Source organism: Brevibacillus sp. HD3.3A, assembly GCF_013284375.2.
GTDB classification, from domain to species: domain Bacteria; phylum Bacillota; class Bacilli; order Brevibacillales; family Brevibacillaceae; genus Brevibacillus; species Brevibacillus parabrevis.
Genome location: NZ_CP085874.1, coordinates 1,052,501 through 1,167,843, shown reverse-complemented (window position 1 = coordinate 1,167,843; position 115,343 = coordinate 1,052,501). Strand labels below are relative to the sequence as shown.

Here is a 115,343-nt window from a genome sequence, read left to right as displayed (position 1 = left end):
AAGTTTTTCTCGAACAGGAAGCGGGCGTGGATGTTCATGAAGAACGCGACGACTGATTGCAGCTTGTCTTCGAGCAGGACGAGACGCTCTTCGTCGTTCGCAGCATTTTTCACGGCAGCGTCAGCCAAAATCATTTCCGCAAACGTCGAAGCTGTCTCGGCTACGTTCATCGCGTAGTTTTGCGCGAGCGCTGGCAAATCCCACATCACTTGCTGATGATACGCATGCCCCAGCTCGTGGGCCAGCGTAGACACGTTGCTTGCGCTTCCGGCATACGTCATGAACACGCGGGACTGCTTGCTCACAGGGAAGCTGGTGCAAAATCCGCCCGGACGTTTTCCAGGGCGATCTTCCGCCTCGATCCAGCCTTCTTTGAAAGCTTTCTCGGCGAATTGCGCCATGCTCGGATTAAAGCGGTTGAAGTGCTCGACGATCAAGGCTGCTGCCTCGTCATAGGACACTTTTTTGTGCACGTTGCCAACTGGCGCGGAGACGTCGGACCAGCTCAGCTTTTCAACGCCAAGCAGCTTGGCTTTGCGCTCCAGGTAGGCCACCAGACGGTCTTTGCGATTGTCGATCGCTTGCCACATCGCATCGAGCGTCTTTTCCTGCATGCGCCCGATATCGAGCGGCTCGCGCAGTACGGACTCCCAGCCGCGGTGACGGTACAGAGCCAGACGGAAGCCGCCGAGATGGTTGAGGGCTTGTGCGCACAGCTCCGTTTCCTTGCCCCACGCTTCTTTCCATTTGGCAAACACTTGGTCGCGCACAGCGCGGTCCGGATGGCTCATCAGGTTGGAGGCTTGGCCTACGGAAAGCTGTTTCGTCTCCCCGTCCAGCTCCACTTCAATCGTCATGCGCCCTACTACCGCGTTGTACAAATCTTGCCAAGCGTGATAGCCGTCTACAGCCAGATCGCTCGCCAGCACTTCCTGTTCAGGAGTGAGCTTTTCCTGGGCGCGGCGGCGGCGTTCGTTCAGCACAAAAGCAAGCGGTTGCAATTCTTCGTCTGCAAGCAGCGCGTTCCATGCCGCTTCGTCAATGCGCAGCAATTGCTCATCCCAGCGCGTCAAAACAGCGCCGAATGCCGCAGAGATCGTTTTCACGCGTCCGCCGAGCAGCTTGGCGCCCTCGTCCTTCACGTTTTGCGCTGTCAGGCAAGAAATGAAAGCGCCTGCTTGTCTCACCCGCACGGCAATGCTTTGCACTTCGGCAACGACATCGACGAACGCAGCTTTTTCCTGCAAGTTCAGGGCCGCATCCTCGACCCGGCCTTTCAAAGTTGCGATATCTTTTTCCAGTTGCTCCAAAAATGCATGGAACGAAGCGGACTCACTTCCACCGGAAAACAACACATCCAAATCCCAACGTTGTGGCAATGCTTGTGACATATGTATCCCTCCTCAAAAACTCTTGATAAAATAATTTCTATAACAACGGGATGATTCCTTCTATTTTATGCAGTTCGCCCGTATATGTATGAATTTAGCGGAAAGAGCGACTGCCGTAAAAAGCAGTCGCTCCGCTTGATCATACAGGCAAGGTAAACGTCTCCCCCTGCTTTTCTACAACAATTCGCTGTTTTTCCTCGCCTGCTGCCGCAAGCAAACGCTGCATTGGCTCTTCCACAGGCTCGCGCGAGAGTACGAACGTATTCCAGTGGATAGGCACCAGCCATTTGCCGCGACTCTCCTGAAACATTTGCCACGCCTGTTCCGGTGTGCAGTGTGCGGCCTGGTAAGAATCCGGCTTGTAGGCTCCAATCGGCATAAACACGATGTCAATTGGTCCAAACTTTTCAGGCAAATCCTCCATCGACATGTACGCCGTGTCGCCCGGGTACAAAATGCGCACGCCGTTTTTCTCGATGATGTAGCCGTTGTAGCCGTAGTCGTGGTTCCACGGGAAACGGTTTCCCCAATGTCTGACGGGAATCGCCGTGATAGTCACGCCGTCTTTGGTCGTCGCTTTTTGCTGCGCGGAAAGCTCCTTGCAGGAAGCGAACGGCATGCCGCTGAGCAGTTTGCCCGTGTTCGCCGCAGTAATGACGTGCGTAGCAGGATGCGCCAATCGTCGCAGTGTTGGCAGGTCGACATGGTCCATATGCGCATGAGACAATAAAATCAAATCGACGGTGCCAATCTCGTCGAAGTCAAGAGCAGGCGGAGTGAAGCGTTTCGGGCCAAAATGAAGCAGCCCTGCGACGCGAAGTCCCAATTTTTCGCCTAATACCGGGTCAGTCAAGATTTTGGTTCCGTACACATTCAGCAGGATCGTCGAATGGCCTACCCATGTAATCGTCACCTCATCTTCTGACCAGTTCGCAGGCTCAGGCTTTGCGTCAAGCTCCTGAAACGCTGGCTTGGGAAGCTGCCCCATGTGATACCAGTAGCGGTACGCCATATAGCCAATCAAGCCTAAAACGAGCACTCCCAAAAAGGAGCCGAACCAGATGAGGATCGTCATATGCATCAAAGAACCCCTTTGTCATAACGTGATTGTGGTCTCATTATAGCAAAGGGGTCCGTCAGGGACGCAAGGGTAAAACGTGCCGGAAACTGCCGGTTTTGCAAAAAGCCGCGCATGTCCATTCCGCTTGCTTTTGCCCCAGATCAGAAAGAAACACGCCGCGACATACCAAAAAGCACCTGCCGTCCAGTCGAGGAAAGCAGGTGCCTGCGGGGCTGATTGTGGTATACTGCTACTGCCTTATTGATCGTTTCCGAAGGAGGAAAAGCCCATGATTTTACATAAAGGCGAGACGCTGTTCCGCCAGGGAGAAACTGGACCGCTCTTCCATCTGAAAAGCGGATTGCTCAAAATCAACCGGGTGCACGCAGACGGGACGCTCACTCTGGTGAACATCATTGTTCCAGGCGAGACAATCCCGCATCATTCGCTGCTTAGCCCGAACCCTTACTACGGAACAGCCGTCGCGCTTGTCTCCTGTGAAGTCGAGGTGCTGTCCGCAACAGACTGGTACCGGGAGCTGGAGGCGGATCACCAGAAATGCAGGGAGATCGCTTTGCAACTCCAGGGCAAGCTGCGCATGATGCAGCAGCGCATCGACCAGTTGTCGGAAGTCTCCCCGGCAGAAAGACTGCGCAAGCTCCAGCTGTGGTTCCAGTCGTTTGTTCCCGTCGCTTCGTTGTCTGAAGTCTTGACCCAGGACGAGATCGGCCAGTTCATCGGATTGCGCCGGGAGACAGTCAATCGTTTATTGCGTGCCCAATCAGGCCATAAGAAGTAAAACCGCGCCAGCGCCTCTGCTTTAGTCCAGTGTACCGGCAGGGCCGAAAAATTCGAAATGGATGTCTGCCGCGTCCACGCCCCACTCCTTCAAAGCGCGGTTGATTGCTGTCATGAAAGGAACGGGACCACAGAAATAAAAGTTGGCGTTTTTGTCAGCTACGATGCTTTGCAGCCATGGCAAGTCGATGTAGCCTTCTTTATGGAAAGCGTGTGCAGCGCGATCCTGTTCTGTCGGCTTTTCATAGCACCAGAACGCTTTTACTTGCGAATGCTCGGCAGCCAGCTCCTCCACGGCCTTTCTCATCGCGTGTACGTTGCCGTTTTGCGCTGCGTGAATAAAAGTAACCGGACGAGTCGGGGACGTTTTCACCAGCGTTTTCAGCATGCTCATCATCGGAGTCAAGCCCACGCCGCCGCTGATCAGTACAACAGGTCTGTCGTCTTGCTGATCCAGCGTAAAATCGCCAGCCGGAGCGGATATACGAAGCGTATCGCCTTCTTTGATATCCTCCGACAAATAGACGGATACTTTTCCGGCAGGTTTATCGCCAATCGCGTCCTCGCGTTTCACCGAGATGCGGTAATACGGATTGCCCGGCGCATCGGAGAGACTGTATTGGCGAATGTGGGTATTTTCTTCTCCCGGTATATCCAGCTTGACGCTGATGTACTGGCCAGGCTCGTAGCTTGCGATCGCTTTTCCATCCGCTGGCACCAGGTAAAAGGATGTGATGACGTCGCTTTCTTTTACTTTGCGCTGGACGATGAACTCCCGGAAGTCTGCCCAACCGCCAGTCTGCCCTTCTGCCTGGTCATACATTTCCGCTTCCACGCTGATGAACACATCCGCGATGACCCCGTACGCTTCTGCCCATGCCTGGATGATCTCATCCGTGGCGGCATCCCCCAACACTTCTTTGATTGCCGCAAGCAAGTTTTCCCCGACAATCGGATAATGCTCAGGCTTGATTCCCAGACTGCGGTGTTTGTGTGCGATTTGTTTCACTACCGGCAAAATCGTTTCCAGTTTGTCGATGTACAAAGCAGCCGCGTACACCGCATTTGCCAGTGCCGTTTGCTGTCTGCCCTGTTTTTGGTTGGCGTGATTGAAAATGTTCAACAGCTCTGGATGGCTGGCAAACATCCGTTTGTAAAAATGTTTGGTTATCGTAGTGCCGTGCACTTCCAGTACAGGCACGGTCGATTTGATAATGTCGATGGTTTTTTGGTTCAACATACAAAACCCTCCTTGAAGTTCAACGTCTTGCTTATGTATGTAGTGTAACGGAGCAGCTGTTTTCGCTCGTGTGATTATAATCACAGGAAAAAGCAACGATTTGTGACAAGGAATTTGGGAAAAGGGTACCTCTCGCGCAACTCCTGCGATATAGTAAATCTAGGAAAATTAAGGGAGTGGACCGATATGACGCTGGAAGAATATCAAAAACGCGCCTCGGAGCAAGATGACTGGGCACCTGGCTGGGATGCCCTTGATGAAGCTTTTCAGAAGCTGTACCCTGGTCAGGAGCCTGCCCATTACGGCACAAATATGGTGAGCCGCGCCATGTTTGGCGGTGACGAGTACCTGGATGGCTACAGCATTTATGAATCGTCGCACGGCTTCAAGCATTTGCTGACCTACGGCATGACGGAGCTGTACACAAACGAACAGGCGTATGGAAGCGAGTGGAGCCAGTGGGGCTACGAAATGACGATCAAGCTCAAAGCAGAATCCAATGAAGAATGCATGTGGGCGATTGACATGCTGTCCAATCTGGCCCGCTATACATATACCCAGAAGCGCTATTTCGAACCCGGCCAATACATCGCCGGAAACGGACAATCTTTGCGGATCGGCACAGACTCTGCCATCACCGCCCTTCTGATTGCCGCCGATACAGAAGTAGATGGAATCGACACTGTGCACGGTCGGGTGGATTTTGTCCAGCTTGTCGGCATCACGCAAAGAGAGCTGGAAGTGTTGAAGGAAGACCCTTCCCAAGCTGAGGTTTTGATCGAGCGGATGAAGGACGACAATCCGTATTTGGTGACGGATATGGCGCGGAGCAAGTCCTACTTGTAATTCATGACCGTTCTGTTTCCTCTAGCCTGCTGGTTGATAGAAAGAAAGGAAGTCGGCACACGTGAAAGTCGGTTTAGTGAGACACTTCAAAGTCAAACAAGCTTACCCAAAAGGGGCATTCATTCCCGGCCGCGTAGTGAATGAGTGGTTCCGAACGTACGATCAGGCAGACATTGAATCTGGCAGCACCGACCTTAGCGGAATCGAATGGAACAAGTGCTATGTCAGTACGCTCCCGAGAGCAGTCAAAACGGCGGAAACGATTTTTCCCGGGCCGATTACGCCAATGGTCGAGCTAATCGAAATTCCCCCGCCAGCCTTTTCCGAGCGTCTGCGGCTTCCTGTTCTCATGTGGGCGGTATGGATCAGGCTGTCGATGTACTTCGACCGCAAGACGCGCGAGGAAATCAAGCGTGCTCGCTTCCGGATCAGCGAAGTATTTGATCACGCCTTTGGAAACCACACGGAAAACGTCCTCATCGTCAGCCACGCTGCCCTCATGGTGTTCATGCGAGAAGAACTGATTCGCCGCGGCTTTGCAGGGCCGAAATTCAAGATTGCCAAAAACGGGGAGCTGTACGTTTTTGAAAAGCCTCCTTGTTGACAAACGAATTGCCCATCTGCCCATGAAAAAAGATCATCCCTTATATTCGTCGGGATGATCTTTTTGTATTCGCTCTCTCACAAACTTGGCGATGCTCTCTACGTCATCGACGTGAAAACACGGTACATTTTCCTTGCGATCGGCTGACCAGCTCACGACCCCAACCAGGTGAGAGACGGACTGGAGCAACTCTTCGTCTTCTGGACGCCGCAGCAGCACCAGCTTGGGAAAGTGCTCGCGCTTGAAGCCCTCGATCAAAACGAGATCAGCTCCCGCCTCTGTCAGTCGCTGGACGAGCACAGGCAGCTCCAAGGGGCGCTGCTCGATCATCGCCGTCTTTGTTTTCGAGGTAATCGCGACGAGCGAAGCTCCGGCCTCGCGGTAGCGCCATGTGTCTTTTCCCGGCTGATCCCACTCGAAATCGTGTCCGCCATCGTGCTTGACCACCCCGACCCGCAAGCCTGTACCCTCCAAAAGTGGAATCAGTCTCGTTAACAACGTCGTCTTGCCGCTGTTGGAATAGCCGACAATTTGCAATACCCGTCTCCGCTCGTCCATTCCTATCCGTCCTTTCTCCACGCAGGGGCGGCATGGGTCAGCACATCTACCAGCTCTCCCACCGCTTTGCCACTGCCGCCTGCCGGAATGACAATGAAGCATTCACTGTCTTTCAGCGTTCCCAGGTTGCCTGCCTTGTCGTTGAAATCGGGCACGGCCAGCAACACGCTGTCCTGTTCCATTAATTTCCCCCGCAAATAGCGCGGGTATGGGCAAGGCTTTTCGTACGGAACGGCGAGCCTTGCCTGGATCATCGGCGGCTTTACCCCTTTTTCCCCGGCAAGCTGACGGATCGCCGTCCGCCCGAACAGCTCGAAGCCAAGAAAGCAGGCGCCCGGGTTCCCCGACAGCGCCAGAAGCGGCTTGCCTGCCACGAGCATGCTGGTCGTAGGGCTTGCCGGACGCATCGCTACCCGGTTGAACAACAGCTCTACATCAGGGTCATCAGCCAGATGTGCAATCACGTCGTAATCGCCGACCGACACGCCTCCGCTGGAGATGAGCACATCTACTTGCTGCATGTACTCGCTAATCTTGTTCTTTGCTGGCGCAAGTTCGTCCTTCATGCCGGAAAAGTAGACAGGGACGCCTCCTGCCTCCGCTACCAAAGCAGACAGCATCGCCATGTTGCTGTTGCGGATTTTGCCTGGAACAAGCGGCTCGTCAACGCCCAAAAGCTCGCTGCCCGTAGACAAAAGGCCCACTCGCGGCCTGCGAAAAACGTCTACCCGGGAAAACCCGAACGTAGCCAAAATCGCGATCGTGCCAGCATTGATCCGTTCACCTGCCTGCGCGATTACCGTTCCTTTCGCCATTTCCTCGCCGCGGCGGGAAACGTTATCTCCTGGCTGAAGCGCTCGCTTGATCCAGACCTGCTCAGACTGTTCCCCCGGATTTTGCGTCTGCTCAAACATGATCACAGCATCGGCACCTTCCGGCATCATCGCTCCGGTCATAATCCGCGTGGCACAGCCTGCCGTCACTTCCCGGGCAGGCACCTGGCCTGCGGCTACCGTCTCGATCACGCGCAAAGCCACCGGACTTCCCACGGAAGCAGTCACCGTATCCGCTGCCTTGACTGCATAGCCGTCGAGCGGCGAGCGATCAAAGTGCGGCAAGTCGTGTGTCGCATGCAGATCGCAAGCCAATATCCGCCCGTACGCTTCTCCGATGTTCACCTGCTCTGTCGCCAGCGTCGGCAACACCGCCAGCCATTTGTCGACCGCTTCCTGTACCGAAATGGTTTGTCGCGCAAAACGCATCGTCCGTCCTCCTAGTCATGACCGCCCAGCACGCGGCTTATAATCAGCCGACGTTTACATCCAAATCCTCTACTGGTCTTTCCTTGTATTTTAAATCTTTGTTTGCGGTAAAAGTATCCGCTTTTTCGATCTTGACCGCTGTATTGTATTCCGGGATGCCCGCATAGGCTTCGTATACCCCTTTTGGAATCAGCACGTTTCCTTCCGGCCAGTACACCTGAATATTTCCTCTTTTCGTCTCTTCAAACTTGGCACGTCCCTGGAAGGTTCCATAACTATTATACACAACAATGCTCTCGCCTTCCGCAATGCGCAGCTCCCGAGCGTCTTGCGGATTGATCAAAATATCGTAGCGGTCCGCGTTGTTGAACGGGTCCTTGTTGCTGTAGATCATCGAGTTGAACTGTTTGCCCCGGCGAGTCGTCACGTAGAAGTGCCCGTCCGGCTTGTGCAGTTCAGGAATGTCGATCGGCAGCAGATTCGCTTTGCCATCCGGTGTCGGACACACACCGTCCTCACACAGCCAGGCTCCCCCCCACTGAAACACATCCCCGCGGTTTTTCAAATGCTGGATGCCGTCGTAGTTCGGATTCGCCTTGGCGATCTCCGCGCGAATTTCCGCGGCGCTCGCGAAGTGCATGAGGTGCTTTTTGTTCGGATGGACGCGAGCTGCCAAATCCACGTAAATCTCCCACTCAGGCCGGGCTTCCTCGATTCGCGGCCCTTCGATCTCCGCACTGAAGTACACCATCCGCTCCGTGCTGGTCGAGGTGCCGCCGCCCGGCTGCTCATAACGCGTCATCGCCGGAAGCACAATGACCTCTTCCTTGGCATCCACAAGCGTAGACGTGTTGAAAATAATGTCCTGATGGACGCGCAGCTCCACACTTTCCAGACACGTCCGCATGAAATCAGGGTCGGGCATCGTCTCCAGAAAATTGCCCCCGCTCGTGTAAAACAGTCTGGTCTTGCGTTCGTGTCCATCCGGCAGCAAGGCGTTTTCCAGCGAGACGCCGACGATATCGCCTTGCCATTTCGGAATCGGAAAATTCCACAGCTTCTCGATTCGCGTCCAGCTTTTTTCATCGAAATCTCCGCCCGGCAAGCTGAACGGGTCCGCTCCCATCTCCCCGGAGCCTTGCACGCCAGAGTGACCGCGAATCGGCATGACGCCGCAATGCTTGCGTCCGAAAAAGCCGCGCAAGATCGCCAGATTGGCTACGGAAGAAATATTGTCCGTCCCGAAGCGATGCTGTGTCAATCCCATGCTCCACACAAACACGCCGGATTTGGAATTGGCGAGCAACAGCGCAAATTCTTTCAAGCGCTCCTTGCTGACACCCGATGATTTCTCCAATGCTTCCCACGATTGATTTTGCAGATGCGCGCGCAGCTCCTCGATGCCGTTCGCATGCTCGCGGACAAACTCGTGATTGATAGCCGATCCTGGATTGGCTTGCTCCATCTCAAACCAGTGCTTCATGACGCCATTCATGAAGGCGATATCGCCGCCGATGTTGACCTGATAAAAGTCGTCCGCGAGCTTCGTGCCAAACACGGCGCTCTCCGGCACGGAAGGAATCCAGTATTGTTCCATGGCCGGTTCCTTGTACGGGTTGATCAGGATGATTTTCGTTCCCGCCTTTTTCGCTGCGTACATGTACTTGGTCGAAACAGGCTGGTTGTTGGCCGGGACTGAACCGAAAAAGACGAGCACATCCGTGCCGATCCAATCCTGATAGTTGCAACTGGACGCCCCGATCCCCATAGAGCGCTTCAATGCTGTCTTGCTCGGCGAATGGCAAATCCGCGAGGCGTTGTCGATGTTGTTCGTTCCGAGAAAACGGGCCATTTTCGCCGCTGTGTAGTACACCTCGTTCGTAATTCCGCGTGCGGTCAGGAAAAAGGCCAGCTGCTTCGGGCTGATTCCTTTGATCTTTTTGGCGATTCTGTCCAGGGCATCGTTCCAGCTGATTCGCGTGAACTTGTTCTCCCCCGGCTTGCGCGACAGCGGATACGGGATTCTGCCCAGCTTGCGCAGCTCGACGCTGGACAGCTCTCTTAGAGCGCTTACATTTTCCAGCCACTTTGGCTCCATCGCAGGCATTGTATTAAGCCGCAGAACGTTCAGGCGAGTCGTGCACAAATGCGGGCCTGTCAATGTCTGATCGTACAAGCCAGATACGCCGAGCGCGCAGCCGTCACACACGCCCTGGGTCAAAATCCGGTACGCGTAGCCGAGATTGTCCCGGTTGTCGTACACGACCTTCATCGTGTCGAGAATGTGATGCGGCTTGATTTTGCCAAGGCCCATGGGCATCATGGAAGCCCACAGGGAAGGCTTCAAAGAAGTATCCAATTTGACCGGTCCATTATGCTTCGTCTTGCCCATAGCTTTTCCGCTCCCCTCTTGTCTATCACCCGCGAGACTAAAAAACCACCATGAAACCGTCCCTGTCCCGAAGGATAAGAGCGTGTTCACGGTGGTTGTCTACGGCAGGTTCGCTACCTAGTCTCAACGTCGTGTTTGCTGGCGAAGTCCGCGTTGTCTAACCGGTGAACAGGAACGCTGCTTCGTTTAGACTTACGGTTCGTTTTTCCATTTTTTCTCGATGTCCTGATCAAATACAAAGATGGACATCCCAAAGTCACGTTCAATGTCGATGTCAACGAACAGGTCGACGAGCTTGGCTCCTAGAAACGCTTCCATATCAACTGGCTGATGTTTTCGATACATTTCCTTGACCATTTCGGTTCTGGCAGCTCGTAATGTCTGCTTTCCATCCTTCGAAGTGGCAATGAACTTTTCCACTGGCGAAAGATTGCCTTCCATCTCGCAGATCGCCCAGTTTTTGCAAAACGTGGTGCTGATCTTGCTCGGTCCCTTTCCCATATGTCGCTTGCGGAAAGCCCTGACCAGATTACTGAACTCTGCTTCGAACTTATTCATCGACGCTACTCACCTTTATTCCAATCATTCTCTACTATGACTTTACCATTGATCAACTAGCCAATTCAACAGACTTTTCTCTTTGTTTGGCTTCTTCCTTCAATTTTTTAATATCCACTCGGATTAAGAGGGAAATGAGCAGGGCGACAATGAACATCGCCGCAAAAACGCTCATCGTCCCGGTGTAGCTTTTCGTCGTCTCCCGGACCCATGCGGCAAAGATCGGGCCTGCCAGCCCGGCTGCCGCCCAAGCCGTCAAAATATAGCCGTGAATCGCGCCAAGCTGCCTTGTGCCGAACAAGTCGCCAATGTAGGCCGGAATCGATGCAAACCCGCCGCCGTAGCACGTCATGATGATGAACATCGCAATCATGAACAGCAACGGATTGCTCATGTTCGGCAAAAGGAAAAACAGCACCATCTGGATCGCGAAGAAAGCTGTATACGTGTTGGCACGGCCGATGTAATCAGACAGCGAAGCCCAGCCAATCCGTCCTCCCCCGTTGAACAAGCCGTTCAGCCCCACCATCAGGGCAGCGGTCTGCACAGACATGCCGACCATTTCCTGCGCCATCGGGGAAGCGACCGAAATGACAGCGATTCCACAAGTCACATTGATAAAAAGCATCAGCCAGAGCCAGTAAAAACGCCGCGTCTTGATCGCTTCGTTGGCCGTCAGCTGGCACAAATCTTTTTTGATCGGCTTGTCGCCCGCTTCGCCATTTGTGGAAAAGCCTGCGGGAACCCAGTCTTTCGGCGGCGGAGACAAATATTGTGCAGAAGCAAACATGACGATGAAATAAACAATGCCCAAAACGTAAAAAGTGTTCGCAATTCCTGCACTTTCAATCAGCGCATTCATGATCGGGCTTGCGATCATCGAAGCAAAACCGAAGCCCATGATCGCCAACCCCGTCGCCAGTCCGCGACGATCCGGGAACCATTTGACCAAAGTAGACACCGGAGTGATATAACCGACTCCAAGCCCGATACCGCCTAACACTCCGTAGCATATGTACAGCAGCGGCAAACTGGCTAACTGGGTCGCAAGCCCGGAGCCGACGATGCCCACTCCGAAAAAGATCGAGGCCAGCGTTCCCGCTTTTCTCGGTCCGTGCTTTTCGACGTAATGGCCGAGAAAAGCAGCCGACAGCCCGAGAAACAGGATGGCGATGCTAAAAGTAAACTGCACATCCGGCAGTTCCCAGCCAAATTGCTGGGTAAGCGGCTTGGTAAATACGCTCCATGCATACACCGATCCAATCGAGATATGGATTCCCACCGCAGCCAGCGCAATCAGCCAGCGGTTTTTCACTTGTTGCTCCATCGAACTCATCTCCTTTAGAATGGTTTTGGAAAAGCAAAAAGAAAAACTGCTGATTTCATCGAAGCCCTTGTGTTCCCAACATGCAAAGCATGCAGAAACAAACGGTTCAATGAAACACAGCAGTTAATCATCAGCAGGAACGCTACATCAGCATCAACAAGCACGTGCCCTCGTATTCGATTGGCAAATCGCTGCGAAAGGTTCGGTGACAGGTTCGCTGTTCCGTGCCATCTCGCTTTGTGGATCGTTCTGATTACTGAAAGAACGAAATATTATGACACTTAAAGTTCTACATAGTATACTACCATGTAAGCGCTCACTAGACAATATTTTCCTCTCTATAAATCTATTTATCGCTTTTCTATCCATTAAGACTATATGCACACAGGAGGTTATCATGTCGGAGCTTAGCAAAACAACGAGCCGAAGCGTCCTAAAAATTACGGCTGACCACCACGTCTGGGAAGACGACGAAATCGTCACGGAATACCCGCTCACGATCTTTTTGAACGAGGAAGAGTTTGCTACCATCGTCTGTACGCCTGCCGATCTGGAAGAGATGGTCGTCGGTTTTCTGGCTGCGGAAGGCGCGATCCAAAGCTTTGCAGAGATCAAACAAATCACAATTGATGAAGCAAAAGGCATAGCTTACGTAGACTTGCACAAAGCGACGATTTTGTCGCAGAGCTTTTACTCGAAGCGCAGAATTACTTCCTGCTGCGGAAAAAGCCGGCAATCTTTTTACTTTTTCAGCGATGCCCGCACGGCAAAGCCTGCCAGCGGCACCACTTCCGTCACTCCAGATCAGTGCATCAGGCTCATGGAGGACTTGCAAGCCTCCTCTGACATCCATCGGCAAACGGGAGGCGTGCACAATGCGGCCCTCTGCTCGCCTGAACAAATCTTGCTGCAGTATTCAGATATCGGCCGCCACAACGCCTTGGACAAAATATACGGAAAATGCCTGCGGGAAAACATCTCCACGACCGACAAAATTCTCGTGTTCAGCGGCCGCCTGTCGTCTGAAGTTTTGTTGAAAGCAGCCAAAATCGGCGCGGGCATCATCTTGTCCAAATCGGCTCCGACCGATCTGGCGCTGCAACTGGCAGATGAGCTGCAAATAACCGCTGTCGGCTTCATTCGCCACAACAAAATGAACGTGTATACGCAGCCGCAGCGGATTATTTTACCCTGAACATTTTCGTCCGCCCCCGCACAAAGCAAAGCTGCGCCTACTGCTGTCCTGTTGTTCTGCGCTTTTCCTCGCGGCAGGCGATGTCGTACTCTTCCGGCGTGTTCGCATTGAACAGCGCCCACGGATCGAGCCAACCATCCGGCACCTGTAAAACCGCCAGCTTCTGAATCGTCTTCATCAGCCGCAGCTCTCCCTGCTCAAGCGCTTGTTCCCAGACAGGCTGCGTGCTTTTTCGATACAAGGCGCAGAGCGGATGCAGCCTGTCCTGCGCATACGGAATGACGGCTTCCCAGCCCGCTTCCTGATCGTCTGCGCAAGCAACCAGTCGCGCAATCTGCTCACGATCCATAAACGGCAGGTCGCAGGACAGTACAAGCAGTACCTCTTCCGTACACAGCCGCAGCGCCGTCACCAACCCGCTCACTGGCCCTGCGGACGGCACCAGATCAGGGGTGACCCGCACGCCAAGACGTCCCGCCACCTCTGCCGGGATACGCTCCGGTTCATTGGAAACAATCAGGCAAGGCATGCCTGCCGCTGCTACTTCTTTGACCAGCTCGGTCAGAAATGTTCCCTCTCGCCATGGCAGTTGTTCTTTGGGCACGCCCATCCTGCTGCTTTTCCCCCCCGCCAAAATGACGGCGTGTATGCTTGGCTGCATGATTTTTTCCCTGCTTTCCCGAAGATTTCAGGCTGAAAAGCTTGACAATAACGAGTATTAGTTTATAATAATTATAAACAAGGAATTAATTTAAAAAAGAGGAGAGATCATCACTATGGAAAACACACTGTTCAACGTTTTGAATAAACAAGTTGCGAACTGGACTGTCCTGTATACAAAACTGCACAACTTCCACTGGAATGTAAAAGGGCCTCACTTCTTCACCTTGCATGCGAAATTTGAAGAGCTGTACACCGAAGCTGCCGGACATATTGATGCTTTGGCAGAGCGCGTTCTCTCGATTGGCGGCAAACCTGTAGGCACCCTTGCTGCATGTTTGAACACAGCGAGCATCGCGGAAGCGGAAGGCAATGAAACCGCCGAGCAAATGGTGGAAATCATCACCCGTGACTTCTCGGTTCTCACAGACGAACTGAAACTGGCGATGGAAGCTGCCGAGCAAGCAGGCGACGAAGCAACAGAAGACATGCTGTTGTCCATCCGCAGCGGCCTGGAAAAACATATCTGGATGCTCAAAGCATTCCTCCAGTAAACGATACAAATACTCTCACTCCATGAAAAACGTTGAGACGTTTTTCACAGAAAAAGGCGATCGTGCTAGCACGTCGCCTTTTTGCTGTGTACGCAAAAATGTATTAGGCCAATGAAAAAATCAGCTTTCTTCCGTCCTTTTCCACCTTTACCTGGGGCAGGTACTTCAATGACTTCTGTACACCGATGTAAGGGCTGGCAAATTCAACATCGTGTCTTTCCTTCAGAATCAAACAAAGGTCAACAAGTGACATCGGCGACATGTTTTCCCGCAAAATGTTCTCAATATAGTCCGCCACTTCCTGATAATTGTGACGAATGTGCGTCTTCCTTACTTTGATGCGCTTCACCATGTCAGCTGGAAGTTCCTCTGCAGCCACCGCTACTTCCTCAGATGCTTCAACCGCTTCAATCCCGGCTTCCATGTCCATTTCCCGAATCCGGTTGAGAAGCTGTTTGATGTCTGCTCCCAGTTGCTTGTCCTGATCTACGTATTGACGGCGCAGAACCATCCTTTGCTCCAGCATGGCCTGTAGTGTCATCTGCAACGCTTTCCGTTCATTAAACATTGCGTTATGTATTCCCCTTTTCGTAAAAAGTAGAATTTTGTGGAATGTATAACCAATGATAATATAATTCGCTCCCCTTGAAAATGAGAATTTAGGCTCACCAATACTGGGCTTTTGCTTATCTTAGAGATAGATGTTGAATTTAAGAAGCGACAAGGAAAGGATGCACGGGATGGACTTTCATCTGACGATTGTCGGTCTGTTGGTGGGCTTTCTTGTCGGGCTCACCGGAGTTGGCGGAGCTGCCCTTTTGACCCCTATCCTGATTTTTTTAGGCATCCAGCCGACCGTCGCCGTAGGCACAGACCTGGTGTACAACGCCATCACAAAAATCTTTGGCACATGGCAGCATTGGCGACAAAAAACCGTCCATTTTTCCATCGTGCTGTACCTCGCGTTGGGCAGCATCCCCAGCGCTATCGCAGCTGTCCATGTGATGAACTGGATTCATTTGTACGTCACTTCCGCCGATCAGATTTTTAAAAAGATACTGGGCTTTGCCTTGATTCTCATACCGATCGCCATGCTGCTCAAAAGCTTGCTGAACCGCCGCCAGCCGCAGCTCAATACGTGGCAGCAAAAACCTCTCGCCCAAAAACGTCTCGTCTTGATTGCCGTCGGCGCACTCCTCGGCTTTCTTGTCGGCCTGACCTCCATCGGCAGCGGATCGCTGTTCGCCATCGCCCTGATGCATTTTTTCGCCTTTTCCGGAAAAGAAGTCGTCGGCACGGATATCGCCCACGCTTTTTTCCTGACCAGTGCAGCAGGTCTAGCCCACATGAGCTTTGGTACGGTTGATCTGTTCATTGTAATGCAGCTGTTGCTTGGCTCCATCCCCGGAGTAATCATCGGCAGCAGGCTCTCCTGCAAGGTGCCGACTGTGTTTTTGCGATGGGTTATTTCTATTGTGATTATTATTAGTGGGATTAAAATTTTGTGAAATTTGTAGTTGTACTTTTAGTAAATAGGAAAAAGCTGTTGAACAACTTCAACAGCTTTTTCTTGTGTTATTCAATGTTGTACTTACTTGAAACTTCTTTCTGCAACTTGTCAAACTCAGGGAAGTTATAATGTTGAAATTCGTCTTTGTATACAGAGTGTAAACTTTTTCTTGCTTCATCGAGAGGAAACTTACCTTGAATAACCCCTAAGGGAGCCAAGTTATTAAAGTAAGTATTTTTCTTTAGAAATAAAACATATTTCTTTTTATTTTGCATAAGCCGATAGCCTTCAATCGTCCGCTGCTGTTTTCCAATGACATCATCTTTCACGATGATACTAGGTTCCCAAACTTCGACCTCATCACCGACAGCAATTTTCTCATCCAATTGGTTCTTAAATATTTTTTCGACTTTCACCATTCTTTTCGTCGAATAATCATCAATTTCCCCATCTTCGTGATACCTTATATAGTTTTCTGTCTTATTAGTTGCTTCCCCAATGATAATCAGGTCAGCATCTTCTTCCAAATCCTTCACACTCTCATACACTGTAACGGATGCATGGGAGTTTCTTACTTCTACCTGATTGTCTAGGTAGACATATCCAGCTACAAGCGAAGCTGTTAAAGCCATTACAATTTTTCCAAACATGTTTATTTCCCTCCAAATTACTTCCACCTATTTTTCAAATGGGTTTTATCTGCTTTTTGAGGCACATTAAAAGAAAGGTCTCCTGGTTTCATGACTGATACATCATCATTGTTATGTGCCAAACTTAAAGAATGACCAAATTCATGCACAGCAACTTTCTTTTTAAAACTAGAAGAACTTGTTCCTATTTGTTGCAAATTAAGTCTAATGTTTCCTACGCTCCAATCTTCGAAGTTATTGCTATCAAAACTTAATTTTCCTTTTGAATCAGTATAATAAGGCTCCCACTGTCCATCCCAAAATTGAGAATAATAAGAAACATATGCCCTGACCTGTGAATCATCTTTTTTTGATACTTTGGAAAGTGAAACATTTGCTGATATATCATTCCATGACGAGGCTCCAAAATCTAAAATAGAAGTATAGTTGTTACTAGAAACCGAGGAGTCCAACCAATACTTCAAATCGCTGACCTTATCCCCAGTATTAAATCCACCTCGCCACACGTGGCAACTAGAATCGTTGCAACGATCATCATGGGCTGCAGCACTTGTTGATAACAAAGATATAGTTGCTAGAAGTAATAATGATAACAGTTTCATTTTCTTCACTGATTTTCTACCTCCATAACTACCCACAAAGTTTGAAATGATATTTCCCTAGTTAAAAAATGCACTACACTGCCTTCCAGTGTTCAAGCATGTAACCTTTTCACTCCTCTCTATCACTAAATGAATAAGCATATAAATCAGAAACCAACAAAATACCTTATTTTTACATTAAAGGATGAAAAATGTTTATTTCTTCACAAAACGGTAACATTTGTTACGTTTTTGTGAACTAAACAATCGAGTAATACATAACTGTTATCTTCACCCAAGCAGTGGTCATTCGATTAGATATCCTTGTATTAAAAGCTTCAGATTACTATTTTATATATATTAAATACAAAACAAGCGGCCTTTTACGAAACCCTCGTTCAACACTAATTATCTAAGACTTACTAACTAGGTAATTTTTTCGAGAAATATTCTCTTAATTTGTAATAAGCTCACGCACTTTCAATCCTTTTACAACAAAAGAGCCCCAAGTATGCTGCTCTTGGGGCTCTCTGCATGCGCTGAATTGCTATAAAGATTGTTAACTAACGCAACTGCATCAAAATTTGCGGGTCTTTGATCTTGCTGTCTTCCGCAAGCATGACGACTTTGGACAAAATCTCCGCTGTCTTTGGATCTTCGTCCAGGAATGGCAGGAAGAGGCGTCCTCTGTGCTGGGAATGAACCGGAACGATGTGCAGCGCTCCTGCCGCCTGCTTGTACGCCATGCCGCTGCCCAAGTGGACAGCAAATTCGCCAAGGCTTCCGTCTATGCGGGCGTAGTTGCCTTCCAGCCGCACGTTGCCGAGCTTCAACAGGCGCAGCGATTCGGCTACGATGACACGGCGAAGCTCGATCGTCGTCAGGCTGGCCTCTGGATCGACGCCGCCGACATGAGCAACGCTGACAACCAGATCGACGTCACGCATCACTTCCGAGAACAGAACAGGCGGAATTTGATCCAGCCCGACATTTTTGTACGTTTTCCGGTCGAGGAATTGAATATGTTCCAGCGTAGGCGCTTCCGTATCCGCTGGCGAGAACCAGTCCGCCAGCGCCTGGAGGCTGGCAATCAGATTTTCCGCGTAAAACACTTTTTGCAGCCCTTCCTCATAGCTGACCGTCCACTGTCTGCTCTTAAGCAACGCAACCGTCTTCTTGGGCTGCACCTGATAGCCCGCATAGCGGCGGGAATGCGTCACATGAGCAAGCTCGTCCGCATTCGGTACATACAGCTCCCGGAATACTTGCTTGAACGGCTGGCGAAGCTGGCGCTCGAACAAATCGCGCTGGAACAAGCTCCATAGCCCGCTTTCAAAAAGATGCACCGGATGGGCGATCAGCAGTTCCTCTTCGTCTGTCAGGCCGACAAGCTTGCCGGACGGATCGCGGAGCGACTCGATTTCCCCTTCGTAGTAGCCGAGATGATCCCCGCACTTGAACACCAATGTGCTCAGCAGCGGACGAATAACCGGATTGCCGTAGAGCTTCGCCAATTCTTTGCCGGTAAAGGTGTTGCCCGACACCATGGAACGCTCCAGCTCCTGGCGCGCCCTGCGATACTGTTCCGTCAGCTCGGACTTCATTTCTTTCAGCAGAAGCACATGCTCGGTTTTGTTGAACTTGGCAGGAACCGATTTCAGCTCTTTGCCTTTGCGAATGGATTTGATCTCTGCTTGCCCTTCCTCATCCACTACGAGCTGGACAGTCGTTTCTTCATCGAGTGCATATGGCTCGAAATACGCCTGCATTTCGTCGAGCTTGCGTGCCTCCATGTCCCATTTCAGACGAATAACGTCCCTGTATCCGGCATTGCGCGCCAGGTTGTCCAACGCGATTTGCCCTGCCACTCCTTCGCTCGCCCGTCTTTGCGCACCGAACTTTTTGCTTTGCAACAAAAATTGTTGAATGAAATCATAACGCTGACGCAAATCTTGCTCGCGCTCATCACGCAACGGGATCAGGCTGTAGCTGAGCAGATGATCTTTGTTGCGCTTGTCTGCCGCTGAATCCCGCATTTTTGCAAGCTCCAGCTTGCCCAAAGTAGCATCGGCAAACAACTGCGAGCGTCTGTGATTGGCCCCTGCGGAAATGTATTTGGCACACTCATACAGCAGTTTGAAACATTTTTCCCCGAGCGTGTCATACGCCTCACGGAACCAGTTGATATCAAAAGCGCCATCGTTGAACTCCTGCGGCGTAATCGGGGAGTAGTGGGCAACCACCGTCTCCTTTTCCGCCGAAAAGCTTTCATTGATGTGGGCGTGGAAGTACCAGGCCGCGCTGCGCAACCCTTCCCAGCCCAAGTGCGCGGCTACGATATCAATCCACTGCGGCGCATACATGGCGGCTTCGAGCAGGCGCTTTTCCGTAATGCCTTTGTGCTCTTTCAATAGCTTGCCGAGCAGGGCAGCATCTTCGCCTGTGCGCGGGTGGCAGTTTTTCAGCAGATGGCTGAACGATTCCTTTTTCGTCAAATTGCCATTGTAGCTGTAGACGTAACCGCGGACAAAAGCATCCTGGTCAAGCCCGGCCAAAAGCCGCACCCAGTAGTCCATGCCCTCGAATCGCTGCAGCCTTGTCACAAAAGAGCTCACCTCTGTAGCCAAGTCTCCTCGACCAAGCTCGATGCTGACGATCCGATCCACGACTGTATCGAGGACAGCTTTCACCTTCGGCCGCTCCTGCAGCGAATCGATCCTGCCGGAAGTCATCGTCCACAGGTAGCTGCTGCTGTCGCCACTGCCGAGCAGCGCCTTGTACAGCTCGGCTTCGCCAATCATCCCTGCTTCAAAAGCGCGCAGCCGTTCTTCCAGATTGTAAGAGGACATGCCATTTTTGTCGCGAACCACCCGATCATAGGCGAATACGGTATGGTAAAACTCTTTGAACGACGCATCATCGTACACGCGAGTCCGGGTCATGTTCAGCCATGGCTGCGCCAGCAACTCAAATACTCCCGTGGAGTTTTTGGACTCGTATGGACGCATGTTTGCAATCAGCTTGTGGACAGCCGAATCGGTCAAACGGAACGTTTCCTGCTTGTCGCTGTCATGATAAAAAGCCTGAATCAACTGCCTGACCTGGTTGTTGTAAGTCAACGCCTTGAACGCTTCCTGAATCTCCAGCATTTTCGCAAGCGGATAAGCTTCCTCGACAAACTCCTTGCGCCAACCTTCCAGGAGCTTGTGCTTCTGCAATTCGCTGTACTCCATCTCGTCGGAAAAATAGCTGTACAAGCCGTCCAGCGTCCGATCCAACGGCTCCAGTATCGTATAGTAATGAAGCTGCATCAGCTCATGAGCCGACAGCTTGCTCTCCAGCAGATAGGCCCGCCACTCTTCGGCGAGCGGGTAGCACTCCAGACGCGAGCCTTGTTCTTCCCCGGTTTGGTGCCAACGATGCGGATACAGCTCGCGCAAATTCGTGCCGATCAAAAGCGTGTCTTTGTAGCCGGAATAGTATTCGGACACGTACTCCACATCGCGATGCTTGTGCACGAGTTCGTCCAGCCCTTGCAGAAAAGCTTTGATTTCATTCAGGGACAACGTGAAGGCGTCTTTTTCAAAAGAAAACGTGCTCGTGTCCTTTTCTTCCAGCAACCACGGCTCTGTCTGCTCAGGATCATACAACCCGAAGCCCTCCGCTCGTCCTGCACTGCTTGTTTGCACCAGCTTGTCCAGAACGGCTTTTTCTTTTGCCGTCGGCTCAGCGATCAGCTCTGCCAACGGTTGCAATCGTTCAAACTGCTCCTGGCGCGAAGCATCGCTTTTCACTTCTGTCAAAACTTCCAGTCCGCCCAGTCGCTGCAACTCATTTTTGGCCGAAAGCAGTCTGGTCAGGGAAGACTTCAAAATCTCTTCCGGCTGGCTGAGCAACAGCCCAATCGTGCTTTGACGAAGCGAACCCGTCTTGAGCTTCAACAGTTCCTCCATCGGAAGCAGTTCCTCGTCCGCGAGGCTCATTTCTTTGGCTTGTTCCAGCGCGTGCTCGCGGTTTTTCATGCTTTTGTCCGTCAGGCTCTCAAAAATAAATGATCGCAGCGCCGGGCGCTCCTTGTCGCTCATAAAATGGGACAGCATGGCGCCGCGCTGGTCAGGACTCATCTTGTCTTTGCGCGAGATGAGCTGGGCAATCCAGTCGCTGTCCATATCGTATGCCGCTATGTACAGCATTTTCTGCACAGGCAAATCGGACGTGTACTGGATATGGACAAAATCGAGAGCTTTGGACGGAGCCGAGTATTCTTTTTCCATTACGTCAAACATCGCGAGCAAGAGTGAAAAATCACGCTGCCGCTCGTTTTTGTCCTTCAGCGCCTCTACCTGCTCAAACGTAATCGTCGGGCCGTCCGCTTCTGTTCCAGGCTTGCGCCAGAGCGGGTAGTATTGGTAGCAGTAATTCATCAGTACCCAGTATTGCAGCTCGGGATCAGTCTCATGAAGCTGCTCGCGAGCCAATCGCAGACGCAGTTCGCGGTTTTGGCTGTTCGCCAGCACGTACAGCGCAACGATCTTCTGGTGACGCTGTCCCTCGCGCATCAACCGCTCAATCTGCTCGTACAAGTCTTTTTCCTCATGGACGGCTGTCGCCCAGAGCGCAATGTAAACCTCGTTGGCATGGCTGCTCGCCAGCCACTGCTCGCGCACATCTGCTTCTGTCAAAGCGCGGTACGCCTGCTCGATCAGCTGTCCGGCCACCCGTTGATTGGCCGCTTCCAGAGACATGCCCGTCCAGACGCCCAGTGCCCGGACTACGGAACTGTAACGTATGTAGCCTTCGTCGATGATCAGCTTGAGCATGTACAAATTTGCCGCAAGCGTACCCTCGTCCATCCGTTCGACGATGCTCTGCCGCAGCCCTTCTTGCAGACGAGCCGCTTTTAACAGCTCCCCGAGCATTTGGTACATGTCTTCCTGGTGACTCATGACAATCCCTTTGATCATTTCGTGAGTGAGCAGCGCTGTCTGGTTTTCCCCGTAAATGATCTCTTTGAGTGCCTCGCGCACTTGCTGGTTGCCCCGGTCCAGCTCGAAGCCGATCACGTCGCCAATAACATGGCGAATCTGGTAGTTTCTCGCCGGAGAGTAGTCTGTCGTGGTCAAATAATCCGACATTTTGAACTGCTCCCTGTCCATGACCATCAGCGCGATTGCCTTTTGAACGATGAGTCCCATTTTCGGCGCTGCCTTAGCTGTACGGAACGGCCGGCGCGCATAGCCTTGGGCGAACGGATATTCCGAGGCATGCACTACAATATGGCGCAACACCTCAGCCTGCTCGCTTTCCAGCAACTGTCCCACGATTTGGACGAGCGGCTCGAACAGACGGCTCTCCTCCCCCGCTGCCCGCTCCAGCAGAAAACTTCTGCACTCGTTCATGTTGTCTTCATCGATGTATCTCTGTTTGCTCAGCTCGACAAGCAAATGGGCGAAATCCCGATCTTCTTTCGCAATTGCCTGGATTCGAGCCTGGATCAATTCTTCGTATGCTTGCTCTTTTTCTTCATGACTCATTGGGTGCTCCCCTCTCACCATAATCTCCCAGCCAACATCGTGAACCGGATCAGCACGATCTCATCGTCCTCTTTTAAAGCAAGCGGCTCATCCAATGCCTCGATTTCCCGCTCGCAAACAAACACGCGATACAAGCCGTCTTCAAAAGCGAGAATCGCTGTGTCGACAGCTTGCTGCACATCTGGAACCCCGTCATTGTAGACAGCGCCAAAGCCCACTTTGCCAATCTCCGCCTGCTCCTGTACTTCTTCGGCGGTCAAGTAAGGAACAAGCGCTACCTGCTGCTGTTTTTCGAGCAGCCCCCGAATATTCCACTCTACCAATCCGGCAATCAGCTCCCGCAATGTCCGGGGAGATGGCAGCAACTCGACCGGGATGCGGCTAAGGGCATTTTTGCGCTTGCCAATGCTTTTGACTGTGACAGCCAGACGCATACGCGGTGTTCTCCTTTCGGTCCAATTATGGATACATATGTTCTATACAGCTATTCTACTAAATTGTGGTTTGATTTTCCAAATTGATAGAGTGCTTTCCAGCAAGAATCGTTAGTTCGAACTATAGGGAAATGGCGGGATTGGAACGATCGACCTAGAGGGAACAGAAAGCACCTCACATTAGGCACTTTGGGAAAGCTTGCTGCCAAAATAAAAAGGGACTTCCCCAGCTTTTGCAAATTCTGCTGGGGAAGTCCCTTTTTACGATGCTGCTATGCGAGTTTCGTTCCTTCATTTTTACTCCTCTTCCGACATCACATAAAATTCCTTGCTGAATCCTGTGCGCTCCCAAAATGCTTGCGCCGATGCGTTATCCACGTCGACAAACACCTGGATCGCCACAACGTTTTGGTTTTCCAGCCAGCTTTTCAGGCTATGAAAAATGGCTTGTCCCGCTTTTTGCTTTCGGTAAGCTGGGACGACGTAAAGCTCATCTACTTGGCCTATATAGTCCTCTGTGAGCATGTCTTTTTTGAGGGAAGCAAGGCCGTAGTCAACCAGTTTTTGCTCGTCGTCAACAGCGATGTGTACCATTCCATACGGAGACTGTACGTAATCAGCCAGCTGCTGCCCGATTGCCTCCATCTCTTCTTCGCTCAGCGAGCAATCTGCTGTTTCTTGGGCGTTGTCATTCCATAAACGCACGATTTGGGACAGGTACAGCTGATCTGCTTGCAGTCGCTGGATATGCATGAGTTTGTTTCTCTCCTTGCTCTGTCTTCTATTTTTATTTACTTTCACTTGCGAAATGGAAGTTCCACTCATCATTCCGTCCCGTTCGTGCTGCTAATCAACCTCGCATTTTTTTGGCATGATAGCTCCTTGTTGGCTGAAAAGGGCCTTGTTGGCTGGTGTTCCGGAAGCTAAATCGAACTATTCTAGAAGACGTATGAATAGAAAAAATGCCACACATTACATTGGTTTGGCAGCAGGAACATGTCTCGGCAGTTATCCTCTGCCTTTTAGACTGCTTGCTGGTAATGAAGCTCCGTTCTTTTTCGCCTTGCTTGAGGGCTTGCTGGCATGGTCGCTTGTCCCTTTTCGCTATTGATTATGAGCATGCAAAAAGCTTATTCCCTTCGTTGCTTGAGTGGGAATAAGCTTTTCGTGTCGGAACTTCTGGATAGATTTTTCGCGCATCGGAAGGAGCATCCTAGCAAATCGTGATATATTTTGCGCTAATCTCGTCCGCCAGCCATACTTTTTCATTGCCAAAATAAAAGGCAGTTCCCTCTTCCCATGCCTTTTTCGCGTGAATTTTCAGCAAGACAGGCTTTTCATCTCTTCTTTTCCCGACTTGCAGCGCAGTTTCTGTATCCTCTGACAAATGTACGTATTGCCTGCCTTTTGGCAAGAGGCCGCTTTCCATGATGGAACTTACAAACCGTGTCGCCGTCCCGTGGTACAGCACTTCCGGCGGTTGTTTTTTCTCCTTCGAGATTTTCTGCGGTACGGAGTGACCGTACAAGGCCCGGATTTTTCCGCCCGATATTTCATGGCGCTTTTTCTCGGAGGCTTCGATCATTTGAAACAAATGCTCTTCCTTAACTTCCCTCCACCGCTTTGCTTCCCTCAATGCTTCCAATAGCTGCTGCACGTCTACCCAGCCGTTCTCATCCAGTTCCAGCTCATATTCGTGCGGGGCGTGCCTGAGGGCGTATGAGAGTTCTTTGCTGAGTTTGTCCAGGTCCATGTGGGGCCTCCTTTTTGGGGAGTAATTTTGGTGATCAAACAGTCCAATAGCCATCATTCATTATTTATTCGTATCGGACAGTACGTACTTCTTCATGAGTAAGATACTTTTGGAGTCAGCTAAAATCCTTTTGATCAAATCATTCGGTTATCAAATTTTGCATGCTGCAAGTCACAGTATTCAATTCGCTTAGCTGACATGGTCGCTCAATGCCGAAGCGAAGGTAGCCCTAACATATTGCCACTTCATTTCATAGAATCAGTGTAAAAAAAGCCCCATCCGAGCTATTCATTACTCGTTTAGGGCCAGGCACTAGATGGTCGCCAACTATTCCTAACATCCAAAATTTTTAGTATAGATTAGTTTTTTGTAGAGCGGAGTGGCTCATACATATCTGCGACAACCTTGTATGATTCTGCATCAGCTAACTCATAACTTTCACCAATAAACAATTCTTCCCAAAGCCATAAAAAGAAATCTCGTGCATTAGGCGGAAGGTCAAATGGTGGAAGCAGTGATTCAAATACACTTTCAAAATCTATTCCTGGTTTTGTTAAGTAGTAGCTAAGTGCTAGTTTTGATTTTCTCTTTTCCACTTCCTCAAGATTATTAAACTGCTCAACAAGTGTTTCTCTGATTACTGCTTTATATTGTTCCTCTGTTTGTAGCTCTACTTCTTTATAATGTGCTATCGCCTCGTCGTCATCAGCCAAACCTATTAATGGTCTTAAAAAAACATCCAAGAAGTGAGGATTTACAACATTCATGTTTTCCTCCAATCCTGATAATTATCCTAATTTTAGATACAATGCCACTATTTCTCTATCTTTAAATATAGCTTGGCATGTAACCTATTTTTCGAAAGCAATTCTTTCTTGGAAAATTTTCCATTCCCCCAAACTAATCAACTATTGCTGAGTAATATATTGAAGGGGAACGGTTGGCCGATACAAAATCGCTAACCCAACGTTTCGCTGTTGCTTGTACTTGTTTAACAAATTACCTATTCTTCCTTTGATATTTGGGATGCAAAGAAGGCTCATTCCACCTCATCGTTCCAGTGGGAATAAGCCTTTGAAAGTTGGTCCCAAGCGAGCAGCAGCCTATTCGTCTAGAGTTTCTAAAGCTTTCATTTATTTACGCTTGCTAAACCTATCACTGTGCTTCGAATCCCCACATCTTCTTCGCATACTCTACACATACATAAGACAAGCCTCCTTCAAAATCGGAAGTGTCCCGTCTAATATATCCTCCGTCGCCCAATTTTTGACTTGATATGATAAACGGATACGCCTCACCGCTGTACTGATACGGGGTGGACATCCCCTCCGTTTTTGAGATGACGTTGGACTGTCAACACCAAACTAGACAGATTTCTTAAGTGCTTTCTGTTTGTAAACGAGTGGACTCAAATACCCCAATGTCGAGTGAATTCTTGTTTCGTTAAACCATTTCACGTATGCCCCTAGTTCCTGCTTCAACTGTGCGAGTGACCCAAATCTTCGATTCTTGACAAACTCCGTTTTAATCAGCTTAAAAGTTGCTTCTGCGACTGCATTGTCATAGGGGCAGCCTTTCATGCTTAATGAGCGCTTGATGTTGAATGTACGGATGACGTCACCAATCGTACGATTGGTAAACTCACTGCCTCGATCCGTGTGAAAGAGCTGAATTTGACGTAGGTCTCCTTTTACGCTTGCAAAAGCTTGGTAGACGAGCGCAGCATCTTTACTGGTTCCACAACTATACCCAATAATCTCCCGATTGAATAAGTCCACGAGCAGACAGATGTAGTGCCATTTGTTTGCGACTCGGACATACGTCAAATCACTCACAACCGCCTCGAGTGGTTCATCTTTTGTAAACTTGCGGTTCAGTTCATTCTGGATTGGTGAATCGTTACACGGTGACTTATGCGGTTTATACTGGGAAACCGTATACACCGATACAAGACCATTCTTTTTCATCAAGCGTCCAATCCGCCGTCTGGAAACGATCCATCCTTCTTTTTGTAGGGTTGCCTTGATCTTTCTGGTTCCATACACGCGCTGATTCTCATCAAAAATATGGATGATTGCTTGCTCCACCTCATCATCGATAGATGGCTGCTGGCTACTTTCATAATAGTAGGTACTCCGATTCACCTTGAGGATGGTGCACATGGCAGACACGGGGTATTTATGTGCATTGTGCCGGATCACTGTTATTTTCGTCCGAAGATCAGCGCTGCTTGCTTTAAAATATCGTTCTCCATCTTCAACCGTTGATTTTCCTTACGCAACGCCATGAGTTCATTTTGTTCCTCTGTTCGGTTGTCCTTTTCTTTGAAGCAACCTGTGGTTCTACTCTGTTTGACCCAACGGTCAAACGCAGATGCACTCAGATCATATTCTCTCAAAATATCTGCACGTGGTTTGCCATTTTCATAAAGCTGAATCATCTGCTGTTTGAATTGATCTGTAAATGACCGACGCTCACGTTTCCCCATGACATTCTCTCCGTTCCATGTCGATTTGATTTCAATCTACTAGACCCTAAGAGAATTGTCCAATTCAGTGTAGCCGATCCAAATTTCGTTCATCAGTTTTTCATACACCGCCTGCGCCTGAGCAATCGAACGCGCCGTTTCCTCTACTGCTTGTTCCTCTACTATCTGTCCACGTTTTGCCATTGTCTTTCCTTCCCCTTTCGTTTTAAGAGATGAAAAAAAGCTCACTCCCCCCTATTCGGTGGAACAAGCTTTCTCAATTCGTCAAGTTTGTAAGTTATTGGTTTTATTGTACGACCTTTCTTTGATGAGTTAAAGTGGCCTCAATAATTTTTCTTGTGCCGCCTGTCGCTAAACAAAAAGAAGCCCCAAACGAGTTGTTGGTTACTCGCTTGGGGTAAAAACTTACTATCTTTAAAGATCTTTCTTTTCTATAAATTCAGCCTCAATTACTTGATAATTTTTGGCAACTGGACTCCCTCCATACTGTTCTAGTACTTGCAAAATCACCTTGAGAAGAGCGAACTCTAAAGTTCCACCTTTTCCTTTGTACTTCTTTTTATTACCATCGGTCACTTCAATCTTGTAACCTAGACCACCATACGACATAGTAAATGTGCAATCACTCTCCTCCAACCAACTAATCAAGTCTGCAAGAGAGGGTATCCAGGTTCCTTCTTTGTAAATCTTCTCGTCACATAATGGGGTACCCGATGGTAATAAGCGCCCTCCGACTATCCAAGTCGAATTTTGATAATCAAAAATATCCTGCGGATAAACTTCATCGGTAAATTCCGGTCTTTTAAACCCTAAATTAAATAATCTTTCAGCTTCCGCTTTAGATAATGACATAGTTTCCTCCAATCATTTAATCTTTATTATGGTTCCGGTGGAGCTTTTATGTTTGTCTAAAATAAAGTTACCATATTCATCAGCATCAGCTATCCAATGTAGCTCTTTTCCTCCCTTCGCTTCTTTAAATACTTTATAAGCAGAGTTTCCATGTCCCGTTGTGTCTTTAGCCCACCAGTAACCAGTTTTTGAGTCTCGGTACGCATCGACGTTTTGTCCACCAAATCTATAAGATATCTTTTTATCGGCTGTAGTCTTAATATCCCACAAGGTAGTAGTGTTCTTTGTTGCTTGAGTTGCCTTGTTAGCAGCAGTTTTACCAGTATTTTTGATAGTCGCAGCAGCCGCACCTGCCCCAGCAACTCCCGTTCCTAGCCCTGGCATATCTCCGGATTCACGGCCCCATTTTGCAGCCCCAACCCAACCTACTATCGTTTTTACTTCCTCAACATATTCCGCTGGTACAACTTCCTCTACGACATCATAAGGAACCGCACCTGTAGCGTCTGCCCATTCTACCGTCTTTTTCGCCCAGTACAAAGCTGCATCTTCAAAATTTAAACCAGCGGAATTAACCCGTTCTGATGCACCATCTGCAAATTCGAGTTGTTTATGCCCAGACGGATCAATATATCGAAGAGGGTTATTTGAAACATACGTATACCGATTCAGCGACAACGGATTCTCCACTTGCCCCTTATACGTATCCTCCGAAACAAACCGTCCTACCTTCGGATCGTAATACCGCGCCCGCAAATAGTAGAACCCGGTCTTCTCCTCGTACATCTCGCCGCTGTACTGATACGGATTGGACATCGCCTCCGTTTTGGCGGTGAGATTTCCCCACGTGTCGTATGTGTACGTGTTCAGCTCCTGGCCAGTTGCGTCCGAGATTGCCACGACATCTCCGTGGCTGTTGTAGTGGTAGTAGCCCTTTTTGCCAGCCGCAGCGTCCTGGCGGAATAGCAGTTCGTTGCCCCAGACGTTGCGCGCCTTGAGCGCGTTGGTTGCGTCCAGTTCTTCGATGACTTTGCCGCTCAGGTAGACGTACTTGGTTTGCGCACCATTCTCCGTTTTCGTGGCGCGCAGGCCGTCGCTGTAATACGTGTAGGCAGACGTCTCGCCTGTCGTTTCGTTCAAGACGCCGCGCAGGCGGTTGCGCTCATCGAAGGTGTAGGTGAAGCTGCCGGATTCGGTTGGCAAAGTGCCTGCAAAAGCGGAGCGGTTGCCGCGGCCGTCGTATGAGTATTGATTCGTCGTGCCGGGAGCAACTTCCTTGGTCAAGCGGTCGATTTTGTCGTATTCGTACTGAAGAGTGGTGCCGTTGCGCTGGATGGACACCACGTTGCCAAAAGAATACTGGCTCGCTTCATTCCAGACCGCTGCTTGATTTTTCTCGTGCACAACGGTTTGAACTTGCCCGAAAGAATCGATTTTGCGCTTGTTGCTGCGACCATTCGGATATGCCGCCTTGATTTGCTCTCCGGTATTGTCCACGACATAAGCGTACTCGATTTTTCCCGTCAGTCCGCTGTTGGCCTCGATGAGACAACCGGCATGATCATATCGATAAGCGATTGCTGTGCCATCCGGGTACGTCAACGAATCCATGAGATCGTCGCGATCCGTGTAGCCCATTTGGTAGGTGCGTCCAAAAACGGTCTGGCTTTTCAAGCGCTGGAAGGCATCGTAGCTGTACGTGATCTCGCGGTAGTTGCTGGCCGTCGGGGTGATGTCCGCCCCATTGCTGTTTGTTTCTTTCTGGACCAGTGACGTATTCGGAACGTAGTCTTTGGTTTCCAAATTGGTCACGGTACCGGAAGCGTTGCGGGTCATCAGGCTTGCCAACTCGTTAAACGGCGTATATCGATAAGAGTGGCGATTTCCTGTCTTGTCGGTAAATGTGTTCAGCGTACCATTCTGATTAAAATAATAAGATTCGGTCGCGCCAGATGGCACGTCCTGCTCGCTCAGCTTCCACGACAGGGCATTGTAATGATTTCTTGTCGTCAGTACCTGATTTTCCGTCACAGTCACCAGATTGCCGAGGGCATCGTACTCGTACTGGTAGCGGTTTTGTTCGGGATCGAGCAGGTTGGTGATGTTGCCGTCATTGGTGTAGCGATACTCCCATGTGCGGCTTTTGCCTGTCTGGTCTGTTTCCGTCTTTTTCGTTACCTGGTCAAAAGCGTTGCGGACGAGCTTGGTCGTCATGCTTTGCACGCCATCCCCAGCCCGCTGGACTTCTTTTTCCAGTTGCCCGTAGCGGTCGTGGTACTGCACAGCTTGCAAGCCGTTTGGCGCCAAGGTCAGGCGGGTGAGCGCCGGCGCATAGCTGGTTCCGTCGTTGACCGTGTTGGCGGTCAAGTACACGGTGGTGCCGACCGGGTCTTTTTTCTGCCAGACGCTGCCGTCAGCATTATAGACGTACGTAGTCGCCCGATTGTTGTCAGCGTACGGAGCGCTTGACAAAAGATGGTTGCCGTCCAGCGAATAGGTGTTGTAAAGCAGCGGGCGCACAGTGCCGTCCGTGCCCAACTGCGCCTTGTACTCCACTTCCCCGTAAGGCGTGAACTGCGTCACCAGCTTCGTGCTGTCTGGCAACGTCATCGTCACCTTGCGCGCAGAGTCGTCGTAGGCATACGTCGTCGTCCTCGTCTGTTGCTTGCTGGTCACGCTTTCTTTTGTTCGGCGGCCGAGCAAGTCGTACTCGTACTGAACAACAGTGTTGTCCGGATAAGCACGAGCGGTCAGGCGGCCGAGTCCGTCATAAACAAAGACGTGGTACAGGCTTTGCTTCTGCCCCGTCGCCACTTCCACCTCCAGGCTCATATCCGCAGGGTACAGGCCCATCGGCTCGTAGGCAGTGATTTTTTGCGTCACGGTTTTCGCATCTGGTCCTGTGCTCGCTTCCGTGACAGAGGTGAGCTGTTTTTTGTCGTTGTATGTGTAGGTGCGGTCTGTTTGCACCACCTTGGCTCCCGCCCCGTCCGGGTAAGAGTCGACGATTTTTTCCGTTGCCAAAAGTCCTTTATCGGTATACGTATACGTTTCCTCGTGAAAATGACTCGGGTTGTCCGCAGCCGTTTTCTTTATGCTCGCTGGCACCCGCAGCCCGGATTGCCAAATCGGCTGGACGTACTCCCGCAACGTCACGTTGCCTTTCGGATCGACCTCTCTGGTCACTTCCCCGTGCGAGTTGTAGCTGTATTCGCTGCTTAACGCGTAGCGGCCAAGCCTTGCCTGGACTTTGTCCAGCCGATCGGGATTGGGAGCGAGCAGAAACGCGTAGATGTCCGCATCCGCAGTCATGGAAGCAGGGCGGCCCATGAAGCTGTACACATAAGCCGGTTTTGTATCCCGTCCCTTGTACAAATAGCTGGTGTAGCTCGCTGGCGCGTAGCGGTACGTTTTGCCGTCTTCTGTCAGGGCAAGCTCTCCTTGAATCGTCTCGTTATCTGCTCCGCTGCCCACGTAGTTTTTTACCGATTGCAGCACAAAATTGCGATCCTGGTTAGGGGTGAAGCTTTTGTCTTCACTTGGCAGCCCGTCCTGCAACGTTCTGGACACGACCAATGCCCCGTCTCTCGCAAGCGACTGCTTGGCAAACCGAACCGATTGCGCTTTGGGCGACTTCCAGATTTCTTTTGTAATGTGCGGATAATACTTCGTATACGAATACCATTCTGTGCCAGGCTGATCGGGATGCGGCGTTTTCGCAAAACGGAAGTTGACCGCTGTGACAGGCAAATAGCTGGTGTACGTCAGCGCTTCCTTGTCGTGATAAATCCGCGTCACGCCCTGGTCGAGGAACCCTGGAGCATCCGGCTGGTACAAGCTGTACGTATAGGTCATGGACAAGCCTTCGACCGGATAGTTGACTTGCTTGAGCAGCTTGTATTCGACGGTGTTTCTTCTCTCCTTGTCGAGATTCGTATACGCGGTAGATTCCAGGCCGCCGTCGTTGAAGTCAATCACGCCATTCGGCGCAGGGAAGCTATATCCGGCATGCAGATCGAACTCGGCTTTCCCGTATGTTTTCGGATCGAGATAGCTGTACTCGGCAATGACCTTGCTCTCTCCCCCTGTGACGCTATGCTCGACAACCCGATCTTTGTTGGTAGCGTAATCCGAATCGTATTCGAGATGTTTCAGCAGCTTTGTCTCGCTGGCATCCTGGTAAACTTTGAGAACGACACCACCGCCTCGTTCCATAACGATCAGGCGGCCGACGCTGTCTGTGATTCGAATCGAATCCTGGTAGTCCTCAGGAATGCGGTAGCGGATTGTATCTCCGTAGGCATTCGTCTTTTTGACCAGGAAAATCCGGTACATGACATCACCGCGATAGTTTTCATCTTCGCCAAATTCATACGTGTTGCCATCCACGGACAGCGTCACAATATGCTTCTCGCCAAACTCCCCGGAAGGCTGGCGGTAGGATAACATGCCGGCATTTGGCTTGTACGGCGTATTCACCCATTCCCCTTTAATGGAAGAAGACTCAAGAATCGTCCCGTCTTCCAACGTAAAAATGTAGCGCTTTCCCTCACTGACCGCACCGCATGTATATTTGGAATCATCCGACCGGAACGTGCACTTCGCGTTTTCTTTGGACACTTCCTGAAACTGCGGAAAATTAAAGCTCCAGCCTTCCGGCAAACCATCGTTGTTTCCTTGCAGCGGAGCTGTTTTGTTTTTGCCTGATGTGGAAAAGTAAATCCTTTCCGTCATCGCATCCAGCGACGAGTAGCGGCGCTCGACCGTCAAGTCCATGCCGTGCTTGCCTTCCAGTTGCACATCCACTTCCTGCACGTTTGCCGCCCGGTACAGCTCATCCACCGGATTGTCCGTATTGGTGCGCTGGTATTTGTAGGTCAAGCCTTCCGTTTCGAACATGGCATCGGGGATGCTTGCCAGTGCAGACGCGGTTTGTGTGGCAGGCGCTGCGCTTTCAGTCGCTTGCGCCTTGCCTGCTGGCGAGAGCGCTTTTTTCGCCGCAGCCACCTCCTTGCCTTTTTCGTGCAAAGCGACAACCTGTGGCGCATACGCAGCCAACTGCTTTTTCTCGGCTGCGGTTAGGCCGTCCATCTTCTTCCGGAACGCCTCGTCCAGCCATTGATACTTGTCGACCTGTTCGTTATGCGACAAAAACTGGTCGAGCTGCGGGTACACATACGCCGCAAGTTGCAACAATTTTCTGTCACCAGTCTGGTACAACTGCCAGACACTTTCGGCTGAAAGCGGCCCCCACTCCAACTTCATGACCTCTGCCTTTGTGTAGGTCGGCTGCTCATCCGGCTGCTTTTCCTTTGCTCCCGCTCCGGCCTGCAAAGCTGCCTGATAAGCGGAAAGCCAGTTCTTCGTCGTGGCGCTTTCATCCGCAGCGCGGGAAGCTGCCTGCTTCGGCAAAAGATTCGCCTCGGCAACAGCGATGTTCGGCATGAGCAGCGAACTGGTCAGCACGACGCTTGCTATCTTTTTGATCCAACGATTATGTCGCATCATATCCCTCCTCTTATTGATGAATGAGTTTGCGTGTGAGATTTCCGTTTCCGTCATACGTATACTCGGCCAAAACCTTGCCGTTTTGCTTGATTTGTACAAGCTGCCCTTTGGCGTTGTAGATGTATTCCACTCCCAAATAACGGGCTGCGAGTCGCGCATGCACCGCACCGTTTCCTGCCGCTGACAGAACGACGTAATAATCTTGTCCCTTTTGCATGGACAGTCGCACCTTGGAAAATGGCGGCTGATCCCCGTCGTCATTGGCCGCAATCAGGCGCGTGCCCGCGTAATCCTCATAGATGGCGAGCTGCGTATTGCTTGTCCCTTCCGCCGGATTGTCGCCGTAAAAGCTCGTATACAGCTCGAAGCTGCCTGAGGACGGCGGTGTAAACTTCACGATTTTTTTCGCGCCTGCCCCAAGATTGAGATCTTTGGGAGCATTCATGAAAAACGGTTCCGTGTCGGAAAACTCAATGGCAAACGGCCCTGCTACCACGTCCGCATCCATCCCCGCTACCTTGGCTTTCGGGATGGTGACGAACAAGTTCTGGACGCTGTGCTTGCTCTCGTGCGTGGCTGCTTTCCCCGCAAACTGAATCGTCAGCATCGAGTTGCTGTTCCTTGTGACAACTGGCGTAAGTCCAGCCGGAACGTTGCTGACAGACACGGCACTCGCTGCGTCCGAAGTCAAAATTCCGTTGCTGATCGTGACGACCTGTTGTTCCGCGAGGCTGCCGTCGTTTGCAGCCGCTTCATGCAGCACAGGCGAAGCCACCGTTGCCTTCGTATCCAGCGCCGCTGTCAATCGGGCGTGAACGCCTTTTTGCTTGTCGTAAGAAGAGACCCACACAAAATACGTCACTCCCGCTTCCAGCGGTGTGTTGATTTCCGAAAAAAGCTCGCCCGGCGTTGCTTCGTCATTGATTCTCACCACTTGCTGCAGCTTTTCGTCGCGAGACACGAGCAGAACGGTATCGAACAGCGGCCCAAATCCGCCGTACGGACTTGTGTACAGCCGATAGTTGCCTGTTACAGGAGCCGTGAAGCGGTAAGCCGGCACTTCTCCGGCGGGCAAACTGATATCGACAGGCTGATTGAGCGAAAGCACCGCCTTCACATCGCTGAGCAAAAGCGTGTATTCCGCAGTTTCGCTAAAGTAACGGTCCATGCTGAACACGGAAAAATAATACGTCTTGTTCGGCTCGATCTGGAATGTGATGATCTCGTCTTGCCCCAGTGTCGGCTTCATGCTGGTGCCGATCGCCTTGTTTGGCGCTTCAATCACAACCAGGTCGTAGTTCACGTCGTCAGGAACATACAAGGTAACCGTTGCCTGTCCGCTTTGCGCTCCCGAATCGTAGCGATAAATATCAGTGTCCTGCTTCCACGACAGCTTGGAATTGTACATATTTCCTCGCGTAATCGGGTAAGCACTGCCAACATCGTCGTTCGGCTCAAACGGGTCCAAGACGGCGGCGGCAGTAGCAGTAGCATTGACAGCAGCAGCATGCAATTTCGCCTGCTTCGCACTGTTTTTTCCCGTCCTGGCAGCGGATAACTCTGGCATGAGCTGCTCCCAGTAGGCATCTGCCTTTTCGTTGTACGTCTCAACCAATTCGGCAAGCGGTGTTTTTTGAACCGACAGCTGATTTTCTACAGCCGCTTGCTTTGCAGCCCGTTCCGTTTGACCAGGCGCTTCCTTAATTTGATGAAGCGCTTTGGCCTGCTCGAACAACACGGACGCTTCCTCGCCAATTTGCTTGGCAAGCGGCTCGTTGTTCTTCTTGGTAGCGACCTCCTGAAAAAAGTCGAGCGTCTGCGAAAGCTTCAACAACTCCTGATCCAGCTGGTAGATGTCAGCCAGTGGATCTGCTGCTGCCGTAACCGCCCTTCCCGGAAGGCAAACGACTGTGATTACAGCCAGCAGTAACAGCAGCACAAACGATTTTTGTTTCATGTGTCCTCACCTCTTCCTTTTGGCTTTCGTTTTGCTTTCGTGGTTTCTCTGCCCCCACTGCGCTGCGTCTCTGCGCTCGTACGCTGGCGCAGACACTTTTTCGTTCAACGTGTCCACCTCCTTTCATAATCAGAACGCTTGTTCTTGTTTTCGTTTGTATAAGCATCTTAATGTACAAAATACTTGTATGTCAAATGAAAAATACAATATTTTCATACATACTTTTTTTCTTTCTTGTCTTTTAGTACAATATAGTTGTACATCTGTAACGGAAGGACTGGCGCTCATGCTATCTCAGCGCTTACGCACAGCTCGCAAAGCGAAAGGTCTGACTCAGGAAGAGCTGGCTGAACGTGTCAGCACGACCAAGGGCACGATCAGCAACTACGAAAATAACCACAGCACCCCTCCCAATGACATGCTGATGCAGCTGGCAGATATTTTGGAGGTTACGACCGACTGGCTTCTGGGACGAACCGAAGACGGCGCTGTTTATGTGGCTTCTTCGTCTGCGCAGACAGGCCAGCGTTCACTGGACGAGCTGTTGCAGGAGAGAATCGACGACCCGGACGACTACTATTTTCTCGATGGGTATCTGGAAGCTTCTGAAGAAGAGAAGAAAGAAATCCGCCGCTACTGGTACGACCTGAAAAAGCAGTGGAAAGCTCGCCAGGTACGCGAATCACGCCCGCCTTCCCTGTTTGACATCACGGAAGAGCTGAAAAAAAAATAACCCCACAGAGGGGTTTTCTTTTCGAGACAAAACAGAACGTACGTTCCAATTTTTCAGGAGGTTCCTGATGCACTTTTCCCTTTTACAAGAAATCGGCAAACCGCAAACCTGGCTGGAAAGCCGCGTCTATCTTTTGCTGCGCCACCATGGCATGGAGCTGCCCGAACAAATCAATCTCGCGCAACTGTGCGAAACATACGGCATCGAAATCCATTTCATCAACGGCCGCAGCCGCGCCCACGCCCATCCCAGCTTGCCGAATCGCTACATCATCGCGGTAGATGAACGTCTCGACCCTGCGACCCAGCGGGTAAAAATCGCGCATGAGCTTGGGCACCTGCTCCTGCATGAAGGAGTACAGCCGCAGTCCAGCGAATGGATGATCGATTGGCAGGAATCGCAGGCGAATCATTTTGCCGAGCACCTTTTGCTCCCGCTCTTCATGATGGGCTCTGTGCTTGCGGATTGCTCCCGCTACCAGGCACCTGTGCTGTTGGCCAGCCGCTTTCAGGTCCCGCTTGCTCTCGCGCGCACCCGCTTTGACCGGATTCTCAGCCGCCTGTACGCCAAAGGCTTTCCCGTCTACGATTGATTGATAGACCGTCCAGGCATTTTTGACCATCTTTTCGGAGGCGATTTTTCGTGAAACGAATCTTTATAGCGGGAGACGCTTACAGCAGCCGTTTTTTCGAGCTGCCACTCGACCAGGATGAGGAATTGTCGCTGCGTCCGTCCATTGAAGTGGCGAGCTATCACGTGGCGCGATTCGCTTTGATCATGCAAGATGACGGTCTTTCCGGCCTCGGCATTTTTCCCGGAGACGCTTTGCTTATTTCCGACTTCTCCATGGAACCGATCAAAGACAGGCCCGTCCTGATCAGGCAGGAAGGCCAGTTTCTCGTCCGCATCGCAACAGATGTCAATCCGGTAGAATGCTTGTTTACGACCACGCGTCCGACAGACGAACCGCTCCTGTTACCTTCCGAAAACATCCGGATTACCGGAGTCGTTTCCGGCATTATCTCTCTTTCGGGGAATGACGTCTGACAGGAGCCAATCCTTGATCGCCGCTACCGTTTGCTGCCACTGCTCCTGCGGAGTGATGGCAGCAGGCTGGTCGCCTTCCTGCGCGCCATAGCTGCCGACCTGCGCGTGATTGCCGCCCTCGATTGTCATGAATACCGCATTCTCTGGCAAAAATGCCTTGCTGGCCGCAAACTTTTCCCGATTCACCACGCCATCCCGCGATCCGAGCAAGGACAAGACGGGTATTTCCGCTTTTTGCAAATCTCCCCGTTTGTCCGGATAGGCTCCCAAAAAGAAGACGCCATCGATCCGATCGAGGTGTTGGACCGCAAACCGGGCTGCCATGGCTCCGCCCAAAGAGTGCCCGCCGATCACAAACGATTGCTTGGGATATGCTTTCAACACTTGATTGGCTCGCTCGACATCGCTGATAGCCAAATTCAGCGGCATTCTCGCTACGAATACCCGATATCCGGAACCAGCCAAAGCTCGTGCCAGCGGTGCATAGCTCTCCGATTTGACCAAAGCACCTGGATACAGGATCAGCCCTGGCTCCCGGGCTTCCCCGCCTTCAAAAGCAATCCAGTCCCCCGTATCGATAACGGTGATGCCTTCCCCGCCCTGCATCGCATCTTTGGCAGCCTGATCGTGCTGGTAAGGACGCAAATACCAGATCGCCGTACACGCTCCTACAAGCAAAAGCAAAACCAGTGCCCTGCGCCATATTTTCCGTTTGCGACTCATCCCGCCACCTCGCTTCCGGTCCCTTGTTACCTGCTTCTTATTATGCCTCCATTTTCCTTTCCATGTACGTCATTTGCATTTGCGGATTCGCGGGCTACACATACTGAAAGCATGACGCTTCCCATGCCGCGAAACGTTTGCTACAGCGATGGCAGCGACAGCAGATCGTGGGCTTCTCCCTGCTCTTTTGCCCAGACATGAAAAAAGGCGCAGTCTGTTTCTCTGCCCCTTTTCCTTCGCTCATTTTTTCTCCTTTTGCCGCTCCCGAAAACGGCGTACCTTCATCAGATTGCCGCACATTTTATCGTCGCACCAGCGCCGCACCCGGTTCCGGCTTTCATCGTAGAACACCCAGCGGCAGTCCTCGTTGTCGCAAATCTTGATCCGCTCCAGATGGGACGGAAGCAACAGCGTGGCAAAAGACCCGGCGATCCGCGCCATGACCAGTGGCCATCCTTCAATCGCGCTATGCCATTCCTGCGCATAAGTTGCTTCCTCTTCACCAGGCACGACGCGAACGTAAAACGGAGCTTTTGCCAGCGTCTCGTTCAGTTGCTCCAACTCCTCTTGCAGCAATGCCTCCCCGCTGACCACCTTTTCCAAAAGCATTCGCATATACTCGCGAAATTGCACAAGAACAGCGACGGTTTCCTCGTCAAGCGGCAGCGGTGCCTGCAATTGGTGCTCTTGCAAAAACCATTCCTGCCATTCCCGCTTTGCCAGGCGATTTTCCTTGCGGCCTGTCCCGCGCCAGTCACGCCAATCGCTGTTTAAAAAATCGATGCATAGCCATTGCACACTTCTCTTCCCCCATCTATTTTCGCTTCTTGTAGGTAACACCAACATATGGTAAGATCATCTTGTAACCACCAAAATTCATTTTGAACGTTACAAACTTCTTCTTATTGCCATTATAGCGCTTCACCAATCTGTTTGACAGACGAGGAGGAAACACATGAATCGGATGGAATTGCTTGTTCATGAATGGGAGTGCACGTATGACAAAGAAGATTGGTATCCGCCGCTCAAGCACGCCCTGGATGGCGTGACCGTGGCCCAAGCCAGCTGGCGTCCCGAAGGAGAGGCAGCGAACACGATCTGGGAAAATCTCAGTCATCTGCTCTATTTCAAAGAGCGTTTGCTGCACCGTCTATCCGGTACGGATTTTCCTGGTACGGCTGAGACGAACGATGACACCTTCCAACCATCCGGAGCGCCAGACGACGAAGCAGCTTGGCAAGCGGCGGTGCAGCGCATGGAAGAAGTACATCGCGGCATTCATGAAAAGCTCCGCTCCCTTTCCGGCGATGCATTCGATCAGCCGCTGCCCACCATCTCCATCGGGCAAAGCGTGATGAGCATCATTTTGCACGACGCTTTTCATACGGGACAAATCGTGCAAATCCGCAAGCTGCAAGGCTCCTGGCCTGCGCGCAGGTCATTTTTGTAGCCCTTGCTCCCACTCTAGCAATATTTTGCAGCACAACTTTTTTCATTGATTAATAACGATCAATCTTATATAGTTGATAAATAAATCAACTTCATACATGTTATCCTCATCTTTCACGGTGAGGGTAGAGGTCGCGGCTTTTATGTCATCCTGTACGAGATTCAGAAGAAATCTATGACTCCAGGAAAGGGAAAAGCCGCCGAAGCTCATATCGCATCTCTGTGCGCGTGGGCTGGGGCTGTACCCGAAAGGGACAGAACTGTCACGTTTGCTTGCCGGGCAAACGTGGTGTGCTATCTTCAGTGAAGGCTTGGTGGGGATTGGATGATACCGCCCTATGCCGTTTTTTGGCTATTGGCGGTTTTTTCGTTTCCGACCGACCTTCTCAAAATCTTCGAAAGGTCGTGCAAGCATCTTATGTCACAGAATCAACTGCAACGTGGTTTGAAAGCCCGCCACCTGACGATGATCGCCATCGGCGGCTCCATCGGTACGGGCTTGTTCCTGGCGAGTGGAGGCTCGATTCACGAAGCCGGACCAGGGGGCGCTTTGGTCGCCTACATCGCTATCAGTATCATGGTTTACTTTTTGATGACCAGTCTTGGGGAAATGGCCGCCTTCATGCCTGTATCCGGCTCCTTTTCCACCTACGCCACCAGATTCGTCGACCCGTCACTCGGCTTCGCGCTTGGCTGGAATTACTGGTACAACTGGGCAATTACGATTGCGGTCGAACTGTCAGCCGCAGCTCTCATTATGAAATACTGGTTCCCGGATACTCCCGCCATTTTGTGGAGTGCCTTGTTCCTCGTCCTTATGTTTGCTCTTAATCTGTTGTCTGTCAAAGGCTACGGCGAATCCGAATACTGGTTTGCCTTGATTAAAGTAGTCACCGTCGTCGTCTTTATCATCATTGGTATTTTGATGATCTTCGGCATTATGGGTGGCGAAGCAGTCGGCTTCCAAAACTTCACCAAAGGCGATGCACCGTTCAATGGCGGCTTCATGGCGCTTCTCGGCGTCTTCATGATTGCCGGGTTCTCGTTCCAGGGAACCGAGCTTGTAGGGGTGGCCGCTGGTGAGAGCGAAGACCCTGCGCGCAATATCCCGAAAGCGATCCGCCAGATTTTTTGGCGCATCTTGCTCTTCTACATTTTCGCAATCTTGATTATCGGGTTGCTCGTTCCTTACGACAATCCGAATCTGATCAGCGGTGATATTACCGATATTGCCATCAGCCCGTTCACGATCGTCTTTGAAAAAGCCGGCTTTGCCTTCGCCGCCTCTGTGATGAATGCGGTCATCCTCACCTCCGTGCTGTCTGCCGGCAACTCCGGCATGTACGCATCCACCCGCATGCTGTGGGTGCTGGCGAAGGAAGGAAAAGCGCCAAAATGGTTTGCCAAAGTCACTCGCAACGGCGTCCCGATCAATTCCTTGATCATGACGGCTGCCATTGGTGCGCTGGCGTTTCTGTCTTCCCTGTTTGGAGATGGCGAGGTGTACGTATGGCTTCTGAACGCATCCGGCATGTCCGGGTTTATCGCTTGGCTCGGCATTGCCATCAGCCATTACCGCTTCCGCAAAGCGTACCTGGCCCAAGGCCGCGACCTGCGTGAGCTGCCATACCGGGCGAAGCTGTTCCCGTTTGGCCCGATTTTCGCCTTTATCATTTGCTGCGTCGTCATTGTCGGCCAAAACTACTCGGCGTTTATCGGCGGCGAGATTGACTGGAACGGCGTGTTCGTCTCCTATGTTGGCTTGCCGCTGTTTTTGATCGTCTGGCTTGTCTACAAGTATACGAAAAAGAGCAAGCTTGTTCCGCTCCATAAAGTAGATTTCAGCATGGACGAAAAATAAATAGCTTTGCCAAACAAGTCATTGCAGGCTCCCTCACGTCGAGGGAGCTTTTTCTTTGTTTCATTTTATTTTTCCGATCAACTTTCTTATGATTACATATTGACGAATGTAGACTGGAAATATATACTGTTCATGAAAATTTGATAATGAGAATCGTTATCGACAAACTCTTTTCCTATTCCCAAGGAGGCCCCATAATGAAGTCCAGGTTATCGAAGCATCTCTACAGCACTACACTGGTTGCCGCGCTTCTTGCAGGCAATACTCATTTGGCTATGGCCGCTCCTGCAGTCGTTGCAGCCGCAGAACAAACCCAGACCGCTCCTCTGTCTCTTCACGGTGCGATCGAGCAAGCATTGAAAACCAGCATCGATCTTGAGCTGCTGCAAATAGATTACGATGTTACGGAATATGAAACGCTCTATACGCTGCGAGAAAAAGCGGCCATCCAGCTCGAAAACGTCAATACGCTCGATGATGCCAAGAAAAAATACGAAGACGCTGCCAAAGCGAGAAAAGACCTGGCGCTTAGCGAAGTCACTTTGAAAACCTCAAAAAACAATTTGCAGTTGCAAGTGCAAAAAGCGTATTTTGAAGTCTCTTCTCTGGAAGAAAAGATCAAGCTGCAAAAGCAAAGCATCCAACGCCAATACTGGTCGGAGAACGACGAAGCGAAAGAAAAGCTGTCCGCTCTGGAAACCAGCTACAAGCAGGCATTGGCCAAACTCAACGATCTGCTGAACGAAAAAAAGGACAAGTCCTGGCGCTTCGAAACCCGCGAGCTGTCCGCACCGCTTGTTGCCACTCTGGAAGAAGCCAAAGCGCAAGCCTACAAAAAGCGGCCTGACATGATGAAAGCTGTCGCCGAGAAAGATTTTGCCGAAGTCAAAGTTAACTACACGAAAGATTACACGCCCATCAGCACCTATAAAGGCAAAGTAGCCGTCAAGCAATTGCGCAAGTCCGACCTGGTGCTGGAACGACTGAAGCAAAAAGTCGATCAAGAAGTAGCCGACTCTTTCGAAAAGGTCGCCGCGGCGAAAAAAGCATTGGCTGAGAGCGTCCTTGCCAAAAACGAAGCAGCCAAGCAATACCAGCAAGCTTTGTCGGATTACACGAGTCAAAAAGCAGCCTTGAAAGACTTGATCGAAAAAGAAGCAAGCCTGTTTGCAGCAGAAACCAAAGCATCTGAATCGCTCTATCAATACAACCTTGCTGTCAGCACATTGGATCAATCGATCGGTTTCTAATATTTCGCTTCACGTAATATTTTTTCGTCATTTTCCCTCCTTTTTATCTGATGAATTAGGCAGCAAGCTCCAGACTGCCTTTTATATAGATCAGCGGCTCTCTCCTCTTTACTTTTGACCAAGCTCATAGCAAGAAAGGCGTCCGCTATCTGGATGCCTTTCTTGCTGCACGCTGCCTTTACACAAAATTTGTAAATTATTTAAACTCTTTGATTGATAAATGATGTTTTCTATCATTCCAACTCTCGATTTCGTATTGACGAACATCAGGTTGGAAATATATACTGTTCATGAAAATTGATAATGATTATCGTTTTCATTACTCGTGAAATGAAGGAGGCTTTGTAAATGAAGTCCCGGTTGTCCAAACATCTTTACAGCACCACACTGGTCACTGCTCTTTTTGTCGGCAGCTCGCACCTGGCTCTGGCAGCCCCTCTCGCAGCGGCGGTGGAACAAACAGCAGTAGCTCCCCTCTCTCTCGATCACGCTGTTGAGCAAGCATTGAAAAACAGTGTTGACCTGGAACTGGCGAGACTCGATTACGAAACCACTCGCTATGAGTCTCTCCTGACCCTTCGAGACACAGCGGCAATCAAAAAGGATGACGTCAATTCGCTGAGTGAAGCTTCTGACAAGTACGGAGATGAAGCTGAAGCGAAAAAAGATTTGCTCGTCGGTGAAGCTTCCTTTGCCACCAAGCAAAACGCTCTGCGCCTCGATGTCCAAAAAGCATATTTTGAAGTTCGCGCCCTGGAAGAAAAAATCAAGGTGCAAAAGAAAAGCATCCAGCGCCAATACTGGGCCGATGACAATGACGCCAAAGACAAGCTGTCCGCTCTGGAAAGCAGCTACAAGGAAGCATTGGCCAAGCTCAACGGCTTGCTGAATGAAAAACAGGACAAAGAGTGGTTGCTGCAAACGAGCGCACTGACCTCTGCCCCGCTGAATACAGTGGAAGAAGCTCTTGCTCTGGCCTACCAAAAACGCCCTGACATGATCGAAGCCGAAGCGAAAAGAGAGTACGCCCAAATCAAAGCCGATTTTACGGCAGAATACTCCGCGGGAAGCACATATAAAGGAAGAATCGCGCGCAACGACCTGCGCAAAGAAGAGCTGCTGCTGCAAAGCCTCAAACAAAAAGTGAGTCTGGAAGTCAGCGATTCCTACGAAAAAGCGGCAGCTGCCAAAGCTGCACTGACAGCAAGCAACGCTGCCAAAGAAGAAGCTGCCAAACAATACGAACAAACTCTTTACGATTACGCCAACAATAAAAAAGGCTCTTTGAATGACCTGATCGACAAAGAAGCAGAATTATTCGAATCCGAAACCAAAGCTGCCGACGCTCTTTATCAATACAATCTGGCTGTAAGCGCCTTGAATCAATCTGTTGGTTTCTAAAACTTCGCAATACGAAATAATAATTTCATTTTTTCCTATACGACCATTCCCATTGTTGTAACAGGCTGCTCCTATCAACCAGCCGCCTTTTCTACCATATACATGCATACCATTTTCGGTCGCAGCCAATTGCGGCCACTCCCATACGAGCAAGGCTTCATTCAGAAGATGAAGCCTTGCTTTTCATATGGGGCAAGCTTTCTTTCGTGAAGCGAATCCATTCGCGCGTCGCATACGAGAGATAGGCGTTTTTGCGCCAAATCATCCCGAGGTGCCATCGGATCGTCGGATTGACCAGCGCAAGACTGTGAAAACGGCGCGGGTCCAGCTCCCGGCAGATCGTTTGGGGCAGCAAGGTAATCCCGACATTGGCTGCCACCATTTCCGAGAGAAAGTCCCACTGAGAGCTTTTGTACATGACCGCAGGGTGAAAGCCGACTCGCACGCACTCGTCAATAATCCGGTTGTGCAAGGAAAAGTCTTCGTGAAACAGCAAAAAGCGCTCCTGCGCAAGCTCGATCAGCGATACCTCCTGCTGCTCGGCCAATGGATGAGTCGGGTGAACCACGACGCGAATCTGCTCGTTGACGAACGAGTACGACTCAAAAAGCGCTTCATCTGTCGGCAGCAAAACGACACCGCTGTCCAGCATCCCCGATGCGACATCTGCCTCCACTTTTTTCGAACCGACTTCCAGCAGCTCCAACTCGATCCCCGGATACTGCTCGCAAAACTTCCCGATGACTTTTGGAAAAAAGCTCGCTCCTACCATCGGCGGCAGCCCGATGCGAATTTTTCCGCGCTTTAGCTCCATCAAATCTGCCAACCTGATTTTCATATTCTCGAACGATTTCACCATGACTTCCGCCTGGGAGAACAAAACCCATCCCGCATCGGTCAACGTGATGCGCTTTCCGACCCGCTCAAACAGCTCTACGCCAATTTCCTCCTCCAGATTGCGCACCATCTTGCTGATCGTCGGCTGGGTAATATACAGCGACTCTGCCGCCTTGGTGAAGCTGCTATGCCGCGCTACCTCCAAAAAGTATTGCAAATGGCGAATGTCCATCCGCTCTTCGCTCCGTTTCTTCTATAGATAAGATGAATGTTACTCATTCTATATATGCATTTTACCTATGAAAAAAGCTGATGTACACTTTTCCCAAAGGGAGAGGACCATCATGAAAAGACTGATTATCATTGCGGGGCAAGTAGCATTTTTCATTCTCATGTCTGTTTTGATGAACCTGCTTGTTTCTGCGCTCGGCTGGAAAATCCCCGGCAGCATCCTGGGGATGTTTGTTGTGTTTTTCTTGCTCCAGGCCAAAATTTTGCGGCTGGAATGGATTGAAACCGGAGCCGCATGGCTTTTGGCAGAGCTGCTGTTGTTTTTTATTCCGCCGTCTGTCGGCATTGTCTCGTACCAAAGCCTGATGCTGCATGAAGGGCTGCAAATTGTTCTGATTATCGTGATCGGCACTGCGTTCGTCATGGTCTGCAGCGGCTTGATCGCCCAAAGCATCTCGAAGCGGAAGGGGCATACACGCTCATGATGACCGGACTGATTGGCTTTTTGCTGACTATCGTCATTTATTTGACGGCCAAACGGCTTTATCGCTATAGACCGATTATGCTCTTTTCGCCTATCTTGTTCACACCGCTTCTGCTGGTTGTCCTGCTGCTGTGCGCCCAAATCCCTTACGCTGATTACAACGAAGGGGGAAAATGGCTGGCGTACATGCTCCAGCCTGCGACTATCGCCTTTGCTGTGCCACTCTACAAGCACTATCCTTTATTGAAGAAACACGCGGCACAAATCATGATCAGTGTCGTGTCCGGCTCGGCGGTGGCCGTCATCTCCTCCGCTGTGCTCGCTTTGCTTTTGCATACCGATCAGCAAGTGCTCTACAGCCTTTTGCCGCGTTCCATCACGACGCCAATCGCCATGAACGTATCGCAAATGATCGGGGGCGTTCCTTCGATTACCGCCGTGCTCGTCTTGATGACCGGAGTGCTCGGTTCCATCATCGGGCCGTACATTATTGCTTACTTGCGGATTTCCGATGATATCGCGCGCGGTGTCCTGCTGGGCACAAGTGCGCACGGCGCAGGGACGTCCAAGGCGTTTGAAATCAGTCCGATCTCAGGCACTGTCTCCAGTATTTCCATGATCGTAGCTGCGCTTGTCACACAGCTCGTCGCCACGATCGTCATGTCGTCATAAATTTATCCGAAAAAGCAATGCTGCTGCATAAAAAAGAGGACAGCGCTACTGGCACTGTCCTCTTTGCTGTTTTCCTCGCCTGCCCTACTGCAATCGTCCCATCAGGCGCTCCATCCGATCCAGCGCCTTTTTCAACTGCTCCATGGACGTCGCATACGAGCAGCGAATGTGGCCTTGTCCGCTCTCGCCAAACACGTCTCCCGGCACGACTGCCACTTTCTCCTCCATGAGCAGCTTTTCGGCAAACTCGGCGGAACTAAGTCCTGTTGCCGCCACAGACGGGAAGGCGTAAAACGCTCCATCCGGTTCATGGCACGTAAGTCCGATCTGGCGGAAGCCATCGACTACGTAATTACGGCGCTGACGGTAACTCTCGATCATTCGCTCCATATCCGCGCGGCCATGGCGCAACGCTTCGAGTGCAGCCATCTGGGCCATCGTCGGCGCACACAGCATCGTGTACTGGTGAATTTTCAGCATGCCCGCGAGCAGATCAGGTGTGGCACACACGTAGCCGAGCCGCCAGCCTGTCATGGCAAACGCTTTGGAAAAGCCGGAAATCAGGATCGTCCGCTCTTTCATTCCCGGCAGAGCCGCGATGCTGTCATGCATGCGTCCGTACGTCAGCTCTGCATAAATCTCGTCGGAAATCACCAGCAGGTCGTGCTTTTCAATAATCGGCAGAAGCGTCTTCCACTCCTCTGCTGTCATCGTGCCCCCTGTCGGGTTGTTCGGGTAGCAGAAGATGATCGCTTTCGTGCGCTCTGAAATATTCGCTTCCAGCTCTTGCGGCGTCAGCTTGAATTGGTTTTCCATCGTCGTTTTCAAAAACTTCGGCACGCCGCCAGCCAGCCGAATGACAGGCTCGTAGGAGACGTAGCACGGTTCTACTACCAGCACTTCATCACCTGGATCGAGAATGGCACGCAAGGCGATATCAATCGCTTCGCTCGCTCCTACGGTTACGAGAATCTCCGTCTCCGGATGATAGCTGACCGAGAAGCGCTCCTCCAAATACTTTTGAATCTCGACGCGCAGCGGGAGCATGCCCGCATTGGAAGTATAGGCAGTGTGTCCGCGCTCCAGCGAGGAGATAGAAGCTTCGCGCATGCGCCAAGGCGTGACGAAATCCGGCTCCCCAACCCCGAGCGAGATGACCCCTTCCATCGATGCCGCCAGATCGAAAAAGCGGCGGATGCCCGATGGCTTCAAAGATGCGACTGTAGACGACAAGCGATTTTTTTTGACTGTCAATTGTGTACTCACGGCGTAACCACCATCCTGCGATCTTCGTCACGATCTTCCAGCTCAATGCCATCGTGCTTGTAGCGTTTCAAAATAAAGTGCGTCGCTGTCGATACGACAGAATCGAGCGTTGACAGCTTTTGCGATACGAAGGTAGCGACCTCTTTCATCGTCTTGCCTTCCAAAATGATCGACAAATCGTAGCTGGCGCCAGACATCAAGTAGACGGCCTTCACTTCAGGGAAGCGGCAAATGCGTTCGGCTACCTCGTCAAATCCGACATCGCGCTTGGGCGTCACTTTGACGTCGATCATGGCGTTGACGTAAGGATGATCCTCCACGCGCTCCCAGTTGACCAGCGCCGGATATTTCACGATCACCTTTTCTGCCTCCAGCTCGGCAATCGCCTGTTCGATTACCTCCGTAGGCTCTGCCAGCATTTTGCCGATTTGCTCGGCGCTCATGCGGCTATCTTCTTCCAAAAGGTGCAACAGCTCCCTTTGCTTCAAGCGATCCATTCCCCACCACTCCTATCTCTTTTTGGCCAAAATCAAAAAGCCCCAGCAACCTGATCCATGCTTTCATGAATCGGGTTGCTGAGGCGAAGGTATCGCGGTACCACTCAGCTTTTTTGCCTCTCTCGCAAAAGGCAAACTCGTGCAGTCTTGTCAAAAAGACATGCGCCCCGTAACGCGGGGAAAACGCTGCTTTCTACTGAACCGTTCAAAAGCAGGGCTCCAAGGTGGCTTTCAAAAAGAGTTCGCGGCCGCCCTCCCAGCAATCAGGCAGCTCTCTGGTCGTCAAATCCCTTTTTTACTTTCCTTTTCACAGCCATGTATTTGTGTGCGTATTGTTGTTTGCTTGAATGTCTCAGATTATAAAAAGGTTTTTCGTTATTGTCAACTGACAACTTCATGGGTGGAAAGTCCGATTTCTATGGCATAATGAGAACAAACATGAAAATTTTGGCGAGAATCCAAGCCTATTGTAAGTGGGGAATCACATGAAAAAAAGCATCGGCGTCATCGATCTCGGCTCCAATACAGCCAGATTGGTCATTTACGAGCAAGACGATTCGGGAATGGTAGCAGAGATAGACAATATCAAATACAGCTTGCGATTGAGCAACCACCTGCGTGCGGGCAGACTGGACGAGGAAGGCGTTGCCAAAACGTTGACAGCGATGCGCCAGTTCAAGAAACTGCTGGACGCGCGAAAAGTCACCCAAGCCATCGGAGTTGCCACCGCAGCAGTTCGCCAGGCGGAAAACGGCCGGGAGCTGACAGCGGCGATCGAGCGGGAAAGCGGCATTTCCATGCGTGTATTAAGCGGCAAGGAAGAGGCGCGATACGGCTATCTCGCCGTCTTGAACAGCATGCCTGTGGACGAAGGAATCACCATCGACATCGGCGGCGGCAGCACAGAGGTTACTTACTTCCGCGACCGCCAGCTGATCGAAAGCCACAGCTTTCCATTCGGCATCGTGACATTGACCAGTCAATTTTTCCGCGAAGAGGTTCCGAGTGAGGAAGAATTTGCGCAGCTTCGCACCTTTTTGGCCGATTCGCTTGCCACTTGTCCCTGGCTTGCCGACCGCCACTGTCCCGTCATCGCCATCGGCGGCACAGCGCGCAATCTGGGCAAAATTCACCAGCGCCAGGTTCACTACAGCATGGACAGCCTGCACCATTACCCCATCCAGGCAGATGCGGTAACGAACATTTTGAACGCCCTGCGCAGGCTGCCGCTGGAAGAACGCCGACAAATCCCTGGCGTATCCAAAGACCGCGCCGATGTCATTCTCGCGGGCATGGCGGCTTTTGAAAGCTTGCTTCACTACGCGCAAAGTGATTGCCTGCTCGTAAGCAACAAAGGGCTGCGTGACGGGGTGTTGTACGAAACCGTCTGGGGTGAACAGCCGCCTGCCTCGACCGCCATCGTCCGGGAGCGCAGCGCCTTGCAGTTCATGAACCGCTACCAGGTTGACCAGCCGCATTCGCGCCATGTGCGCGACCTGGCCTTGTCGCTGTTTGACCAGTTGCAACAGCATGCGCTCCATTCGTTCGGCGGATTCGAGCGGCAGCTTTTGGAAAACGCCGCCCTCCTGCATGACACCGGACGCACGATCAACGTCTACGAAGCTTCCGAGCATACTTTCTACCTGCTGTCCAACGTGCTGATGGCAGGCTATACCCATCGGGAACGGCTGCTGCTCGCCATGATTGCGTCCTATAAAACAAACAAGCTGGCGCAGAGCCAGATTGCCCGTCACCCGGATTTGCTCGGCAAGCAGGACAAAAGTCTCGTAGAGAAGCTGGGCCATTTGCTGCTTTTTTCCAGAGTGCTGGATCGCTCGATGACCCAGGCGATCAGCGCCGTCCGCCTTGCTTCAACAGGCGGCGAGTTCGTTTTGTCCTGCACGGGAAAACAGCCGGATTTGCTCGAGTATTCCTTGCTCGATGAGCCGCTGTCCAAGCTCTCGAAAGCTTGGAAAATCCCGCTGAAAGTCGTCGTGGACGCGTAGCCCCGACAAAACTTAACAATCGCTTAACAGTAGACTGCTATACTATTCCTTGCCAGTTATGATCTATCTTTTACTATGCGAAAAAGGTTGGTTCATGATGAAGGATTTTAGTATTCCAGATTATTATATCAACCGGGAATTAAGCTGGATCGCTTTCAACGAGCGCGTGCTTTTTGAAGCTTCCAATCCAGACAATCCGCTTTTGGAGCGGCTCAAGTTCATCGCGATTGCCAGCAGCAATTTTGACGAATTTTTCATGGTCAGGGTGGCAGGTCTAAAGGACCAGGTCAAAGCCGGCTTCACCAAGCCGGACAACAAATCCGGGATGACGGCAAACGAGCAGCTGTTCGCTGTGTGGGATCGCACTCATCTGGTGATGGAACGGATGTACTCGATCCTCAAACACCAGATTACGCCGGAGCTGAACAAGGCGGGAATCCGCTTTTTGCAGGCAAATCAGCTGAGCGAAGAGCAAGCCGTATTCGTGCGCGCCTTTTTCCATCATCACCTGTATCCGGTGCTGACTCCGATGGCCGTAGATGCCAGCCATCCGTTTCCCATGCTGTTGAACAAAAGTTTGAATCTGGCTGTCTTGCTGGAAGACACGGAGGAAGAAAGCGAAGGCCCGCTGTTTGCTGTTGTGCAGGTGCCGTCCGTCCTGCCGCGTTTTCTGGAGCTGCCTTCCCTCGATGGCGAGGATCATTTTATCTTGTTGGAAGACGTCATCGCGGAGCATATGGACAGCCTGTTCCACGGCTACAACATCGTCGAGGTCAGTCCGTTTCGCATTACACGCAACGCCGACTTGACTTTTGACGAGGACGAAGCCGATGACTTGCTGGAAGCGATCGAGCAAACGCTGAAAAAACGCAAGATGGGCGAGCCTTCCTGCCTGGCCGTCTCTTCGTCCATGAGCGCATACTTGCAAGCCACTCTGCAAGACTGGCTCGATCTCACTGACAAAGAAGTGTACTGCCTCGATGGTCCGCTCGATCCTGCGTTTTTCTTCCGCTTCCATGCGCTGGCAGGCTACGACCATTTGCGATTTGAACCGCTCGATCCGCAGCAGCCGCTTGATTTGGCGAAGCAGGACGAGGATTTGTTTGCGCTCATCCAAAAAAGGGACGTGCTGCTGCACCATCCTTACGAATCTTTTGAGCCGGTCATCCGATTTGTCCAACAAGCCGCGAACGACCCCAAGGTGCTCGCAATCAAGCAGACGCTGTACCGGGTCAGCGGCGATTCCCCGATCGTCAATGCTCTCCTCCAAGCTGCGGACAACGGCAAGCAAGTCACTGTCCTGCTGGAGCTGAAAGCGCGTTTTGACGAGGAGAACAACATCGTCTGGGCCAAAAAACTGGAGAACGCCGGATGCCACGTCATCTACGGCTTGGCAGGGCTAAAGACTCACAGCAAAATCACGCTGGTCGTCCGCTCCGAGGGCGATAGCCTGCGCCGATATGTGCACCTTGGCACGGGCAATTACAACGACAAAACCGCAGGCGTGTACACGGACATGGGCATGTTTACTTCGCGTGAACAGGTCGGGGCAGATGCCACCCACTTTTTCAACCATCTGTCCGGCTATTCCCACCCGCCAAAATGGGAGGAAATCGCCACCGCTCCTGTCGGATTGCGCGAAGCGTTCCTCGATCTGATCGAAGGCGAAATTCAAAATTGCCTGGCGGACAAGCCTGCTTACATCACCGCCAAGATGAATGCTTTGACCGACAAGGAAATCATCGAAGCGCTGTACCGCGCCTCGTGCGCCGGGGTGAAAATCAATCTGATCGTCCGCGGCATTTGCTGCCTGCGTCCAGGCATTCCCGGCGTCAGCGAAAACATCCGGGTCACGAGCATCGTCGGCAGATATTTGGAGCATAGTCGCATTTACGCCTTTTGCAATGGCGGCGATCCAAAAGTGTTCCTGTCCAGCGCGGACTGGATGACTCGCAATATGATCGCCCGCGTCGAGATTTTGTTTCCCGTGGTGCAGCGTGATCTGAAGGAGCGGATCATGCACGTCCTGGCTACGATGTTGCAGGATGACGCCAAGGCCAACGTGCTCATGCCAGACGGCACGTATGTGCGCGTGCAGCCAAAAAACCTCTCGCCGCTGAACAGCCAGCTGTTTTTCTGGGAAGAAGCTGTTCAGTCCAGCCAGCCGTGCCAGTCCGCTCCGTCGCTTCAACAGCGACTCAAACCGATTACCGCCCCGTTGGAAACCGTCTCGCCTTTTTCATAAACGAAGCGCCTGAGCATGAGCAGCTCAGGCGTTTTTTGCGTTCGTTCGTTCCAGCGTCAGTTATTGGAAAAATATTATATTGTCATATTGACATTGTTAAAAATACATTATAATATAAACATAACAGGATCAACCAGCACATTACAGAAAGGATGCGATCGTGAGCATGCATCGCCTGTCAGCCAAACGCCTCTTTTTTCGCACCAAGAAGCATCGCTCGCCAGACGGGCTTCCGACCGATATTTGTCTCTTTACCATCCTGTCCGTTCCGCGTGCAACCAAAACCAAATCGTTGCCGCACAAGCAGCTGGCTGTTCTTTTGATCAAGCGCAAAAGCGACACCTACGGGGAGCAGTGGGCTTTGCCCGGCGGCTTTTCCAAGGAAAGCGAGACGCTGGATGAATGCGCCTACCGCGAGTTGAAAGAAGAGACGAACATCGACCGCGACGTCCACATTGAGCAGCTGAAAACATACTACAAGCCAGGTCGCGACCCGCGCGGCTGGATTCCGAGCGTCGCGTACGTTTCCCTCGTTCACGAAGATTTGCTCAAACATGCGCAGGCTGCCGACGACGCTTCCGATGCGCAATTATTTCCCATCGAAGAAGCTTTCGCTCTCAACCTGGCATTCGATCACCGCGAGATTTTGACGGACGCTTTGCAGCGCGTGCGGGAAGAAATGCTGCAAACGAACATCGCCAAAGCGTTCCTGCCTGAGCGGTTTACGCTGAGCGAGCTGTTGCAGGTCATCGAAACAGTCGTGCCCAGCTTCAAAGTGAACGATCGGGGCAATTTTGAACGCCGCCTGCTCGCCACTACGAGAAGGCAAGGCATTCTGGAAGCAGCAGTAGATGATTCGGGCCAGCCTGTTTACTCGACCGAGTATTCCAACTCTCCCGCCAAGCTGTACCGCTTTTCCGACTTCATCCCGACTGCCATGATTTACTGACAGGCTTACCCACATTCACTTCAGGAGGTTTTTGCCATGAAATCCTTGATTGTGATCGACTATACCAACGACTTTGTCGCGCCAGACGGTGCCCTGACCTGCAAAGAACCAGGGCAAGCTATTGAAGGACGCATCGGCGAATTGATCCGCGATTTTCTCGCAGAAGGTGATTTTGTCGTGATGGCGGTGGACGCTCACAAGGAGCAGGACCCGTACCATCCGGAAACCGGGCTGTATCCGCCGCACAACATCATCGGCACGTCCGGCAGGAACTTGTACGGGAGCATCCAAGGCATCTACGAGGAATTTGAGGACACCATCTACTGGATGGACAAAACGCGCTACAGCGCCTTCCAGGGCACTGATCTGGCCTTGCAGCTGCGGGCGCGGGGCATTAGCGAAATTCATCTGGTTGGCGTCTGCACTGACATTTGTGTCTTGCACACGGCAATCGAAGGTTTCTACCACGGTTTTCGCGTCGTCATTCACGAGGACGCCGTCGCCAGCTTCAATCCGGTAGGACACGAGTGGGCTTTGGGACATTTTCAACATCAACTGGGCATAGCCGTTGTGAAAAAATAACATCTGGCAGGCATGGACACCCAGATGCATGCGGGAGGTTACGATCATGCGAATCGGCATATACGGAAGCAGCTTTGATCCGATTACTTACAGCCATCTGTTTACGGCAGCTACTGTCGCGCACAGAAGACGCCTGGACAAAGTCATTTTTGTCCCTTGCTCCTCCAAACGCCATGACAAAAAAATGCAGACGGAGGATGTCCATCGCCTGCACATGTTGAAGTTGGCGCTGGCCACCTGCGAGCATAAGACGAACCAATTCGGGCAGCCGCTGTTTGAAATTTCCACGGTGGAGATGGATGCCCTGCCTGGCGAAACATACACGTACGACACGATGGTCCATCTGCAAAAGAAATATCCGAACGACGAGCTGTTTTTCATCATGGGCTCGGACCTGCTGGTAGGACTGTCGAACTGGGGCAATGCCGAAAAGCTGGTCTCGCAGTTTCAGTTCATCGTCATGTCGCGGGAAGGGTATCCGACCGCCGACCTGATTGCCGAAGACGCGCTTCTGCGCAACCACGACGAGCATTTTCTGATCATGAGCAAAGGCATCAACATGGGCATCAGCTCGACTTACATCCGCGATGAAATCCGCAAAGGCGGCGACCCGAGCTTCCTGCTGCCAGATGCGTGCCTCGCGTACATTTACGAGCAAGGGATTTACCGTGAGCAGCGGGTGTAAGACAGGGCGAGCAAGAAAGGTAAATCTTTCATTTTGTGGACAATGAAAACGCCAAACGACAAGCTGACGTCAGTATCCACCTGGCGTCAGCTATTTCCGTTTTTTGTCGTCTGCGAATACTGTCACAGCCATTACAACAAAAGCACCTGTCAGCCCTCTAAAAGCCTAGTCATGTTTAATATCATCAATCAAATACTTGTTTCCATTTTGCACTAATTTGAATTGTACATTCACGTCATACTTTTGTTTAACATCTGCCTGAAAATAGTCATACTCGATTCCAGTAAACTTGACGATTACGCTCTGATCGTTTTTCTGAATGTCCACTTTTAAATTTTCGTCAATCGCTTCCAGGCCTTTTTCAAATCGCTCTCTTTCAAAGGTCTCATACGAACCATCAGTAGCCGCTCTAAAGAAGGAGTCAAATATTTTTTCAGATGCTTCTGGTGTAAAATATTTATTTAGTCTTGAAGTAATAACATCTTTTACAGCGCCCTCTGCTTTCGGCTTTCCATTTGCTAGACGAGTCAAATCGTCTGTCCAGACTTGCAGTTTCCTAAACCAGTCCCAAATATAAACTGGTTCTTTTGAGGCTAATACACTGTCATCCAACTCAGAAGGAGCGTAGTCTTCCAGGAGAGAAACAAGCAACTCAGCGTTTGCTTGTGTCAATATATCTTTCGTGCTTTCTTGTGTAGTCGTGTTGACACTGGCACTAGCAGTAAACTCCTTTTTTTCCACGCTTTGATTATCGGCAATTGTGTTATTAGAAGCACAACCTGTTACACCCAAAACAAGGCAAGCAATAACAAGCAAGCTTTTGGAAGCGATATTTACTCTGTTCATTCAATCTCTCCTATTTCTTAAAGTAAAAGTCTTTAGAAAAAACTTACCTAACCCGAGAATCACTCTTCCTCTTTTACAAGTAAAATATTACCATTTTCGAGACTCAATATGAACATTCTTACTTTACTTATCACCATTACTCTCTTGCATAAAGCACTCCCGAAGCGGGTTGAACAGCCGTTTGGCAAAAAAGAAAAAAGAGAAGCCCGATTCGTTAAATCGTCGGACTTCCCTTGATTTTGCTTCATCTCGTATTCTTCAAACTACCATCACGACACTTGATCTTTGCGCAAATAACGCTCGAAATCATCGGTTGCCAACGGTCGGCTGAACAAGTAGCCTTGGCCGTGATCACAGCCGTTTTGCTGCAGGGCGGCCGCCTGGTCGTTCAGTTCGATGCCTTCGGCAATTACGTTCATGTTCAAGCTTTGCGCTATGGTCACGATGGCTTTTACGATCGCTTGGCTTTCCTGGTTATGGTGAATATCGCGGATGAACGAAGCATCGATTTTGATCGTGTCCACTGGCAAGCTTTTAATATAGCTAAACGAGCTGTAGCCTGTCCCGAAGTCATCGATGGAAATGTGGATGCCGATATCGCGAATTTGCTGCAAAACAGCTGTAGCTTCCTCCATCTTCACAAAGATGCTTTCTGTAATTTCCAGCTCCAGCCACTCCGCAGCCAGCTCTGTCTCCGCTAAAATCTGCTTGATCATCTCGACAAGGTCTTTTTGATAAATTTGCCTCGCCGACAAATTCACCGACACTTTCAGCAAGTAGCCTTGATCGTGCCAAATTTTGTTTTGGCGACATGCTTGCCGCAAAATCCATTCTCCGAGAGCAATAATCATCCCCGTCTCTTCGGCAATCGGGATAAACCGATTCGGCGGTATGACCCCAAGCTCCGGATGAACCCAGCGCACGAGCGCTTCCATCCCCGTCAGCGTATCTGTCGCGATGTCTATTTTCGGTTGGTAGTAAATTTGGAACTGCTCTTGCTCGATCGCTTTGCGCAGCTCGTTTTCCATCAGGATGCGCTCCAGCGACTTGGCTTCCATCGTCGGATCGAAAAAGTCGTATCCGTTTTTCCCGCGCGATTTGACGGTGTACAGTGCGGTGTCCGCCCGTTTGAGCAAATCGTCGGCGTTATCTCCATCCTGCGGGTACAGCGCAATGCCGATGCTGCACGACATGTTGAACGAGTGGTCTTGAAGGATAAACGGTCGTTGCAAAGCTTCCATGATCTGATTGGCCAGCGCGGCGGCTTCTTCGCGATCCGCCAATTGGCTGAGCAATACGGTAAATTCATCTCCGCCCAGCCTCGCGACCACATCGGTGGGCCGCAGACACGCCTTCAGGCGATTGGCTGCTTCCACCAGCAACAAATCCCCTACATCGTGACCAAACGAATCGTTGACGTCCTTGAAGCGGTCCAGATCGAGGAACAAGACGGCCAGATTGGACTGAAAACGTTTGGCTTGCATGATTTCCCTGCTCAGGTGCTGGGTGTACATGCGCCTGTTCGGGAGATCGGTCAAGGCATCGTGATAGGCCAGATGATGAATCAGTTCCTCCGACTGTTTGCGGTCTGTAATATCGCGAGTGACAAACAGCAGCTTGCTCACATTGCCCAGCTCGTCCACAATCGGATTGATCTTGCTTTCGGTCCAGATCGTTTCTTTTCTGCTCGTCTGAATGCGGCATTCCACCGTGTACTCTTTTCGCGTGGAATACGTATGTTGAATCGCAAAAGCCATAATATCCCGGTCATCCTCGACAATCCACTCGAACAGATTGTGAAAACGCTCGTCCGGAACATCGTGGTCAAAAACGGCCTTGTGAGCCGGAGACAAGTACAAAAAATCTCCTTCGGCATTGACGATACTGATGATGTCGGATGTATTTTCAGCGATGAGTCGGTACAATTCCTCGCTTTTTCTGACTTCCTCTTCCATATGTTTGCGCGCCGTGATGTCGTTGCGAATGGAAACGTATTGATAGATTTTCCCCTTTGTATCCACAAAAGGCACAATGGTAGTATCAACCCAATACAGACTGCCGTCTTTCGCCCGATTGCATATTTCTCCCCGCCACACTTGCCCCGAGCCAATGCACTTCCACATTTGCTTGAAAAATGACTTGGGATGGTGCCCGGAGTTGAGCAGGCGATGATCTTGCCCGATCAGCTCACTGCGACTGTATTTGGATATCCGGCAAAATTGCTCGTTTGCCCGGAGAATAATCCCGCGATGGTCTGTGATCGCCAGGATCGTCGACTGATCTAGTGCATACTTTACGTCAGCAAGCTCTCGCAAGACCACTTTCAATTCCCCGTCCTTTTCCTGTAGCAATTCTTCCCATTCTTGTGGGGTCAAGGCTTCCATCAATTTGCTTCTCATCCTATCACCTGCTTGCGCTCATGCACCGTGCACGACGCCGATAATTTTACCAAATTTTGTTTGCCGTCAAAGCAAAAACAAAAGGAGTAACTTTCGCACTGACAAATTCCTAGATTCTCAAAAAAAATGACCCTCTTTCAAAGGATCTGAATATGTTGGCGACAAGTTTGCTTCATTTTACCATGTATTGCTTAAAGATCAACATCCACGCATGCGTCAGAAGCGACAGTTTTGCAAACTTCCGTCACCAGACTGACGTTTTGCAGCTTGTCCGGTTTAAAGCCGCAGGCAACCTGCAAAAACGTTAGCTCCGTTTCCGCCGTTTCGCCCGCCTGGCCCGTCTTGTCGGTCTAACCCGTCCCGCCTGTCTCGCCCGTCTATTCCGTCTCTTGAGCCGCAAACTCCCCCGACTCTCCCCCACGCCCCATGTATTCGTCTCGCTCTGCTTGTTGATGACATTCACAACATTCCCGCTGTTTCCGCCGCCTGAACCGGAAAAGGATTTGCTGACGCTTTTAGGAGAGTTGTTCGCCGTATCGCCAAAATTGACAGTACCCGAATTGTTGGTAATCTGTACATTTCCCACATATGTCGGCACTCCTCTCCCTCCTGCCCTTGTGCTTTTGGACTACTTATACAGTATGTTCGGCAAAACTCGCCTGATTGGACGATGGTTGATAAGTTCCACAAAAAAAGTCTCCCGCATGACAACTGCCACACGGAAGACTCGAATTTTCCCCTTTTATTCGCTCTGCTTTTATTGCGCGGTGTATCCGCCGTCTACCAAAAGGCTTGTCCCTGTCACAAAAGATGCATCGTCACTGGCGAGGAACAAGACTGCCTTCGCAACTTCCTCCGGCTTGCCGAGCCGTCCCATCGGATGCAAGGAAACGAGATGCTCGTTCATTGCTTCATTGCGTCCGGCAATGAGCGGCGTATCGATATAGCCTGGGCACACGGCATTCACGCGGATGCCTTGTTTCGCATACGTAATGCCCAACGTCTGGCTGAGCAGCTTCACGCCGCCTTTTGCCGAAGAGTAGGCGGTAACTCCCGCTTTTCCGGCATGGCTGTGGATCGAGCCGCAGTTGACAATCGCTCCGCCCGTTCCTTGCGCCAGCATTTGCTCGATGACGTATTTATCGCACAGAAACACACCCGTCAGATTGATGTCGATCGTTCTTTGCCAATCGTCGGTGCTGAGCAGATGCGCAGGAGCGTCCTTGGCGATCCCGGCGTTGGCGAACAAAATGTCTACCTGGCCGAACCGCTCCACGGTAGCGTCCACCATGTGCTTCACTTCCGCTTCTTTCGTCACATCTGTCTTCACAAACAACGCTTCGAAGCCAGCTTCATTCAACTCTTTCGCCAGCTCGTCGCCACGCGGGGAAAAGTCGGCAATGACGACCTTTGCCCCTTCCTGCGCGAAAAGACGCACCGTCGTTTCCCCGATCCCGCTTGCTCCGCCTGTCACGATTGCCACTTTATTTGCCAGTTTCATGATTGTTTCCCTCCGTTTTCAAATGGATGCTAACGCACAGGAGATGAACGCGCTGTTCCTCCGCCATCGCTGACGAATCCCGCCCCGGTTACGTGGGCAGACTCGTCAGAAGCGAGGAAAAGCACCATATTGGCTTGCCTTGCTTCTATTATAGACCTGCTTTATATTCAATCATATGCAAACATACTTAGTGCAGATTAAGTATAGCTAAAGGATGGAGGAATCCCATGCACCTGGAACAGCTTGAATACATCGTGGAAATCGCCAAGGCAGGCTCTTTGACCAAAGCCGCGCAAAACAAGCACGTCACGCTGTCCGCCATCAGCCAATCCCTCTCCAGTCTGGAAGCGGAGCTGGGCATCGCCCTGTTCACTCGTTCCCGTCTCGGAGCTGTTCCTACATCCGAAGGTCGAGTCATTATCAAAAAAGCTTTCGAGGTGCTGAGCAAGATCGAGGAAATTCAGGAGGAAGCGCAAAGCAGTGCCAATACGCTCAGCGGCGAACTGAGATTGGCGACCATTCCCGGCCCGATGGACTTGTTGGTGAACGCCGTGTCCAGCTTTAAAAAGGACTACCCGCAAATCCGCATCGAGATCGCCGAAAAAGGTTCGCAGGAAATTTTGGAGGACATCGGGCAGGACAAGCTCGATATCGGCCTGATTATTATGTACGAAGGTTTGCTGAAAAAAAGCGCCGGGCAAAGGCTGAGCTTCGAGCCTGTGCTGGAAGGCAAAATGGTCGTGGGCATCAGCAAAAGCTCGCCGCTCGCCTTCCAGGAGTCTGTCAGCCCCGAAGAGCTGCGGCGGCATGCTTTCGTGCTCTACAACGACGACTACGTCAAATGGTTTGTCGCAGACTTTGCCGCCAAATACGGCCCTGTCGATATTTTGTTCACGACAAACAACACGGATGCCATCCGCAATGCCGTGCGGGAAAATCTCGCCGTCACGATCGGACTGGACTATTCCTTCATGCACGACCCGCATTTGCAAACGCTGGACATGCGCACTCTCGATCTCGACATTCCCGAGCAGCAACCCGTTCACCTAAGCTGGGTCCGATCCTCGGAATGGCATTTTTCCCGCCTGGCAAAAGGCTTCACGGACCGTCTTCTGGCGGATTTGAAAAAGAAAAAATTCGGGCCGCTGTCCTGAAGACAGACGACAACCTGTGCCGTCCAGCGCCAAAAAGGCCGCCGTACACGGACGGACAGCCTTTTCGCCTGCTTTCATCTCGTCTTCCTATTCCACTCCCGCCTGAAAAGTCCGGGTAATGGAACCATCGATGATCAGCGCAGATTTCGCCTTGACCAGCTTGTTCTCATACGTAAAATCCTTGCTGGAATAGTTGACGATGACTTGCAAGTCTTGTCCGTAGACGGCCTTTTGCACCAACCTGTCCTTGGTCAATACGGCAAAATCAGTCATCGGGCGTTGCACGGCTTTTTGATGGAACGGCGTCCAGACTTGCAAATGCCGCATGATCGTCTCTTTGTTGGACTCCCAGACGCGGTTGTCCAGATGGTAGAGCGGCGGCACGTTGTACAAAAGCTCGCCAAGCATGCGTGTGCCGACCTCGCCTTTGATTTTCAAGCTGCCCCATTCCCAATGATGGCTGGTAATGACCGACTCGTTGTACACGAGTTTGAACAAAGGCAGCGAGTACGCAGGATCAAGGTAGACATGCCGGTATTCGTCCTTGAGCGGAACCTGTTTGGCATAGCGCTCGGGAATTTCGCCCGCTGGCGACCAGTAGCCGCCTACATAGTACGGACTGGTCTTGTTTTGGCGCATATCCGGGTCTGACCAGCGAATGACCGGAGTCTCAATCCCGTGGGCGTAAGCGATGCTGCCGCTGGCAAAGTCATTGCCCGTCTCCGATCCGATCACCATGTCCCATTCGTCGCGGATGTAGTTCATCCGCGCAAGCTTCGCCTGCATATCCTGCTGCTGTGTAGTCGTATGCTCCTTGGAATAATCGTCGTGGAACTCCCCGGCGGCGTCCACGTCGATAAACCACGAGTTAAACCGCACGCCAGTCCCCATGATCTCACTCATTCTCTGCTTCACGCTGGGCAACGACAAAGTCGGATTCAACAATCTGCCCCGCTGCAAAAACCCGCCTTTTTTCTCCCCGTTTTTCTTCGCAATCGTCGCCTTCTCATACAAGCTTTTGTCCGCGAAAATCGCTGTGTTCCAATCCGGATTCTCTTCTTTATGAATCGAATGGTAGGAATCGTAGGTCGCGATCAAATAGCCGGCATCGTTCGCTTGCCCGATGAACGCAGGCTTCATGTAGGCAGCCGTCCAGTCTGGCAGACCGATCCAGGCGCGCGCAATGCCTGCCTGTTGCATTTTTTGCAACAGCTTGAGGGAATCGGTATCCCCCCATTGCTCCACAGCGGGAACGGCATCCTGCAAGACGCTTTTCAGCAATCGCTTGTTCAGTTCGTACAACTCGACTTCATCGAGTTGCTCCACGCCTTTTGCGATCAGCGCTTTTGCCTTGCTGTCCGCGATACCTGCAAACAGCTGCGGATTGTAAAAGTCGCGGGAGCGCAGCGCGTAGTTGAAGCCGTTCAAAATCGCCTTCCTTTGATAGGCAGCGACGTAATCTTGCTTCATGATCTCTTTCAGTTGCGCAATGCTCTCCTGCCCGTCCTCCTTGTTGGCGACCAGAAGCTTGACGAGCCAGTTCGTGAAGTCTTTGCCCAGCTTTTTAGCGAGCATCGCCCACTTGACGTCGTCCTCCGCCAAAAACGTTTTGTTCCATATGTAGAAATGCGGTGCTCCGTACAGCTTTTCCACGTTCGGATTGGCGGCCGCCTTTTGTGCGAGAGTCGTGAACTCGCCCTGATTTTGGATGATTTGCTTGTACAGTCCGGCAATCTGCACCGGGTCATTGTCGGTCACGTACAGGCGGAAGCTGTACGACTTGTCAGGATTTATCGAAGGAAACTCATGCGTGAACTGCATCGAGATAGCCGGGTCGGCGGCAAAATCGAGCGTGTTGTTGAACATGTTGTCCACCATGTAAAAGATGGCGAACTTTTCCTGGTTCAAGGCGAAAAAGCGCATGGAAAACGACTCGCTAAACGACAGGCTCTCCTCCCGCAAAAACGACTGCCAGGCTTTGTCTGCCGCCGGAATCCATTTGCCTTCCCCGAGCGGCAGCATATAGCTCTGAGCCTTTACTTGCGGCCAGGAAAAGCTCTCCGCTCCCGTCGAAGTCAAGGAAATTTGCAGATGGTCTGCCTCTTTCGCGATCTTGACTTGCAGCTTGTCGTCCGGGTAGTTCCAGCTCACTTCCTGTTCACTCTTGTGCAAATTCTCGACCCGGCGCGCTGGCAAAGGCTCTGACGCCCGCTCCCGGCTACCGCCGCTTTCGACAAAAAGCTCAAACGTCTCCGGCTTCACCTCAAAAGAAAACGGCAGCGCTTGCTCCGGCTGCTTGGCAAGCTGTTTTTGTCCTCCGGCTTGCCCCGCTGTTGCAGCGCCTGTCTGCTCGGATGTTTGCTGAACTTGCGCGGTACTCTCACACCCGCTTGCCATTTGCAGCAGCAAGGCGAGAACGATTAGTCGCGGAATATGTCTTTTCATGGTTCCCTCCATTATCGAATGACTACATACATCGTATTACGATGTTTATGGCCGCAGGAAGCGTGGAGAAAAAGAACGACCTTTCCTCCTGCTATTTCCTGCGCTGACGCACCTGCTTTTTCATCAGGAAAATGTGGAAAACGGCTTGTCCGTCCCAGCTTTGCCCCGTTGTTTGTACACAAAAGCCGCGCCTGCGCGAAACAATCCGTAGCCGCACAGCCCGCCAAGCACATTCAGCAGCAGATCGTCCACATCAAAGCTGCCCAAAGCAAGCAAAAACTGCAAAAACTCGACGCCCAAGCTGGCAAACAAAGCGGTAAAAAACACGCGATGAATGCTTTGGAACGATAAAAACAACAGCGGCAACAGCAATCCGAGCGGCACAAACAGCGCGATGTTCCCCAGCAGATTGTAAGCGATCGTATACACGCTGTAATGTTCAAAGTGGAGCACATAATCAAAAAGCGTCCGCATTGGCAGCGTGTTCTGAAAAATATGCGTATATTCAGCCGCACCGTATTGCAGCATCCGCGCTTTCCAGTCCAGTGTAAACGCCCTGCGGTGCCATCTGTCCGGGGAGAGCAGCAGCAAATAGCAGCTCACCGCCACATACAGTCCAAACAAGCCAAGAACCCACTTCCTCACGTACTTGTCGATGAGCGGCATAGACATCGCAAGCTGCCTTTTCAGGATGTCCACAGGCCCGAAGCGCTGGATCGTCAAGGAAGCAGCGTCCCGCTCCGTATGTCCCGCCTCTTCGATCAGCTCCTGCTGCATGCTCGTCAGATGGTCCAACAGCTCGTCTTTCATATCTTGCTTTTCTTTGCGCGAGCACGGCAAATCCCGAACGACCTGGTCGACGTATTCTCCCAGTTTCACGTTTTTACTCACTTCCCTCGTTGCAGAGTGCAACCAGTCTCGTCAGACTCTGCCAATCTTTCATTTTGGCAGCAAGCAGCTTCTGCCCTTCCCGGGTGATCCGGTAATACTTGCGGCGCCCGCCTTCCTTGGATTCTCCCCAGTACGACTCCACCGCTTTTTGCGTCTCCAGCCGCTTCAAGGCCGGATAAAGCGTCCCTTCGCCAATCTCGTACATCTCGTCACTTTTCTCCCGGATTTTTTTGGCCAACTCGTAGCCATACTGATCCTTCTGGGCAATCAGCGAGAGCAGCAACAGATCGATGCTCCCTTTTAACAACTCCTTGTTCACAGTAACAACTCCTTCGCGAGCATGAATAGAGAGTAGCATAATATACATCGCAATACAAGATACTTAAAAAAGGAAAATCCAAACAAAATATTTTTGATTCTATGTAATTATTGACAAAAATAAAATAGGTAATATAGACTATTTTCGACAACACTTTTCATAGGTCGACAGATTTATTCAGAAAATTCCTCCTTGCTCTACAACCAGATGATAGGTCCAAAGAACAGGGCGGAGGGAAGATGTCCTGAGCACTGCTTGCAGATCAACGTTCATTTTGTGACTTCATTCTCTCAAACTGGAGGAATTAACATGCTTGCTACCCTTCCAAACATCGCTCTTAACACGGTTCTCTTGGCTCATTTTATTATCGGTGTGCTATTTCTATATGCCGAATACAAGTTTTTGAGTAAAATAAAAGCCTCTAAGGAATAGAAGCCATAGATCCAACATGAGAAGCATGTGAAGCAAGAGAAGCAAAAGCAAAAGGAGTTTGCACCGCAGTGAAATCATTTTTTCGCCAAATGTTTTCCCGACAAACAAAGACCGAAGAAGAGCCCAAGTACAAGCAACTGGATTCTGACTTGATCAAAGCAGCCCGCTACGATCTGGAAGCCAATCACCTCTACATCCAGTTTCACGATGGCCGCGAATTTGTCTACTGCAAGGTCTCCCCGTATGCCTATAATGCCTTCCTGAATGCTGATTCGTTCACTGATCATTTTCATGCCTTCATCAGTCATCGTTATTTGCACTACCAGGTTATGTAGAAGCGCGATAACTGGACTGTAAAAAGCCCTCCGGATACATGATATTATCCCCTTTAAGTAGACAGTAAAAAGAAAGACCATTACTGTTTATTTGGAGGGGATATTCTTTATGGGGAAAATGACATACTCGCTTGAATTTAAGACACAAGTAGTGGAATGGTTTGAACAAGGAGCTACGTATAAACAAATTCAAGAAACCTACGGTTTGGATTTACGGATGTTCCGTAGATGGGTTAGAAAATACAGAGATCACGGTGTACAAGGATTGGTAGACCAAAGAGGCAAAGCCGGAGGGATGAGCATGGGAAGGCCTCGTAAAAACCCCATGGCTTCAGATGAAAGAATTAGGCGTCTTGAAGCGGAGGTAGAATTCTTAAAAAAGCTCTTAGAAGCCAGAAAGGGGGAAAGAAGAAGGATCAGGGAAAAACAGTAATTTTTCGGATTATTGCTGAGATGGCGGATCGTTATCCAGTTCTGTTACTATGCAAAATTGCTCAAGTATCAAAAAGTGGTTATTATAAGTGGCTGCACTTACAGAAGAACCCGACGAGAAAATACGCGGAAGACCAAGAGTTAAAAAAGCTGATTTTGCATTGTCATCAAGGGGTCAATGGAATATACGGATATCCTCGAATTAAGATGTGGCTATACCGGGTCCATGGCATTCGAATTAATCATAAGCGTGTGTACCGACTGATGAAAGAGTTGGGGATCCAATCACGTATTCGCAGGAAACGAAAGTATTATGGACGCAAAGAGCCAATCGTGATAACAGAAAACAAGTTGAACCGTGAGTTTGCTGCGTCACGACCTACTGAAAAATGGGCTACAGATATTACCTATATCATTTTTAACGGGAGACGGCTGTATCTGTCTGTCATTTACGACCTTTTCAATAATGAGGTAATTGCCTATAAAGTCAGCAAACAGAATGATTTATCCCTCGTCTTAGATACTGTGAAGGCAGCGACACAAAAAAGAGACGTGAATGGCGTCCTGCTACATAGCGATCAGGGAAGCCAGTACACGTCCAGAGCATATCAGAATCTATTACAAGCGTATAACATAACTCCAAGTATGTCGAGAAAAGGAAACTGCCTGGACAACGCTTGTATCGAAAGCTTTTTCAGCCACCTCAAAACAGAATGTATATATTTGGATTCCTTCGGAACCGAAGAAGAGGTGAATAAAGCAATCGAACGTTACATTCATTTTTACAATCACGAACGGATTCAAGCTCGTTTACGCAGTCTCAGCCCAGTTCAATACCGAGCTGAGGCTGCGTAAAGCAAGGGCTTGTTTTGAACTGTCCACTTGACGGGGATAAGACCAACATTCCAGAGGGCTTTATGCGTCATCATCTTCATAGGCTATTATTTTAGCGCACGCTGCAAAAAGGCGCGTGTGCGCTCGTATTGCGCATTCGTGAACAGCTCTTCCGGCGTTCCCGACTCTACGACTTCCCCGTTGTCCATAAACATGATCCGATTCGCCACTTCTCTGGCAAACCCCATCTCGTGCGTGACGACCATCATCGTCATATGCTCGGAAGCGAGCTGCTTGATGACTTGAAGTACCTCGCCAGTCAGCTCGGGATCGAGCGCTGACGTCGGTTCGTCGAACAGCAAAATATCCGGATTCATCATCAGCGCCCTGGCGATGGCGACACGCTGCTTTTGTCCGCCTGACAGCTTGGCGGGGTACACCTTCGCCTTGTCCGCCAGTCCAACCTTCTCCAGCAGCTCCGCGCTGCGTGCGCGAATGGCGCTGTCTGCCTCTCGCTTGACCACCTTCGGGGCGATCTCCAAGTTTTCTTGCACAGTCAGATGCGGAAACAGATTGAAATGCTGGAAGACCATCCCCATTTTCGCCGTGATGCGCTTGATTTGCTGCTGGGGGCTATAGACGCCGTCCTGCACCAAAAAGTCGTCCGTCACACGGATGCTCCCGCCGTTCACTTGCTCCAGATAGACCAGACTGCGCAGCATCGTGCTTTTTCCAGAACCGGACGGGCCGATCACGGCGACAACATCATTCTTGTTGATCTCAAACGAGACATCCTTCAAGACGGCCAGCTCGCCAAACGATTTTTTCAGATTGGTTACTTGAATGATTGCCATTTCACGCCAGTCCTTTATTCGAATTTGAATCTTCTCTCCAGCCATTTAAAAAACAGCGTCAACAGGAGCGTCATCAACAAATAGATGATGCCTGCGATGAAAAAGGGAACGATCGTAAAATCCCTGTTTACGGCGGTTTGGGCAAAATGCAGCAGCTCAGGTACAGCGACAGCGTAGAGCAGAGCCGTATCTTTTACCAGCGTAATCGACTCGTTGGAGACAGCCGGAAGCGCCACGCGAAACATTTGCGGCAAAATGATCTTGACTGTCGTCTGCCATTTGCTGAAGCCGAGAACTTGCGCCGCTTCATACTGTCCGCGATCGATGGACAACAGCCCACCGCGGAAAATTTCCGCAAAGTAAGCCGCGTAATTCAGGACAAAACCCAAGCAGGCAGCGACAAAGCGATCCATTACCAAATATTCGCCAATCCCGGGCAAAAGCGGCAGCCCAAAGCAGATGAACAACAACTGCAACAGCAAAGGCGTCCCGCGCATGACGTAAATGTACGTGTGTGCCAGCCAAGCCAGCGGTCTGACGTTGCTTTTGGCCAACAACGTCAGGAGAAAACCGAGCGGAATAGACAGCACAATCGCGATCAAAAACAGCAGGATCGTCATTTGCGCCCCTTCCAGCATCGGCTTTGTAATCGAAACGATATATTCTAGACTCATAGTGCATGCTCCTATTTTGAAAAAGGTAGGCGTTTGCTCTTGTTCATCGCGACAAAAGCGTGGCTTCGCCCATCTGCCTGGCGAAGCCACGTTTCTTTCCTATTTCAAGACGCGATTCTCACCAAACCATTTTTCCGAGATTTTCGCGGCAGATCCATCCTGATTCATGGCGTCAAGCGCCTTTTGCAGCTCGTTCAGCAGTGCTTCGTTGCCTTTTTTGACTCCGACGCCGTACTCTTCGGGAGACAGCGATTCCTCCAGGAACTTGAAGGTTCCTTGATCCTTGGTCATGTAATAGTCCGCTACCACCTGGTCAATCACGACGGCATCGATGCGGCCGATTTTCAAGTCACTGAGAGCCAGCACGTTGTCAGGAAACTCGGTGATCGTTTTGATTTGATCTTTCCATTCGCTTGCATTCAGCGCGTCAGCTGCCGACGACATCTTTTGCAGCCCTACCACTTTGCCGTTCAGATCCGCCAGCTTTTTCATGTCCGAGTTCGCCAGCGTTACGACGACTTGTGCGTTCTGCAAATACGGCTTGGTGAACAGCACTTTTTCTTTTCGCTCATCCGTAATGGTATATCCGTTCCAGATCAAATCGATGCGGCCGCTGTTCAATTCGGATTCTTTGGAACCCCAGTCGATTGGCTGAAACTCCACCTGCTTGCCCATTTTTTCGCCAGCAGCCCGGGCGTAATCGATATCGAAACCGACCAGCTCATTTTTTTCATCGCGAAAACCCATTGGCGCGAACTTGTCGTCAATCCCGATGATCAGCTTGTTCGCGTCAGCGCCTGTTTTTTGACTGCCGCAGCCGACTACCAATGAAAATACGGCTCCTACCAGCAAGGATAGCAAAGCAAATTTTTTCATGATGATTCCCCCTAGTCCGACTATCTCTATATTTTACTCTGATAAAGTGGTAATACGTTAACAAGGTATCATGATAGCACATCATCAGAAAAGAGTCGATACTTTAGCAAAGAAAAGCGAATATGAAAAAGATTCCAAATAAATAACGCCGGGATTTCTCCCAGCGTGCGCTTGTTTGTATGCGGATTCTCCCGCTCAATCACGGGATGCGAATTAGCAGATGCACGTCTTGCGCTTCTTGCCGATGGCTCCGCGCGCTACGATTTTTTCGATATACGCAGTCGCAAGCGGCACCTTGCACGCCGTATTGCCGACGTCGACGTGTACTTTCCCGATAGCCTCGGCAACTTCCACCGCTTCGGCATGCAGAGCAGGAACATAGGCGCCTGCCGCGATGACAAAATGATTCATCGTGTACCGCACCCGGTTTCGCTCCTCGTGCACGGTCTGTTGGACTCGCGCAAGCAATGCCCTGATCTCCGGCAAGTCCAACTGCTCGTCAGGAGCGATTGACAAGTAGTTCGCGTACGTGCTCCAGCCGCATGCGGCGATCATTTCTTCTTCCGCTTCTATCCACTCGCGGGCCAATTCCAGTGCGAAAGGGCTTTCTGCCGCCACTCCCGCTACCGTATACTCCGCGAGCATATACCAGTACGCCTGTCTGACCCAGCCTTGCAGTTGCTCCTTCGTCACCGTTTTTGGATTGATGGCCAGCCCTGCCAAATACATCGCATCATGATTGCCCGTCTCGTACAGAGCCTGCACCAGCTTTTGATCGCGCTTGACCTCTTTCACCAGCTTTTTCATATCGCCAATGCGTACGCCGAAGAACGGCTCTCTGGCGCCATGGCGCAAAAAAGTCTTTTTTGTCTGCTCGCTCCCCAGCGCTTCAAGCTTTTGCAAGACTTCTTCCACAGTCATGTCTTTCGCCCTCCCTTTTTCTCTAGCATAACCACTTCTGCATTGCTTTTGCCCTTATAGAATAGAAAAAAGGTAGCGCAGGACCATGATCGAAGCCATCCCCACGACCACCGTTCCCAGCAAGCTGCGCGTCCAGATCGCCACGAGAAAAGTCGGGATTGCTGCCATCAGCTCGACATTGGTCAACAGCGGAGCCAGCTTGCCTTCGTGCAAAAACAGCTCCTGTCCGACCAGCGCGGCCATGACGGAAATCGGCACATAATGCAGCCAGCGGACACCCCATTCGGGAAGCTGCATGCGAGACAGCACCATCAACGGCAGTACCCGCGGCAAAAACGTGACCAAAGCACAGCCAGCAATAATGAGAAAGACGTCCCATCTCACTTCCATCGTTCGATCACCATCCCGATTGTCGATGCGCAAAGCGTGGCAACGATGACGCCAAGGTTGCCCGGATACACGACTGATACCCCGACTGCGATCACGACGGCGCACACAGCCACGAGAACGTCCCGCCTGATCTGCAAGCGGCTCATCATCGCCAGAACCAAAAGCCCGATGAACATGGCTGGCAAGGCGAAATCAAGCCCCAGCCCTTCCGGATTGGCAATCCATTGCCCAAAATAGGCGCCTGCCAGGTTGGCGACGATCCAGTTCAAATAAGCCGTCACATTCAAACCGTGCATCCATTTTTCGTCGATCTGTTTTTTCTTCGCCGCTTCGTTAATGGCAACCCCGAAAGTTTCGTCCGTCAACAGCGAGCCTACCAGCATGTTCTTGAACGCTGACAGATGGCGAAAATAAGGAGAGAGAGCCGCACTCAGCAAAATATGGCGCAAATTCACAAACAAAATCGTAATGATAATTCCTGTAGCCGAGCTGCCCGCCGCGATCATGCCTGCCGCGATGAACTGTGCAGAGCCTGCGTACAGCAAAATGCTCATCAAAGCAATTTCCATGATGCTCAGCCCAGCCGTCTTTTCCAGGACACCTGCCGCAAATCCGATGCTCAAATAACCGAGCAAGGTCGGAATGCAATCTTTGACCCCCTGCATGAAGCTTCCCTGATCTCTTGCGTTCGACAACGTTTCTACGTGCAGTTGCTCTCGCCCCACTGTTCTCCCTCTCTCTCTTTTTCACTGCTGGTTAAGAAAGCTTTTTCCCGTAACCACCTGGTAAAGATCCGGTTTGTTTCGCCAAAGCGTCTCGACTTTTTCCGGTCCCAGCACCTTTGTCACTTCTGCAAACATAATGTCGTGGCGAATGTACTCGACAGCCACCAAAACGAGAGCCGGGTCCTTCGTTTTGACGGCCCAGGCAGCCGTATTTGGCGCAAAATTGGCGATCAGGACTTCCTCCAAATCTCGCGCCACGATCGTGAGATGCCCGCCCATGCGCTCTTCTGCGACATCTGGCGCCATGTAGTCATGGTGATACGTCGTTCCCACCCGCGTCTGTGCTTGCCCAAACAGCACGGTAAAAACAGAAATGCCTGCCTCTGTGCACGCATCTACACTTTCCTGGATAGCCGGCACCTGCGGCTCCCAGATCGACAGCCATACTTCTCCTGTCGCCTGCTTGATCATTTGCCGCATCTCCGTCAGCACCAGTTCGTCGCCGCTGATCCGGCGAATCACATCGACTTCTTGCTCAGACTCCAAAGCGGACAAGCTTTTTTCCAAATAGTCGAAGGACTGCTCGAACTGTCCACGCAATCTGCGAATCAACTCTCTGGCCGCAAGCGGCGCGTAAGTCACAGGCTCTGAAGGCACCGTATAGACCGCCCCTTTTTCCAGCAGCTTGCCTATGACCTCGTAAATCATCGAGCGCGGTACGCCGGAGCGCTTGCTGATTTCGTATCCGGTAATCGGAGAATGCTTCAACAAGCCAATGTAAGCCTTGCACTCGTATTGGGAAAAACCGAGCTTTTGCAACTCTTTGTAAATGTCGTCCATATCGTCCTCTTTAGTCGTTAGTCTTATACTCACTATAATGCCTCTCCCGCCAAACATGCAACAAAAAAAGCCCTCGGCATTCGAGAGCTTTTTTCACACATGCTGTTAAGCGATTTCTTTCACTTTAATATAAGAAACGTTTCGCACATTGATGACGATGTCGTCGTACTGGAGCCATCCATCTTTCTGGTTGGCGACCATCTGGATGATCTCTTCCGGTTCTGTCGTCTCAATGCGGATCACTTCTCCCCCTGAAAAGTGAAATTCGATTGTTTTCGTCTCTGCCATCCTCTCATCCCTCCTCTTCTCTCTATCTTTATCGGATGGATGGTAAAATTTTGTTACGCTACTCTTACCGTTACCTTAATTCTGACTATTTTTATAAAGAATTGGTTATTTTTACCCTACCAAAACTTGACAAGACTGTTTCTTTTGGATTATATTTTGCATGATTCGACATGACTATACATTTTTCGCAAACTGAATGACAAAGGCAAAGTCATCGAAAGGTGGCGACGCAAAACCACGGGTCTAAAGTCTTCGACCATGACAGCCGGGTTGCCATACATCATGTGCGTAATTGTGCGATGATGGTGACTGAAGGCTGTTCCCGTGTGTGGAATGGCCTTTTTTGTGTGAAAAACGTCTCGACGTTTTTCAGGAAATTGGATGTGGCCGCTTGCGGTCAACAAAACGGTCATGGCCGTTTTGTGTGCAATCTCATAGAAAGGAGGCGCCAGTCCATCTATCAACAGTAAACTTGTACATGAAAAAACAAAAGAGAGATAAAAATGGAGTGGAGTATTATGTACAAACTGGTTGATTCAGTAGAGTCTTTGGCGAGTTTTCACCAAATCAAGGAGAGCGTTTGGACCTCCATGGGCTTTGAAATGGAATACGTCAAAAATGGTTCCGATGCTTATTTGCTATTGTCAGAAGATGACGAAGCAGGCGGTACTTTTGAATTTACGCCACATGAAAAATCTTCTGCTTTTCTCCGCGATTTGTTTCAGGACGTGTTGAGCGCCGATATGAAAGTGGTGGAAGTAGACAGTTTCGCTGTCTTGCCGAAATACCGTGGAAAACTGGGACGTTGGGGCGTTGCCCTCATGATCGATTATGCTGAAAAACACGGTTATACGCATGCAGTCGGTTTAGCAGACCCGGCTTTTTTTCAGTTGATTAATACAAAATACAACGTCAAAGCGACACAAGTGAAGGATATGGTCTATTACAAAGGGGCGAACGCCATCCCGACCATTTTTCACCTGCAGGAAGCCTATACGAGCAAGGACCATCCCGCGTTTTCCTGGTATCAAACGCTTTGCAAACAAATAAAAGTTGAGGTTAGCTGACATGGAACTTTTACAAAGAAGAAATAATTGGGTCGTCATTGTTTTTGCAAGCATCATTACCGTGGTGCAAATCGTGAATCTCATCATGGGAGTGCCGATTTCCTTCGTCTTGACTGTGCTCGGTATTTTGTACGGAGTGCTGGCGCCGTTCGCGTATTTGTCCAATCGTCCGGCGTGGCGCGACAAAATGGCTCCATTCATGAAGTTTTTCAACTTCGCGGTAATCGGCATCTTCATGTTCATAATTACCGGGCTTGATCCTTGGCTGGTCAATATTATGACCATCATGTTCTTCGTAGCCGTCATGGGGATTTATCAGGACAGGCTGATCAACATTTTGACGATCGTGGCAGCGCTCGGGATCGTCACGTACTACTTCCTGACAAATGGCGAAGCGATTTTTTATACCTCCAATCCGGTTCATTTGATGTACTACCTGCTTACCTTCTGCTTCGTATCGGCAACAAGCATGATGCACGCGATATTCAACAACAGACTGCAACAGGAAAGCGAAGAACAGAAGCAGCAGGCGATCGCTTCCAAAGAATCGCTGCAACGCATTTTGGATCAGATCAACGAATCGCTCAGCTCTGTGCAGGAATACCAGGAGAATCTGAACAAGGTGACGGATGGCGTGAATGTCCGGGCAGTTGAAACCGTCGCTTCCCTTCAGGAAATCATGCGCTCCTTCTCTGTGCAAACCGACAACACAAACGAGCTGCGCCGCGAGATGGGCACGACCAATCTCCAGGTAGAAGACATGACTCGTTCTGTCACAGAGATGCACGATTACGTAGAATCGACGAAAGAAGCGACCAATGAAAGCGGCAAGCGCATCAATAACATCGGCAGCGACTTTGAACGCTTCATCAAGGACATCCAGGATACGAACCGACTGATTCAAGAGCTGAACAAAGAAACGGAATCGATTGAAAAAATCATCCAAACGATCTCCGATATTTCGGCACAGACCAACCTGCTCGCACTCAATGCCACCATCGAGGCGTCCAGAGCCGGTGAGCATGGCCGTGGCTTTGCCGTCGTAGCGGATGAAGTGCGCAAGCTGGCCGAGTCTTCCAAAGTATCCTCCGAATCGATCTCGACCTTATTGATGACGATTCGCGAAAAAATGAAGCTCGTTTCCGACATGATCTCCGAGTCCCAGGTGTCTTTTGAAAAGAACAGCGAAGGCATTATGGAGGTCCAAGAAATGTTTACAAACGTGGACAACTACATGCACAACTTCGCGGAAAAAACCAAAAATCTGCAAGAGTTCATCGTCCACGTGCACAGCATGATCCAGGAAGTCAATGCAAAAGTCGAAGTCAACGCAGACATTACCGACAAGAACAAGGAAAGCCTCGAAGAAGTTCTCGTGCTCGTCTCTGACCAAAAAGAAGAGATCGTCAAAGTATCTGGCGGCTTCGAAAAGATCGAGCAACAAATTCGCGGCTTGAACACGTAAAAACCATTGGCAAAAATTCCACTGAAACTGTCCTCTTTTGAGGGCAGTTTTTTGCATTTATGGCAATAATGTTACCTAATTGTTACAACTGTGAACGAACCTCAACTTTTTTCCATCAAATTATTTTTTCTGCATAGCATGTCCTCCTGGTATCGCTTATAATACACATGAATTTTTTCCGTTTGCTTTCCTTCCATCATGGATCGATCCAACGCAAAGAGAGGCCATAGCCATATGCCTGTTATACATCGTTTCAAGCTGAGCCCGGGGAAAAAGATTGGTCTGACTGCCCTTCTGACGGGTCTGGTTTCCTTGTCCATCGTGTTGACGGTGACAATTTTGCTCGTCGCATCTTATCAGTCCAAGAAGAAGTCACTGATTGATACCACGCTTACTTTGAACTATTCAAGCGCAAGCAAAATGAGTCAAATGATCAATTCCTTGTTCATCTCCATGCGAAGCAGCTTGCGTTATTCCGCCTCAGTCGTAATCGACCACCCCTCGCAGACGCAAAAAGAAGCCGACGAACATCTGGATATCCTTCGCAAAAGCAGCAACTATTTCAATTCGCTAACTGTCGTGGATGAAAACGGGATTATCCGCACCGTTTCTCCGGCGTCCATCGGCACAGTCGGCCAACACATTATCACCAAGGAAGGCAACTATGCCTTGGAACTGAAAAAGCCCTACATTTCCTTGCCCTACATATCTGCGAGAAGCAACCGCCATATTTTGTTCATGAGCGAGCCGATCTACGACAAAGAGGGCAAATATCGCGGCTTCATCGGCGGAACCATCTACCTCCAGGAGCACAACATCATGAACATGATTTTCGGCAGCGCGGCAACGGATACGACCGGATCTTCTTTTTCCATCGTCGGCTCCAACGGGCAGTTGCTGTTCCATCCGGATGAACAGTTGATCGGAAAAGATCTCAAATCCAACCCCGTCGTAAGGAAGCTGATGGCTGGGCTAAGCGGTCATGAACAAATGGCGAGCATACAGGGTGGGCAGTTGCTGGCCGGGTATGCACCTGTTGCCGAAAACAGCTGGGGCGTCATAGTCACCTCCCCCATCGAATTTGTCTACAACGAGTTGCATAGTCAGGTGAGACTGATGCTGGCATATTTGCTGCCCCCCTCCCTGCTTTTGCTCCTGATCGTCATCAAGCTGGCCCACACGCTTGCCAGACCTTTTGTCCAGCTTGCCGACCTGATGAGCAAGATGGGCTCGGAAAAAGTAGAGCTTCCCCAAAACCGGCATCACTGGAACCGGGAAGCTGATTTGTTGACCAAAGCTTTTCGCAATGCCGCCAAAAAAATCAAGCGGAAAACAGACCGTCTCACGCACGAAGCAACGACCGACGCGCTTACGGGACTTGCCAACCGCCGTTCCGTCGAAAATTTGCTGCAACAATGGTTGCGAGAAAACAAAAGCTTTTCCATTCTGCTGTTGGATATTGACCGCTTCAAACATGTAAACGACACCTTCGGCCATCCTGTGGGAGACGAAGTGTTGAAGCTGTTTGCCCAGATCATGACAACCTCCGTCCGCAACAGCGATGTTTGCGGGCGGTTTGGCGGAGAAGAATTTATTGTCTTGCTAGGCGGTGCCTCCAGCGAAGAAGCCTTTTCCATCGCCGAGAAAATCAGATGCAGCATGGAAAACAGTGTCACACCAACTGGTCAGACGATCACTGTCTCCATCGGAATCGTCAGCCGCACACGTCAACTTCGCTCCGTTCCCGCTTTGATTGAGCTTGCTGACCAAGCGTTGTATCAGGCCAAGCAGTCCGGCAGAAATCGGGTGGTAGTAGCCCAAACCGCGCAACCAAAAAACAGGCTTGATTCGTAAAAACTTGCGCGAGTGAACCCCTGTCTGTCACTCGCGAATAGCAGAGATCGCCTTGGACGCCTCGACGTTCAGGCGATTTTTTTATGCGCCCGTTGACAATATAAGCATCGGGATATATAGTTACTATAGTTAAGTTAACTAAACTAAATTACTTTGCAAGGGCTTTCTGATCTTGTCTTCTGCCTTTTCCCGGCTCATTTTGTTCAGACTTCGCGCAAATACTATTGTTCACGAGGAGGAAATCCATGCTTGCCGAATATCGAAAAATCGTCCATGAGTTGAACGATGCCTTTTACGAATATTACATGTACTACAATAAAGTCGCAAAAAAGCTGGATGAGTTTCAGTTGACGCTTCAGCAGGAAAACTTGTTGCAGTACATCATTCGCAATGAACGGGTGACCGTCAACGAGATCGCCGCCTTTTTCTCCATTACGAAAAGCGCAGTCAGCCAAGTGTTGTCTCATCTGGAATCCAGGACGTTTATCAGGCGGGAAAGCAATCCGGAAGATCGCCGGGAGTCGTTTATCCTGCTGGGAGAAGCGGGGCAAACATACGCGGAGTTGATGGATGAAGCAGACGAAGCGTTTGTGAAACAATACTTTTCCCAAATCGACATGAGCGTGCTCGAACAAATGCTGGAAACGATCAAAAAGGTCAACCGGGCCATAAAAGAATCAGCAGATACAGAAAGCCGGTAAAAGCAAGCAGCCGCGGCTGTGAGCGGATTGTAAATTCATTGGAGAGTTAGTGGGGAAAACCATGAAAAGGAACAACAACCAAAACTGGTCTTTAGGTTTAGTCTTGTTTAATTTATTTATTGCGTACGTCGGAATTGGCCTGGTCGTTCCGGTCATGCCGTCCTTTGCCCATGAGTTGAACCTGAGCGGAGAAGTCGTGGGCTACTTGATTTCCGCCTTTGCCTTCGCCCAGCTTCTCGCCTCGCCGATTACGGGCGTCTGGGTCGATACGTTTGGCAGAAAGAAAATGATTGTCTTCGGCCTGTTCTTGTTCGCATTCTCGGAGCTTATGTTCGGATTGGGCAACCAGGTCTGGATTTTGTTTTTGTCGCGAGTTTTAGGCGGAATCAGCGACGCTTTCATTATGCCAGCTGTCATCTCTTACATTGCCGATCGCACTTCGCTGGAAGACCGCGCTCGCGTGCTGGGCTATCAGGCTGCCGCCATCAGCGGCGGTTTCATCATCGGTCCCGGACTGGGCGGATTCATCGCAGAGCTGGGGATACGCGCTCCATTCTTTTTCGCAGCCGGATTTGCCGGCATCGCCGCCGTTATCTCGCTGTTTGTCCTGGAAGAGTCGCTGACGAAAGAACAAATGGCAAAAAATAAAGCGCAAAAAGTGAGCGTCAGCTTCATCGGTGAGATCAAAAAATCGTTCCGCTCGATCTATTTTGTGCCCCTGTTGATTGTGTTTGTGCTCTCTTTCGGCCTTGCCGCATACGAGATGATGTTCAGCCTGTTTGTTGATGCCAAATTCGGCTTCACTGCCAAAGATATCGCCGTCATCATTACCGTCGGCTCCGTTTTCGGCGTAGTTGCCCAGATCGCTTTCTTTGAGAAGCTGGTGGACAAGTTTGGCGAGAAAAACATGATTCAAACGACGCTCGTGACAGCCGCGCTGTTTATTTTTGCGACGGTCTTCATCAACAGCTATTGGGGAATCATGGTCGTCAGCAGCATCGTGTTTTTTGCCTGCGACTTGCTGCGCCCTGCTGTAACCACGCTGCTTTCGAAGATGGCCGACGAGGACCAGGGCTTTGTCGCCGGGATGAACTCCACCTATACAAGCCTCGGAATTATTGTTGGTCCCGCAGTCGGTGGCATTTTGTTCGACTGGAACATCAACTTCCCGTACATGTTCGCCGCTGTCGTGCTCTGCGCTGCCTTTGCGCTGTTTGTTTATTGGAAAAACAAGCTGCGAGCGCCAGCGCACGGGTAAAAACACTTGCGCAGCTGCGGAAGCGAGCGGATGTCGGGCTATCTCGGTTATTGCACGGCTTGGTTTTAACATGCTGTCGCTTTGTTACTACTGGACATGGAACTGCTTGTTTCTAGACACGGCACCGCTCGTTTCCAGCGGTGTTTTTTCTTTTCGCTGAGAACTGATCTCCCACTCGCTGCTACAGGCGCTACTCCTTCGCCCCCTGCTTTTTTCGTCTCCCCGGTCGGAGGCTTGGCGTAAAGAGTCCTCTTTCGTAAGCATACCGAACAAGCTGCGTCCGATTTTTCAACCGCAGCTTGAACAAAAGCTCCTTGAACTGCTTCCTGACCTCGTTCTCGGAAAGCAGCAACTCTTCCGCAATCTCACTGTTTTTATACCCTTTGCACAGGCAGCCGAGCAGCGCCATCTCCGTCGGATTCAAGCCAGGGCGGTTGAAGTGGCACGGCTTGTCTGCCATAAATTCCTGCAAAATATGATAACCCAGCTCACGCGGCATCGGCGCATCATCTATCAGCACAGAGCGCAAATATTCGTGCCGCGATGCGGGATGCAACGTCTTCAGCAAGTACCCTTGGGCACCGTATTTCAACGCTTCAAAAAAGCATTGCACATCCGTCGAATCGGACTGGACGATAACTTTGCTGCCAGGATTTTGTTCCTTGATTCGCGCAATCGCCTGCCATTCATCCTGATCCTGCAAATTCAAATCAATCAGCACTGCTTTTGGCGCAAACTTGTTGGCCAGCACTGCCGCTTCCGCAGCCGTATCGGTTTCAGCCACGACCTGAAACCCGCTATCCAACTGAAGCAGTCGCCGCAACTGCTCTCTTGCCTCCCGGTTGTGGTCTGCAATCAATACCGTAATCATCTCTGTCATGTTAGTTTCACCACACTCCGCTTTTTCTTAATCCTACTCCTGTCGGAACTGCTCCGAAATGCCCCAATCGGGTCATATTTCGTTAAGAAGCGATGACAATTCCATGGCAAAAAGTTCACAAAGAGCGAACAGCAGCTTCACATAAAAGCCAACAACAGCTTCATGCCTCTCGCGAATTTGCCTGAATGTGCCCTTGCTGATGCACCTGTCCCGGTTGATGCCGCTACGTGCAGGGCCAAACCGAAAAAGGGGGATTGCGTGTGCTCCGCTGTTTTTTGTCGCCCTCGCTCCTGCTCTGATCCGATGTGCCGACCTCTACTAGCTTTCCTCACCCTTTTCAAAGGACGCGTCCCAATTTCTCTTTGCGCCGCGAAACCAACTAATTGTATAATGGGCACGCAATAAATCCGTTTATAAATGAGGTGACAACCCTTGCCTCTTGATTTGCACCAGGATGAACATATTCAACTATGGCAACATGCCGATATTCAAATGGTTTCGATCCAAAGGCATACACTGGCGGCAGGCGCCAAAGCCTTTTCATTCTCTTTTCCCTCAAACGGCTTTCTCTGCACAAGCATAGGAAGCGCCCTGATGCTTTTCGACAACCAGATTTACTCCGCACATGGCATGCAGGTGTTTCATGCAGCCGCCAAAAGCTGGGTTGAACTGAACGCTGGCAAAGATGGCCTGGACTTCAGCCTGGTGCTGTACGAAGCTAGTGTTAGCCGTGCTGCTCCTGCCAAATTCGAAGCGCCTGTACATTCTCGTAAGCATTCATTCCACATGCCCTATTCCTTCACTCCTGCCCAGCCGACTCTGTTGTATGACATCTTGGAACAGATGCATGACTTGTCGCGCCAACAGCATGCGATGGCACAGTTTCAACTAAAAGCGCAATTTTATCAATGGATTTATCAGGTCGTGAAGCAATACCACTCACAATCGCCTGCGCCCCGGACGACGAGCCCGGTCGAACTGGTGACAGAAGCTCTCGAATACATGCTGGACCATTACGCCGAGCCATTGACGCTCGAATCGTTGGCTTCCGCGTTGAATTGCAGCCAGGGGCATTTGTCCAATCGCTTCAAGCAAGTATTGAACCGCGGCCAGATTGATTGCCTGATCCGCTTGCGGATGGAAAAAGCTCGCAAACTGCTGGCAGAAACCGCTATATCGCTAAAGACGGTTGCTACGGCAGTCGGTTATCAGGATGTGTACTATTTCAGCCATGCTTTCAAAAAACATTTCGGTTTGCCTCCCAGCCTGCTGCGAAAACAGCTTGCTGCAAATGAAAATCTTACATCCGCAGCAGGAAGAAATCACATTGTTGCTCCAGATGGGACATGTTATTTTGATAATGATAATTATTATCAAAATAACGACGGAGGGTCAAGTCACATGTTTATAAACAAAATGATGGTGCCCGCCAGCTTATTGTTAGCATTTGGTCTGCTGCTCGGCGCATGCGGCAGCAATCCGACCGAGTCGGCAACTGGCAACAAAGGCGGCAGCGCAACGGCAGCTTCACAACCCGCTGCAACAGCAGAGAACAATACCAAGCCTGCAACCCGCATCGTCTCCACATCGATGGGCGATGTGGAAATCCCAGCCCATCCGGAGCGGGTCGTAACGGATTTCTACCTGGGGTATTTGCTCGCGCTAGATATTAAGCCTGTCGGGTCAAACGGTATCTTTATGAAAAACCCATATCTGGAGGATCAAATTGCAGACATAGTAGATGTCGGCGACAGTCTGGAGGCAATCCTGGAGCTGAAACCGGATCTCATCATAACGGGGGATGCCAAGAAGTATGAAGCTTATTCCAAAATTGCGCCGACGATCATGTTCCCCAAAGCCTCCGATCTCCGTGACGAGCTGAAGCAGTTGGGCATTATGCTGAACAAAGAAGCCAAAGCGGACTCATTGGTGCAAGACTTGGACAAACAAGTCGAATCAACCAAGAAGCGTATTGACCACATTGTAGGAAAAGACAAGACCGTTACTGTTTTTGACGGCGGCGCTGTTAAAACGCTTATCCTTTACGGCAACGCCTTTACCGGACGAACAATCCATGGCGAGCTGGGTCTGCCAATGAACGAAAATGTAAAACGCGACATCGACCCGAAAGTCGGCTGGCTGCAAATTTCCAGCGAAGTCATTGGAAAATACGCCAGCGATTATATTTTCATGGCTGTCGATGCCAAAGCCGAGTCATTTGATTACGCGAATGATCCAATCTGGAACACCTTGGATGCCGTCAAACAAAACCATCTGTACGAAATTGACGGTTACCGCTTCTATTTCTCTGATCCGATTTCTGTGATGGGGCAACTAGAGGATATTGCCGATATGATGGAGGAGAGGGAAAGGGCTAGTGTTAAGCGGGGATAGTGGTGGTGTTGGAGACTTCGGAGTTTTGCCGTAGGCTTGAAGAACAGAAAGATGCCCCTAACGTTGAGTAGGGGCATTGTTTGTTATGCGGGGATTGAATTTTTTACTGAGTTTTCGACTGGCAAAAACGAGTATAACGTCAATGGAACGGTGATATTGTGCTGATTTTGAGGGAATGTAAATTTTTTTGTGTAAATGGGTTTTTAACGGGTGGACAGTTACGTCAACGGCTTTACATGGAGTGGCGGGCATGATAGGCTCGCTTGCCATGCGATGCATATTTTACTGGCATCGCCCAATCGCAAGAAATCATGCCCGCAGAGGCTCCATGTCAAGCCGACTCAACAGTTGATTATGCGGACAGTTCCCCTTGCAATCGATCTCCAAAATGGATGGCAAGTTGCGATATACATTCTTTCCAACTCCGAAGCGGCATAGTCCATTTCTTCGATGCCTCAACGGTAGCCAGATAGATGATTTTCCGTAGAGCATCGTCGGATGGATAAGCCGTTTTTGTCTTTGTGACCTTACGGAGTTGCCGATGATAGCCCTCGATGATATTCGTCGTATAAATCATCTTGCGTATCTCTGGGGGATAGCTGAAATAGGCGGTCAGTTCGAGCCAGTTGTTTTCCCAGGAGCGAATAATGATGGGGTACTTCTTTCCCCACTTGTCTTTGAACGTAGAAAAAGCAGTCTCAGCTTCTTCTAACGTAAGGGCTTGATAGACTTTCTTTAAATCTGCCAAGACTAACTTTTCTTCTTTGAACGGAACATATTTCATAGAGTTACGAATCTGGTGGATGACGCACAGTTGAATTTGGGTTTTCGGAAAAGCAGCATGGATCGCCTCAGAAAACCCTGAAAGACCGTCCTTGCAGGCGATGAGAATGTCTTCTACACCACGGCTTTTCAGCTCTGTACACACATTGAGCCAGAAGCTTGCACTTTCGTGCTCGCCGATCCAAATGCCCAAAATGTCCTTATGACCAGACATAGTAATGCCAAGAACGCTGTATGCTGCTTTGTTAACGATACGATTCTCTTGCCGAACTTTGAAGTGAATGGCATCAAGAAACACGATCGGATAGACTCGATCAAGTGGTCTACATTGCCATTCTGCCACCATCGGCATAATCTTGTCGGTTACTTTACTGACCATCGTAGGAGACACGTCGATCCCATACAGATCCTTCATGTGTTCTTCAATATCGCGAGTAGACATACCTTTGGCGTAGAGTGCGATGATTTGCTCCTCCAAGCCATTTGTGGTTGTTTCATGCTTCTTCACAATGTGAGGTTCAAATTCGCCGTTGCGATCACGGGGGACACGAATTTCTGTATTGCCGAACTTTGTTTTCAGCGTCTTTTTGCTATACCCATTCCGACTATTTCCTGAATGATCACCATCGGCACTATGTTTGGCATAGCCCAAATGGTCATCCATTTCTGCTTCAAACAACTGCTGGATGGTGTCACGGAACAAATCTTTTAGCATGATGTGCACGTCCTCGATGGTTCGGCAATCCTTCGCTAACTCCTTGATGGTCATGTCTCTCTTGTCTTGCATAAATGATCATCTCCTTAATGGGAAGTTTAACCATTTACACAAAACTTTTTACGCTCTCGATTTTGAAGCTTTCCACTAGGCTTTCGAACTTCATAGTCATTGCTATGCCATATACCAGGACATCCGTGCTAATCCCGAAGCCTTCCACTAAGCTTTCGAACCAATGCAACTACGAGCAGCAACACAGGCTCAAATCCCGTGCTAATCCCGAAGCTTTCCACTAAGCTTTCGAACCTAAGCCAGCAATAGCCTTTTTGGGCAAGGTTCCGATCGTGCTAATCCCGAAGCTTTCCACTAAGCTTTCGAACTGTAGCTTGGTAGGTCATGGTTACCGGCTGTCGTGTGTGCTAATCCCGAAGCTTTCCACTAAGCTTTCGAACAAGGTGCCGAAAAACGTTCCGGGTGCAGATGAAATGTGCTAATCCCGAAGCTTTCCACTAAGCTTTCGAACTTCGTTGTTCGGATCAATGTTTTGTAATAACGTCGAGTGCTAATCCCGAAGCTTTCCACTAAGCTTTCGAACTATCCACACCCAGACTTCGTATTTTTTATTTTGGTATTGGTGCTAATCCCGAAGCTTTCCACTAAGCTTTCGAACGGAGAGGTTGAGAAAACAACATCATGGCGACCGAGTTGTGCTAATCCCGAAGCTTTCCACTAAGCTTTCGAACGGGTTATTCTCCTTTCGGGAGGGGGTTACCCTCCCTGGTGCTAATCCCGAAGCTTTCCACTAAGCTTTCGAACAAAATAGAAGTTTTGGCTTGCTGCTTTTTCATTCCCGTGCTAATCCCGAAGCTTTCCACTAAGCTTTCGAACTTGTCTACTTGGCCATCTACTTCGCGAATAGCCTAATGTGCTAATCCCGAAGCTTTCCACTAAGCTTTCGAACCACTCCATTACCGGAAGATCTAAAAGGCGACCTTGAACGTGCTAATCCCGAAGCTTTCCACTAAGCTTTCGAACATGAGCAAGTCGTAGAGATAGTGGGCGGGCCAGGAGGTGCTAATCCCGAAGCTTTCCACTAAGCTTTCGAACTCTTCCTTCTTCTCCTCGCTCCAGGCATAATAAAGAGTGCTAATCCCGAAGCTTTCCACTAAGCTTTCGAACTCGAACATGAGCATATTCAAACAAAAAAACTTCACTTCCGTGCTAATCCCGAAGCTTTCCACTAAGCTTTCGAACGGTGAGCGCGTTGATGAGATCAGCTAGGGGATTGATTGTGCTAATCCCGAAGCTTTCCACTAAGCTTTCGAACGTTGGCATCAATTCCACAGTTACCCCCATAATGGACTGTGCTAATCCCGAAGCTTTCCACTAAGCTTTCGAACTCCTTCCTTGCCGAAACCTACAACACCAAGGCTTGAGCAGGGCTTTTTCGAGCGCCAGGAATTTCAGTATCCCTTTCCCCGTCTATGCACTCATTTCCAATGCACAATCGTTCAAAAAAGCCTACTCTCACAAGGATTTCGAGCATCTCCAGTGATTTTTGAGCTGCGGGGATGCTCGAAAATCAAGCGCACATACTCAGTGGAACTTCGTGACTATTCGTGGTAGCCGCCCTGTAATGGAGGACGACAATGCACACGCACGAAATTAAAGCAAATCGACATACGGCCTCTAACCGTCGACTATCATCATTGTACTGTTTTCGCCTTGCCTCAACAACACACATCCACTTTCCTAGTAGATAAATTTAGTTAAGTCTCGCGGGAGGAACTCTCTTCCGACCGTGGCAATTCGCTTATCCAATTGGTCCTTGGTCACCGGGCCGATTTTTACAAACATGACCTGATCTTCTGCATGATGAATCAGCTCAGCCAGACTGACCTTCAATTTGACTTGCTGAATCTCTGTCAACTGACATAAGAACACGGAATATTGCACATGTTCCCCCTGTCCTTTCATCAACTTGAAAACCTTTCGCCATCGCTTCTGATCCGAAATATCGTAGCTCACCAGTACAAAATGTCTCATTTTTACCTCGTCATGAGCGGCGTATATTCAGCCAACTCGCCATCAAGGTATCTGGCCAAAAATCTTGCTTCCAGCTCAAGCATCCTCCGATAGCTTAACTTGTAACCGAACTGTGGATGTGTCATTGCTTCATTTAGCCGTCTTTCGTAAGCGGAAAAATATTTCTGGCGACCGCCCTTTTTCAAGTAACAGCTATCTTTTCCCCAGTAAAAATCATCCGGAGTGAGTTCTTTTGTATTCAAGGCGCGAATCGCTACGCTATCAGCGATCAATGCCCGATACGGTTCCATCAGATCAAGCGCCAAAGCTGGCCTCCCCGCTTCCATTGCATGGAAAAAACCAAACAGCGGATCGAGTCCTACATTGACACAAGCCGTATAGACATCTCTTGAGAGCAATGTATAGCCTAGCGACAAAAGAGCGTTAACCGGGTCTTTCGGCGGACGCCGATTGCGTCCATTCATCATGGCGATGCCATCAACCATTGGCTCCGCAAGCATCGTGGGAAAAGACTGCATATACAACTGCGCCGCTCGTCCTTCAATTCCTCTCGCCATGTCAAGCGATTCGGCGCCAAGCACCCGCTCCCGCAGCTCTTTCAATTCTTTTAAAACTGATTTTTCCGGACTGCCGTTTCGCCTTAACATGGTTCGTTGATTGGAAATCTTGGCGTAGATCACTCGCCTGGTAAGTGCAAGTGCAACTGGCGGCTCTTGAAAAGCACCGAACTGTTTGACCCTCGTCCGAATATTTTTGGTGAGCGGCGGAGAAGTAATTCCAGCTAATGTACCATGTGTCGTCAAATAACTGACATGGATGCCACAATTCATTAAGGTGTGTAGAAGTTGCGTGGAACACTGGACGTTTCCCATCAAGCTCACGTGTACCAAATCCTTGATCGGGATTTCGTCAAGCTTTTCCCCTTTTAACGTAATCGTCAGACACTCGCCGGACCTTCCCAACGTAGCCCCTGGCTCTGCAACATACAACATTCCACCGTCTGGACGACTGGGAACAATTTTTCTGATATTTGCACTGACCCCTGTCAAGTAATTCGTCTCATCAGGCATGCAAACGTAGTTTAGCGAGCAGCGGAAGCATTTTTTCGAATCTTGCAAGGGCGGCGGCATGTCTGCATCTTTAAGTGCTTGCGCCTTTTCAATAAAACGTCGGGTAACGCTGATCAAGTCCTGGGAAAATTCAATCTGCACTTTCTTTTTGTTCCCACGATAGTACAAATAGCCATAGTCCGATTCATAGCCATTTGAGCGCAGCAACAAGCCTTGGGCACATAATTGAATCTGGTCATTGGGCCAGGCAGAGCCATCCAATTCATATTCACCTACAGAGAACGTATGCCCGCCATCTGGTGCCGACGAGTGCTTGCCTTCAACAGGAATCCACTGGTTGCCTTGTTCGACGCATACTGCATCCAGCTTTCCGGTAATGCCGAGCACCGGATCGCCTAGATTCAGACTGGATGGTGCCTCTCCCCACAACTCTTCGGGAGCCATTTTGTTTTTGCGCAAATTTGTCTCCGCACGCCTGTGCTGTGCAGCTCCTTCGATCGTGTCTGCACTTTCTTCAAACAGTCCTTGCACATGCATGATATGGTAAAGTCGCTCACAATACTGAATTTCATTTAACATGCGTACAGGTATCCAGGACAAGCCACACACTCTCCTTGAACACCTTTACCGAGTCTTCATCAAAAACCTCTCCCGCAATTTTCCGTACAGACGTCTTTTTACCTCACTCCAAAAATCTTTTTGGGTATTCCATACAAATTCAGGAAAAAAGACTCCGCTAGGATCGCGGAACAATGTACGGTATGTGCCTTTCGCCTCTTCCGCTTCCTCGATGATTTCCTGGAAGTCTTCCAGTTGTTCGGGCGACTCAGACTCTTCTGTAAAGGTTGTTTTACCTTTCAGCTTGGCCTGGCTATCCCAAACGTATACGTCTTTCATGACTGTATCCGTTTTTTTCACAAAAAGACCTTTTCCCAGCTTCGCTTGCACCGATTTGGCCTTGGGAATGAGATACTCTTCCTCGCCTCGGATGAGAACACGGCAGCTTACCTTGAACAGCTCATTGTATCGCTGCCAAAAACGCTTTTGCAGATTCTGCGCCGCATTGATATCTGCCTGGAGTAATACTACCTCTTTGTCTCCGCTTCCGTTTGTCAAGGTCACGAACCATTCTCCACTGTCATCCGGAACAATGTCGCCAGGTCTTAACTGTTTCACTTGCTCTTCCGTCAAAAACTGCTCGCTGATTAATCTTTTCTGTAAGTTCTCAAAGCGTCTGCCCTGTAAATCATGGCCACTCACCATTTTGCACCGAATGCCCGGCGTTCCTGTCTTGGCGTGAAAACGAGAGGAATATTCCGCCCGGACATCGCCAATCTGAATCCCGTATGGCTCCGCCTGCATATGAACGTATTTGGGAATGCTGCGATGTGCCCATTTCATCAAGGTGGAATTTTCTTTTGTCGAACGATCCATGTGAGAACGGTACTGACTCAGGTTTTCAAACAGGATGACCTGACAAGCCGGATACTTGGCGAACCACTCCAATTTCTTTTCGTCGTATACATATCCCAAAGCAGTCATGACGATGGCGTGACTTAACTGCTTCAACCGATCCTCTTTTACATTTTGGATATGCGTCAACAGGCGCTGGTGGCTGGTATGTCCTTGTTCAAAGCGGTTGATTTCCTGCGGATTTCTCGTCCTGCGGCTCCAAGAAATCAACAGCTTGCGCAGACTGTCCAATTCTTCTATGCTCCACATGCTCAGACCTGCGATGCCTTTTCGCTCGTCAGCATCAAAGCGTTTGCGCCATGCCTGAACGACTTTTCCTACATGCTCCTCTGCTTTGCGGTGTATTTGTACCACCGCTTGCTCCCAGCCGCCTTCCTTCTCACGTAAAGCATCTGTCAGGTCGCAGACGATTCCGTTCCAAAAAGTCCGGTCTGTTTGATCGAGCAGCGACTTTTGCTTCTCAAGCGCTTGACTCAAATGATCAAGCTCATCCGCTCGTTCTCTGTTCTGTTTCTTCGCCATGCGTATGACTTGGGACAATATTCTGATCTGAAACCTCACTCGTCTCTGCTGATCCTGCCTCTCGTCCCGTTTTTCCCTCACCTGTTTTTCTACCTGCTCACCAGGCAGTTTCAACATATAGCTCCGCTTATGGACAGCAACGAGCGGGGTTCCTTCAATCCAATAGGAAAAACCAGCCGCATTTGCATCGTTGCTCTCTTCTACAGAAAAAATGGAAGTTGCCGCAGCAGTTCGCAGCCCAAGGTCTATACTCATCACACGGAACCCGGATTCCAGCGATTCCACCCCGGACGAGTGGTTCTGCGAAGCCTTCATCCATTCAACAAGCTCCTCTGACTTGTAAGTAGTGACCTTTGGAAACTCATTGGGACGGCGAACGAGTTGCAACACTTGTCCATATGGCGACTGCAAACGGCCATTTTTCACTTCTTGCAAAGGTTCGAAATCGATGACAATGTTGAGATAGACACTGCCAATCTCCCCACCCTCGAAGTCTTTTTCTTCCTTTTCTAAATCGCCTCTTTCCAGCTGTAGCTTTGCTCCCCCCAAATGTCCGCTAAACGTCGATCCTGAACCCTTATCCTTAAACTCGATTTCTTGCTTGCCTTTGTCGTTTTTCTGCAACGTCACCTGTTGGTAAAACTGCCTGGACAAAGCCAGCTCGACCTCGACGTCCTGCTTTTCCATCCATCCGGATTCGTTTGGCCAGATCAGTTGACTAAACGTCACAAAACGCCTGCTTCTGGGGTTGTCTGCTTCCGCCGTCAAATAATAATCTTGCAAATTTCCTCCGCGAGCGTCGAATCGCACCCACAGTGGATGCTTCCTGGCATCGGGCAGTGTCATAGTAGCGTTTTGCTTGGCTTCTTCCAAACGCTTCTTCAGCTCATTGCGTGCAACAAAATAATGGATGCGCTGCGGATTCCCTTTCCAGATCAGGTGGTGCTCCTCTTTCATCAGGTACTGAAAGAAATGGGCATCGCCAAATCGCCCCCTCAGCCGCTGCTGCACACGTTTGAGCGCCTCTCTGTATTGCTCGTGACTGGCATTGGGGAGAACTGTCGACCATTGCTCGTACAGTTCGTTCCAACCTTTCATTTGCCGTTTGGTAATCCGATACTTGTCATTGGCAGCGGTCATGTTTTCTATTAGCTCTTGCTCCCGTTGTTCTTCGTATTGCTCCAGCAAGCTGATCCATTCCTGGCCACCTTCCAACTGCTCGTTCAATTGGGTCATTTTTTCTTGCAGCTTGGAATATTCCTCCTGAACGCGCTTGTTCCAGCTCTCCCAACTGAGCAGTCTTTCAATCGCCTGTTGCAGCATGTCCCTGTCCCAAGTGCGCACAAACTGATTGGACTGAAGCGGTAGCCATGCGATGTCTGCTACGGTGTTTGTGTACAGTGGAAAAATCGGCCTGATTCCGTATTCTTCCAAGGTGGTAATCACGGAAGCGGTCGGATCTTCTTCGCGTCTTTTTTTCCACTTTTCATAATCCTGCTCCCAGGTCGGGTCGTTGGCTTCTTTTTTCTTCTGCCAGGTCGGCTTTGCGCCTGCCTTTGAGGTACCTTTGCCGCCTTCGCTGTTCGGATCGACTAGCGGGCTGAGGAATTTTCGGCTAATGATCTGGGCGTCGCCACTTTGCCCAATCGAGGAGGGAACAAGCAGTTCATATAGTTGCCGCAGAGCTTCGAGCGCCTTGTCCAATGGGAGCGCTTGTGTATTTTTATCTGCACGATTTTTTTGTTGCTGTTCGCGAATATGACGAACCAGCTCTTCTTGCAGTTCTTTTTTTGTCTGTCCGCCAGTGCTCTCCTGACGAAAGAGCAAGAGCATTTTCATATAATAAGCGACGCCTTCGTTTAACAGCCGATGCGTTCGCCATATTCCTTTTCGGAGGTTTTGGGCTTCCGGGCCTGTGCGGGTTTTGAGCTTTAGTTTTATACTGCGGATTGCCATGGCTGGTGCCTCCCGGTTTGATTTTGAAAAGAGTTGGGCATGATTTTTATTTATTGTAAATCATTTTCATATTTTGGGGTAATAGGAAAAAGCCAATTCCACTGTTTCTAGATGAATTGGCTTGTGTTCTGATGAACCGTGAAGTTTTCTACTGGGGATTCGAAGAGCCGCAAGATGTATTTAGATATGCACGTGCTTGTTTCAAAATTTTCGAATGGACTGGCCGTTTGGTGCTGGCTTCATCCATCCCCGTGGTGCTAATCTTGAAGCTTTCTACTGAGCTTTCGAACGTCGTTTGTTAGCCGGATCGTCGACCTTCGACCAGTGCTAACCTCGAAGCTTTCCACTAAGCTTTCGAACACACACCAGATCGAGGTGAGTGTTTATTCTACAAGTGCTAACCTCGAAGCTTTCCACTAAGCTTTCGAACATGAATGATATTTTGTGCAACGAAGGGGATGCCCAGTGTGCTAACCTCGAAGCTTTCCACTAAGCTTTCGAACCGACGTTGTTTACCGACCTTCTTTTGTATTTGCGGAGTGCTAACCTCGAAGCTTTCCACTAAGCTTTCGAACAATGAAAAACACGTTTCAAACGAGAGAGGATGAACGAGTGCTAACCTCGAAGCTTTCCACTAAGCTTTCGAACGAAAAAGGCAGAGGAAGCAGTACACGAAAGTTTGAGGGTTGTGCTAACCTCGAAGCTTTCCACTAAGCTTTCGAACCGCGAGCAAGAGTGTCACCGAAACGCCCGGTATCCTGTGCTAACCTCGAAGCTTTCCACTAAGCTTTCGAACCGGGCTACTTCTGTGTAGTGTGCTGAATGATGTTTTGTGCTAACCTCGAAGCTTTCCACTAAGCTTTCGAACCTTGAAACACGCAATCACCCTATTTCGTTTTTCCATAGTGCTAACCTCGAAGCTTTCCACTAAGCTTTCGAACCAAGATCGAGCACAGAATAGAATTAACAAATGCAGAGTGCTAACCTCGAAGCTTTCCACTAAGCTTTCGAACGGGAAAGAAATGGGCAAACGGAAGTGCTACGTCCGACGCGTGCTAACCTCGAAGCTTTCCACTAAGCTTTCGAACCAAGCTGGTGTGGAATTGTATCGCCATTATCGTTATGGTGCTAACCTCGAAGCTTTCCACTAAGCTTTCGAACCAAAAGTTTCATCCTCATCAGCAACAATGTTTTCTATGGTGCTAACCTCGAAGCTTTCCACTAAGCTTTCGAACCACCATCATCGTTCCGGGCGAGTCTGCAAAGATCTGTACGGGTGCTAACCTCGAAGCTTTCCACTAAGCTTTCGAACTCTTCACATACCCTTGGTCGCGTTATCGCTTATTTGGTGCTAACCTCGAAGCTTTCCACTAAGCTTTCGAACGGCAAACGAACATGGCGAACCAAAAGGCGACCCCCGCGTGCTAACCTCGAAGCTTTCCACTAAGCTTTCGAACCACGTCGATTGAGTTGATAATAGATTTTCCAAAGCGTGCTAACCTCGAAGCTTTCCACTAAGCTTTCGAACCTCCTGTCTTACCAATCCCTACAACCGCAAGCGTTCCCGCACTCTCTTTCGAGCAGCCCATTTTCTCGGTTGTATTCTGCCTGATTTCACGGAGACTCCGGTCGTCCAAACTGGCTTTGCGCTTACTCTCCCAACGTATGCGAGCATCCCCGGAGCTTTTTGGGCTGAGAGGATGCTCGCATCGTTGTTTTCGAAAGCTTAGTGGAAAGTCGAGATTATCCGTGGGAGTAGACTTGTGGAGGGTCTACATTTGCACACGCACGGAAATCGGTCTGTTGCCTTTAGCATGCGACCGATACATTCATTTTACATATTTTCCAAATACAGTTCAACTATGATGATGTCACGCCCCCCATATGAACCCCTGGAGTTTGTTAGAAAAATAATCGTCTGAAACAGATTGGATCGTGATTTTACAAGATCATGGAAGATCGTAGAAGATCCTGCAAGATAAAAATGGCTTTACCCGAAATCTCATAGTAAAATATGGGCAAGTACATTAGACACGGCTCTCAAGGGTGGTCGGCTCATCTCCCATGTCGGAAGCGAGGGGAGGTGGGAACGTGGCAATTACTCACGAAATGCTTACACTTATGCTCCAGTTCGGCGGCTTTATCGTTGGGCTGTTGAGTCTCGTTGTAACAATCGTTGTTGCCCTGACCAAAAGAAATGACCGCCCTTGAGATTGGCGTCCAAGGCGGTCATTCTGATCGACTATTAAGCTGAGCCGTCCCCTTGAGGGAACGTCTATTGTACTACCGGCAGAGTGCGGGAACACCCTGTCGGTTTTTATTTTGTCCACTTTTGGTTAAACATTAAACACTTCATGTTGAAAGTGTAACCTATCTTGCTTCCATCATAACACGTTTGACATGTCGGCGTAAATAAATAAGCGACCCCACATGTCTTTATAATCTCCTGGTTCACGTGCTATCCCAAAAGCTCTCCACTAAGCTTTCGAACTGCTCAACTGCTGTACATCCACTCACACGGCATTCGGCAGCAGGGTGCTAATCCCAAAGCTTTCCACTAAGCTTTCGAACGATTCGAACTCATTTACCTCATCTTCTATTCCGCTAAGTGCTAATCTCGAAGCTTTCCACTAAGCTTTCGAACGGAACTCGTTCAGTTTGTTCTTTGTACCTTTCTCGGTGCTAACCCCGAAGCTTTCCACTAAGCTTTCGAACCGAACCATCCGGTAAGTATCAAACAGTTGTAAGCTATGTGCTAACCCCGAAGCTCTCCACTAAGCTTTCGAACGATGATTAAGCGGCGATGGAACAACTATTATGCCAGTGCTAACCTCGAAGCTTTCCACTAAGCTTTCGAACTTGGCTTGAAATATGGTAAGTCATCGACACACCTTTGTGCTAACCTCGAAGCTTTCCACTAAGCTTTCGAACAATTGATAAGCAAATTGAAAGCTCTTAATCCTAGGAGGTAGTGCTAACCTCGAAGCTTTCCACTAAGCTTTCGAACTCGAAGAAGAAGAAAAGAAAGGAGCCCGCCACCATGCGTGCTAACCTCGAAGCTTTCCACTAAGCTTTCGAACTGATTTTCGGAACAAATAAATGATCCAGGGAGCCAGTGCTAACCTCGAAGCTTTCCACTAAGCTTTCGAACTTTTTAACGGTTTGCCATACGCTCTGCGTGCCATCTTTCGTGCTAACCTCGAAGCTTTCCACTAAGCTTTCGAACAGCAGCAACGCCAGGAGAAATTCCAAGACGTTATCCAGGTGCTAACCTCGAAGCTTTCCACTAAGCTTTCGAACTGCGGCCTAACAATATAGGCAAATGGGGATACATGTGCTAACCTCGAAGCTTTCCACTAAGCTTTCGAACAGCATTCCTCCAGATATTTAACAAATCGTGTGCTTTGTTGTGCTAACCTCGAAGCTTTCCACTAAGCTTTCGAACTCCTGTCTTACCAATCCCTACAACCGCAAGCGTTCCCACACTCTCTTTCGAGCAGCCCATTTTCTCGGTTGTATTCTGCCTGATTTCACGGAGACTCCAGTCGTTCAAACTGACTTGGCGCTTACTCTCCCAACGTATGCGAGCATCCCCGGAGCTTTTTGGGCTGAGAGGATGCTCGCATCGTTGTTTTCGAAAGCTTAGTGGAAAGTCGAGATTATCCGTGGGAGTAGACTTGTGGAGGGTCTACATTTGCACACGCACGGAAATCGGCCTGTCGCCTTTAGCATGCGACCGATACATTCATTTTACATATTTTCCAAATACAGTTCAACTACTACCGCACTGGTAAACTCCTAGCATCAGCCATTTTCTCGCATCGGGGAAAAGCGCGGTCAAAATTTTGATCCCATCTTCCCTGCATCCTTCCGCCAAACCGCCGCATCCCCTTTTCCACTAAGAGGTATTGTACACCATTAGCGTGTCCTTACTTCGCCAAAGCAGGATTCAAAATATGCTTTACATACTCCCCCGCGCTATGCTTGATCTGTTCCTCCGATGCTTGACCCGCGCCATGGAAGCGGAACGGAGCCAAATACTTCATTCCCGTCAAGTTTGCCATCGCATGCAGTGGTGTCGTCAGCTCTTCGATTGTGAAAAAGTTATAGCCATCACGTGCGTAGGCTTGCTCCGGCCCGCCCGCAGAAATTGCCAGCAAGAACTCTTTGTTGTGCAGCTTGTTTCCTTCTGCGCCATAAGCCCAGCCATAAGTCAAAACAGCATCCTGCCATTGCTTCAAAATGGCTGGCGTGCTGTACCAGTAGAACGGGAACTGAAAGACAACCCGGTCATGCTCCATCATGAGCTGTTGTTCTTTTTGCACATCGATCTCGAAAGTAGGGTAAGCCGCATACAAATCGTGAACCGTGATGCTCGCTTCCTGCTTCAGTCTTTCCACCCAGGCTTTGTTCACTTTCGATTGATCCAGATGAGGATGGGCTACAATGACTAATGTTTTCACAGAGCATGCTCCTTTTTATTATACTTTTGATAGATATATAAAATAACAAACTTCACTTTAGTTGTAAACTAACAAACCGTAAGCACCCAATATAATAAGCCATTTCACGCAAAAAGCCGACCGCATCCCCTCACAGGATACTGTCGGCTTTCCATCATCTCTTCTAGCCTACTCTCAAGTCATCGCTTCCTTCTTCCCAAAAAACGTCCTGAGCGCCTTGTAAACCTCACCCTTTTCCCGAATTACACAATGCAAGAACTTCGGCTCCTTGATGTGGCGATACGCTGACATGAGTGTGGAATGCCTATTATACTGATTAACCTCGCCATATCCGAACATGTTGCATCTGTCCATAAGCTCTTTCACCAGCTTTACGCAACGCTCGTTGTCGGACGTCAGGTTGTCGCCATCGGAAAAGTGGAACGGGTAAATGTTGTACTGCGAAGACGGATAGCGGCTGTCGATGATCTCCAGCGCTTTTTTGTAGGCGGAGGAACAAATCGTTCCCCCGCTCTCTCCTTTTGAGAAAAAAGTATCCTCAGTCACTTCTTTTGCATCGGTATGGTGCGCGATGAAGACGATCTCCACTTTTTCGTACTTCGTGCGCAAAAACCGTACCATCCAGAAGAAGAAGCTGCGCGCAATGTACTTTTCGAAGACGCCCATACTGCCCGAAGTATCCATCATGGCAATGATGACGGCGTTCGAGTGCGGCTTGATGATCTCTTCCCACGTTTTGAAGCGCAGGTCGTCCTCGTTGATGCCCAGCTCCAGATCGCTGTAGCCGGCGAGGGCGTTGCGGCGGATCGCTGCGATCAGGGTCCGCTTTTTGTCGATGTTGCCCATCAACCCTTTTTTCCGGACATCGTTGAAACGCGTCTCCTCAATGACAATCTGGTCCTCGTCTTTGCGCTGCAAATTCGGCAGCTCAAGCTCGGCGAAAAGCATTTCCTGCAATTCCTCGACGCTGATTTCAGCTTCGTAGTAATCCACTCCCGGCTGATCCCCAGCCCCTTGGCCTTTTCCCGGACCTTGCGCCTGATCGCCGTCTTTGGCAACGACATCTCCAACCTTGCTGTTTCCTTTGCCTTGACCGCCATGCTTTCCCTTTTGGAAGTTGAATCGCAATCGGTATTCATCCAGGGAGCGAATAGGGATCTTGATAACTTCCCGACCGTTTGACATGATGATGTTTTCTTCGCTTACGAGATCGGGCAGGTTTTTTTTGATCGCTTCTTTCACTTTTTCCTGGTGTCGATTTTGGTCCTGGTACCCTTTGCGGTGCAGCGACCAGTCTTCCCGGGAGACAATGAACGATGGTGCATCTTCCATGCCGTCTCCTCCTAGCAACTGGCGCAGTCTGCGCCGAATATGACGTGCTGGATAAAAAGCGTGAGTGTGCTTTGGCAGGCTGTTCGGGCTTCAAGCAATTACCTGTTCAGCAAGCTTCCCACGTAACGGAGCAGCTCGTTGGCGCAAACCGGGCAATAGCTGTGCTCTTCGATGAGGCGCTTTGTCACCTCGTTGATCTTTTTCAATTGATGCTCATCCGGCGTTTTGTTCGACGTCGTGATCTTGACGACGTCTTTGAGATCAGCGAACAGCTTCTTCTCGATCGCTTCGCGCAGACGGTCGTGCGTGCTGTAGTCAAAACGCTTCCCTTTGCGCGCGTAGGCCGAGATGCGAATGAGGATTTCTTCACGGAATGCCCGCTTGGCATTTTCCGAGATGCCGATCTGCTCCTCGATCGAACGCATCAGGCGCTCATCTGGGTCCATCTCCTCGCCAGTGACGGGGTCACGAATTTTGTTCATATTGCAATACGCTTCGACGTTGTCGAGGTAATTGTCCATGAGCGTTTTCGCAGACTCCTCGTAGCTGTAGACAAACGCTTTTTGCACTTCTTTTTTCGCCAGCTCGTCGTATTCCTTGCGGGCGCTGGAGATGAAGTTCATATAGCGCTCCCGCTGCTCCTTCGTAATCGACGGATGCTGGTCAAAGCCTTCCTTCAGGGCGCGGAGAATATCCAGCGCATTGATGCACTCCGTATCGCGGCGAATCAGCGCACTGGAGATGCGATTGATGACATAGCGCGGGTCGATGCCAGCCATGCCTTCGTCCGCGTGCTCGTTTCGCAGCTCCTCCAGATCGGCACCCTTGAAGCCCTCCACCGATTCGCCATCGTACAGGCGCATTTTTTTCAGCAAATCGGCTCCTTGCTTTTTCGATTCCTTCAAACGAGTAAGAATAGAGAAAATAGCAGCTGACCGCAGCGCATGCGGCGCAATATGCACATGTCCGAGATCCGATTGCTTGATTAATTTCGAATAAATTTTTTCTTCGTCGCTGACCCGCAAGTTATACGGCATCGGCATGACGATAATCCTCGATTGCAAAGCTTCGTTTTTCTTGTTGGCAATAAACGCTTTGTACTCGGATTCATTCGTGTGGGCCACGATCAGCTCATCCGCAGATATCAAGGCAAAACGCCCAGCCTTGAAGTTTCCTTCCTGCGTCAGCGACAGCAAATGCCAGAGGAATTTCTCGTCGCATTTGAGCATTTCCTGAAACTCCATCAGACCGCGGTTGGCCTTGTTCAGCTCCCCGTCAAAGCGATAGGCGCGAGGATCGGACTCGGAGCCGTATTTGGTGATCGTGGAAAAGTCGATGCTGCCTGTCAAATCGGCAATATCCTGCGATTTGGGATCGGAGGGGCTGAATGTACCAATCCCGACGCGATTCGCTTCCGAGAAAAGAATGCGGCAAACCGGGAAGTCTTCGATGCGTCCGCCGTATTCGCTTTCCAGCCTCATGCGGTTGTACGGCGTAAGCTCGCCTTCGATTTTGATGCCCAGTTCTTCCTCTACTTCCGGGCGCAGCTCATGCGGGACCAGATGCAACGGCTCTTCCTGCATCGGGCAGCCGTCAAGCGCGTAAATAGCGCCTGCCTCTGTTCGGGAATACTCCTCCAGCCCCCGCTTGAGCATCGTAACGAGTGTGGATTTACCGCCGCTGACAGGGCCCATCAAGAGCAAGATGCGCTTGCGTACATCCAGACGACGCGCCGCCGAATGGAAATATTCCTCGACCAGCCGCTCAATGGAGCGATCCAGGCCGAAAATTTCCCGGCTGAAAAATTGGTACGAACGTGTGCCATCCTCATTTTCTTCGACACCAGCACTTTTAATCATGTTGTAGACGCGTGAATGAGCCGTCTGGGCAATTTGCGGATTTTTGCGTACCAGCTGCAAATACTCGGCGAAAGTCCCTCTCCACATCAGGTTTTCTTCTCGGGCCCGGTGCTCAGCGATCCGTTTTAAAATGTCCATGTTCGACACTCCTCCCTCATAAGCCCCTCTCTCTTCCATAACGACAATGTACTCTCATGTATATGTCTGCCTGCGGTCACGCATTCGCGCGGAACCCGTTTTCTTCAGTTGCCAACAGGCTCATCAAGCCTTTTCATATGTGTATGCGAGACATGAGCACAAGTTTCGGCAATCTTGCCACAAAAATTTTGCACGAAGGCAAATTCATTTTGACCGCATGGAATATTACGGAAATGTAAGGTACGATTGATTGCTTTGTAAGCTAAATCAATAGTTTGTAAGCTAGTCTGTTTTGTACAATAAACTCATCGATCCGAAATCATACACAAAAACTTTATTGATAGAACAACCATGGAGGCCACACACATGCACACACAAAAAGATCATGCTGTTCAAATTACAAAAGGACTGTACTTGACTGGAATCGCAACATTGATCATCCTCGCTGTCGTGATGTACCAATGGGTGTACGGGATGCAACTGGACACAGGTGAAATCCTCAGCGTTCCGATTGCTTTGGGCGCTTTCCTGAAGCTTGCGAGCGAGCGCCGGAAGCTGTCTCTTACCTGATCGTTAATCCGTTTGCAAAGTGGGCAGGCTACGCTATAATGGGAGTAGTTTGTTTACGAAAGGAGCTGTCCAACATGGGTACGTTTATCGTAGCGTTGGTCTTCGCAGCTTTTCTGCTCTTCATCTTGACAGCGGGCTACAACGAGGACAAAACCTGGAATCTGTAAGGACAAGCTAACGAGCCATTTGCTGTTTTCAGCACGTTGCTCCCAGGCGAAAAAAAGCAGGCTGCCTGTAATCGGCAACCTGCTTTTTTCATTGTATTTCGCATCCTATGCCTGCGGCTTTTTGTCCGCTTTCTTTTGTGCCTTCTCCGCTGCTTTTTCTGCCTTTTTCGCAGCGATCTCTTCCTTGATTTGTTTTGCCGTCTTATCCGCAGGATCGACGCCCCACTTCGCTGCTTTTTCGGTCAGCTTGGCGAGCTGCTCCTGTTTTTTCGCTTCTTTGGCTGCTTTTTTCGCCGCTTTTTCTGCTTGCTTCGCTGCTTTTGCTTCTTGGACAGCAGCTTTTACTTCTTTGGTAGTTTTTCCTGCCGTCTCCACACTCCACTTGGCAGCCTTTTCTGCCCACTTTTCCTGATTTTCAGCTTTTTTCGCCGCTTTCGCAGCCTCGACAGCCGTTTTCAATTCTTCCACCGTTTTTCCTTCCACCGCAATGCCCAGCTTGGTCGCCAACGCTTGCCATTTTTCCAGGCGATGCTGCGCTTTTTCTTCCTTGCTGTACGTAACGGTTGTATCTGCTGGTTTATCCTGTGCACTCACGACTGAAACTCCGCTGAATAACAATGCTGCCATAGCAATCGACGAGACGAATTTTTTCACGTTTACTTCCTCCTTTTGATGGGCAAAGCATGATCGGTACATAGACTAGCCTACCGCACGTGTTTGGGAAAAGTATGTGAAAAAGCAGGCTTGTCCCGCTTTTGCGACTGACAGCCTGCTTTTCGTATCGCTGACCGTGACATCAGCGTCTTTATGCTTGGGCAAAAACTCCGGTGCGCTCGGTTAATGCCTGGTACAACTCCTCCAAAGACCCCCGCTGATCGACCGGATACTGCGGTTCGCCGCGATCTTCCATCCAGTTGGTGACCAGGTACGTCTTCATGCCCAATGTCGACGCGACCATGTCTTCTTGCATATGGTTGCCGATCATGATGCACTCGGTCGGCTGTACCCCGAGCTTTTGACAAATCTCCGCGAAGTAGCCTGGATTTGGCTTCGTAAAATGAGACTCTTCATAAACCGTCACCAGCTCGAAATCGTTTGCACTCATTCCGATCCAGGCGAGTCGATGGAAAATCGCTTCGCGTGGAAAAACCGGGTTGGTGGCGACAGCGACGCGGTAACCTTGTGCTTTGGCTGTCTCCACAATTTTTTTGGCCCACGGCGATGGATAAGTCAGATGGGACAGTGTCGGGAACACATCGCGGTAAAAGGAATCGAACAGCGGCCAAACTTCCTCGCGCTCCCACTCGCTGTTCGCCGTAAAATACTCGATAAATACTTGCTCGTTCGTCTTGTCCGCATCCTGGTTTACAATCATCGCCTTCGTCGCGTCCCAAATCAGCTTGAGCAGCTTCTCGGTATCGTACTTGTCGCCAATGTGCCTGCCCACTTCCACCAAATAGCTTTTGACAAACGGCTCGGTCTGCATTTCCAGAAGCGTACCGTCCAGATCAAACAGGATCGTATTCGTAGTCATTTGCGTTCTCTCCCTTTTTCATAGACCTGCCCTTGGCAACGAGCGAAAAGCTGCTTTGCCATGAACTGGCTCTAGCTAAGCCCCGGAAAACCGATCTGCCGCAAGCCTTCAAACAAAACAATCGCCGCACAGTTGGACAAGTTGACGGAACGCGTAGCTCCGCTCATCGGGATGCGAATCGTTTGCTCCCGGTATTTTTGTGTCAGCTCTTCCGGCAATCCGGTCGTTTCCTTGCCCAAAATAATGTAGTCGCCATCGCGAAAAGTAACGTCCGTATACAGCTTCTCGCCCCACGTCTCCACAAAGTAAAACGTACCGGCTCCCTCTCCCTGCGCGGCGGCAAAATGCTCAAAGCTTTCGTGGTGATGAATGTTCACCGCGTGCCAGTAGTCGAGGCCGGCCCGCTTCAAGTAACGGTCCTCCGTCGAAAAACCAAGCGGATGAATCAAATGCAAATGAGCGCCCGTCGCTGCACAAGAGCGGGCAATATTTCCCGTGTTGGCAGGAATGAGCGGCTCATGCAAAACAATATGTAACGGCATATCGGCAAAACTCCTTGTATATGACGAACTGGGTAATCCAAACCTCTTCTATTATACATAAAGTGTCAGCGTCATGACCACTTGGCCGACACCTGTAACGAACAGCGAGGCTCCTGCATCTAACCTGGAACCCATCCATTACATGCAAAAGGAGTGTCGCTTGAAAATGAACAAGACCAATCGTGTGCAGCTTCACCTCGCCACGCACGGAGCAGCCCTTTGCTTTGTCGGGATCGCTTCGGCTTGGATGTGGCCGAATTTCGCTGCTTTCCCCGCCATGGAGACGTGCAGCATGATCGCTGGTTATCTCTCGTTTGTGTTCATTGGTCTTAGCTTGCTGATTGGCCCGATCAAATCGTGGCTGCCTGGACGCCTGACAACGGCTTGCTTGTCCATTCGCAGAGATGTCGGCATCTGGGCTGGTCTGACCGGACTTTTGCACGTAGCCCTCGTTCTCATCTTATTTGATGGCGAGCCAAATTTGTTCATCGTCACGGGCAATCAGGCTGACAAGGCAAGCGGATGGCTTGGCTTGTTTCTGCTGACACCTCCCGATTCTGACATGTGGCCCCTGCCAAACTGGAGCTTTTCCGGTGTCGCCAACTATTTGGGGGCGATCGCTTTTGGCCTGTTGCTGGCCCTCTTGTGTACATCGTCCAATCGCGCAGAAAAATGGTTGGGCGGCTCCTCCTGGAAAAGGCTGCATCTGTCCAATCCATGGCTGTTTCTTCTCGTGTTGTTCCACAGCCTGATCTATGTGCAATCCATCAAAGGAGAGCCGCATAGCTTCTCCGACTTGCTCGTCTTCGCCGCCATCATCTGGCTCGCCCGCAGCGTTTCTTTTATGCAAACTGTGCGCAAACGCCGACGCTAAAGCTTGTTTACACGCCCCTGATGTGAAAAAAGGCATAACGCATCTGCGGCGTATAGGCGGTCGAGTCTTCATAAGCCCAGTAGCGCATTCGGCTGTCTGTCGTGTGGGCGTTGACCAGCGGCATTTGATTGGCGTCCTTGGCAACGACAATCGTATTGTGCTGAAAGCGCCCATCCCCGTTGAAATCGTAGCAAATGATATCGCCCGGCACGAGGTCGGCAGCCGATGGCTTGGCGACGGCGCGCATCGGCGGGCCTCCTGATTTCAGCAGCAAATACAAGCTGTGAGCCACCGTCCAGCTGTAGCTCCAGTCAGCGCTTTTTCCGGTGCGAATCCACCAGCCCTTGCCTTTTTCCTTGGACATTAGCATGGGAATGCCCCCGGCATACAGGCATTGCGAAATAAAATTCGTGCAGTCGTCTGTAAAGCGAGGGTATGCGGGATTCGTCGTATTCCAGTACCGCTCGGCGTACGCGACTGCCTTTTCCGGCTGGTAGCCTCCCGCCCCGTGCACGACGAGCAGCGGTTGTGCCATAGCGTCTTCGTAGGCAGATGCAGATTCGGATCGGCGCAGCATGATCTCTTCTGCCCGCTCGCTCTTTGGATCGCCTCTCCGCTCCCTCGTACCGACAATCTCCCACTGTCCTGTCGCTTTGTCCAGGCGAAGCTGAAGCAGCCGATTGCTCGCTTCTTCATGCAGGCGACCTTGGAGCAGATACCAGCGCTTTCCCGTCCAGAAAACGGTTATGTCCACAGCACCTGCCGTCTCCAGCCAACAGGTCGGGGCTACACGGCCTTTTACCTGCAACAGCTTGGCCCCCCGCTTGTGCATTTGCTCATATGCGCGGTTCACCCAGCCGCATTCTTCCGCTTGCAAATGCTCTTTTCCCATATAAAAAGGCCGCAGCCGCTCAAGCTGACCGTCCAACCAGGCATGGTGAACCGCATCGAAGTATTCCTTAACAAACGTTCGCCATTCCATCTGCCGCTCCCCCTCTTCCCGCGCTTTTGCCCTCCGCATTCTGCTTCGTCTGGCATCTCACGAACAGAATATGTCAAGGACACCGCATTCAGAAGAAAAGAAAAGCCATCCGTACTAGCGGACAGCTGGATTGGAAGTCGAATGGGCGAAAAGCGGGCCTTCTTCATGCGACAGCAAATATTCTTTGATGGATAACCCGCCTCCGTATCCGACCAGCGCGCCATTCGCCCCGACAACCCGATGGCAAGGAACAATGACAGGGATCGGGTTACGGTTGTTCGCTCCCCCGATCGCCCGCACCGCTTTGGCGGCACCGATGGCGACGGCAATATCCTTGTAGGAGCGCGTCTCCCCGTACGGGATGTTCACAAGCTCATTCCACACCGTTTTTTGAAAAGGCGTGCCGTACAGAACGATAGGAAGCTCAAATGATGTACGCTCGCCAGCAAAATACTGCTCCAGTTGCAGCCTGGCTTGCTCGTTGCTCGCTTCGTTCTTCGTCGGAGTGATTCCGATAAACGTCTTTTTGCACCAGCTGACGAGACGTGGCAATCCTTCCTCTTCATTCGCAAAGTCGATATAGCACAAGCCTTCCTCAGTCGAAGCGAGCAGTAGCGGCCCAATCGGCGATTCCATCGTGGTATAGCCCAATTCTTTTGCCATCGTACATCCTCTCCCTTTCTTTCCTGTGCCTTCCCATGCAAACAAGCATCTTTTTGGCTGCTCGGATGCAACCAGATCGGATAGAAAATCAGCGTGACAAGCAAGCTTGGCAAATTGCTTTACGGTGAAGCTCGGCAACTCGCTTTATTTCGCTTCCTGCTGCCGATCTTGCTTCTCCTGCTTTTCTTGCTTCGCCAGCAGGCTCATTCCTTTTGCAATCTCATCCTGCACCTCTGCATCTTGCTCCAGCTCCTGCGCCCGCAAGAGTGCGGCTTCCGCTTCGGCTCCCCCGATTTTCCCCAACGCCCAGGCTGCCGTACCGCGAATGACCGGACGCGGATCATTGGCCAGCAGGCGCGACAGATGAGGAACAGCCGTGCGATCCTTGAAATGCGCCAATGCCAAAATCGCATTGCGCTGGATCGGCTTTTTGCCGCGCCATGAAGATGACGACAGGCCGAATTTTTCCTTGAACTCCTTGTTGCTCATCTCCAAAAGCGGAATCAGGAGCGGCTTGGCTGTCTCGGGATCAGGCTGAAATTCCGGATGATGGTTGCTGTTGATCCGGCGATTTTTCGGGCAGACTGTCTGGCACGTATCACAGCCGTACAAGCGGTTCCCGATCTTTCCGCGAAATTCGTCTGGAATGAAGTTTTTTACCTGAGTCAAAAATGCGATGCACCGCTGCGCATTGAGCTGTCCGCCCTGCACAAGCGCTCCGGTCGGACAGGCGTCGACACATATATTGCAGTCGCCGCAGCCTTCCTCGATCGGTTGATCCGTCGGCAACGGCAAATTCGTCAACAACTCGCCCAAATAAACCCACGAGCCAAACTCGGGCGTAATCACCGCGCAGTTTTTCCCGACAAAGCCGACGCCAGCCCGTTCTGCGACCGCGCGATCAGACAGCGCGCCCGTATCCACCATCGACTCGATTTTAGCCCCCGGCTCCAGCTCCGCTATGAACTTGGCAAGCTTGTCCAGCTTGTCGCGCAGCACGTGGTGGTAATCCGTGCCCCAAGCGGCCCGGCACAGTATTCCGCGATAAGCACCTGGCTCGGACTTGGGCGGATTCTCCAGCTTGGACGGATACGCCAGCGCGATCGAAATCAAGGATCGCGCCCCATCCAGCAGCAAGTCAGGATGGGTGCGCTTTTCCAGGTCCGGCTCTTCAAAGCCGGATTCGTAGCCTTTTTCCCTATGCTCCATCAGTCGTTCCTTGAGTGTCAAAAAAGGGTCAGCGCTGGCAAAACCAATCTTGTCGATGCCGATTTCCTTGGCATAATCAATGATGGACTGCTTCGTCTGTTGCCAGTAGCGCACGTCTTGCTCGTCAATCACAGTTGTTTGATCGCTCCCGTCGCCAACTCGTCACAGCGGTTGTTCCACTTGTTGTCGGCGTGTCCTTTTACTTTCACATACTCTACTTGATGGATATCCATCAGACGAAGCAGTTCTTTCCATAAATCCTGATTTTCGACCTGCTGGCCCTTGCTGTTTTTCCAGCCGTTTTTCAGCCAGCCCTTGTACCATCCCTGCAGGAAACAATTGACCAAATAGGCGCTATCGCTGTACAAGGTCACCTTGCAAGGCTCTTTCAGCGTGCCCAACGCCTTGATCGGCGCAAGCAGCTCCATGCGGTTATTCGTTGTATGTGGTTCGGCACCTGACATCTCCTTGATATGCTGCCCGTACATCAGCACAGCTCCCCAGCCGCCAGGACCGGGATTGCCAGAGCAGGCGCCGTCTGTATAAATCTCAACTTCACGCATCGTCATCGTCTTTGGAAACCTCCTCTGTTGTTTCTATTGTATCGAAGCTTAGTCGCTTCCACAAAAATATTTTGCTATACTACTTTAGAATTGTTCTTCGTTCCAAGCATTGACAAAAAAAGCGGATCGTGTGCGAATTTTTTTATAAAAGGAGTGATTCACGATGAAAGTGCAGCTAGATGCTTCCGTGACCGAGCGCATTCCCGCCTTTTCCCTCGGCGTTTTGCAATATAGTGGCGCTTCTGTCAGCGATTCACCCAAAATGCTGCAAGGTCGTATCAACTATTTTGTAGAAAGCTTGCGGCTTGAACATGAGCTGTCCCGCCTTGCCGATATCGAAGGAGTACGAGAATGGCGCAGCGCTTTTAAAAAAGCGGGAATAGACCCGTCGCGCTATCGCCCGTCATCCGAGGCGCTGCTTCGCCGTCTGTTGCAAGGCAATCCGTTTTTCTGGATCAACAGTGCCGTAGACGTCAATAACTTCTTCTCCGTCTTGCATGCACTTCCCTTTGGCATTTATGACATCGATCATCTTACGGGCGATGTAACTTGCCGTCTGGGACAAGAAACAGATGTGTACGAAGGATTGAACGGCCGCGAAGTACATATGGAAGGCAAGCTGCTGCTTGCGGACGAACAAGGAGCCTTCGGCAGTCCGATTGTCGATTCCAAACGCACTTGCGTGACCGAGCATAGCCGGAACTTGCTGCAAGTCATCTTCTTCCACGAGCAAGTTGCTGCCGAGAAAAAAGCCGAGATACTCGGATCAGTCGGTCGCATGTTTACCGAAATCAACGGCGGCGAGCTGACTCACACCGCGATCGTCGCTTCTTAGCAAAAAGACGGCCCGTCATGCAGCGTGGCCGTCTTTTTCTGTCTGATTGCCCTTTTGCTTGCGGAACACAACGTGCTCCAGCAGCAAGCAAACGATAACACCGAGCAACAGACCGTTCCCGAACAGGAAGCTGACCAGAGCGGGCAGCTTTTGCCAGGCCGTTGCCGGAACGAACATCACGCCAATCCCGATCAAAAGCGAGCTTCCGCCGACTGTGATCGTTCGCTCATCCATTTTCACCGTTGCGTAATCTTTCAATCCGAATCCGAGAAGCTGCGTATACGAGATGAACATGGCCGCATAAGCGACCGGAGTCGGCAATGCCGCCAAAAAATGAGCGACAGCCGGGAACAAACCGATCAGCATCATCCCGATCATAGCCAGCATAAAAGGCAGGCGGGCCGCCATCTTGGTCGTTTGAATCACCGCAGCAGCAAGCGACAGAGGAATCATCCCGACGACACCGCTCACCCCGGAAAGCAGATGAGACACGCCCGTAAAAATCCCGCCGCGATTGTACTGCGAATCAGTCGGCACCGTCTCCGTCGCTTTTCCCATAACGACCATACTCGTTACCAGGTTCGTCAAAAGGACAAATCCCGTCAGCATGCTGGTCAGCACAACGCCCCAATCCCAGCGCGGCGCTCCCCAGAAGAAGAATGTCGGCCAGGAAATCAGCTGGTCAGCCGGGCGTACAGGGTCCGTCCAGCCCATTGCCGCGTAAAGCACCCAGCCTCCTACCATCCCGAACAGGACGGCAAAGCTGGAAAATCGTTTCGTCCTCATCACCCACACAACCAAAGCGACGATGCCGATAGAGACAAGCGCTACGCCAGGCTGCACTTCTTTTGAATGCTGAAAGCCGATGCCAAGCATCCCGGTTAAAATGTTGCTGCATAAAGAAATAGCAAGCAAAATCATATAAGTTCCCGATACGAGCGGAGTAAACCATCTTTGCAGTTTGCCGATCCAGCCCATCACCCCGAAGGCGACAAACAATAAACCAGCCAGACACATCCCCAGTTGAAACGACTGACCGATTTCGCGCGGCGCCAGTCCTACGCTTGTTCCCAACTGAGCCAAAATGATAAAGATTCCCCACCACAATCCTGCCGGCCCTTCCAGCATCGGATAACGGTGTCCAATCCACACTTGCAACAGCGAAGCCAAACCGACGAAAAACATCGTCTGCTGCATCAGGTTGCCAATCTCATCTGCCCTCAGGCCGTAAACGTCTCCGATCATCAATGGAACGGCAACACTGCTGGAGACAGCGACAATCATCCACTGCAACGCAGACAAAATGCTCGTGCCTGCGGGCGGCCTGTCATACAATCCGTACTTCAAAACCTTTCACCTCGTTTTCTTACCGACGCTCCTGAGCTTATGCCAAAAGCCCACTGTTAAGAATATCATCATCTGCTTTCCTGGCAAACATGCAAAGGGCAGGAAACTCTCCGAGAGAATTTCCTGCCCCTGTTTTGACACTCTATTTCATCATTTGCTTGATCAGTTCGCGATTGCGGCTCTGGAAAATTTCATTGTGAGACGAAACCATTCCGCTTTCATGTGCTTCCGGCTGAATGTATAGCTTCGCCTGGTTGACCGCATTTGCTGCGTCGTGGAAAGCTCCGGCAATCAAATGCACTTTTCCGTCGTAGGAAATCACATCTCCCGCCGCAAAAATCCCCGGCTCGGAAGTAGCGCCTGTTGTCGTTCCGGCAAGGAAGTATTCATTCGCCATTTCCAGATTCACGTGACTGTTTTGCAAAAGCGATCTGTCGCGCTCATAGCCGTGATTGATAATCACTTCGTCAATCGCCAGCTCCTCTACTTCTCCGGTCAAGTGGTTAGTCAATTCCACCCGCTCGACTTTTTCCTGGTTGGAGCACGCGATCAGCTTGGTAATCGTCGTGTTGAAAAAGCATGTTGCCGAGCTGTTCAACAACTGCGTCACTTGTGCCTCATGGCCGGACAGCGCTTCTTTGCGATAGGTCAGGTACACTTTTTTAGCGATTGGCTCCAGCTCGTTCGCCCAGTCGACTGCGGAGTTGCCGCCCCCGGAAATGATCACGGTTTTGTCCTTGAAGCGGCGCAATGATTTGACGGTATAGCTCAGGTTGGATACTTCGAATTTCTCCGCACCTTCCAAGTCGATCCGTTGCGGCTCCAAAATTCCCCCGCCGATCGCCAAAATGACGGTTTTGCTATAATGCTGCTCCCCAGCCGAAGTGTGCAGGATGAACACGCCGTTCTCATCCCGGGCAATCCGCTCCACCTTTTGCCCCAACACGACGGTTGGATCGAAAGTTAAGCCTTGCTGAATCAACTGCTCGATCAGCTTTTCGCCCAGCGTAGGCGTCAGGCCGCCGACATCCCAAATCATTTTTTCCGGATAGACGTGGACTTTTCCGCCCAGTCTTGGCTGATATTCAATGACCTTTGTTTTCATTTCCCGCAAGCCGCTGTAAAAGGAAGCGAAAAGTCCTGCTGGCCCTCCGCCGATAATCGTAACGTCAAACAATTCTGCTTGATTCATAGTTCGTTTCTCTCCTTTTTGGCACTTCTTGCGCTGCCAAAAGAGGCAGTAGCGTTTTCTATTGTGCCAGCATATTTTTCACAATGGTCTTGACTCCCAGCTCGATTCCCAGCGGCCCGCCTGCTGCGATCGAACTGTCTAACGCGTACATATGTCCGTTTTTGATTGCATTCAGCGAGTTCCATGCGGAGTCGCCTTCCAAATTTTTCAGATAGCCTTGCAATTTTTTCGAAGAGCCTCCGATATCAGACACGAACATATAGTCAGGGTTCATCGCCGCCAATCCTTCCAGGGAAATCTGCTCCCCTTTGGACGACATGTCGACGTATTTGCTTGGCGGCTGCAAGCCAAGGCCAGTTTCCTTGTTGAAAACAAATTGCGTCGTAAAGCCCCAAAATTGCTTTTCTCCCAGCATGATGACGCCAAACGTCTTGTCGCTGAATTTCTTCAATTGCTCTTTGGAATCCGCGATCAATGTCTCGATCCGGGTAATTTCTGTTTCTGCCTTTTGCTCTTTGCCGAAGATTTTGCCGTATTCCCGCAAAGCTTTCTGCCAGTTGTTTTCATTGCTGTCTACCGTAATAACCGGAGCGATCTTCTCCAATTTATCGCCATAGCTGCCATAGCGGCCCGACACCATAATAATCAGGTCTGGCCCGACTTCGAGCAGCTTTTCCAGGTTCGGACTCGTCATGGAACCTATATTTGTGATTTTGCTCAACCTGTAGGGAGCGAGCGACTCCCAATCATCCAGAACATTCAAATCTGTAGCGGCTACAGGAGTTTCCTCCAGCAAAAACATATGCTCGAAGTTACGGAAGAATAAGAGCGCGACTTTCTCTGGTTTCTTTTCCAACACGATTTCGCGGCCAAGTGCGTCTACGTATGTTCTCGGCCATTGTGCCGTTTCTTGCTTGGCTTCATCCGCCTTTGCCGGTGGTGTTCCTGCTCCTGCTTGATTATTGCCAGGCTCTGGCGTTCCAGCGCACCCCGCTAAAATACCTGCCAAAAGGACAAGCGATACGAATAATCTTGTGAGTATTTTCATTCTGTCTCCTCCGATATAACGTGAGTTTTGCTTGACCGATCAAACTACGGTCAGTGTAGCAAAACGCATTTTAGATAGGAATGGAGCCATCCTGAAATCCATATGGATTATTCCTGAACCTTCCGCGAAATTCGGCTGGCGAGAGGCCCACCTGCTTTTTGAAGATCCGGCTGAAGTACAAGGCATCGGCATAGCCCACGCTTTTCGCCACCTCGCCGATCGGTGCGTCATTCGCAAGCAGGCTCTCCTTCGCCCGATTGAGACGATAGGCCATCAAATATTTGCCGGGTCCCATCCCCGTGTATTTTTTGAACACATAAAACAAACGGTTTTCATTAATATCATTCAGTTCAGCCAAAGCACGTACGCTCAGCCCATCCATATAGTGCTCGTGTATGTACTTCGATACTTGCTCAAACAGCGCTTGTTCTCCGTCATTGCTTTGGTTGCGGACACAGACAAACAGTTCCTCCAGAACGCAGCGGAAGAGCGTTTCCGTCTGAAAAGCCTGGATTCCGCCCGGCTCTCTCGATGAGCGCCACAATAGCTCCAGCAATTCCAGGAGACGGGGGCTTTGCCCCGGGTGTAGTTGAAAATGCATGTTCGGCAGGCAAAAGCCAGACGGCTCCGGTGCAACGATCCGGTATAAAACGAGTAAATATTCCCATTTCGTATCGCCGAGGACGCTTCGATTCAGCGGCATTCGCGCGCCACCGTGAAGCACGTTCCCCGGAGTCAGCGTGTACACTTTGCCGCTGAAATCAAAATTGGCTTTGCCCCGCAGCGGAAAAACAAATCCCGGAAAAGGCTCCGTATAATCATCACAGCTCTTCCCTGGCCCGCGCACATAACGACATACTTGCTCCACTCGAAATGAGGTACGCGCAAAATGCTCGGCAAGCTTGTTGATGTCCATCTTTCCTTTCACACACCTTTTGCAATCAAGTGCTACTGCTCAATGTGCGCGTCTACTCCGCTTTTTTGGAACAAGCAATCGCATTCATCCTGCTAAAGACACACTAATTAATCATACTTTTATTGAAATTGATAATCAATCTTATTATCGGTTTCAACTTCATTCTTTTCCATTCCGTAAAAAGTGTCCGCTTCATCGCTTCGATCTTGCCCATTCATTGACAGACAATCGCATCGATCACGGTTTCAGACGACACGGCTGCTCTTTTACTGTTGGCTCGCGACTTCCAAGTCTTTCAATACTCCAAACTGCGCCTGATACAAGCGGCTGTATACACCGCCTGCGTCGACCAGCTCCCGATGATGTCCCTGCTCGACGATGCCTTGCTCCGTCACCACGACAATCCGATCGGCATCTTTAATAGTTGCCAGCCTGTGGGCGATTACCAGTGTCGTGCGGCCTTTGGACAGCTCGGACAGCGATTGCTGAATCGCCAGCTCTGTCTCCGTATCCAGTGCGGAAGTGGCCTCGTCCAAAATCAGAATCGGCGGGTTTTTCAAGAACATGCGGGCAATCGCCAGCCGCTGCTTTTGCCCCCCAGACAGCTTCACGCCCCGCTCGCCAATGACAGTGTCCATTCCTTGCTCCTGGGCGCGAATAAATTCGTCCAGTCGCGCTCGGCGCGCTGCTTCCCACACTTCCTCTTCGCTCGCATCAAGCTTGCCGTACAAAATGTTTTCGCGAATCGTACCTGTAAACAGGAACACATCCTGCTGCACAATCCCGATTTGTCTGCGCAACGATTCTTGTGTCACCTGACGAATATCGATGCCATCGACAGAAATGGAGCCTTCCTCGACTTCGTAAAAACGCGGCACCAAGCTGCAAAGAGTCGTTTTCCCCGCGCCAGACGGGCCGACGAATGCGACGGTTTCCCCTTTGTGAATCACCAGATTTACGCCGTTGAGCACTCTTTTTTCGCCATCGTAGCCAAAAGAAACGCGATCAAAGCGGATTTCATGCTGGAATGGCTGCATTTCCACTGCATCTGCGGCGTCCGCTACATCCGGTTCTGTATCCAATAGCTCCGTATAGCGCTTGAACCCGGCAAAGCCTTGCGGATAATTTTCCACGATCGCATTGATTTTCTCGATCGGGCGGAAAAACACGTTGGTCAGCAGCAAAAATCCGACAAACTCTCCATAGGAAAGCTCTTGCTGAATGACAAACCACGTTCCGCAGACCATGACGAACAAAGTGACAAAACGCATCATCATATAGCTGATCGATCCGTTTTTGGCAATCAGTTTGTACGAGCTTAGCTTGGTCAGGCGGAAACGTCCGTTGTTGACGGCAAACTGCTTTTCTTCATGCGCCTCGTTGGAAAATGCCTTGACGACCCGAATGCCGCCTACACTGTCCTCGATACGGGCGTTAAAGTCTCCAACGTCACGGAAAAGCTGATGAATTGCCTGCGTCATCTTTTTGTTGAAATGAACGACGACCCAAATAATAACTGGCACGACGACAAAGGTCAGCACAGCAAGCTTCCAGTTGATAGACAGCATCAACGCAAAAGAACCGACAAGAGTCATGATCGCGATAAACAAATCTTCCGGTCCGTGGTGCGCCATCTCGCCAATCATATTCATATCGTTGGTCAAGCGTCCGATCAGGTGCCCTGTCTTCGAATTGTCAAAGAAACGGAACGAGAGCTTCTGGATGTGTGCAAACAACTTGCGCCGCATATCCGTCTCAATGTTAATCCCCAGCATATGCCCCCAATAGTTGACGATGTACATCAACAGGGTATTCACTACGTACAGGGCAAGCAATCCGAGCGATGCCCACACAATCAATCCCCATTTGCCTCCTGGCAACAGGTCATCAATGAAGGCATTCACGGCTACCGGGAACGCCAGCTCCAGAAGCCCGGCGATAATGGCGCAGCCAAAATCAAGCATGAACAACCATTTGTATGGTCGATAATAGGAGAAAAATCGTCGAATCAAAAGCTGTACCCCCTCCTTGGTATTTCCATGCTATTTGATTATCACTTGTGCAAGCCAATGCGAGTGGCAGATGGGATAAGTCACCGTCAGATAATAATGATAATCAATTGCACTCATAGTATAGCAACGAGTCCACTGAAAGAAAATGGCACATTCATGAATACGCATGGAATATTCATGAATCGCGCTGAAACTCGCTCGGAGATAGCCCCGTATATTTTTTGAAGCGCTTGCTGAAATACAGCGGATCAGCAAAACCCGTCCTTTGTGCAACTTCCTTGATGCTCATCTGATTTTGAAATATATTCAGTAAATTTTTCGCCTGGTTGAGTCTGTACCTGTTCAAATACTCGCCTGGACTGATTTTCAAATGCTTTTGAAACAAATAAGCCAGTCTGTTGACATTGATCTGGTGCAACTCAGCAAGCCGATTGATACTCAGATTCTCCATGTAATGATCATGAATGTAATCAAGCAACCGTTCCAAAAGCAGGCGTCCTTCGTCTTTTTCACTATGCTGGACAAGCGCAAACAACTCGTTGAGGATTCCGTACCACAGCTCTTTGACACGCAGCTTGTACAAGTCTCCCGGGCTGCTCCAAAATCGTTCCAAATGTCTGAGCTTTTCCTGCAATGGCACACTCTGCTCAACGAGGCGCAGCATGTAATGCTTCTCAGCAAAGTTGTACTGGTCTGCTGTTTTCTCATGATCAACCTGATAAAGCACGAGAATATATGACCACTTCTTGTCTCCGATCACCTTGCGATCCAATCGCATATTCGGGCCGGCATGCACGACCATTCCTGGCTCCATGTCATATTCCATACCGTCAAACCACATCTTTGCGTTCCCGGATAGCGGAAAAATAAAACCGGAGTACAAGCCTGTCCGCCCGCCAAAATACTTCATACCCGGCTGGCGCTCTTCCAGTGACACACTCATGATCGTCATCGACTCTTTTGCATAGTAATCGATTAACCGTCCAACTTCTCTTTTATCCATTTCCAACCCACCTGCTATAAATGAGGCTGAGGAGGCCCGCCTTTATTCAGTAGCCGATCCTGCCTAGCACATTTTTAAATTTACCCCTTGTGAAAATTTCAGTTCTCGTATATTATAATAGATAATGATAATCATTTTCAATTATTGAGGATATGCAAAGTGTAATCAGCTAACAGAGCTGATGTCTTTTTCTGAATCAAGCTTATCCATAACAAAAAACCCTAAGGAAGTGCTTCCTTAGAGCTTGATTACATAGATGGTGCCGGTGAAGGGACTTGAACCCCCACGGTTTCCCTCACGATTTTGAGTCGCGCGCGTCTGCCATTCCGCCACACCGGCAATTAAGTTGGAGGAGGCACCCGGATTTGAACCGGGGATAAGGGTTTTGCAGACCCGTGCCTTACCCCTTGGCTATGCCTCCACGTATAGAGTTGATGAAAAATGGAGCGGACGACGGGTCTCGAACCCGCGACCTTCGCCTTGGCAAGGCGACGCTCTACCAATTGAGCTACGTCCGCATATAAATGGCTGGGGTACTAGGATTTGAACCTAGGAATGACGGAGTCAAAGTCCGTTGCCTTACCGCTTGGCTATACCCCAATAAGTAATCCCCAACTTTGAAAATCATATGGGGCGATCGATGGGACTTGAACCCACGAGTGCCGGAGCCACAATCCGGTGCGTTAACCCCTTCGCCACGACCGCCATATTCACTACCGCTTTTTAAAAATGGCAGGGGCAGTAGGAATCGAACCCACACCAAAGGTTTTGGAGACCTTCGTTCTACCGTTAAACTATGCCCCTACACATGGTGGCTCGGGACGGAATCGAACCGCCGACACGAGGATTTTCAGTCCTCTGCTCTACCGACTGAGCTACCGAGCCATAATTATTGCATACGCCATTCTTTTTGTCAAGAAATGGCGGAGCTGACGGGACTCGAACCCGCGACCTCCGGTGTGACAGACCGGCGTGAACTCCAACTTCACCACAGCTCCATATTTGGTTGCAGCCAATTCCCGTTAAGGAAAATTTGGTTGCGGGAGCAGGATTTGAACCTGCGACCTTCGGGTTATGAGCCCGACGAGCTACCGAGCTGCTCCATCCCGCGACGATTTTATAGAAGCAATTGTCAGCGTTGCCGCATCGTGCAGCGCTTTTTTGCTGACTATTCTTCTAAATATTAAATGGTGGAGGCTGACGGGATCGAACCGCCGACCCTCTGCTTGTAAGGCAGATGCTCTCCCAGCTGAGCTAAGCCTCCATACTCCCCGACTTTTGTCAGGGACCCAACAAATAGTTAGGATTCATAGGTGACCCGTAGGGGATTCGAACCCCTGTATGACAGCGTGAAAGGCTGCTGTGTTAAACCGCTTCACCAACGGGCCAAGATGGCGGATGGAGTGGGATTTGAACCCACGAGACGGGTCAACCCCGCCTACACGATTTCCAATCGTGCTCCTTCGGCCGCTCGGACATCCATCCATATGGCTCCTCGGGACGGACTCGAACCGCCGACCGATCGGTTAACAGCCGATTGCTCTACCAACTGAGCTACCGAGGAACGTTGAAGGATTTATTCCTTCAAAACTGAATACGCATGATTGCTAAGCATGTGTGGATAAGTCCTCGACCGATTAGTATTCGTCAGCTCCACGCGTTACCGCGCTTCCACACCGAACCTATCAACCTCATCGTCTATGAGGGGTCTTACCAGCTTGCGCTGTGGGAAGTCTCATCTTGGAGGGGGCTTCACGCTTAGATGCTTTCAGCGCTTATCCCGTCCGCACATAGCTACCCAGCTGTGCCACTGGCGTGACAACTGGTGCACCAGCGGTGCGTCCATCCCGGTCCTCTCGTACTAAGGACAGCTCTCCTCAAACTTCCTACGCCCGCGACAGATAGGGACCGAACTGTCTCACGACGTTCTGAACCCAGCTCGCGTACCGCTTTAATGGGCGAACAGCCCAACCCTTGGGACCTACTTCAGCCCCAGGATGCGATGAGCCGACATCGAGGTGCCAAACCTCCCCGTCGATGTGGACTCTTGGGGGAGATAAGCCTGTTATCCCCAGGGTAGCTTTTATCCGTTGAGCGATGGCCCTTCCATGCGGAACCACCGGA

97 protein-coding genes, 13 tRNA genes, 1 rRNA gene, 3 CRISPR repeat arrays, 2 riboswitches and 1 other annotated feature (2 of these 117 running past the window's edge) are annotated in these 115,343 nt (G+C 50.4%); of the genes, 34 read left to right on the top strand and 77 right to left on the bottom strand.

Annotation, left to right across the window (positions count from 1 at the left end):
* Positions 1 to 1,391: the 5' portion of a M3 family oligoendopeptidase gene (locus HP435_RS05935; RefSeq protein ID WP_122962748.1), read on the bottom strand. 391 nt of this gene lie to the left of the window's left edge; 1,391 of the gene's 1,782 nt are visible here — the first part of the coding sequence; the start codon lies at positions 1,389 to 1,391; its stop codon lies off the left edge, out of view.
* 139 nt (positions 1,392 to 1,530) lie between these two features.
* Positions 1,531 to 2,472, bottom strand: a complete 942-nt coding sequence (locus HP435_RS05930; RefSeq protein WP_173596015.1) for an MBL fold metallo-hydrolase — start codon at positions 2,470 to 2,472, stop codon at positions 1,531 to 1,533.
* 268 nt (positions 2,473 to 2,740) lie between these two features.
* Between HP435_RS05930 and HP435_RS05925 the strand changes: the two genes are divergently transcribed.
* On the top strand, positions 2,741 to 3,250 hold the full coding sequence (locus HP435_RS05925; RefSeq protein ID WP_122962746.1) for a Crp/Fnr family transcriptional regulator: 510 nt from the start codon (positions 2,741 to 2,743) through the stop codon (positions 3,248 to 3,250).
* A 21-nt stretch (positions 3,251 to 3,271) separates the two neighbouring features.
* Here the strand turns inward: HP435_RS05925 and hmpA are convergent, their stop codons facing one another.
* Complete coding sequence (gene hmpA, locus HP435_RS05920) at positions 3,272 to 4,489, bottom strand: NO-inducible flavohemoprotein (RefSeq protein WP_122962745.1); 1,218 nt, start codon at positions 4,487 to 4,489, stop codon at positions 3,272 to 3,274.
* 186 nt (positions 4,490 to 4,675) lie between these two features.
* On the opposite strand from hmpA, the gene HP435_RS05915 reads away from it, so the two are divergent.
* A complete protein-coding gene (locus HP435_RS05915) occupies positions 4,676 to 5,335 on the top strand; it encodes a suppressor of fused domain protein (protein WP_122962744.1) in 660 nt (219 codons plus the stop codon).
* Positions 5,336 to 5,396: 61 nt separating this feature from the next.
* The gene (locus tag HP435_RS05910) at positions 5,397 to 5,939 is read left to right on the top strand and encodes a histidine phosphatase family protein (RefSeq protein WP_122962743.1); all 543 of its coding nucleotides are present in this window, start codon (positions 5,397 to 5,399) and stop codon (positions 5,937 to 5,939) included.
* A 33-nt stretch (positions 5,940 to 5,972) separates the two neighbouring features.
* Here the strand turns inward: HP435_RS05910 and mobB are convergent, their stop codons facing one another.
* The 5 genes from mobB to HP435_RS05885 all read right to left on the bottom strand — a co-directional run bounded on the left by mobB (position 5,973) and on the right by HP435_RS05885 (position 12,036).
* Positions 5,973 to 6,497 (bottom strand): molybdopterin-guanine dinucleotide biosynthesis protein B, encoded by a 525-nt coding sequence (gene mobB / locus HP435_RS05905; protein ID WP_122962742.1) that lies wholly within the window; start codon positions 6,495 to 6,497, stop codon positions 5,973 to 5,975.
* A gap of 2 nt (positions 6,498 to 6,499) precedes the next feature.
* Complete coding sequence (gene glp / locus HP435_RS05900) at positions 6,500 to 7,759, bottom strand: molybdopterin molybdotransferase MoeA (RefSeq protein ID WP_173600009.1); 1,260 nt, start codon at positions 7,757 to 7,759, stop codon at positions 6,500 to 6,502.
* Between the two features lie 43 nt (positions 7,760 to 7,802).
* Positions 7,803 to 10,151 (bottom strand): FdhF/YdeP family oxidoreductase, encoded by a 2,349-nt coding sequence (locus HP435_RS05895; protein WP_173596012.1) that lies wholly within the window; start codon positions 10,149 to 10,151, stop codon positions 7,803 to 7,805.
* Between the two features lie 192 nt (positions 10,152 to 10,343).
* A complete protein-coding gene (locus HP435_RS05890) occupies positions 10,344 to 10,709 on the bottom strand; it encodes a Na-translocating system protein MpsC family protein (RefSeq protein WP_122962739.1) in 366 nt (121 codons plus the stop codon).
* Positions 10,710 to 10,761: 52 nt separating this feature from the next.
* Positions 10,762 to 12,036, bottom strand: a complete 1,275-nt coding sequence (locus HP435_RS05885) for an L-lactate MFS transporter (RefSeq protein ID WP_173600010.1) — start codon at positions 12,034 to 12,036, stop codon at positions 10,762 to 10,764.
* Positions 12,037 to 12,433: 397 nt separating this feature from the next.
* Between HP435_RS05885 and fdhD the strand changes: the two genes are divergently transcribed.
* Positions 12,434 to 13,231, top strand: a complete 798-nt coding sequence (gene fdhD / locus HP435_RS05880; protein WP_173596010.1) for a formate dehydrogenase accessory sulfurtransferase FdhD — start codon at positions 12,434 to 12,436, stop codon at positions 13,229 to 13,231.
* A gap of 37 nt (positions 13,232 to 13,268) precedes the next feature.
* Here fdhD and HP435_RS05875 read toward each other — a convergent pair whose 3' ends face one another.
* Positions 13,269 to 13,892, bottom strand: coding sequence for a molybdenum cofactor guanylyltransferase (locus HP435_RS05875; RefSeq protein ID WP_217365841.1), 624 nt, complete (start codon positions 13,890 to 13,892; stop codon positions 13,269 to 13,271).
* A gap of 115 nt (positions 13,893 to 14,007) precedes the next feature.
* On the opposite strand from HP435_RS05875, the gene HP435_RS05870 reads away from it, so the two are divergent.
* On the top strand, positions 14,008 to 14,445 hold the full coding sequence (locus tag HP435_RS05870; protein ID WP_122962735.1) for a Dps family protein: 438 nt from the start codon (positions 14,008 to 14,010) through the stop codon (positions 14,443 to 14,445).
* A 103-nt stretch (positions 14,446 to 14,548) separates the two neighbouring features.
* Here the strand turns inward: HP435_RS05870 and HP435_RS05865 are convergent, their stop codons facing one another.
* Entirely contained in the window at positions 14,549 to 15,013 is a 465-nt protein-coding gene (locus HP435_RS05865) for an alpha-amylase family protein (RefSeq protein ID WP_122962734.1), read from the bottom strand.
* Between the two features lie 172 nt (positions 15,014 to 15,185).
* On the opposite strand from HP435_RS05865, the gene HP435_RS05860 reads away from it, so the two are divergent.
* Complete coding sequence (locus HP435_RS05860) at positions 15,186 to 15,953, top strand: sulfite exporter TauE/SafE family protein (protein WP_122962733.1); 768 nt, start codon at positions 15,186 to 15,188, stop codon at positions 15,951 to 15,953.
* Positions 15,954 to 16,020: 67 nt separating this feature from the next.
* Here HP435_RS05860 and HP435_RS05855 read toward each other — a convergent pair whose 3' ends face one another.
* The 12 genes from HP435_RS05855 to HP435_RS05800 all read right to left on the bottom strand — a co-directional run bounded on the left by HP435_RS05855 (position 16,021) and on the right by HP435_RS05800 (position 35,712).
* Positions 16,021 to 16,605: a hypothetical protein gene (locus HP435_RS05855; protein ID WP_122962732.1), complete on the bottom strand. Its 585-nt coding sequence runs from the start codon at positions 16,603 to 16,605 to the stop codon at positions 16,021 to 16,023.
* Between the two features lie 17 nt (positions 16,606 to 16,622).
* Positions 16,623 to 17,207: a matrixin family metalloprotease gene (locus HP435_RS05850; RefSeq protein WP_229049937.1), complete on the bottom strand. Its 585-nt coding sequence runs from the start codon at positions 17,205 to 17,207 to the stop codon at positions 16,623 to 16,625.
* A 542-nt stretch (positions 17,208 to 17,749) separates the two neighbouring features.
* A complete protein-coding gene (locus tag HP435_RS05845; RefSeq protein ID WP_173600011.1) occupies positions 17,750 to 22,720 on the bottom strand; it encodes a DUF4132 domain-containing protein in 4,971 nt (1,656 codons plus the stop codon).
* 14 nt (positions 22,721 to 22,734) lie between these two features.
* Positions 22,735 to 23,154, bottom strand: a complete 420-nt coding sequence (locus tag HP435_RS05840) for a hypothetical protein (RefSeq protein ID WP_122962729.1) — start codon at positions 23,152 to 23,154, stop codon at positions 22,735 to 22,737.
* 297 nt (positions 23,155 to 23,451) lie between these two features.
* Entirely contained in the window at positions 23,452 to 23,907 is a 456-nt protein-coding gene (locus HP435_RS05835) for a GNAT family N-acetyltransferase (protein ID WP_173600012.1), read from the bottom strand.
* 460 nt (positions 23,908 to 24,367) lie between these two features.
* A complete protein-coding gene (locus tag HP435_RS05830; RefSeq protein WP_173600013.1) occupies positions 24,368 to 24,907 on the bottom strand; it encodes an RNA 2'-phosphotransferase in 540 nt (179 codons plus the stop codon).
* A 359-nt stretch (positions 24,908 to 25,266) separates the two neighbouring features.
* Complete coding sequence (locus HP435_RS05825; RefSeq protein ID WP_173600014.1) at positions 25,267 to 25,674, bottom strand: hypothetical protein; 408 nt, start codon at positions 25,672 to 25,674, stop codon at positions 25,267 to 25,269.
* 597 nt (positions 25,675 to 26,271) lie between these two features.
* A protein-coding gene (locus HP435_RS05820; RefSeq protein WP_229049837.1) for an IS3 family transposase occupies positions 26,272 to 27,395 on the bottom strand; the annotation gives its coding sequence in 2 pieces (ribosomal slippage) (positions 26,272 to 27,146 and positions 27,146 to 27,395; 1,125 coding nt in all).
* A 39-nt stretch (positions 27,396 to 27,434) separates the two neighbouring features.
* Complete coding sequence (locus HP435_RS05815) at positions 27,435 to 27,578, bottom strand: hypothetical protein (protein WP_229049836.1); 144 nt, start codon at positions 27,576 to 27,578, stop codon at positions 27,435 to 27,437.
* A gap of 231 nt (positions 27,579 to 27,809) precedes the next feature.
* Entirely contained in the window at positions 27,810 to 28,247 is a 438-nt protein-coding gene (locus HP435_RS05810) for a hypothetical protein (protein WP_173600219.1), read from the bottom strand.
* 12 nt (positions 28,248 to 28,259) lie between these two features.
* Positions 28,260 to 33,752, bottom strand: a complete 5,493-nt coding sequence (locus HP435_RS05805; RefSeq protein ID WP_229049835.1) for an RHS repeat domain-containing protein — start codon at positions 33,750 to 33,752, stop codon at positions 28,260 to 28,262.
* Positions 33,753 to 33,765: 13 nt separating this feature from the next.
* On the bottom strand, positions 33,766 to 35,712 hold the full coding sequence (locus tag HP435_RS05800) for an RHS repeat protein (protein WP_173600024.1): 1,947 nt from the start codon (positions 35,710 to 35,712) through the stop codon (positions 33,766 to 33,768).
* 286 nt (positions 35,713 to 35,998) lie between these two features.
* Between HP435_RS05800 and HP435_RS05795 the strand changes: the two genes are divergently transcribed.
* From HP435_RS05795 to HP435_RS05785, 3 genes are all read left to right on the top strand, one after another.
* Entirely contained in the window at positions 35,999 to 36,445 is a 447-nt protein-coding gene (locus HP435_RS05795) for a helix-turn-helix domain-containing protein (protein ID WP_063231496.1), read from the top strand.
* Between the two features lie 67 nt (positions 36,446 to 36,512).
* Positions 36,513 to 37,037 carry an ImmA/IrrE family metallo-endopeptidase gene (locus HP435_RS05790; RefSeq protein WP_063231495.1) on the top strand — a complete coding sequence of 175 codons (525 nt, stop codon included), beginning with the start codon at positions 36,513 to 36,515 and terminating at the stop codon, positions 37,035 to 37,037.
* 50 nt (positions 37,038 to 37,087) lie between these two features.
* Positions 37,088 to 37,492, top strand: coding sequence for a hypothetical protein (locus HP435_RS05785; RefSeq protein WP_122962723.1), 405 nt, complete (start codon positions 37,088 to 37,090; stop codon positions 37,490 to 37,492).
* On the opposite strand, the gene HP435_RS05780 is transcribed toward HP435_RS05785, so the two are convergent.
* Positions 37,421 to 38,215 (bottom strand): alpha/beta fold hydrolase, encoded by a 795-nt coding sequence (locus HP435_RS05780; RefSeq protein WP_173600023.1) that lies wholly within the window; start codon positions 38,213 to 38,215, stop codon positions 37,421 to 37,423. The genes HP435_RS05785 and HP435_RS05780 overlap by 72 nt on opposite strands.
* A 240-nt stretch (positions 38,216 to 38,455) precedes the next feature.
* Positions 38,456 to 39,013, bottom strand: coding sequence for a CGNR zinc finger domain-containing protein (locus tag HP435_RS05775; RefSeq protein ID WP_122962721.1), 558 nt, complete (start codon positions 39,011 to 39,013; stop codon positions 38,456 to 38,458).
* 157 nt (positions 39,014 to 39,170) lie between these two features.
* Here HP435_RS05775 and HP435_RS05770 point away from each other — a divergent pair, with 157 nt between their 5' ends.
* The 4 genes from HP435_RS05770 (at position 39,171) to HP435_RS05755 (ending at position 44,176) form a co-directional block, all read left to right on the top strand.
* A complete protein-coding gene (locus HP435_RS05770; RefSeq protein ID WP_122962720.1) occupies positions 39,171 to 39,665 on the top strand; it encodes a DinB family protein in 495 nt (164 codons plus the stop codon).
* A 117-nt stretch (positions 39,666 to 39,782) separates the two neighbouring features.
* Positions 39,783 to 39,969, top strand: a riboswitch (Lysine riboswitch).
* A 113-nt stretch (positions 39,970 to 40,082) separates the two neighbouring features.
* Entirely contained in the window at positions 40,083 to 41,525 is a 1,443-nt protein-coding gene (locus tag HP435_RS05765; RefSeq protein WP_122963244.1) for an amino acid permease, read from the top strand.
* Positions 41,526 to 41,722: 197 nt separating this feature from the next.
* Positions 41,723 to 42,775 (top strand): TolC family protein, encoded by a 1,053-nt coding sequence (locus HP435_RS05760; protein ID WP_173600022.1) that lies wholly within the window; start codon positions 41,723 to 41,725, stop codon positions 42,773 to 42,775.
* 348 nt (positions 42,776 to 43,123) lie between these two features.
* Positions 43,124 to 44,176, top strand: a complete 1,053-nt coding sequence (locus HP435_RS05755; RefSeq protein ID WP_173600021.1) for a TolC family protein — start codon at positions 43,124 to 43,126, stop codon at positions 44,174 to 44,176.
* 157 nt (positions 44,177 to 44,333) lie between these two features.
* Here HP435_RS05755 and HP435_RS05750 read toward each other — a convergent pair whose 3' ends face one another.
* Entirely contained in the window at positions 44,334 to 45,245 is a 912-nt protein-coding gene (locus HP435_RS05750; RefSeq protein WP_122962717.1) for a cidABC operon transcriptional activator CidR, read from the bottom strand.
* 112 nt (positions 45,246 to 45,357) lie between these two features.
* Here HP435_RS05750 and HP435_RS05745 point away from each other — a divergent pair, with 112 nt between their 5' ends.
* Complete coding sequence (locus HP435_RS05745; protein WP_122962716.1) at positions 45,358 to 45,729, top strand: CidA/LrgA family protein; 372 nt, start codon at positions 45,358 to 45,360, stop codon at positions 45,727 to 45,729.
* The gene (locus tag HP435_RS05740) at positions 45,726 to 46,400 is read left to right on the top strand and encodes an LrgB family protein (protein WP_122962715.1); all 675 of its coding nucleotides are present in this window, start codon (positions 45,726 to 45,728) and stop codon (positions 46,398 to 46,400) included. The genes HP435_RS05745 and HP435_RS05740 overlap by 4 nt, the downstream gene beginning before the upstream one ends.
* A gap of 84 nt (positions 46,401 to 46,484) precedes the next feature.
* On the opposite strand, the gene HP435_RS05735 is transcribed toward HP435_RS05740, so the two are convergent.
* Positions 46,485 to 47,666, bottom strand: a complete 1,182-nt coding sequence (locus HP435_RS05735) for an aminotransferase (protein WP_063229678.1) — start codon at positions 47,664 to 47,666, stop codon at positions 46,485 to 46,487.
* Positions 47,663 to 48,163 carry an Lrp/AsnC family transcriptional regulator gene (locus tag HP435_RS05730; RefSeq protein ID WP_122962713.1) on the bottom strand — a complete coding sequence of 167 codons (501 nt, stop codon included), beginning with the start codon at positions 48,161 to 48,163 and terminating at the stop codon, positions 47,663 to 47,665. The genes HP435_RS05735 and HP435_RS05730 overlap by 4 nt, the downstream gene beginning before the upstream one ends.
* 76 nt (positions 48,164 to 48,239) lie before the next feature.
* Positions 48,240 to 48,483: a binding site (T-box leader), on the bottom strand.
* Between the two features lie 165 nt (positions 48,484 to 48,648).
* Here HP435_RS05730 and ppx point away from each other — a divergent pair.
* From ppx to nadD, 5 genes are all read left to right on the top strand, one after another.
* The gene (gene ppx, locus HP435_RS05725) at positions 48,649 to 50,169 is read left to right on the top strand and encodes an exopolyphosphatase (protein WP_173598118.1); all 1,521 of its coding nucleotides are present in this window, start codon (positions 48,649 to 48,651) and stop codon (positions 50,167 to 50,169) included.
* Between the two features lie 94 nt (positions 50,170 to 50,263).
* Complete coding sequence (locus tag HP435_RS05720; protein ID WP_229049834.1) at positions 50,264 to 52,414, top strand: RNA degradosome polyphosphate kinase; 2,151 nt, start codon at positions 50,264 to 50,266, stop codon at positions 52,412 to 52,414.
* A gap of 166 nt (positions 52,415 to 52,580) precedes the next feature.
* Positions 52,581 to 53,363, top strand: coding sequence for an NUDIX hydrolase (locus tag HP435_RS05715; RefSeq protein ID WP_173598135.1), 783 nt, complete (start codon positions 52,581 to 52,583; stop codon positions 53,361 to 53,363).
* Positions 53,364 to 53,399: 36 nt separating this feature from the next.
* Positions 53,400 to 53,945, top strand: a complete 546-nt coding sequence (locus HP435_RS05710; RefSeq protein ID WP_173598120.1) for a cysteine hydrolase family protein — start codon at positions 53,400 to 53,402, stop codon at positions 53,943 to 53,945.
* Positions 53,946 to 53,991: 46 nt separating this feature from the next.
* Positions 53,992 to 54,630 carry a nicotinate-nucleotide adenylyltransferase gene (gene nadD, locus HP435_RS05705; protein ID WP_063229672.1) on the top strand — a complete coding sequence of 213 codons (639 nt, stop codon included), beginning with the start codon at positions 53,992 to 53,994 and terminating at the stop codon, positions 54,628 to 54,630.
* A 165-nt stretch (positions 54,631 to 54,795) separates the two neighbouring features.
* Here the strand turns inward: nadD and HP435_RS05700 are convergent, their stop codons facing one another.
* The 4 genes from HP435_RS05700 to HP435_RS05685 all read right to left on the bottom strand — a co-directional run bounded on the left by HP435_RS05700 (position 54,796) and on the right by HP435_RS05685 (position 59,376).
* Complete coding sequence (locus HP435_RS05700; protein WP_173600020.1) at positions 54,796 to 55,476, bottom strand: hypothetical protein; 681 nt, start codon at positions 55,474 to 55,476, stop codon at positions 54,796 to 54,798.
* Between the two features lie 269 nt (positions 55,477 to 55,745).
* A complete protein-coding gene (locus HP435_RS05695; RefSeq protein WP_370641103.1) occupies positions 55,746 to 57,860 on the bottom strand; it encodes an EAL domain-containing protein in 2,115 nt (704 codons plus the stop codon).
* Positions 57,861 to 58,179: 319 nt separating this feature from the next.
* Positions 58,180 to 58,473, bottom strand: coding sequence for a spore germination protein (locus HP435_RS05690; protein ID WP_122962706.1), 294 nt, complete (start codon positions 58,471 to 58,473; stop codon positions 58,180 to 58,182).
* A gap of 159 nt (positions 58,474 to 58,632) precedes the next feature.
* Positions 58,633 to 59,376 carry an SDR family NAD(P)-dependent oxidoreductase gene (locus HP435_RS05685; RefSeq protein WP_122962705.1) on the bottom strand — a complete coding sequence of 248 codons (744 nt, stop codon included), beginning with the start codon at positions 59,374 to 59,376 and terminating at the stop codon, positions 58,633 to 58,635.
* A gap of 227 nt (positions 59,377 to 59,603) precedes the next feature.
* On the opposite strand from HP435_RS05685, the gene HP435_RS05680 reads away from it, so the two are divergent.
* Positions 59,604 to 60,530: a LysR family transcriptional regulator gene (locus HP435_RS05680; RefSeq protein WP_122962704.1), complete on the top strand. Its 927-nt coding sequence runs from the start codon at positions 59,604 to 59,606 to the stop codon at positions 60,528 to 60,530.
* Between the two features lie 87 nt (positions 60,531 to 60,617).
* Here HP435_RS05680 and HP435_RS05675 read toward each other — a convergent pair whose 3' ends face one another.
* The 3 genes from HP435_RS05675 to HP435_RS05665 all read right to left on the bottom strand — a co-directional run bounded on the left by HP435_RS05675 (position 60,618) and on the right by HP435_RS05665 (position 64,185).
* Positions 60,618 to 62,975 (bottom strand): glycoside hydrolase, encoded by a 2,358-nt coding sequence (locus tag HP435_RS05675; protein ID WP_173600018.1) that lies wholly within the window; start codon positions 62,973 to 62,975, stop codon positions 60,618 to 60,620.
* Between the two features lie 123 nt (positions 62,976 to 63,098).
* A complete protein-coding gene (locus HP435_RS05670; RefSeq protein ID WP_173600017.1) occupies positions 63,099 to 63,854 on the bottom strand; it encodes a VanZ family protein in 756 nt (251 codons plus the stop codon).
* 4 nt (positions 63,855 to 63,858) lie between these two features.
* Positions 63,859 to 64,185, bottom strand: a complete 327-nt coding sequence (locus HP435_RS05665; protein WP_122962701.1) for a PadR family transcriptional regulator — start codon at positions 64,183 to 64,185, stop codon at positions 63,859 to 63,861.
* 500 nt (positions 64,186 to 64,685) lie between these two features.
* Between HP435_RS05665 and HP435_RS05660 the strand changes: the two genes are divergently transcribed.
* The 3 genes from HP435_RS05660 (at position 64,686) to HP435_RS05650 (ending at position 66,239) form a co-directional block, all read left to right on the top strand.
* Positions 64,686 to 64,952, top strand: coding sequence for a KTSC domain-containing protein (locus tag HP435_RS05660; protein WP_063229664.1), 267 nt, complete (start codon positions 64,686 to 64,688; stop codon positions 64,950 to 64,952).
* A gap of 109 nt (positions 64,953 to 65,061) precedes the next feature.
* Positions 65,062 to 65,385, top strand: coding sequence for a helix-turn-helix domain-containing protein (locus HP435_RS05655; protein ID WP_173600266.1), 324 nt, complete (start codon positions 65,062 to 65,064; stop codon positions 65,383 to 65,385).
* The gene (locus HP435_RS05650; protein WP_173600267.1) at positions 65,322 to 66,239 is read left to right on the top strand and encodes an IS3 family transposase; all 918 of its coding nucleotides are present in this window, start codon (positions 65,322 to 65,324) and stop codon (positions 66,237 to 66,239) included. Before HP435_RS05655 ends, HP435_RS05650 begins: the two co-directional genes overlap by 64 nt.
* An 86-nt stretch (positions 66,240 to 66,325) precedes the next feature.
* Here the strand turns inward: HP435_RS05650 and HP435_RS05645 are convergent, their stop codons facing one another.
* From HP435_RS05645 to HP435_RS05610, 8 genes are all read right to left on the bottom strand, one after another.
* Positions 66,326 to 67,072 carry an amino acid ABC transporter ATP-binding protein gene (locus HP435_RS05645; RefSeq protein ID WP_122962697.1) on the bottom strand — a complete coding sequence of 249 codons (747 nt, stop codon included), beginning with the start codon at positions 67,070 to 67,072 and terminating at the stop codon, positions 66,326 to 66,328.
* A gap of 14 nt (positions 67,073 to 67,086) precedes the next feature.
* Positions 67,087 to 67,746: an amino acid ABC transporter permease gene (locus HP435_RS05640; protein ID WP_122962696.1), complete on the bottom strand. Its 660-nt coding sequence runs from the start codon at positions 67,744 to 67,746 to the stop codon at positions 67,087 to 67,089.
* 99 nt (positions 67,747 to 67,845) lie between these two features.
* On the bottom strand, positions 67,846 to 68,622 hold the full coding sequence (locus HP435_RS05635) for an amino acid ABC transporter substrate-binding protein (RefSeq protein WP_122962695.1): 777 nt from the start codon (positions 68,620 to 68,622) through the stop codon (positions 67,846 to 67,848).
* A 213-nt stretch (positions 68,623 to 68,835) separates the two neighbouring features.
* Positions 68,836 to 69,543 (bottom strand): DNA alkylation repair protein, encoded by a 708-nt coding sequence (locus HP435_RS05630; RefSeq protein ID WP_122962694.1) that lies wholly within the window; start codon positions 69,541 to 69,543, stop codon positions 68,836 to 68,838.
* Positions 69,544 to 69,597: 54 nt separating this feature from the next.
* Positions 69,598 to 69,933 carry an AzlD domain-containing protein gene (locus HP435_RS05625; protein ID WP_122962693.1) on the bottom strand — a complete coding sequence of 112 codons (336 nt, stop codon included), beginning with the start codon at positions 69,931 to 69,933 and terminating at the stop codon, positions 69,598 to 69,600.
* Positions 69,924 to 70,598 (bottom strand): AzlC family ABC transporter permease, encoded by a 675-nt coding sequence (locus tag HP435_RS05620; protein ID WP_173600158.1) that lies wholly within the window; start codon positions 70,596 to 70,598, stop codon positions 69,924 to 69,926. Before HP435_RS05620 ends, HP435_RS05625 begins: the two co-directional genes overlap by 10 nt.
* An 81-nt stretch (positions 70,599 to 70,679) precedes the next feature.
* Positions 70,680 to 71,498, bottom strand: coding sequence for a TrmB family transcriptional regulator (locus HP435_RS05615; protein ID WP_122962692.1), 819 nt, complete (start codon positions 71,496 to 71,498; stop codon positions 70,680 to 70,682).
* A 105-nt stretch (positions 71,499 to 71,603) separates the two neighbouring features.
* Positions 71,604 to 71,786 (bottom strand): hypothetical protein, encoded by a 183-nt coding sequence (locus HP435_RS05610; RefSeq protein ID WP_122962691.1) that lies wholly within the window; start codon positions 71,784 to 71,786, stop codon positions 71,604 to 71,606.
* A gap of 194 nt (positions 71,787 to 71,980) precedes the next feature.
* Positions 71,981 to 72,064: riboswitch (cyclic di-GMP riboswitch) on the top strand.
* 324 nt (positions 72,065 to 72,388) lie between these two features.
* Here HP435_RS05610 and HP435_RS05605 point away from each other — a divergent pair.
* The 5 genes from HP435_RS05605 to HP435_RS05585 all read left to right on the top strand — a co-directional run bounded on the left by HP435_RS05605 (position 72,389) and on the right by HP435_RS05585 (position 78,131).
* The gene (locus HP435_RS05605; RefSeq protein WP_229049833.1) at positions 72,389 to 72,853 is read left to right on the top strand and encodes a GNAT family N-acetyltransferase; all 465 of its coding nucleotides are present in this window, start codon (positions 72,389 to 72,391) and stop codon (positions 72,851 to 72,853) included.
* Between the two features lies 1 nt (position 72,854).
* Positions 72,855 to 74,318 (top strand): methyl-accepting chemotaxis protein, encoded by a 1,464-nt coding sequence (locus tag HP435_RS05600; protein WP_122962689.1) that lies wholly within the window; start codon positions 72,855 to 72,857, stop codon positions 74,316 to 74,318.
* 234 nt (positions 74,319 to 74,552) lie between these two features.
* On the top strand, positions 74,553 to 76,172 hold the full coding sequence (locus HP435_RS05595; protein WP_173600153.1) for a sensor domain-containing diguanylate cyclase: 1,620 nt from the start codon (positions 74,553 to 74,555) through the stop codon (positions 76,170 to 76,172).
* 245 nt (positions 76,173 to 76,417) lie between these two features.
* The gene (locus HP435_RS05590; RefSeq protein WP_173600154.1) at positions 76,418 to 76,873 is read left to right on the top strand and encodes a MarR family winged helix-turn-helix transcriptional regulator; all 456 of its coding nucleotides are present in this window, start codon (positions 76,418 to 76,420) and stop codon (positions 76,871 to 76,873) included.
* 61 nt (positions 76,874 to 76,934) lie between these two features.
* On the top strand, positions 76,935 to 78,131 hold the full coding sequence (locus tag HP435_RS05585) for an MFS transporter (protein ID WP_122962686.1): 1,197 nt from the start codon (positions 76,935 to 76,937) through the stop codon (positions 78,129 to 78,131).
* Between the two features lie 190 nt (positions 78,132 to 78,321).
* Here the strand turns inward: HP435_RS05585 and HP435_RS05580 are convergent, their stop codons facing one another.
* Positions 78,322 to 79,011, bottom strand: coding sequence for a response regulator (locus tag HP435_RS05580; RefSeq protein WP_173600155.1), 690 nt, complete (start codon positions 79,009 to 79,011; stop codon positions 78,322 to 78,324).
* Between the two features lie 432 nt (positions 79,012 to 79,443).
* Between HP435_RS05580 and HP435_RS05575 the strand changes: the two genes are divergently transcribed.
* On the top strand, positions 79,444 to 81,405 hold the full coding sequence (locus HP435_RS05575; RefSeq protein WP_173600156.1) for an AraC family transcriptional regulator: 1,962 nt from the start codon (positions 79,444 to 79,446) through the stop codon (positions 81,403 to 81,405).
* Between the two features lie 352 nt (positions 81,406 to 81,757).
* Here the strand turns inward: HP435_RS05575 and HP435_RS05570 are convergent, their stop codons facing one another.
* The 4 genes from HP435_RS05570 to cas12b all read right to left on the bottom strand — a co-directional run bounded on the left by HP435_RS05570 (position 81,758) and on the right by cas12b (position 89,970).
* Positions 81,758 to 82,975: an IS256 family transposase gene (locus HP435_RS05570; protein WP_173600261.1), complete on the bottom strand. Its 1,218-nt coding sequence runs from the start codon at positions 82,973 to 82,975 to the stop codon at positions 81,758 to 81,760.
* A gap of 53 nt (positions 82,976 to 83,028) precedes the next feature.
* Positions 83,029 to 84,303: direct repeats of the CRISPR family, unit length 36 nt; unit sequence GTGCTAATCCCGAAGCTTTCCACTAAGCTTTCGAAC.
* A 352-nt stretch (positions 84,304 to 84,655) separates the two neighbouring features.
* On the bottom strand, positions 84,656 to 84,949 hold the full coding sequence (gene cas2, locus HP435_RS05565) for a CRISPR-associated endonuclease Cas2 (protein WP_122962683.1): 294 nt from the start codon (positions 84,947 to 84,949) through the stop codon (positions 84,656 to 84,658).
* Between the two features lie 2 nt (positions 84,950 to 84,951).
* Entirely contained in the window at positions 84,952 to 86,598 is a 1,647-nt protein-coding gene (gene cas1, locus HP435_RS05560) for a CRISPR-associated endonuclease Cas4g/Cas1g (RefSeq protein ID WP_255679256.1), read from the bottom strand.
* 45 nt (positions 86,599 to 86,643) lie between these two features.
* Positions 86,644 to 89,970, bottom strand: a complete 3,327-nt coding sequence (cas12b, locus tag HP435_RS05555; protein WP_173600071.1) for a type V CRISPR-associated protein Cas12b — start codon at positions 89,968 to 89,970, stop codon at positions 86,644 to 86,646.
* Positions 89,971 to 90,224: 254 nt separating this feature from the next.
* Positions 90,225 to 91,498: a CRISPR direct-repeat array (repeat unit 36 nt; unit sequence GTGCTAACCTCGAAGCTTTCCACTAAGCTTTCGAAC).
* Positions 91,499 to 92,061: 563 nt separating this feature from the next.
* Between cas12b and HP435_RS05550 the strand changes: the two genes are divergently transcribed.
* Positions 92,062 to 92,181 carry a putative holin-like toxin gene (locus tag HP435_RS05550; protein ID WP_229049831.1) on the top strand — a complete coding sequence of 40 codons (120 nt, stop codon included), beginning with the start codon at positions 92,062 to 92,064 and terminating at the stop codon, positions 92,179 to 92,181.
* A 254-nt stretch (positions 92,182 to 92,435) separates the two neighbouring features.
* Positions 92,436 to 93,415: a CRISPR direct-repeat array (repeat unit 26 nt; unit sequence CGAAGCTTTCCACTAAGCTTTCGAAC).
* 484 nt (positions 93,416 to 93,899) lie between these two features.
* On the opposite strand, the gene HP435_RS05545 is transcribed toward HP435_RS05550, so the two are convergent.
* From HP435_RS05545 to HP435_RS05535, 3 genes are all read right to left on the bottom strand, one after another.
* Positions 93,900 to 94,433: an NAD(P)H-dependent oxidoreductase gene (locus HP435_RS05545; protein WP_173600072.1), complete on the bottom strand. Its 534-nt coding sequence runs from the start codon at positions 94,431 to 94,433 to the stop codon at positions 93,900 to 93,902.
* Positions 94,434 to 94,607: 174 nt separating this feature from the next.
* The gene (gene yhbH / locus HP435_RS05540; protein WP_122962677.1) at positions 94,608 to 95,765 is read right to left on the bottom strand and encodes a sporulation protein YhbH; all 1,158 of its coding nucleotides are present in this window, start codon (positions 95,763 to 95,765) and stop codon (positions 94,608 to 94,610) included.
* A 98-nt stretch (positions 95,766 to 95,863) separates the two neighbouring features.
* Complete coding sequence (locus HP435_RS05535) at positions 95,864 to 97,762, bottom strand: PrkA family serine protein kinase (RefSeq protein ID WP_063229640.1); 1,899 nt, start codon at positions 97,760 to 97,762, stop codon at positions 95,864 to 95,866.
* A 366-nt stretch (positions 97,763 to 98,128) separates the two neighbouring features.
* Here HP435_RS05535 and HP435_RS05530 point away from each other — a divergent pair, with 366 nt between their 5' ends.
* Positions 98,129 to 98,332, top strand: coding sequence for a hypothetical protein (locus HP435_RS05530; protein ID WP_122962676.1), 204 nt, complete (start codon positions 98,129 to 98,131; stop codon positions 98,330 to 98,332).
* Between the two features lie 272 nt (positions 98,333 to 98,604).
* Here HP435_RS05530 and HP435_RS05525 read toward each other — a convergent pair whose 3' ends face one another.
* The 3 genes from HP435_RS05525 to trmL form a co-directional block, all read right to left on the bottom strand.
* Positions 98,605 to 99,153 carry a hypothetical protein gene (locus HP435_RS05525; protein WP_173600073.1) on the bottom strand — a complete coding sequence of 183 codons (549 nt, stop codon included), beginning with the start codon at positions 99,151 to 99,153 and terminating at the stop codon, positions 98,605 to 98,607.
* A gap of 151 nt (positions 99,154 to 99,304) precedes the next feature.
* Positions 99,305 to 100,033, bottom strand: coding sequence for an HAD family hydrolase (locus tag HP435_RS05520; protein WP_173600074.1), 729 nt, complete (start codon positions 100,031 to 100,033; stop codon positions 99,305 to 99,307).
* Positions 100,034 to 100,104: 71 nt separating this feature from the next.
* Positions 100,105 to 100,575 (bottom strand): tRNA (uridine(34)/cytosine(34)/5-carboxymethylaminomethyluridine(34)-2'-O)-methyltransferase TrmL, encoded by a 471-nt coding sequence (gene trmL, locus HP435_RS05515; RefSeq protein WP_122962673.1) that lies wholly within the window; start codon positions 100,573 to 100,575, stop codon positions 100,105 to 100,107.
* Positions 100,576 to 100,741: 166 nt separating this feature from the next.
* Between trmL and HP435_RS05510 the strand changes: the two genes are divergently transcribed.
* Complete coding sequence (locus HP435_RS05510; protein WP_173600075.1) at positions 100,742 to 101,449, top strand: ferric reductase-like transmembrane domain-containing protein; 708 nt, start codon at positions 100,742 to 100,744, stop codon at positions 101,447 to 101,449.
* 7 nt (positions 101,450 to 101,456) lie between these two features.
* Here HP435_RS05510 and HP435_RS05505 read toward each other — a convergent pair whose 3' ends face one another.
* From HP435_RS05505 to rnhA, 4 genes are all read right to left on the bottom strand, one after another.
* A complete protein-coding gene (locus HP435_RS05505; protein ID WP_173600076.1) occupies positions 101,457 to 102,431 on the bottom strand; it encodes an amidase domain-containing protein in 975 nt (324 codons plus the stop codon).
* 114 nt (positions 102,432 to 102,545) lie between these two features.
* Complete coding sequence (locus HP435_RS05500; protein WP_173598237.1) at positions 102,546 to 103,094, bottom strand: methylated-DNA--[protein]-cysteine S-methyltransferase; 549 nt, start codon at positions 103,092 to 103,094, stop codon at positions 102,546 to 102,548.
* A gap of 144 nt (positions 103,095 to 103,238) precedes the next feature.
* Positions 103,239 to 104,435: a tRNA epoxyqueuosine(34) reductase QueG gene (gene queG, locus HP435_RS05495; RefSeq protein WP_173600077.1), complete on the bottom strand. Its 1,197-nt coding sequence runs from the start codon at positions 104,433 to 104,435 to the stop codon at positions 103,239 to 103,241.
* Positions 104,432 to 104,872, bottom strand: coding sequence for a ribonuclease HI (gene rnhA, locus HP435_RS05490; protein ID WP_173600078.1), 441 nt, complete (start codon positions 104,870 to 104,872; stop codon positions 104,432 to 104,434). The genes queG and rnhA overlap by 4 nt, the downstream gene beginning before the upstream one ends.
* Positions 104,873 to 105,029: 157 nt before the next feature.
* On the opposite strand from rnhA, the gene HP435_RS05485 reads away from it, so the two are divergent.
* Positions 105,030 to 105,701, top strand: coding sequence for a B3/B4 domain-containing protein (locus tag HP435_RS05485; protein ID WP_173598235.1), 672 nt, complete (start codon positions 105,030 to 105,032; stop codon positions 105,699 to 105,701).
* 15 nt (positions 105,702 to 105,716) lie between these two features.
* Here HP435_RS05485 and HP435_RS05480 read toward each other — a convergent pair whose 3' ends face one another.
* The 20 genes from HP435_RS05480 to HP435_RS05385 form a co-directional block, all read right to left on the bottom strand.
* Positions 105,717 to 107,048 carry a purine/pyrimidine permease gene (locus tag HP435_RS05480; RefSeq protein WP_122962667.1) on the bottom strand — a complete coding sequence of 444 codons (1,332 nt, stop codon included), beginning with the start codon at positions 107,046 to 107,048 and terminating at the stop codon, positions 105,717 to 105,719.
* A gap of 142 nt (positions 107,049 to 107,190) precedes the next feature.
* Positions 107,191 to 108,240: an NAD(P)/FAD-dependent oxidoreductase gene (locus HP435_RS05475; protein ID WP_122962666.1), complete on the bottom strand. Its 1,050-nt coding sequence runs from the start codon at positions 108,238 to 108,240 to the stop codon at positions 107,191 to 107,193.
* 58 nt (positions 108,241 to 108,298) lie between these two features.
* Positions 108,299 to 109,288, bottom strand: coding sequence for an ABC transporter substrate-binding protein (locus tag HP435_RS05470; protein ID WP_173600079.1), 990 nt, complete (start codon positions 109,286 to 109,288; stop codon positions 108,299 to 108,301).
* 70 nt (positions 109,289 to 109,358) lie between these two features.
* Entirely contained in the window at positions 109,359 to 110,204 is an 846-nt protein-coding gene (locus HP435_RS05465) for a helix-turn-helix domain-containing protein (RefSeq protein ID WP_122962664.1), read from the bottom strand.
* 266 nt (positions 110,205 to 110,470) lie between these two features.
* Positions 110,471 to 112,216, bottom strand: a complete 1,746-nt coding sequence (locus HP435_RS05460; protein ID WP_173598231.1) for an ABC transporter ATP-binding protein — start codon at positions 112,214 to 112,216, stop codon at positions 110,471 to 110,473.
* A gap of 175 nt (positions 112,217 to 112,391) precedes the next feature.
* Positions 112,392 to 113,219, bottom strand: a complete 828-nt coding sequence (locus HP435_RS05455; protein ID WP_173600080.1) for a helix-turn-helix transcriptional regulator — start codon at positions 113,217 to 113,219, stop codon at positions 112,392 to 112,394.
* 257 nt (positions 113,220 to 113,476) lie between these two features.
* A tRNA-Leu gene (locus HP435_RS05450) sits at positions 113,477 to 113,558 on the bottom strand.
* An 8-nt stretch (positions 113,559 to 113,566) separates the two neighbouring features.
* Positions 113,567 to 113,640, bottom strand: a tRNA-Cys gene (locus HP435_RS05445).
* Between the two features lie 21 nt (positions 113,641 to 113,661).
* Positions 113,662 to 113,737 (bottom strand) — tRNA-Gly (locus HP435_RS05440).
* 7 nt (positions 113,738 to 113,744) lie between these two features.
* Positions 113,745 to 113,819, bottom strand: a tRNA-Gln gene (locus HP435_RS05435).
* Between the two features lie 29 nt (positions 113,820 to 113,848).
* Positions 113,849 to 113,924, bottom strand: a tRNA-His gene (locus HP435_RS05430).
* A 25-nt stretch (positions 113,925 to 113,949) separates the two neighbouring features.
* Positions 113,950 to 114,023 (bottom strand) — tRNA-Trp (locus tag HP435_RS05425).
* 5 nt (positions 114,024 to 114,028) lie between these two features.
* A tRNA-Phe gene (locus HP435_RS05420) sits at positions 114,029 to 114,104 on the bottom strand.
* 36 nt (positions 114,105 to 114,140) lie between these two features.
* Positions 114,141 to 114,217 (bottom strand) — tRNA-Asp (locus HP435_RS05415).
* Positions 114,218 to 114,253: 36 nt separating this feature from the next.
* A tRNA-Met gene (locus HP435_RS05410) sits at positions 114,254 to 114,330 on the bottom strand.
* A 77-nt stretch (positions 114,331 to 114,407) separates the two neighbouring features.
* Positions 114,408 to 114,483: transfer RNA gene (locus HP435_RS05405), tRNA-Val, on the bottom strand.
* Between the two features lie 50 nt (positions 114,484 to 114,533).
* A tRNA-Glu gene (locus HP435_RS05400) sits at positions 114,534 to 114,607 on the bottom strand.
* Between the two features lie 4 nt (positions 114,608 to 114,611).
* Positions 114,612 to 114,704: transfer RNA gene (locus tag HP435_RS05395), tRNA-Ser, on the bottom strand.
* A gap of 3 nt (positions 114,705 to 114,707) precedes the next feature.
* Positions 114,708 to 114,783: transfer RNA gene (locus tag HP435_RS05390), tRNA-Asn, on the bottom strand.
* Between the two features lie 53 nt (positions 114,784 to 114,836).
* Positions 114,837 to 115,343 (bottom strand): 23S ribosomal RNA (locus HP435_RS05385) (it continues 2,421 nt past the right edge of the window).

Excerpts from the sequence above, each read along its gene's own strand:
- cas2 (WP_122962683.1), bottom strand. The coding sequence starts at position 84,949 with ATGAGACATTTTGTACTGGTGAGCTACGATATTTCGGATCAGAAGCGA.
- HP435_RS05870 (WP_122962735.1), top strand. The coding sequence starts at position 14,008 with ATGGAAAACACACTGTTCAACGTTTTGAATAAACAAGTTGCGAACTGG.
- HP435_RS05830 (WP_173600013.1), bottom strand. The coding sequence starts at position 24,907 with ATGGACCTGGACAAACTCAGCAAAGAACTCTCATACGCCCTCAGGCAC.
- HP435_RS05860 (WP_122962733.1), top strand. The coding sequence starts at position 15,186 with ATGGACTTTCATCTGACGATTGTCGGTCTGTTGGTGGGCTTTCTTGTC.
- HP435_RS05770 (WP_122962720.1), top strand. The coding sequence starts at position 39,171 with ATGAATCGGATGGAATTGCTTGTTCATGAATGGGAGTGCACGTATGAC.
- HP435_RS05865 (WP_122962734.1), bottom strand. The coding sequence starts at position 15,013 with ATGTTTAATGAACGGAAAGCGTTGCAGATGACACTACAGGCCATGCTG.
- yhbH (WP_122962677.1), bottom strand. The coding sequence starts at position 95,765 with ATGGAAGATGCACCATCGTTCATTGTCTCCCGGGAAGACTGGTCGCTG.
- rnhA (WP_173600078.1), bottom strand. The coding sequence starts at position 104,872 with ATGACGATGCGTGAAGTTGAGATTTATACAGACGGCGCCTGCTCTGGC.
- HP435_RS05595 (WP_173600153.1), top strand. The coding sequence starts at position 74,553 with ATGCCTGTTATACATCGTTTCAAGCTGAGCCCGGGGAAAAAGATTGGT.
- HP435_RS05845 (WP_173600011.1), bottom strand. The coding sequence starts at position 22,720 with ATGAGTCATGAAGAAAAAGAGCAAGCATACGAAGAATTGATCCAGGCT.
- HP435_RS05730 (WP_122962713.1), bottom strand. The coding sequence starts at position 48,163 with ATGGATCGCTTGAAGCAAAGGGAGCTGTTGCACCTTTTGGAAGAAGAT.
- HP435_RS05680 (WP_122962704.1), top strand. The coding sequence starts at position 59,604 with ATGCACCTGGAACAGCTTGAATACATCGTGGAAATCGCCAAGGCAGGC.
- HP435_RS05760 (WP_173600022.1), top strand. The coding sequence starts at position 41,723 with ATGAAGTCCAGGTTATCGAAGCATCTCTACAGCACTACACTGGTTGCC.
- HP435_RS05885 (WP_173600010.1), bottom strand. The coding sequence starts at position 12,036 with ATGGAGCAACAAGTGAAAAACCGCTGGCTGATTGCGCTGGCTGCGGTG.
- HP435_RS05645 (WP_122962697.1), bottom strand. The coding sequence starts at position 67,072 with ATGGCAATCATTCAAGTAACCAATCTGAAAAAATCGTTTGGCGAGCTG.
- HP435_RS05625 (WP_122962693.1), bottom strand. The coding sequence starts at position 69,933 with ATGGAAGTGAGATGGGACGTCTTTCTCATTATTGCTGGCTGTGCTTTG.
- ppx (WP_173598118.1), top strand. The coding sequence starts at position 48,649 with ATGAAAAAAAGCATCGGCGTCATCGATCTCGGCTCCAATACAGCCAGA.
- HP435_RS05750 (WP_122962717.1), bottom strand. The coding sequence starts at position 45,245 with ATGGACATTCGCCATTTGCAATACTTTTTGGAGGTAGCGCGGCATAGC.
- HP435_RS05530 (WP_122962676.1), top strand. The coding sequence starts at position 98,129 with ATGCACACACAAAAAGATCATGCTGTTCAAATTACAAAAGGACTGTAC.
- HP435_RS05510 (WP_173600075.1), top strand. The coding sequence starts at position 100,742 with ATGAACAAGACCAATCGTGTGCAGCTTCACCTCGCCACGCACGGAGCA.
- HP435_RS05635 (WP_122962695.1), bottom strand. The coding sequence starts at position 68,622 with ATGAAAAAATTTGCTTTGCTATCCTTGCTGGTAGGAGCCGTATTTTCA.
- HP435_RS05535 (WP_063229640.1), bottom strand. The coding sequence starts at position 97,762 with ATGGACATTTTAAAACGGATCGCTGAGCACCGGGCCCGAGAAGAAAAC.
- HP435_RS05875 (WP_217365841.1), bottom strand. The coding sequence starts at position 13,892 with ATGCAGCCAAGCATACACGCCGTCATTTTGGCGGGGGGGAAAAGCAGC.
- HP435_RS05835 (WP_173600012.1), bottom strand. The coding sequence starts at position 23,907 with ATGCATATCCAGCGACTGCAAGCAGATCAGCTGTACCTGTCCCAAATC.
- HP435_RS05695 (WP_370641103.1), bottom strand. The coding sequence starts at position 57,860 with ATGGAAGCCTTGACCCCACAAGAATGGGAAGAATTGCTACAGGAAAAG.
- mobB (WP_122962742.1), bottom strand. The coding sequence starts at position 6,497 with ATGGACGAGCGGAGACGGGTATTGCAAATTGTCGGCTATTCCAACAGC.
- HP435_RS05840 (WP_122962729.1), bottom strand. The coding sequence starts at position 23,154 with ATGCGTCTGGCTGTCACAGTCAAAAGCATTGGCAAGCGCAAAAATGCC.
- HP435_RS05810 (WP_173600219.1), bottom strand. The coding sequence starts at position 28,247 with ATGTCATTATCTAAAGCGGAAGCTGAAAGATTATTTAATTTAGGGTTT.
- HP435_RS05455 (WP_173600080.1), bottom strand. The coding sequence starts at position 113,219 with ATGGATAAAAGAGAAGTTGGACGGTTAATCGATTACTATGCAAAAGAG.
- HP435_RS05585 (WP_122962686.1), top strand. The coding sequence starts at position 76,935 with ATGAAAAGGAACAACAACCAAAACTGGTCTTTAGGTTTAGTCTTGTTT.
- HP435_RS05590 (WP_173600154.1), top strand. The coding sequence starts at position 76,418 with ATGCTTGCCGAATATCGAAAAATCGTCCATGAGTTGAACGATGCCTTT.
- HP435_RS05475 (WP_122962666.1), bottom strand. The coding sequence starts at position 108,240 with ATGAATCAAGCAGAATTGTTTGACGTTACGATTATCGGCGGAGGGCCA.
- HP435_RS05930 (WP_173596015.1), bottom strand. The coding sequence starts at position 2,472 with ATGCATATGACGATCCTCATCTGGTTCGGCTCCTTTTTGGGAGTGCTC.
- HP435_RS05925 (WP_122962746.1), top strand. The coding sequence starts at position 2,741 with ATGATTTTACATAAAGGCGAGACGCTGTTCCGCCAGGGAGAAACTGGA.
- HP435_RS05765 (WP_122963244.1), top strand. The coding sequence starts at position 40,083 with ATGTCACAGAATCAACTGCAACGTGGTTTGAAAGCCCGCCACCTGACG.
- HP435_RS05580 (WP_173600155.1), bottom strand. The coding sequence starts at position 79,011 with ATGACAGAGATGATTACGGTATTGATTGCAGACCACAACCGGGAGGCA.
- HP435_RS05600 (WP_122962689.1), top strand. The coding sequence starts at position 72,855 with ATGGAACTTTTACAAAGAAGAAATAATTGGGTCGTCATTGTTTTTGCA.
- HP435_RS05780 (WP_173600023.1), bottom strand. The coding sequence starts at position 38,215 with ATGAGTCGCAAACGGAAAATATGGCGCAGGGCACTGGTTTTGCTTTTG.
- cas12b (WP_173600071.1), bottom strand. The coding sequence starts at position 89,970 with ATGGCAATCCGCAGTATAAAACTAAAGCTCAAAACCCGCACAGGCCCG.
- HP435_RS05850 (WP_229049937.1), bottom strand. The coding sequence starts at position 17,207 with ATGAAACTGTTATCATTATTACTTCTAGCAACTATATCTTTGTTATCA.
- HP435_RS05520 (WP_173600074.1), bottom strand. The coding sequence starts at position 100,033 with ATGACTACGAATACGATCCTGTTTGATCTGGACGGTACGCTTCTGGAA.
- hmpA (WP_122962745.1), bottom strand. The coding sequence starts at position 4,489 with ATGTTGAACCAAAAAACCATCGACATTATCAAATCGACCGTGCCTGTA.
- HP435_RS05470 (WP_173600079.1), bottom strand. The coding sequence starts at position 109,288 with ATGAAAATACTCACAAGATTATTCGTATCGCTTGTCCTTTTGGCAGGT.
- HP435_RS05630 (WP_122962694.1), bottom strand. The coding sequence starts at position 69,543 with ATGACTGTGGAAGAAGTCTTGCAAAAGCTTGAAGCGCTGGGGAGCGAG.
- trmL (WP_122962673.1), bottom strand. The coding sequence starts at position 100,575 with ATGCCGTTACATATTGTTTTGCATGAGCCGCTCATTCCTGCCAACACG.
- HP435_RS05715 (WP_173598135.1), top strand. The coding sequence starts at position 52,581 with ATGCATCGCCTGTCAGCCAAACGCCTCTTTTTTCGCACCAAGAAGCAT.
- HP435_RS05500 (WP_173598237.1), bottom strand. The coding sequence starts at position 103,094 with ATGGCAAAAGAATTGGGCTATACCACGATGGAATCGCCGATTGGGCCG.
- HP435_RS05605 (WP_229049833.1), top strand. The coding sequence starts at position 72,389 with ATGGAATACGTCAAAAATGGTTCCGATGCTTATTTGCTATTGTCAGAA.
- HP435_RS05485 (WP_173598235.1), top strand. The coding sequence starts at position 105,030 with ATGAAAGTGCAGCTAGATGCTTCCGTGACCGAGCGCATTCCCGCCTTT.
- HP435_RS05655 (WP_173600266.1), top strand. The coding sequence starts at position 65,062 with ATGGGGAAAATGACATACTCGCTTGAATTTAAGACACAAGTAGTGGAA.
- HP435_RS05710 (WP_173598120.1), top strand. The coding sequence starts at position 53,400 with ATGAAATCCTTGATTGTGATCGACTATACCAACGACTTTGTCGCGCCA.
- HP435_RS05800 (WP_173600024.1), bottom strand. The coding sequence starts at position 35,712 with ATGAAACAAAAATCGTTTGTGCTGCTGTTACTGCTGGCTGTAATCACA.
- HP435_RS05825 (WP_173600014.1), bottom strand. The coding sequence starts at position 25,674 with ATGAATGTTGTAAATCCTCACTTCTTGGATGTTTTTTTAAGACCATTA.
- HP435_RS05615 (WP_122962692.1), bottom strand. The coding sequence starts at position 71,498 with ATGGACGACATTTACAAAGAGTTGCAAAAGCTCGGTTTTTCCCAATAC.
- HP435_RS05815 (WP_229049836.1), bottom strand. The coding sequence starts at position 27,578 with ATGGCAAAACGTGGACAGATAGTAGAGGAACAAGCAGTAGAGGAAACG.
- HP435_RS05755 (WP_173600021.1), top strand. The coding sequence starts at position 43,124 with ATGAAGTCCCGGTTGTCCAAACATCTTTACAGCACCACACTGGTCACT.
- HP435_RS05570 (WP_173600261.1), bottom strand. The coding sequence starts at position 82,975 with ATGCAAGACAAGAGAGACATGACCATCAAGGAGTTAGCGAAGGATTGC.
- cas1 (WP_255679256.1), bottom strand. The coding sequence starts at position 86,598 with ATGTTAAATGAAATTCAGTATTGTGAGCGACTTTACCATATCATGCAT.
- HP435_RS05640 (WP_122962696.1), bottom strand. The coding sequence starts at position 67,746 with ATGAGTCTAGAATATATCGTTTCGATTACAAAGCCGATGCTGGAAGGG.
- HP435_RS05915 (WP_122962744.1), top strand. The coding sequence starts at position 4,676 with ATGACGCTGGAAGAATATCAAAAACGCGCCTCGGAGCAAGATGACTGG.
- HP435_RS05855 (WP_122962732.1), bottom strand. The coding sequence starts at position 16,605 with ATGTTTGGAAAAATTGTAATGGCTTTAACAGCTTCGCTTGTAGCTGGA.
- HP435_RS05795 (WP_063231496.1), top strand. The coding sequence starts at position 35,999 with ATGCTATCTCAGCGCTTACGCACAGCTCGCAAAGCGAAAGGTCTGACT.
- HP435_RS05740 (WP_122962715.1), top strand. The coding sequence starts at position 45,726 with ATGATGACCGGACTGATTGGCTTTTTGCTGACTATCGTCATTTATTTG.
- nadD (WP_063229672.1), top strand. The coding sequence starts at position 53,992 with ATGCGAATCGGCATATACGGAAGCAGCTTTGATCCGATTACTTACAGC.
- HP435_RS05790 (WP_063231495.1), top strand. The coding sequence starts at position 36,513 with ATGCACTTTTCCCTTTTACAAGAAATCGGCAAACCGCAAACCTGGCTG.
- HP435_RS05720 (WP_229049834.1), top strand. The coding sequence starts at position 50,264 with ATGATGAAGGATTTTAGTATTCCAGATTATTATATCAACCGGGAATTA.
- HP435_RS05745 (WP_122962716.1), top strand. The coding sequence starts at position 45,358 with ATGAAAAGACTGATTATCATTGCGGGGCAAGTAGCATTTTTCATTCTC.
- glp (WP_173600009.1), bottom strand. The coding sequence starts at position 7,759 with ATGCGTTTTGCGCGACAAACCATTTCGGTACAGGAAGCGGTCGACAAA.
- HP435_RS05610 (WP_122962691.1), bottom strand. The coding sequence starts at position 71,786 with ATGGCAGAGACGAAAACAATCGAATTTCACTTTTCAGGGGGAGAAGTG.
- HP435_RS05685 (WP_122962705.1), bottom strand. The coding sequence starts at position 59,376 with ATGAAACTGGCAAATAAAGTGGCAATCGTGACAGGCGGAGCAAGCGGG.
- HP435_RS05620 (WP_173600158.1), bottom strand. The coding sequence starts at position 70,598 with ATGCAGGGGGTCAAAGATTGCATTCCGACCTTGCTCGGTTATTTGAGC.
- HP435_RS05700 (WP_173600020.1), bottom strand. The coding sequence starts at position 55,476 with ATGAACAGAGTAAATATCGCTTCCAAAAGCTTGCTTGTTATTGCTTGC.
- fdhD (WP_173596010.1), top strand. The coding sequence starts at position 12,434 with ATGTCGGAGCTTAGCAAAACAACGAGCCGAAGCGTCCTAAAAATTACG.
- HP435_RS05675 (WP_173600018.1), bottom strand. The coding sequence starts at position 62,975 with ATGAAAAGACATATTCCGCGACTAATCGTTCTCGCCTTGCTGCTGCAA.
- HP435_RS05465 (WP_122962664.1), bottom strand. The coding sequence starts at position 110,204 with ATGGACATCAACAAGCTTGCCGAGCATTTTGCGCGTACCTCATTTCGA.
- HP435_RS05895 (WP_173596012.1), bottom strand. The coding sequence starts at position 10,151 with ATGGGCAAGACGAAGCATAATGGACCGGTCAAATTGGATACTTCTTTG.
- HP435_RS05890 (WP_122962739.1), bottom strand. The coding sequence starts at position 10,709 with ATGAATAAGTTCGAAGCAGAGTTCAGTAATCTGGTCAGGGCTTTCCGC.
- HP435_RS05505 (WP_173600076.1), bottom strand. The coding sequence starts at position 102,431 with ATGGAATGGCGAACGTTTGTTAAGGAATACTTCGATGCGGTTCACCAT.
- HP435_RS05805 (WP_229049835.1), bottom strand. The coding sequence starts at position 33,752 with ATGCGACATAATCGTTGGATCAAAAAGATAGCAAGCGTCGTGCTGACC.